Here is a 115,343-nt window from a genome sequence, read left to right as displayed (position 1 = left end):
ATAATTTTTATTTCAATCGATGATAATGAACAAGCAAATTTAAAAATCATCATGGATGAAATTTTTGGACGAAAAAGTTTCATCACAACTTTACACGTAGAAATGAGTTCTGTTCAAGGCCAGAAAGTAAAGTTTGCCAAACAAGGAAACATTGTAAAAAATGGCGAATATATTTTAGTGTATAGGAAAAATGGAAACAAAGCAATTGCAAAAAATATTCTTTATAATAAGCAAGATTATGATACTCATTACAGTCTCTTTTTAGAACAAATAAATGATGATACATTCAAAGAAATTACATTATCAAAACATATAATTGAAAATGAAAAGGATGTTTTACAACATCTCCTAAACTTAAAGCTTGCGAATGAGAAAAAAGGAAAATACACTCTATCAAATAAAAATATTGCAAAAGCCTATTCAGTATCCGAAGAATTTAGAGAATTTGTACATAAGAATGCTGAATTTATAGTAGCTGACGATAAAGTAAGTAGTTTATCTGGTCTTGAAAATTTAGAACTTGAACAAGGAATCGTAAAAAAAATACATAAAAGCTCAAGGTCATATTTGTTAACAAAAAACTCTAACGATAATATTCGCCAAAGATTAATTTTAGGTGAAAAAGTGAATAATGCCAATGATTTCAACACCACATATGGTTTAACTACAATTAGAGGTGATTGGTGGTCTGGATATTATAAGGATATGGGCAACGTGGCTAAAGAAGCGAATACAAAATTTGATAATGCAAAAAAACCTAAACGATTAATTCGAGACTTGCTTTATATGTCAACAAGCAGTAATGATATCATTTTAGATTCATTTGCTGGTTCTGGTACAACTGCACATTCAGTTATTGATTTAAATATTGAGGATAATGGTAAAAGACAATATATTCTAATTGAATTAGAGGAATATGCGAATAAAATTACGGCAGAAAGAGTTAAAAGAGTAATTGATGGTTATAACAAGAGTGAACAAATAACAGGAAATGATAATGGAAAATTTGATTTTTACGAATTAGGATTACCGCTTTTTGATGATAGTCAAAACTTGAACGAACAGGTTGAAGTAGAAAAAATACGAGAATACATTTGGTTTTCAGAAACCAGAACACCTTTTGTAGAGCAAAAAGAAGCTAATTACTTTTTAGGCAAAAAGGAAGAATCGATTTACTATTTCATTTACGAAAAAGACCAATTAACAACATTAGATTTTGATGCTTTAGAACTCATAAAATTCAAAGGAGAGCAATATGTTATATATGCAGACAATTGCTTATTACCTAAAGAATTTATGGCAAAAAACAACATTATTTTCAAAAAAATACCGAGAGACATTACAAGATTTTAAATTATGGAACTAAAGAGCTATCAACAAAAAGTAATAGAAAATCTTGAAGAGTATTTAGAATATGTTCAAGAACATAAAAATGTCGCTACTGCATTTAATCAGTATTGGGAAGATAAAATTGGACCATACAATCCTTTGGATAATACAGGTATGCAACCATACAAAAACAACATTCCTAAATCAGCTCACGTTTGTATAAAAGTACCAACCGCTGGAGGAAAAACCTTTATTGCTGTCAATGCTTTACATTCAATTTTTTCAGCTTACGACACTAGCAAAACTAAAGCAGTCATTTGGTTAGTGCCTTGGAGTAATTTATTACAACAAACTGTAAATGCGTTATCTAATCCAGAGCATCCATATCGTCAAAAGCTAAATGCACTTTTTAATCACAAAGTCGAGATTTATGAAAAATCAGATTTAGAGCAAGGTTCAAATTTCAATCCAACAATTGTAAAAGAACAATTGAGCATTTTTGTTTTGAGTTTTGCGAGTTTAAGAGCAAAAAACAAAGAAGACAGAAAAGTATATCAAGAAAACGGACAATTAGCATCATTTGTACCTCAATATGCAAATAGAAAACACCTTTTGGAAGGTGTTGACGACACAGCTTTAATCAATGTAATTAGAAGTTTACATCCTGTTTTGGTAGTTGATGAAAGCCACAACGCAGAAAGTGATTTGAGTGTAGATATGTTAAAAAATTTGAATCCATCTTTTATTTTAGATTTAACAGCAACACCAAAAGACAATAGCAACATTGTAAGTCTTGTTCCAGCAATAGAATTAAAAAAGGAACATATGGTTAAACTTCCTGTTATTGTTTACAATAATCATGATAAAACAGAAGTCATAAACAATGCTTTGCATTTACAACGGAAACTGGAAATTCTTGCAAAGAAAGAAGAAGCTGATGGTGGAAAATATATTAGACCAATTGTTCTGTTTCAAGCTCAACCAAAAACTAAAGATGACAACACAACTTTTGAAAAATTAAAAGAACAATTATTAGGATTAGGTATTCCAGAAAATCAAATCAAAATAAAAACTGCTAACATTGACGAGCTTAAAGGAATTCCAGATTTACAGAGTAAAGAATGTGAAGTTAGATATATAATTACGATCAACGCTTTAAAAGAAGGTTGGGATTGTCCTTTTGCATACATTTTAGCTTCCTTGGCTGACAAATCAAGTGCAGTAGATGTTGAACAAATTTTGGGTAGAGTTTTACGTCAACCTTATGTTCAAAAACACAAAGCATTTCAATTAAACCTTTCTTACGTTTTAACTGCTTCTGCAAAATTCAACGAAACTTTACAAAGCATTGTTGAAGGTTTAAAAGCATCTGGTTTTAGTGGTAATGAACACAGAGTTGCAGATAAAATGACCGAAGAGGAAAAAGAAGAACAAGTTGTAAATCCTGTTGAATCTTTCCTATTTCCAGAACAGCATGTAGAAGAAAAAGAAGAAACGATTGACAAAGGAAGAATTTCTTTTGACCTAAATGCCAGTGAGGAAGAAATAAAAAACAATCCTTTCAATCAAGAAATTGAATCAATTTCTAAAGAAGAAAATGATGAATTAGAACAACAAATTAGGGAACAGGAAAAACAACCTGTTGACGAAAATATTTTTCGAGAAATGGGAGATAAAGTAAAACGCTATCGAGTAAAAGAAGCGAACAAAAAATTTATTGAACAGATAAATTTTCCTCAATTCTTTTTAAAAGTTACAGCAAGTGACATTTTTGGCACAGATGAAGAATTACTAAACAGAGAATCGTTATTAAAAGATTTTAAACTTTCTGATGAAGATATTAAAATCGACTTTGACCAAATTTCATCTGATTTATACAAAGTAGATTTAACAGAAACTGTCAAAGGCAATTATACACCAGATTGGGTGAAGATTGAGGAAAGTCAAATAAAAGACCCAATTGCAGAATATATTTTGGCAAAACCAAAAGATGCTCAAATAAGTGATATTACGCATCAAATAATGCAAATTATTGGGAATATGTACCCAATTCCAGACCAAGAAATAAAAGTATATGTTGGAAGAATCCTAAAAGGAATGAACGCAGAACAAATGCGTGATATTTTGGTTAGAAAATGGAGTTATACAGACAAAATTAAAGCTAAAATCAGACAACTTGCTGACAGTTATGCAGAAACTCGATTTATGGATTTAATTAAATCGAAACGCATAACAGCTAAAGAAAACTGGAAATTAGGAAAGGAAATAGTTCCTGGAAAAGTTGGTTCTTCAATCGGAAACTCATTGTATGAAAAAGAAGGAACAATGAACAACTTTGAGGAGAAAGTTATAATGGAAATAGGAACTTCTTCAAACATTGTGTTTTGGCATAGAAATTTAGAAAGAGGAAAAGGATTTTACATCAACGGATTTAAAGCCAATCATTATCCTGACTTTATTTTGAGGACTAAATCTGGAAAAACAATTTTAATAGAAACGAAAGGAGACCATTTGGATGGTTCTGACAGCGAAGGAAAGTGCAGACTTGGAAACGAATGGGAAAAACAATCTGGACACGACTTTTCTTATTTTATGGTTTTTGACAAGAAAGAAGTTAAAGGAGCATTTACGTTGGACAAAGCAAAGGAATTGATTAGTGGAATGTAAAGATTATTAGACTATACTTTAGCAATTCGGTTTTGTGCTCGACCTCATAGAATTTTGGCTAAAACAATAGGAGAGAGGAGCGTAATATTTTAGGGAGTTAGTTACTGTTATTATTGGTTTTTTAACTCTTTAAAGCGTTTTCTACAGAAATCTTGGTTAGTTACAATGTTTCCTAAAATATAGCGTAACGAACCGTAATTGTTTCCAAAATTATATGCAGTCATGATTTTTTGTTTCTTTTTTTATCCAAGAAAAAAAGATATTATCAAAACTTAAGTAGTTCAAATCTTCAATTTCTATTTTACATAATATTAATAGTTCCAATTAAAAATGTTCAAATAATAACGAGAATAGAATAAGTGCTTGAAATTTTATTTTTCTTAAAATTTAAGCTCTTATGGCAAGCTTACGAGAATCGCGTAGAAAAAAATATGATGCACAATTATTCAAATACGCTAAAATTTCAATAACAGCAAAAAGGTTAGCTTTTATTTTGGCGTTGGCAAGCGTTGGATAATTGTGTGTAAAATAAATTGCCAGAGCAATTTGATTTTATAAAACAATCGAGCGCTTGGTAGCGGCTATTTTACATAACGGCAAATTATAGATACATTTTCTGCAAATATTAAATTTACGAGAATTTCTTATTTGAAAATTTCTATACAATAGTTCAGAATATTGAATTTATACGAGAGGCTCTATTTTACATAGTATCATTATAGCTACATAGAATACGCACGTTAATCGCCAGCGCGCCATCATTCTTATAATCTTGCTTCATCCACTCGATAAACCAATATTACAAAATGTACTATAATTTATATTATGTCAAATAATTATCTTGCTATCTACTCTTTAGTAGCAATGAGCATCCAAATTACTTTGTCCTTATCATTCTGCCAAAAACCAATATTACTCTTTTGAACAAGTTGATTAAAACCTGCATTAATCAATTCTTTTCTAACATATTTTATTGACATACTATGTGCATCAGTTTGAGATGCTCTTGATTGATCTCTTACTTTTAACTTTTGCTTTTCAATAATCACAATTCGTCCACCAGGTTTTAACGATAATTTGACATGTTCCAATATAGTCATATAATCTTTCATTTCATGATAAGTATCCATAATTACAACAACATCTAAGGATACATTAGGCAATTTTGGATTATCATAATCACCTAAAATCACAGACACATTATTTAACTCTCTAGTTTTTAAATGCTCTTCTAAAAGATCTAATCGGTCTTCTCTTACATCTACAGCATAAACTTTTCCGTTTGTCCCAACTTTATTTGCTAAGTGAATACTTAAATAACCCTCATGACAACCAATATCTGCAACATGGCTTCCTTCACTAATAGACGCTAACTCAAATATTTTTTCTATTGGCATCCAAGTATCTCTTTCTGCCCAATCATTTTGTGAGTATTGTGAATATCCAATCATTGGAAACAAACACAACACTAAATATTTCTTTATAAAATTCATCACTACAAGATATAAATTAAGAATGTACAGTTAACTTAAAATTCTCTTAAATTAGTATTATGTAGTTGTAAATGAATATAAGTTTAATGCAAATAAAAAAGGTCACTTTCATTAAATAAATATGACCTTTTCGTATTAACCTAGATAATTAAGTATTATAACCATTCACGGAAATAATCCATCATATCTTCTTTTAAATCATAATGCATTTTTATATAAGTACGCATATCTTCTTTTAATGTATGCTGCTCGTTTTGTAAGCGACCATCTATTGTTTCATTAAAATCTGCATTATTAATATTTGCCATTTTATTTCTAATTCTGTGCATTAGTTTTGATATAGCATTTTTTTCAATCATTATTTTGTTTTGAAAATTCTCTAGAGGAATAGTTGCTTGCTTTCCAAACTCTCTACTAGCTATTTCTTCTAGCTTTTCTTCAAACGTGTCCATTTCATTAAAATGAAAACGTAATTCTCTTTTCCAAGTTTCTAGATTAAACTTGAGGTCGCTTAAATATGATACTTTCGCTTGCATGTGTTTTGCTTATTATGTGTTAAACTTCTTCTTTTACTAATTCTTTTTGAATATTTGCTGGCACAGGTTGGTATGACGAAAATGTAGAACTAAATGTTGCTCTACCTTGTGTTAATGAGCGTAAATCGGTTGAATATCCAAACAATTCGGCTGCTGGAATTTGACATTTTAATATTTGATAATTATCTAAATTTTCAAATCCCTGAATTACAGATCGTCTTGATTGCAAGTCTGTCATAACGCTACCAGTCATTTCTTCTGGTACTTTTACAGTCAGTTCGTTTGTTGGTTCTAATAGCTTTGGATTAGCATTTAAAAACGCTTCCTTAAAAGCATGCGCTCCTGCTATTTTAAATGATATATCATTAGAATCTACCGAGTGCATTTTTCCATCATATACCATAACACGAATATCGCGTATAAATGATCCTGTTAGCGGTCCAGATTCCATAACTTCCAATACGCCTTTCATAATCGAAGGTAAATAACGTTGGTCTATAACACCTCCAACAATACAATTATAAAACACTAACTTCCCTCCCCAAGGCAAGCTAACCTCTTCTTTACCTCTTAGGTTAAACCCTTCTGGTTCAGGCATATTTTCATGCCATGGTTCAATCTTCATGTGCACTTGTGCAAACTGTCCTGATCCACCAGATTGTTTTTTATGTCTATAACTTGCTGTTGATGAGCGCTGTATGGTTTCTCTATATTGAATCTTTGGTTTCTTAAACTTCGCTTCTACTCCATATATATTCTCTAAAGTCCATTTAATAGTTGCTAAATGCAATTCTCCTTGACAACCCAATAATTGTTCTTTAGATTCTTTAGAATATATAATAACTACAGTTGGATCTTGACTATGTATACGCTTTAAAGCATCGCTTAACTTTTCATCATCATTTTTATTTACAGCCTCTACAGCCTTAGTAATACGAGATTCTGGATACTGGATATACTTTATACTAATTGATGTATTTCCGCTATGCAAAGTATCATTAGTTCTAGTATGTTTTAGCTTAAGAGTTGCTCCAATATCACCTACAGAAAGTTTAGAGACCGACTCCCTGTTCTTACCATCCATTATAAACAGTTGGTTAATAGTTTCTGTTTCATTTGTATGCGAATTTGTTAATTTATCATTCAAATTAACCTCGCCAGATTTTACTTTAAAAAAGCTTATTTGTCCTAAATTTGGTTGGTATAATGTTTTAAAAACAAATAAAACTGTTTCGTCATCTTTTTTAGCTTCAATTGTTTTTCCTTCTCTACTTTGTACTGGCTTTAAATCGGCTGCAGCTGGCGCCACATTATCAATAAAGCCCATTAAACGACCTGTTCCCATATCGTTAAGTGCTGACACACAGAATACTGGAAAAACTTCGTGATTAAGCATTCCAGCTTTAAGCCCTTGGCGCATCTCATCTTCGTTAAGAGTCCCTCTATCAACATATAATTCTAATAAATTCTCATCATTTTCAGCTGCTTTTTCAACTAACTCATTGTGTAGTTTATTGGCTTTATCCAGTTGATCTTCTGGAATATCAATTTTTTCTGGCTTCCCTCCTTCTGGTTTAAATTTATAACAACGCATTTTTAATACATCTATAATACATTGTGCGCCATCAATCTTAATTGGATATTGCATCATAACTGCATTATTACCAACTAAGCTTTTTATACTTTTAAAATTATCTTCAAAATTAGTATCTGTATGATCTATTTGATTTACTACAAATAAGGTTGGTCGATGGTATTTGTCTATGTAATTCCAAATAATTTCTGTACCTACTTCAACTCCTTGTCTACCATTAATTACAGTAACAACAGTGTCTGCTACCCGAATAGATGAAATGATTTCGCCAATAAAGTCATCCAATCCTGGAGTGTCAATAATATTTATTTTGTAATTCCTCCATTCTGTATGCAAAGGTGTTGCAAAAACTGAAGCACCACGCTGGTGCTCTATCTCATGGTAATCTGATATGGTATTTTTATCCTCAACTCTCCCTCTTCTATTAATAAGACCAGCCTCAAAAAGCATGGTCTCAGAAAGGGTTGTTTTTCCACTATTATGTGCGCCAACAAAAACTATATTTTTGATGTGCTTGTCATCAAATACTTTCATATGCTTTAATTTAATTACTCAATAAAACTAATCACATTTAGTAAATAAAAACATGATTTTTGTTAGTTAATAACTATAAAGTATCATAGTGTATTTTGAGACAAAAGAGGGCATTTAAGATACAAAAAACTTGACTTGTTTTCAACTCATTTCAACTTTTTGACAAAAAACTGTATTAAAAAAATCCAATTATAGATTATAACCGTAAATACTCTTAAACAATTTAATCCATAAAACTATCATTATGAAAAAACTCTCAATTCTATTATTAAGCGGATTGATTTTAACCTCTTGTGTGTCTAAAAAAAAGTATGTTGCATTAGAGACTGAAAACGGACAAATAAAAAGTGAACTAACTAAAACTAGAGTCGAAAAAGAAGATTTAGAAACTAAGTTTAGTGCTATTCAAGTTCGTGTAGATCAATACAACAAAAAAATTAATTCTTTGTCTGAATTAAATACAGAATTAAGCGTTGAGAATGATGCTAAACTTGAAACTATTGAGAATGTAGCTGTAATTTCTAACGATACTAAAAGAAAAATGCGTGAGACTTTAAAGCAAGTTGACCCTGAGCTTCTAAGTCAAGCAAATACATTAAAAGATTCTATGAATCTTGCTGTTTCACATAACTTAACTAAAACCCTTGATACATCTAGTCTTAATGAAGATGAAGATATTGCAATTAGTATTGATGAAACTGTAGTAATGATTTCTATTTCTGATAAGTTATTATTTAACACAGCAAGTTACCGAGTAAGTAATAAAGCTGATGCCATTTTGCAAAAACTAGCAGATGTTATAAACTCAGAACCTAGCATTGATGTTATGGTAGAAGGTCATACTGACGCTAGAAGCATAAATAATGCTAAAGTAACAGACAATTGGGACTTAAGTGTTTTACGTGCTACATCGGTTGTTAGAAAGCTGCAAAATCAATATAATGTTGCTCCAGAAAAGTTAATTGCATCTGGACGTAGTAGCTACCAACCATTGGTTGATAATGACTCTAAAGAAAACAGAGCAAAGAATAGAAGAACTCGTATTATGATTTTGCCAAACATTAATAAATTTTTCGCATTAATGTCAGATTCGACAGTCGAAGAATAATTCTATTGCCTCAAATTACATCAAAAAGCGCGCTTTAATAGGTAGCGCTTTTTGTTTGTTAAATACTTTGGTACGCAAAAGCGTTATAATATCTTTGCACGAAATAAAACTAACAAATGTTTTCACTTATATCTATTTTTAGAATTGTCGCTTTTTTAGAAGGCGTATCATATCTCTTATTACTTTTTATAGCCACTCCTATTAAATATTTTGGAGACGACCCACAATATGTTAAAATGCTTGGTATGCCTCATGGTATTCTTTTCATGTTATACATAATACTTACTTTTATGTTAAAACAAGAAAACACATGGTTTAAAGAAAATTTTAAGTTTGTTTTATTAGCATCTATTATTCCATTTGGAACTTTTATTTTAGAACGCAAGTATAATAAAGCAACACGTTAATGAGAGAATTACAGTGTTTTTTTTACGATTTATTTATAGCTTCTGGTATACCAGATTCAACAGCAAAGTATTTGAATATGATTTGTTTGCTTATCATTCTTGCTGTAATTATTTATATAACAGATTTTATTACACGAAAAATACTACGTAGAGCATTTAGCAAATTTGCACAAAAAACTAAAACAAATTTCGATAACCTCTTAATAAGCCATAGAGCACCACGAAATATTGCCCATTTAGTGCCTTTATTTTTAACTATTGAATTATTTCCAGTTGTTTTTTACGATTTCCCTGAATTTGAAAAGTATATCATAATTCTTTTAAAAGTTTACGCAATAGTCCTTACTGTTTGGATTATACGTAGTGTTTTAAAAACGTTTGAATCGTATTTTAAAACCTTACCAAGACTTAAAGACAAACCTATTGATAGCTATATACAAGTAGTTATGCTTTTTGTTTGGATTATTGCCATAGCTTCGTGTTTAGCTGTTGTAATAAACTTATCGTTCTTAAAATTCTTTACAACGCTTGGTGCTGCATCAGCTATTTTGTTATTAATTTTTAAGGATACCATTTTAGGTTTTGTGGCAAGTATTCAAGTTGCAATTAATGATACCGTAAGAATTGGAGATTGGATTACCATGGAAAAATATGGTGCTGATGGTGATGTTATAGAAATAAACTTGTCAACCATTCAAATTCAGAATTTTGACATGACCATTACTAATATCCCTACTTATGCATTAATATCTGATTCGTTTAAAAACTGGAGAGGTATGCAAGCTTCAGGCGGAAGACGTATAAAGCGTTCTATACTTTTAAAAGCAAAAAGCATTCACTATTTAACTGATGAAAAGATTGAAGAGCTAAAAGGTATTCAACTTATTACTGAATATTTAAACACAAGGCAAAGAGATATTGATAATTTTAACCGTCAGCATGAGATTAATAAGTCTGTGATGATAAATGGTAGAAATCTTACTAATCTTGGTGTTTTTAGAAAGTATTTACAATCTTATATTGAGAACCATTCAGCTATTAACAAAGATATGTTTATTATGGTTAGGCAATTAGCTCCAACACCACAAGGACTCCCTTTAGAGATTTATTGTTTTAGTAGTGATAAGCGTTGGGAAAATTATGAATACATCATGTCAGATATTTTTGATCATGCACTCTCAGCAGTTACTTATTTTGATCTAGAAATTTACGAGTTGGATACTATTGTAAATGTATCTGAATAACATTTAGTTATTTTAATCTGTCTTTTACAAACTCTACTTTTGTTTTACCATGAGGTGTAGGTTTACCATGCTCATCAAGGTTAACCATGATAATATTATCAACGGTTAAAATGGTTTCTCTGGTCATTTTGTTTCTAGCTTCACACTTAAGCGTTATAGAAGTTTTCCCAAATTTAGTGACCTCTATTCCTAACTCTATAATATCTCCTTGTTTGGCGGAGCTCATAAAATTGATTTCCGAAATATATTTAGTAACTATTTTTGGATTTTCAAGCTGAATAACTGTATATAAGGCAGATTCCTCATCAATCCATTCTAATAAACGTCCACCAAATAAAGTACCATTTGGATTCAAATCCTGTGGTTTTACCCAATTACGTGTATGAAATCTCATTATATCTTTTCATTTATATAAGCAATCATTTCATTTTCCATTGCTATAGACTTATCAAATATAGCTTTAGCTTTAGCTAGTAATTTTTCAGCAGTCTCTCTATTCTTAATATCTTTTGCATTAATACGAACATTGAAGTAAGCGCCATAAACCGCAGTTCTTGCGCACAAAGCTCCTACTCCAGCATCAGATAGCGAATTTTGCAAACCACCTTTTGCCATTGCCATCATTACTTCCATCGAATCACAAGCTGTTTCCATAACGAGTAGAGGTACTTCTGTAGCATAAATAGTTGCAGATTCTACTGCTGCTGCTCTTGCCTTCTTTTCTTCATCAGTTGCCTTAGGCATTCTAAAACCTTCAATAATTTTATTAAATGCATTGGTGTCTTCATCAACCAAAGCCAGTAATTTATTTTTATAAGTTTGTCCTTTTTCTGCCCATTTTGAAAATTCTTCCCAGCGTTCATCCCAACCTGGTTTGTGTGCAGATAAATTTGCAACCATAGTACCTAAAGACACTCCTAGTGTTCCAACATATGCAGAAATTGAACCTCCTCCTGGAGCCATAGATTCTCCAGCAGTTTCATCAGCAAAATCAGTTAAAGTAAGATCAATGAGTTGCTTTTCATCTTTACTCTTTAAAACATACTCAATAATTTTTTCATTAGGATTAAAAGGTTTTAAATCATCCAATCCTAAAGACTTTACTGCTATTTTAATTTTTTCAGCTTCAGAAATACCTAAAGATCGTTCTTGCTTCTTCAAAAAGAAATCGCCAGCGTCTAACATAGCTTTTAAAGGAATTAAACCAATAAGTTCAGACCCAGTAACACGCAAGCCTCTTTCCTCAGCTACCTTACAAGTTTCATCAAATGCTTTATGCATAGATGTGATGCTTATATTAGTAAGATTGTAAGATATTTGAGCTATACCATATTCTTCAATAAACCAACCAATTCCTTTTACAGCTTTTAGTTTTCCAGGAATACGTTCAGGTTCTCCATTAGCATCCAATACTTTTTTACCAGTTATAGGGTTTCCTTCTCGCTTCACACGACCAGCTTCACGAATATCAAAAGCAATGGCATTAGCACGACGTGTTGATGTTGTATTGAGGTTTACATTATAAGCTACTAAAAAATCTCTTGCCGAAACTGCTGTTGCTCCAGTTGAAGCTACTTTTTTGTTAAATTCAGCTGGTCCATAGTCTGGTTTCCAATTTGGATCCGATAATTTTTTTGGTAAGCCCTCGTACTCACCTGCTCTACAATTTGCTAGATTGACACGTTTTTCTTCTTTTGCAGCTTTTTCATACAAATACACTGGAATATCTAACTCCTCTCCTACACGTTTTCCAAGTTTTTGAGCATATGCAGCTGTTTCCTCTAAAGTAATTCCAGAAATTGGTACCAGAGGACACACATCTGTTGCTCCAAAACGAGGATGCTCACCACTATGCTTACTCATATCGATAAGTTCTGATGCCTTTTTAATGAGAATAAAAGCAGCTTTAATAACTTGCTCGGGTTCACCAACAAAGGTGATTACTGTTCGGTTAGTGGCAGCTCCAGGATCTACATCTAAAAGTTTAACACCTTCAACAGTTTCAACAATATTAGCAATAGCATGTATTTTATCTAAATCGCGTCCTTCACTAATATTTGGTACGCATTCAATGAGTTGTTTTTGCATAGTAAATAGAATGGTAATTATTTTATTTCAAAGATAATAATTCGATTAGTTTTTACTCACTTAGTTTTATAAAATGATGAGAAAAGATTAAATAACATTGACATTGCAAAATGTGATGCTATTTTAAAGCTAAATATTCCAAATTATTAATTTAAAATAAGGTATCTGTATTTTTTTCCATTAATGGAATGGTAAGATTTGTGCCTAACGTTTTATTAGCATTTTTAATAAAATGGGCAGACAATAAAGGTGAAGCTTTTTCAATATTTTGATGTACAAAAAAGTCTACTTCTCCAATGCCTTCATTTTTCCAAATAGCAATGCGTTCTACCCAATCATTTAATCTGTTATAATCACTTTGGTGGTTGGCACCAACATATCTTATAAATGCATTATTATTTGTTAAGCGCATGTGCATTAAATCACGTCGTCCAGCTGTATCTACTATGATATTGGATATATTGTTTTCTTCCAAAAGTTGATATAAGTCTTCAGCAACTGCTTTATCATTATACCAATTGGTATGTCTAAACTCTATAGCTAAAGGAACTTCTTTTGGCCAACTTTCTGCAAAATTAATAACACGTTCAAACTCTTTTGGCGCAAAATTTGTGTGCATTTGTAAAAAGATAGTGCCTAATTTTTCCTTTAGGTTGGAGGCGTTATATAAATAATTTTCAACTACTGGCTTTACTTCATCGTTTAATCGTTTCCAATGACTAATTTCTTGGTTTAATTTTGGAAAAAACTTAAACCCTTCTGGTGTTTTATCGTACCATTTTGAAAATGTATCAGCAGGAAATATTCTATAAAATGTTGCATTAAGTTCTATGGAATTAAACTGGGTAGAATAATACTCCAATTCGTCTTTGGTGCCTCTTGGATAAAACCCTTTTAAATCTGCTTTATTCCATTTAGCACATCCTACAAATAAACTAAAGTTAGAATCTTTCTTGTGCTTATTTAATACTCGCTTAGTATCAGGATGGTCTGGAGGTAAAGTAAAGTCAATAATCTCTGGGTTATCTACACTTCCAAATTTCATAGTTCTATATTTTTAAAAGATACTACTAATGTAACAATTTTGTAAATTGTGAGTCAAATAAAAATCAATCTTAAAACTATAAAAATGAAAACTTTAAAACTATTTGTAATGCTTACCTTTTGTATTACTCCCTTTGCATATACGCAAACTGCACAAGAAATTGTAGACACTTACATAGAAAATATAGGAGGGAATGATGCTTGGTCAAAAATTAACTCTATGGAAGTAAAAGGTATTGGCAAACAGCAAGGTGTTGACTATCCTTTTGTTGCAACATACTTAAAGGATGGTAGAGGTGTAATTAACGTAGATATTCAGGGTCAATCATTTATCGTAGAAGCTTTTGATGGAGAAACAGCGTGGGCAATGAATTTTCAAACTCAAAAAGCAGAAGCTTGGGATTCTGAAGAATCGTATAATTATAAAATAAATGCAAAGGACAACTTACCTGATGCCTTTATGGATTATAAAGAGAAAGGGTATGCTATTGAGCTCCTTGGAAAAGAAAGTTGGGAAGGTACCGAATGTTATAAAATTAAATTAACAAAAACTCCTCAAATGTCCGATGGAAAGAAAGAAGATAATGTTGAGTATTATTTTTTTGATATTGACAACTCCGTACCTATAGCAATGGAATACAAAGTAATGTCTGGCCCAGCAAAAGGAACAACTGCTCAATCAATATTTAGTGACTATCAAGAAGTAGATGGACTATATTTGCCATTTACTAGAATTGACAAGTTTAGTGGACAAGTTGGCTTAGAAATGATTTTTAAATCAGTTTCATTTAATGGTGAAGTTGATGATAGCATATTTAAAATGCCAAAAGAATAAAGTTCAATATCAAAAACACTTGTTTTTTTGTTATAAAAAACGAGAATGAAACTGTAACATTTTAGTAAATTTGAATACCAACAACTAAGAATTATATTTTCTTATCAATAGATGCTTCCACTTGAATTTTGGAAGTGATGTTGAAAATCAAAAACATATAACAATAAAATTAAAACATTTATCATTCATATTTAAAAAGCTTTTTATTTTTTGTGCTTTTATATGAGTTCAATATGTGACAATTAAAAAAATTAAACAAAGACACATGAAAACTATTAAATTATTATTGGTTGCTTTATTAGTAATTACTTTTTCACAAGTAAGTGCACAAACTGCAGACGAAATTATAGCAAGTTACTACGAAAACACAGGTGGACTAGAAAATTGGAAAAAATTAGAAGGTATAACTATGAGTGCAAAGGTAAATCAAGGCGGAATGGAAATTCCTTTGGCTATTACTCAACTTAAAAGTGGGAAACAAATGACAGTTATTAACTTTCAAGGCAAAGAAATTAAGCAGGGAGTATTTGATGGCGAAGTATTATGGAGTGATAATTTCATGACTCAAAAAGCTGAAAAAAGTGATAAAGAGACCACAGATAATATGAAAATTCAAGCTATGGACTTTCCTGATGCATTTTTAAACTATAAAGAAAAAGGTTATACATTAGAATTATTAGGTAAAGAAAATTTAGATGGTACTGAAACATTTAAATTGAAGTTAACAAAGAAACCATTGATAGTTGAAGGGAAAGAAGAAGAAAATTCGAGTATATATTATTTTGACGCTGAAAACTTTGTCCCTCTGGTTGTGCATACCGAAGTAAGAATGGGTCCTCAAAAAGGAATGATTTCAGAAATTAAAATGAGTGACTATCAAGAAGTAGATGGTTTATATTTCCCTTTTTCATTAACCCAAGGGATTAAAGACCAAGCTGGACAGGGAATAACTATTGATAAAATCGAGTTAAACCCAACAATTGATGATGATGCTTTCAAGTTTCCAGAAGAAGCTGTAACTGAAGATAAGAAAAACTAAAATTTATTAAAAACCTCAATAGTTTCTATTGAGGTTTTTTATTTATATAACTACAATAAATATTAACACATGAAAAAACTATTAATCCTTGTTTTGGGTGTTGCATTAATGTCTTGGCAACTGCAAGCTCAAGAAGACAGCTCTATTGATATCAAAGATTTATTCGGTGATTTACGTGCACGACATATTGGTCCTGCTCTTATGAGTGGACGAATTAATGATATGGAAGCACATCCAACAAATCCTAGAATTATTTATGCAGGAACCGCAGGTGGTGGTGTTTGGAAATCAAATGATGCCGGAACAACCTTCAACCCCATTTTTGATGACTATTGTCAATCTATAGGAGCTGTTGCAGTTGACCCAAATAATCCAGATAATGTTGTTTATGTGGGAACTGGAGAGACTTGGACACGAAATAGTGTATCCTATGGAGATGGATTGTACAAATCTACTGATGGTGGAACCAATTGGAAGAAACTTGGTTTTGAAAAATCAGAGCGTATTGCTAACATTATAGTTAACCCAAAAAACTCAAATGAAGTTTATGTTGCCGTATTAGGTGCTTTGTGGTCAGATAGTGATGAACGAGGTGTTTATAAATCATTAGATGCTGGAGAGACTTGGGAGAAAATTCTTTATGTAAATGAAAAAACTGGAGCAGCAGACATGACCATAGATCCTAATAATTCATCAACGCTTTATGTTTCTATGTGGGAATTTAGACGAACAGGATGGTCATTTGAATCAGGAGGGGAAAACAGTGCTTTATATAAATCCACAGATGCTGGTAAAACTTGGAATAAAATTCATAACGGTTTCCCTAAAGGACAACTGGGTCGTTTAGCTATTGCTGTTGCACCTTCTAATTCTAATATTCTTTATACAGTTATTGAGGCAGAACAACCAGAGCGTAAAGGATTATATAGAAGTGATGACGCTGGAGAAAGCTGGAAACAACTTAATAATGATTTTGGTATTACAGTAAGGCCTTTCTATTTTTCACGAATAACTGTTGACCCAAGAAATCCTGATGTAGTTGTTAAAGGTGGTTTAACGGGTTCTATTTCTAGAGATGGTGGAAAAACATTTAAGTCATTAGGTAATATGCATAGTGATATTCACGATATTATTTTTGACATTAACGATTCTGATAGAATCTATGCAGGAACTGATGGTGGTGTGTATCGTTCATGGAATGGTGGAACCACTATGGAAATTGTTGAAAATTTGCCATTATCTCAATTCTATCAAGTTAGTGTTGATGATGCAGAGCCTTACAATGTTTATGGGGGTCTTCAAGACAATGGTTCTTGGTATGGTCCTTCCTCTTCTAGCGGAGGTATAAATGCAGGAGATTGGAATTCTATTGGTGGTGGTGATGGCTTTAGGGTGCTAAAACATCCAACCAAAAATATTATTTATTCTGAAATGCAAGGTGCTGAAAATGTTTGGCGTTATGATGTTGATAGAAAATTGGTTAAAACTATTCAGCCATTGGCACAAGAAGGTCATGCAAAACTCAGGTATAATTGGAATGCACCAATGGCAATAAGTGCACATCAACCAAATCGTTTTTACATGGGAAGCCAGTTCTTACATAAATCTGAAGATATGGGAGATACTTGGACAATTATCTCTCCCGATTTAACTACTAACGATCCTACAAAACAACAACAGGCAGATTCTGGTGGTTTATCTATGGATAATTCAGGAGCCGAAAATCATACAACCATTTTCACCATTGCTGAATCTCCTTTAGATGAAAATGTTATTTGGGTTGGAACAGATGATGGTAATGTACAAGTGACTCAAGATGGTGGAAAGACTTGGACAAATACAATTGAAAATATTCAAGGTTTGCCAAAAAACACGTGGACTTATCATATTGAAGCAAGTGTTCATGGAAAAGGGACTGCTTATGCAGTTTTTGATGGGCACACAATGGGTGATATGAATCCTTATACATATAAAACAACGGATTTCGGAAAAACTTGGACTAACATTATTTCGGATGACGTTGTTGGAACCACTAGAAACATTCAGGAAGATTATATAAATGAAAACTTACTCTTTTTAGGAACAGAGTTTGGATTATATATCACTGTAGATAGTGGAAAGTCATGGAGCAAGTTTACAAAAAATATGCCTTCAGTTGCTGTTCATTTTATTGACTTGCAAAAAAGAACTAATGATATTGTTATGGGAACTCATGGTCGTGGTGTCATTATTATTGATGATATTTCGCCACTGCGAGAAATTACCTCAAAAATCTTATCAAAAAAAATTCACTTCTTTAATAGTGAACCTGCGGTTCTATCTGATGAAAGTGGATTTGCAGGAAGCTTTGGTGCTGAAACACAATTTGTAGGTCAAAATGCATCTACATCTCCAAAGATTAAATATTTACTTCCAAAACGACATACGTTTGGGAAGATGATTATGGAAATAAAGGACATGGACGGAAATGTAATTTCTACATTAACACCTGGAAAATCTAAAGGAATTAATATTGTAAATTGGCCAGGAAATATTAAAAATCCAAAAATTGCAAAGGGTAAAACTTTTAGTTTTGGTGGCTTTACCTCACCTAGAGTTCCAGCTGGCAAGTATATGGCAGTAATTACTAAAGGCAAAGAAACCTTTGAACATACCTTTGAAATTATTTATGATAAAAGAACTGGATTATCTAATATTGATCGAAAGTTAAAGCATGACACAACAATGAAGCTATATGATATGACTCAAGAGTTGGCATATTTGGTTTATAAATTAGATACTATGCTAGAATCCGCTTCAGTAAAGAGTAAAGTAAAATCATCCTTAAATAGTTTAAAGAAAACAATGGTTGTGACCACTGGGGATAATTATGTTGGTACAGCAGAACCTGAGTTACGTGAAAAAATGGCTAACTTATACAGTAAAATTGCAACTAGTTATGATAAACCATCTAATAACGAATTAGAAAATTTAAAAATTATTGAAACTCGTTTCAATAAAGCAAAATCAGATTTAGCAAAACTGGAAAAGAAAGCTAAAAATATTAAATTTAAGACATTTCAAGAATTTCTTCAAGAATAGAATTTATCATTTAATTCAACCTTTACAAGCCGATTTATTATAAATTGGCTTTTTTATGTTAATAACATGGTTAACAATAATAAGCGTATGGATTTATTGTGCTGCAAAGATTCTATATTTTTAATAAAAATATTTGCCTTATGATTGATAGAGACCTTGACCTAAAACGTATTCGCCCTGATTTTATGACAACTACAATCAATGATGGGATGTCTACCGACGAGCGCTTTCAAAACCTAGTATTGCGTCCAATTATTCAACTTCAAAATAGTTTATTTGTTGAAGTTTTTAAAAACTATGTAGCCAAGCATAAAAATGTATTTTATGACTTATCTGTAGACAAACGCATAGATTATATTGGCAATGCCATTCATAAAGACATGAAATTTAGAAATAGCCTTAAAGGGATGATTATAGGCTTATTTACGGTTGAAGAATACAAATTATATATTAAAAATTCATCAGCTTTGAATAAACGAATGATGAACATTGTTAAAGAACGTTTAATTGATAACGTTCAGGTAATCTCAGATACTACAACACTAACCGCTGTTTAAATCAATGACTCACCATTAAGATTGGTTGTGAGTACATCACTCATATAATTAAAAAACGGTCTTATGGCTTTAAACGAGTCATCAACGGTATCCAGAAAATCTTTTGATGTTACCTCTTTATCAGTAAATTTTCGTGTAAAAATGTACATTTTCTTTTTAATAAGGTCGATGTTTTCATGTTCCTTATCAAATCCTTTAGGTGCCGTTTTCAATTCATCGCCAACTAAATCTCCCCAAACAGATTTGAACTTCTTATTACTCATTATTTTTCTCATTTCTGAAGCATCCATTTCAAACTCTTTTCTAATTCGAAATAAATCATCTTTATGTGGCTCCCAAAAACCCGTTGCAATAAAGCTTTCGTTGTTAGGCTCAATATGTAAATAGTAACCACCTCTTAGTTCTGGTTTTTTACGATGAACACTTCCTCCAAAATGCGTTTTATAGGGTGTTTTGTCTTTTGAAAAACGTACGTCTCGATAAATTCTAAATATTTTTAATTTATCAACCTCGTCATGAGTATTTATACGTTCAAATAATTGATTATAAAACTGTTTAACTTCTTTTTCCAATTCTTTGAATTCTGGTTTATTCTCATTAAACCAATCACGATTATTATTTTTATCTAAACGTTTAAAAAAATCAAATACTTCTCTTGGTATTGTTTCGTTCATGCTATTTAGTTTTTGTTGAAATTACAAAAAAGCCAAACACTATTCAAATTCTATTCTGTTAAGAATTAATCCAGAAGCTGGAGCAATATAATCCATCACTTCAGTACTATTGGGTTGCAAACTTTCTCGAATATAATCCAATGTTATTTCCCCACGACCTAACTTGATTAGTGCTCCCATCATTAATCGTATTTGATTTCTTCCAAAACCTTTACCAACAACTCTTAAAGTATATGTGTTTTTAGGAAAAAAACTAGCAGTATATAACGTGTTTTCTGTAAGCTCACATATATTTAGAGTTCTATTATATACACCTTCATTTGTAGCCTTATAGCAATAGGTTTTAAAGTTGTGCTTACCTTGAAATAAAGTCGCACCTTTTTTCATAAGTTCAATATCTAAGTCATCTAAAATGGTTGTCATTATGGAAGCACAAAATGGATGGCCTTTTTCACCATAAGTGAATAAATATATATACTCCTTTGTTTTTGAGCTTTGAATAATATTAAAATCTTCATCGACCTCTGTTATTGACAAAGCACGTATGTCTTGAGGTAAATTATAATTGAACAGTTTAAGAAACTCGATTTCATCATCAATTTTATGATGCAAAAACAATTCAAAAGCAGCTTCGTTGGCCGACACCATAGCATCGGTACGTCCCGCAGCTAAGGTTTTAAAATATTTATCTTCAAGAATGTACTTAAACGTTCTATCAATCATTAAATGAATAGTTTTAACCTTAGGTTGTTTTTGCCAACCATGAAATCGGTAGCCTAAATACTGGAATTTTATGAGATAGAAATACTTATTAATAAACATTCGAAAAAACTGTTTTTTAAAAAATTCAATGTACAAAAGAATTAGGAAATAGATTTGTATTTTCGAATTAACAATGACACTAACTACAAAACAAATACAACAGCATTTTGATGGTTTTTTACAGACACCTAGTTTGTGGGAGAATAGTGCTATTTATAATTTGCATCAGTTTAGTATTCCCCAAAAGTCTCTACAAATAAATTCACAAATTGACACGAAATTGCGTCTAGGGAAATATATTGAGCGCTTTGTTTCTTTTCAATTACAGCAAGAAAAAACTACACATTTGCTTGCAGAAAACATACAAATTAAAAGAGATAATGTAACATTAGGCGAAATAGATTGCCTACTTGTTAAAGATAAAAAGCCATTACATTTAGAGGTTATTTATAAGTTTTATTTGTACGATGTTTCAGTTGGTAATACTGAAATAGAACATTTTATAGGGCCAAATAGAAAAGATACTTTAGTAGAAAAACTAAACAAATTGAGGCAAAAACAGTTACCACTGCTCTACTCTAAGGAATGCCAATCCTATTTAAAAACCCTTGATTTAAATGCATTAGAAATTGAACAACAAGTATATTTTAAAGCTCAATTATTTGTTCCATACTCAAAAAAAGAAATGCAACTGGAAACTTTAAATCAAGAATGTATTAGCGGTTTTTACATCTATAAATACGAAATAGAGCAGTTTACAACTTACAAATTTTACATACCAACAAAAAAAGATTGGCTAATAGTACCACACCCAAATGTAAACTGGGTTAACTTTAATGTTTTTGAGCATGAAATAAACATCTATTTTATACGTGAATTTTCACCTATGGTTTGGGTAAAACATCCTTCGGGTGACATAGAAAAACTATTTTTTGTATGGTGGTAAATCTAGAGTTATTTTTCGCGTCCTTTTAGTTCTTCTACAACATCATTAAGCTTAAATCCTTTGGCTTGTAAGAGTATTAAATAGTGAAACAGTAAATCAGCACTTTCATTTAAAAACAAATTATCATTACTGTCTTTGGCTTCAATAACGACTTCAACCGCCTCCTCTCCTACTTTTTGGGCAATTTTGTTAATACCTTTTGTAAATAACGATGCCACATAACTATTATCTTCAGTTGCGTTTTCTTTTCTGTCTGTAATAATATTTTCAAGCTTAGATATGAATCCGAACTTTTGAATATTACTCTCTTTCCAACATGTATCTGTGCCTTTGTGACACGTTGGTCCTTGCGGATTTACTTTTACTAAAAGTGTGTCGTTATCGCAATCATTTTTTATATCTACAAGATTTAAAACATTACCGCTCTCTTCTCCTTTCATCCAAAGACGTTGCTTGCTCCGACTATAAAAAGTTACTTTTTTTGTTTTTAAAGTTTGCGATAATGCTTCAGTATTCATATACCCTAACATTAATACAGTCTTGGTTTCTGCATCTTGAACGATTGCTGGAACTAGTCCTTCTGAGTTGTATTTTATATTCATATCATTTGTCATTCCTGCGAAGGCAGGAATCTATTTATTTAATATTGTTATAGTGGATTCCTGCCTTCGCAGGAATGACAACTATAATCTTACTTCTATATTATTATTTCTTAATTCTTCTTTTAATTCTTTAATAGAAATTTCACCAAAGTGAAACACGCTAGCTGCTAAAGCTGCATCTGATTTTCCTTCAACAAAGGTATCTACAAAATGTTGCTTTGTTCCTGCTCCTCCAGAAGCTATAATTGGTATGTTTACTAAAGATGATAATTTTGATAATGCTTCATTAGCAAATCCATTTTTTGTACCATCGTGATTCATTGATGTAAACAGTATTTCTCCTGCTCCACGTTTTTCTACCTCTTTTGCCCAATCAAACAACTTTATCTCTGTTGGAATTGTTCCACCAGCTAAATGAACAAACCATTCATTATTAATTAGCTTAGCATCAATAGCAACCACAATACATTGACTTCCAAATTTGTTTGATAACTCATTAATTAATTTTGGTCGTTTAACAGCTGAAGAGTTTATGGATATTTTGTCTGCACCATGTTTTAAAAGCGCATCCACATCTTCAATAGATGAAATTCCTCCTCCAACTGTAAACGGAATATTTACGTGTTCTGCTACATGTAAAACCATGTCTAAAGTTGTTGCTCTACCTTCTAAAGTTGCTGAAATATCTAAAAACACCAACTCATCTGCTCCAGCAATAGCATATTGTTTTGCGAGTTCAACTGGATCGCCAGCATCAACGAGGTCAACAAAGTTAACACCTTTAACGGTTCTTCCGTTTTTAATGTCTAAGCATGGTATAATTCGTTTTGCTAGCATATTTGGTTGTTTAATATGAATTGTTCTAACTGTTTTAAACTAATTCTATTTTCATAAATCGCTTTACCAATAATGACGCCTTCACAACCTAATTCTACAAGCTTAGGTAATTCATAAAAAGATGAAATTCCGCCTGATGCTATAAGTTTTAAAGTATCATCCGTTTGTGATAAAATACGATTGTATAAATCGAATGAAGGTCCTTCTAGCATACCATCTTTAGAAATATCTGTACAGATTACATACTTAATACCTTTAGATTGATATTTTTTTATAAATGGAATAACTTCTAAATCACTTTCTTCTTGCCAACCTGAAACTGCAATTTTTTCGTTGTTGCAATCTGCTCCTAGGATAATTTTTTCTGAATTATATGTACTAATCCATGATTCAAACATATCTGGATTTTTAACTGCAATACTTCCTCCTGTTATTTGATTTGCACCAGATTCAAAAGCAATTTTTAAATCCTCATTAGATTTTAACCCTCCTCCAAAATCAATTTTTAAGTTAGTTTTAGTTGCAATTTGTTCTAACACCTTGTGATTAACTATATGACTTGCTTTTGCACCATCTAAGTCAACTACATGCAGAAATTCAATCCCTGAATTTTCAAACATCTTTGCAACTTCTACTGGATTTTCATTGTACACTTTTTTAGTATTATAATCACCTTTGGTGAGCCTAACACATTTTCCTTCTATGATATCTATTGCTGGAATTATTCGCATATTATAAGTTTAAAAAATTCTTTAAAATTCGCTCGCCAATCACACTACTCTTCTCAGGGTGAAATTGTACACCATAGAAGTTTTCATGTTGTAATGCTGAAGCATAATCAATTTCATAATTAGTAGTTGCTATAGCTTCTTTACATTGTTCAACATAGTAACTATGCACCAAATACATATACTCACCTTCATTAATACCTTCAAATAAATCTGATTTCAAATTTGAAATAGTATTCCATCCCATTTGGGGTACTTTAACAGTATTAGTAAACTTTCTAACATCCACATTAAAAATACCCAATCCTTTGGTATCATTTTCTTCGGAATGATTGCACATTAATTGCATGCCTAAACAAATGCCTAAAACTGGTTGCTTAAGCAGTGGAATGACTTTATTTAATCCTGTTTCTTTTAGCTTAGACATTGCGTTACTAGCTTCACCAACTCCTGGGAAAATGACTTTGTCTGCTGTTTTAATAATAGCTGCATCACTTGACAAAATAGCATTGTAACCTAAGCGATTAAAAGCAAATTGAATGCTTTTGATGTTTCCTGCTCCATAATCTATAATTACAATACTCATTATAACATCCCTTTTGTTGATGGTAAAATCATTTTTTCTAAATCGCGTTTTACAGCCATTTTAATAGCTTTAGCAAATGCCTTGAAAATTGCTTCAATCTTGTGATGCTCGTTGGTGCCTTCTGCCTTTATGTTTAAATTACATTTTGCGCCGTCAGTAAACGATTTAAAGAAATGTAAAAACATTTCGGTTGGCATTTTTCCAATCATTTCACGTTTAAAATCAGCTTCCCAAACTAACCAATTTCTACCTCCAAAATCAATAGCTACTTGCGCTAAACAATCATCCATTGGCAAACAGAATCCATAACGCTCTATCCCTAGTTTATTTCCCAAAACTTCATTAAACAATTCCCCTAAAGCGATAGCAGTATCTTCAATAGTATGGTGCTCATCAACTTCTAAATCGCCGTCAACTTTTATATCTAAATCTATTTGACCATGGCGTGCAATTTGGTCTAGCATATGGTCAAAAAAAGCTAATCCTGTATCAATATTACTTTTTCCAGTCCCATCAAGGTTTAAAGTGATACCTATTTTGGTTTCATTTGTATTTCTAGTAATACTTCCTGTTCGTTCTTTAATTTTAAGAAACTTGTATATTTCCTCCCAATCATTGGTTTCAAGAGCAATATAACTATCCAATTCTTCACGCTTCACTGTAATTTCTTCTGTACCTAAATTGGTGTTGTCATTAATATAAATACCTTTTGCATTAAGGTTTTTTGCTAATTCAACATCAGTTAAACGATCTCCAATGACAAATGAATTTTCTAAATCGTAATCCTTGGAAAAATATTTTGTCAATAAACCTGTATTAGGCTTTCGTGTTGGTGCATTATCTTTAGCGAACGTTTTGTCAATAAATTGTTCTTCAAAAGCAACACCTTCATTTTTAAATGATTGCATTACAAAATCGTGAACTGGCCAAAAGGTGTTTTCTGGATAAACCTCTGTTCCTAATCCATCTTGATTGGTAATCATAACAATTTCAAAATCCAATTCTTTGCAAATTTTGTTCATGTATTGAAACACTTTAGGATAAAAAATAAGTTTATCAAAAGCATCAATTTGTTCATCAGCTGGCTCTTTTATTAAAGTTCCGTCTCTATCTATAAATAATACGCGTTTCATTGTAATGTTTTAAGTGCAGTAATTAGTTTTATATTTTCAATTTGCGAACCTACTGTAAAACGCAAACAATTATTGCATCCTGTTTGATTGGTTCTATTTCTTATAACAATTCCTCTTTCAATTAATTCAGAATACCTTTTGTTTGCTTCGTCTACTTTTACCAAAATGAAGTTAGCTTCAGATGGATAAATAGTTTCTACAAATGATATTTCTTTTAATTTTGAATTAAGCCATTCTCGTTGCTTTATAATCTTTTGAATTTCACGTGAAACTTCCTTTGGATTAGATATTCGCTCTAATGCTTTTTGTTGTGTAAGTTCATTAACATTATATGGTGGCTTTATCTTATTTAATACTGTAATAATTTCTTTTGATGCATAGCAAATACCAAGTCTAATCCCTGCCATTCCATAAGCTTTCGATAGTGTTTGGGTAACTATTAAGTTAGGAAACTCTTCTAATCTGTGAAGCCAACTTTTTTGTTTGGAAAAGTCTATATACGCTTCATCTATTACCACAATTCCCTTGAACGATGTTAACAGTTTTTCAACCTCTTCAGTTGTAAAGCTATTTCCTGTTGGATTATTAGGAGAGCATAAAAATAGAATCTTTGTTGATGAATTTGTTGATTCTAAAATGTCATTAACTTTCGGTTGAAATGATTCAGATAAATCAACTTTAACAACTTTAATGGCATTGATATTTGCTAAAACTTCATACATGCCATACGTTGGTGGCAAAGTGATAATATTATCTACATTAGGATTGCAAAACGCTCGAAAAATTAGATCTAAAACTTCATCGCTACCATTACCTAATAAAATTTGTTCTTTTTCTATTCCCATTTGTTGTGCTAAAATATCCTTTACACTATTTTGTTGAGGGTCTGGATAACGGTTGACACCATTGCTAAATGGGTTTTCGTTGGCATCCAAGAAAACCATGTCCTCTGTAGCATTTTTATACTCATCGCGTGCAGATGAGTATGGTTGCAATGCTTTAACATTATCTCTTATTAAATCTTGAATGTTCATGGTTTCAAATCTTTTAACCTAATTGATACTGCATTTTTATGAGCTTGTAAGCCTTCAGCTTCAGCCATTAACTCAATAGTCTCTCCAATATTTAATAATCCTTCTTTAGAAATTTTTTGAAATGTGATACTCTTTGTGAAACTATCCAAATTTACTCCTGAATACGCTTTTGAGAATCCGTTTGTAGGCAAAGTATGATTTGTTCCTGAAGCATAATCGCCAGCACTTTCTGGTGTATAATTACCTATAAACACAGACCCTGCATTGTTAATACCATTTATAAATAAATCTTGATTTTTAGAGCAAATAATGAAATGTTCTGGACCATATTCATTTATTAAATCTATAGCTATTGTATCATTTTCAACATAAATTAGTTTTGAATTCTCAATGGCTTTTTTCGCAATATCCCTTCTTGGAAGCTTAGCTAATTGGCTATAAACTTCAAGTTCAACATCTTTTATCAAATCTTTTGACGTTGACACTAAAATCACCTGACTATCTGTTCCATGCTCTGCTTGACTTAATAAATCTGAAGCGACATAAGATGCATTAGCTGAATCATCCGCAACAACTAATAATTCACTTGGTCCTGCAGGCATATCAATAGCTATTCCGTACTTAGTTGACAGTTGTTTTGCTACCGTTACAAACTGATTTCCTGGTCCGAAAATTTTATACACTTTAGGGATGGTTTCTGTTCCAAAGGTTAATCCAGCAATAGCTTGAATACCACCGACTTTAATGATTTTTGTACAACCACATAATTCTGCGGCATATAAAATCTCATTCGCGATTTTTCCCTCTTTGTTAGGTGGTGAACATAATACAATTTCTTTGCACCCTGCAATTTTTGCAGGAACTACTAGCATTAACACTGTTGAAAATAAAGGTGCTGTTCCTCCAGGAATGTACAATCCTATTTTCTCAATCGGCTTTTTTTCTTGCCAGCATAGGACTCCTTTTGTTGTTTCAACTTCTACTTTTGAAGTTTTTTGTACTCTATGAAATGTTTCAATGTTTTTTTTAGCTTTTTGAATTGCATTCTTTAATTTATTTGAAATTTGATTTGAAGCTTTAATAATTTCATCTTCAGAAACTATAAAATCATCTAATTCAACACCATCAAAAATGGATGTATACTTTGATATTGCAAAATCACCATGTTGTTGCACGTCTTGAAATATCTGAGTAACAGTTGCCTCAATATCTTCCACTGTTTGCGTTGGTCTTTGAAGCACTGAAGACCACGTATTTCTTTTTGGATTTTCTATTACCGTCATAACTATATTACCATTTTTTCGATTGGACAAACTAAAATGCCTTGAGCACCTTTTAACTTTAACTCATCAATAATTTCCCAGAATTGATTTTTGTTTATTACTGTGTGAACGGAACTCCAACCTTCTTCAGCAAGTGGTAACACTGTTGGGCTTTTCATTCCGGGAAGCATCTTTATAATATCTTGGAGTTTATCATTTGGTGCATTTAATAGTACATACTTAGAATCTCTCCCTTTTAAAACAGCTTGAATTCTGAATTGAATTTTATTTAAAATCTTTTTGTTTTCATCAGAAATTTTAGGGGAAACAGCTAAGACTGCTTCAGATTTAAGAATAACTTCTTCCTCTTTTAAATTATTTTTAAATAGCGTACTTCCACTCGATACAATGTCTACAATAGCATCTGCAAGACCAATACTTGGTGCTATTTCAACAGATCCATTAATGATGTGTAATCCAGCATTAATACTATTCTTTTTTAAAAATTGATTTACTGTATTTGGATATGAGGTTGCTATTTGTTTTCCTCCTAAATCCTGAATGCCCTTATAATTTGCACTCTTAGGAATAGCAACACTTACACGGCATTTTGAAAACCCAAGTTTTTCTACATACTCAATGTCATTCCCTTTTTCGATTAGTACGTTTTCACCAATTATCGCTACATCTACTACACCATCTCTTAAATACTGAGGTATATCACCATTGCGCAAATAAAAGACTTCCAAAGGGAAATTTTGTGCCGAAGCTTTTAATTGATCTTTACCATTATCAATAGATATTCCTATATCCTTTAGAAGCCTCATAGAGTCTTCGTTAAGTCTTCCTGATTTTTGTACTGCAATTTTTAATTTACTCATTTTTTGTTTTCTATGTGTTTGAGTAAATCTTTTAGGAAAGTGTAATAAAACAAAAACCGCTTGATTTACTCAAACGGTTTTAAAAATATCTTGGTTTTATTCAATGCATTTTCAGCTCGCTTGAGTGGAGATATGAAAATGATGATGATGTAATTGAATAAAATTCATTTTGTTTTTTTATCTTTACAAAGATTCAGAATAAAAAATTAGAATTCCAAGTTTATCATTGTAAAATTTAAATTAGGCTTAATTATTCCCTAAAATTATTGGCATTCCACTATCTCCAGAGCCAATAACAATTACCTTACTATTTGGTGATTCTGCTAACTTAATAGTAGCTTCAATACCTTTGTCTTGAAGGATTTTATCAGTTAATGATGCACTTAAAATTCGGTTTGCATCTGCCTTACCTTGAGCTTCAATAATTACTTTCTCAGCTTCTTTTGCAGCAGTAACTAATCTAAATTCATACTCTAAAGATTCTTGTTCTTGCTTTAATTTACGCTCGATGGCATCTTTAATCGTATTTGGTAAAGTCACGTCTCTAACTAATACTTCATTTAATTGAACATATTGTTTTTCAAGAATTTTCTTAGTTTCTTCATAAATTTCATCTTGAATTGCATCACGCTTGCTAGAATATAGTTGTTCTGGAGTATAACGACCAACAACACTACGTGCAGCACTACGAATTGCTGGCTGTATAACTCGTTGTAAATAACCTTGGCCAAGAGATTGATGCAAATTTCCTAAGTCATTGTAAACAGGTTCATACCACGCTGAGGCATCAATTTGTATTTCTAATCCGTTTGAAGAAAGCACTTTCATTTTTTCAAATAGTTCTTGTTGACGAACTTCATAAACAAATACTTTATTCCAAGGTGCTACAATATGAAATCCTTCGCCCATTGGTGGCTCATCTACAACAACACCTTCTCCAAAGGTCTTAAACAAGACTCCAGCTTCACCAGAATCTATAGTTACAGCTGATTTTGCAAGAAAGATGATAAGGACAATAAGTCCGATAATGATTGGCAAACCAATCTTTGGTAATTTTTCCATTTTATTTTATTGTTAATATTATTAAATAAGTCCGTTATATTTCCTTAAAAACCACTCTATACCTAGACTTAAAACAATAAGTCCTAAGAGGTATTTAAAGTCTATCAAAGGTACAACATTTTTATTGCTTTTTTGGATGGTTACAAATCTTGAATCGTTTGTTAAATTATCTATCAACAAAGAAGTGTCTACAATAAAATAGCTAGTTCCATTACTGTTATTTGCAATGCGCTCAAGCTTAGAAACATTAGCGTTTAGAAATTGCTTTTCAACATTGTAATCCAATATTCTAGTACGTCCAGAAAAAGCTACTTCACCTCTATTAGCTCTTACTGTAAAATCGTAATCGCCTGGAGGAAAATTGTCTAGGTTTACCTCATAATTGTTTTGCTGCAAGGTAAATGGAATGACCGTTGCAATATCGGTTTCTATATTTTTAATTACCATTTCTAAGGATGCAGCAGCATCAAACTCGTAATTTTTATTAAAAAATTGTGCTGTGATTTTAATGTTATCACTACCGTTATAAAACGATTCGTAGTTAACATTAAGTCTATTTCGTTGTTTATTAGAAGCTACATATTGTACTATTTTTCCAATAAAATCATCAAACTGATTAAAAGAATTATTATCTAAATAACTCTGTGAACGCCATCTCCAAATACCTTCACCAAAAAGTAGCACCCCTCTTTGACCAACATTTTCGTAAGTTGCCATTAGAGGTTCTTCAATCATATTGCTATTTATACTCTTGAATAATAATGTTTCAACAGGAATATTAAATTCAACATTTCCAAATTCAGATTCTAATGGCGGTAAATTATCAAAAACCAAATCTCCAGGTAAAAAAGTATTAAAATTATCATTATAAATGGCTTGAAAACTTTCCTCTTGAGCTGTTATTTTTTGTTGGAAAACATTCTGAATACTATTTAAAAAGACCCAATCGGTATTTATTCCAGTAATGATAAATCTATTCTTTCCATCAGCATCCAACGATTCAAAAACTGATTGAAACTTACTATTAGGTTGATATAGAATGACCATTTGGTAATCATCCTTATTATTTGCATAATCTGATGGAGAGACTATAGAAACACTACGTTGCTCGTTACTTTCAATGGCTTTTTTTAAACCTCCAATATCAGGATGAGATATAGTAGTGACAATAGCTACATTTGTTTTTTGGTCGATAACTTCCAGTGCAAAAGGTTTATAATTATTTACAATGTTCTTTTCGGTAGACAACGGAGATAAAGATGCTACATAGCTATTAATACCAACCATGTTAGAGGGTAAAGTAATGTCTAATGTTTGTGAATTATTTGCTTTTGAAAACTGTAAATTAGTTGAATATACTGTTGTGTTGCCTTTTTTGATAGTAAATGTAGAGCTTACTGGAGTATTCCCATTGTAAACAGCGATAACTTCAACTGGAAATTTATTTTTTAAATATGCGTATTTATTAACGTTGAGTTGTTGAATCTTTAAATCGGAATATGTTATAGTATCACCTAAGATTATAGGAAATATAGGTTGTTTATACTGCTTTGAAGAAAACTCAAAATCCCTACCTAGCGTTTGATTCCCATCTGTAATTAATACTGTTGGCGAATTAGACTGCTTATAGATTTGCTGTAAATTACTAAATACAGAGGTATAATTTGTTTGTGATTGATTAAAGCTTAATGAATCTAATTTTTGAAATTCTGAACCAAAACTATAGACATCAAGATTAAACTTGTCATTTAACTCTTTGTTACTCTTAATTAAAGTTAGCAAATCATTTACATTTTTATCTTGTTCTAAATGTTTAACAGATTCGGAATCATCAACAACAATAACTAAATTAGGCTTTTCATTAAATAATATAACTTTCTCAAACTTTGGGTTAATTATTAGCAGTAATATGCTAAAAATTGTAATAAACCTTAAAAATGAAAATACAGGATTTAATTTTCGCTTTTTAGATTTATATATATACTGAAACAGCGCTAATAAAAGCGCTGCAATACCAGCTAAGATTATATATATTATTGTGCTTCCAGACAATTAATCATTCTTTACTTTTATAATATCAAAAGATTCCATAAAACGTTTTATATCTTTATTTTCATCATTATTTTTCAAGCAGATCACTTGAGTTATATACATAATGTTTTCTACTAAATAGGTGTTTATATAAATAAATGCAGTATCAATTTCAATTTTAACATTTCTACCAGGGTAGTTATTTAAATTAATCTTGTTGTCAAATATGAGTTGACCATTAACATTCGTTACTGCTCCATTTACAGCACCATCTAGTACATCATTGTTATATTCGTCATCAGCATCTGTAAATTGTTCTTTAGGATAATCCGATTTAATAACACTATAGATAATATTATCATCATTATCTGTTGGTTGATACATAAACATATGCATATCTATATTTCCAATTGCTGTTGGAACTTCCTGAACTGTTTTTTTTGGTTCATCGGGAAACTTAGCAATAAAAGCAAATTCAACTGATTTAAAATCTAACCAATCACTTTGGGCACTAATGGTTATAGATACTGCAAAAAATAGAGCAATAGTGTATAAAAGATCTTTCATGGTTCTACAATAAATTAAGTAAGCATTCCTCCATCAACATTTAGTGTTTGCCCTGTGACATAAGCTGATAAATCACTCGCTAAAAACACACAAGCATTAGCAATATCTTCAGGAGTTCCTCCACGCTTTAAAGGAATTGCTGCACGCCAACCGTTGACGGTTTCTTCGTCTAATTTAGCTGTCATTTCGGTTTCTATAAATCCAGGAGCTATCACATTACTTCTAATGTTTCTAGAGCCTAATTCTAATGCGACTGACTTAGAGAATCCAATAATTCCAGCTTTGGAAGCAGCATAATTAGTTTGACCTGCATTACCTTTTACACCAACTACAGAACTCATATTTATGATTGATCCTTTACGCTGTTTTAGCATGGTACGCTGTACCGCTTTCGTCATATTGAATACAGATTTTAGGTTGACTTCTATTACTTTATCAAAATCTTCCTCACCCATTCTCATTAGTAAATTGTCTTTGGTAATTCCTGCGTTATTAACCAAAATATCAATGCTTCCAAATTCTTTAAGAACTTCATCAGCCAATTCTTGAGATTCATTAAAACTAGCTGCATTACTTTTATATCCTTTAGCCTTTACTCCTAATGCATTTAATTCCTTTTCTAATTCGTGTGCAGCTTCAACTGATGAACTATATGTAAATGCTACATTAGCACCTTGTTCTGCAAATACTTGTGCAATTCCTCTCCCTATTCCTCTACTTGCTCCAGTAATAATTGCTGTTTTACCTTCTAATAATTTCATGGTATAATTAATGGTTTATAGTTATTCAAATATAGTAATTACAAGTTGCATGAAATAAAAAAACCTCACAAAATCTTGTGAGGTTTTTAACAGAACAATAAAGCTCTTATATAACGTTTAAGCCATTACTTCGGCTACTTTTTTACCTATTTCAGCAGGAGAATCAACCACATGTATTCCACAGTCTCTCATAATGCGTTTTTTAGCTTGCGCTGTATCATCACTTCCTCCTACTATTGCTCCAGCATGACCCATTGTACGTCCTACAGGTGCAGTTTCTCCAGCAATAAAACCAACAACAGGCTTTTTACTACCGCTTTCTTTATACCATTGCGCAGCGTCACCTTCTAATTGTCCTCCTATTTCCCCTATCATAACCACACATTCAGTTTCTGGGTCGTTAATTAACATCTCAACAGCTTCTTTAGTAGTTGTTCCAATAATAGGGTCTCCACCAATACCTATAGCTGTTGTAATACCTAAACCTTGTTTTACAACTTGGTCTGCAGCTTCATAAGTCAAAGTTCCAGATTTAGAAACTATACCTACATTTCCTTTTTTGAAAACAAACCCAGGCATAATTCCTACTTTTGCTTCTTCTGGAGTAATAACTCCTGGACAATTAGGGCCAACTAAGCGACAATCTCTATTCTTTATATAATCAGATGCTTTTATCATGTCAGCAACTGGAATTCCTTCAGTAATCGTAATAATAACTTTAATACCTGCATCTGCAGCTTCCATAATGGCATCGGCTGCAAAAGCTGGAGGAACAAAAATAATTGTTGTATCGGCTTGAACTTCTTTTACAGCTTCCTCTACAGTATTAAATACAGGCTTGTCCAAATGGGTTTGACCACCTTTTCCAGGTGTAACACCTCCAACAACATTTGTTCCATATTCAATCATTTGCGAAGCGTGAAAAGTTCCTTCACTTCCTGTAAATCCTTGAACAATAATTTTTGAATCTTTATTTACTAATACGCTCATTTGTGCTTTTGTTTATTAATTTAATATAAGACGTGGCAAAAGTAATTTTTTGAATCTATATTTTAAAGCCTTTTGGGCTTTAATTTTAACAAAATTAAAATCAAATAAAACTTACTTATTTTTAAGTTTTTCGAGAATCTCAGGGATCTTTCTAATATAAGCCATTTCTTTAAATTTCTCCCTAGCTTCAGATGCTGGAGAACCAAAATATTTCTTATTCTCATCTGTAGAATGTCCTAATCCAGATTGCGCATATAAAACAGTTCCTTTTGCTATAACAATTCCACTTTTCACTCCAACTTGACCCCAAATAGTCACATTATCTTCTACAATAACACAACCAGCAATGCCTGTTTGAGAAGCTATTAAGCATTTTTTACCAATAACTGTGTCATGTCCAATTTGTATTTGATTATCAAGTTTAGAACCCTTCCCTATCCTTGTATCGGCAGTTACGCCTCGATCTATAGTACAAGCTGCTCCAATATCAACAAAATCTTCAATAATAATACTTCCTCCAGACAATAACCTATCATAACCATCGGGTCTGTTTTTGTAATAAAAGGCATTGGCTCCTAAAACTGTTCCTGAATGAATAGTTACATTGTTTCCAATAATTATATCATCGTAAATACTAACATTAGAATGTATAATACAATTTTTACCAATAACTACATTGTTACCAATAAAGCAATTTGGTTGAATAATTGTATTCTCACCTACACTTGCACTTTTTGCAATAGAACTATTGGATGATTGAAACGGTTTGAAATGTTGCGTTAATTTGTTAAAGTCTCTAAAAGGATCATCAGATATTAAAAGAGCTTTTCCTTCTGGACATGGTACATCTTTATTGATTAATACAATAGTTGCTGCCGACTGTAGCGCCTTATCATAATATTTGGGATGATCTACAAATACAATGTCTCCAGGTGTGACGACATGAATTTCGTTCATACCTAAAACTGGAAAATCATCTGCACCAACATATTTAGTGCCAATAATTGCAGCAATTTCTTTAAGGTTATATTTCTTTGGGAATTTCATCTGGATAAGAACTTACTCCTTAATACGTTCTTTATAAGTCCCTTTATCTGTTTCTATCTTAATTTTATCTCCTTCATTAATAAATAAAGGTACATTAACAGTTGCTCCTGTTTCAACTGTAGCAGGTTTAGTAGCGTTTGTTGCTGTATTTCCTTTAATACCAGGTTCAGTCGCGGTTACTTCTAATATCACACTTGCAGGCATTTCTACAGATAGTGGCATGTTGTCTTCAGTGTTAATGAGAATAGTTACTACTTCACCTTCTTTCATAAGCTCTGGACGATCTAAAGCAGCTTCCAACAATCTAATTTGGGTGTAATCTGCCTCGTTCATAAAGTGATAAAATTCACCATCATGATACAAAAATTGAAATTTATGTGTCTCGACTCTTACATCATCTATTTTATGACCAGCAGAAAACGTATTGTCTAAAACCTTTCCAGTAGTAACACTTTTAAGTTTTGTTCTAACAAACGCAGGTCCTTTCCCAGGTTTAACGTGTAAAAATTCTATAATTTTATATATATCGTGATTGTATTTAATACATAATCCGTTTCTAATATCTGAAGTACTTGCCATAATATTGTTGAATTGTTTAATCGTTTAATCGTTTTACTAAACTTTTACGTTTATCTCAACAATTGAAACTATATTTTTCTATTATTTTTTTAAAATTAATTTGATTTAAAATATCCTTTCATAATTCCACGATGTGAGTTCTTTATAAATTGTAGAATTTCATCACGTTCAGGAGTTGCTTCCATTTCTGCTTCAATAATTTCTGAAGCTTGGGTGTTATTATAACTTTGTTGATATAATATGCGGTATATATTTTGAATTTCTCTAATCTTATCAGCAGAAAAACCACGACGACGTAATCCAACTGAATTAATTCCTACATAAGATAAAGGCTCTCTAGCTGCCTTAACAAATGGTGGAACATCTTTTCTAACCAAAGATCCCCCAGTTACAAAAGCGTGATTACCTATGGAGCAAAACTGATGAACAGCTGTCATTCCTGCTAAAACTACATAATCACCAACAGTGATATGGCCTGCTAAAGTACTGTTATTTGAAAAAATACAATTATTACCAACAATACAATCATGAGCGATGTGGCAATATGCCATTATAAGGCAATTATTACCAATAACTGTTTTCATTTTATCTGTAGTACCTCTATTTATTGTAACACACTCTCTAATGGTTACATTATCTCCAATCTCTACAGTAGTATCTTCGTCGTCATATTTTAAATCTTGAGGGACTGCAGAAATTACTGCTCCTGGAAAAATACTGCAGTTTTTCCCAATTCGAGCACCTTCCATAATAGTTACATTAGACCCAATCCAAGTCCCTTCTCCAATCACAACATTATTATGAATAGTAGTAAAGGGTTCAATAACAACATTTTTTGCTATTTTTGCTCCAGGATGCACGTATGCAAGTGGTTGATTCATAATTATTTAACTTTAGTGATTTGAGCCATTAATTCAGCTTCAGCGCAAAGTTTTCCGTTTGCATAAGCATATCCTTGCATGTGGCAAATTCCTCTTCTAATTGGTGTTATCAACGAGCATTTAAAAATAAGCGTATCTCCAGGGACAACTTTTTGTTTAAACTTGACATTATCCATTTTCATGAAAAATGTCAAGTAATTCTCAGGGTCTGGTACTGTACTTAATACAAGAATGCCTCCTGTTTGCGCCATAGCTTCAACTATCAATACTCCAGGCATTACAGGTGCTCCAGGAAAATGTCCAGCAAAGAACCCTTCATTCATAGTAACATTTTTTGTGCCTATGACATGAGATTTTGATAATTCGAATACTTTATCAAGTAATAAAAATGGCTGCCTGTGTGGCAACATATTCATTATTTGATTAACATCCATTAGTGGTTCTTGATTAAGATCAATATCAGGAACATTATTCCTTTTTTCAATCTTAATAATTTTTGACATTTTCTTTGCAAACTGCGTATTTACAAAGTGCCCTGGCTTGTTAGCTATTACCTTACCTCGTATTCTAGTACCAATTAAAGCTAAATCACCAATAACATCTAATAGTTTATGCCTCGCAGCTTCATTAGGATGATGCAATGTTAAATTGTCAAGTATTCCATTGGGTTTCACTGAAATATTGTCTTTCCCAAAGGCTTCTTTTAAACGCTCCATAGTATCTGTCGATAATTCTTTATCAACATATACAATCGCATTATTCAAGTCTCCTCCTTTTATCAGTCCATGTTCTAATAACATTTCTATTTCATGTAAAAAACTAAATGTTCTAGAATCGGAAATATCTTTTTTGAAGTTAGAAATATTCTGCAATGTCGCATTTTGAGTTCCAAGAACTTTAGTTCCAAAATCCACCATTGTAGTTACTTGATAAGTAGGTGCTGGAATCACAGTTATTTCACTACCAGATTCTTCATCTATATATGAGATGACTTCTTTTACAACATATTCTTCAATATAAGCATCTTGCTCAACTGCTCCTGCAGTTTCAAGAGCTTCAACAAAAAATTTAGATGAACCATCCATTATTGGAGGCTCTGAAGCATTAAGTTCAATAATTACATTATCAATTTGCAAACCAACCAATGCAGCTAATACATGCTCACAAGTTTGAATGGTTACTCCATTTTTTTCTAAGCAAGTACCTCTTTGCGTATTTGTTACATAAGTTGCATCGGCTTTAATTACTGGACTACCTTCTAAATCAATTCGCTTAAATGTATAGCCTTCGTTAGCTTCGGCTGGTTTAAAAGTTAACGTCACATTTTTTCCAGTATGTAGACCAACTCCAGTAAGCGAAACTTCTTTAGCTATAGTTTTTTGCTTAATTTCTGTACTAATTACTGTCATTTATTTTTTTTTCTAAATCGTTTATTCCTTTTACAATTTTTGGTAAATTCTTAAAGTGCACATAAGATTTGTTATAGTCGCCATAAGTAAGTGCAGGAGAACCTTGCAAGACTTCGTTATCTTTAACATTTCTTCCAATTCCAGATTGCGCCTGAACTTTTACATTATTACCAATAGTAATATGTCCAACGATACCAACTTGACCACCAATTTGGCAATTTTTACCAATTTTTGTTGATCCAGCAATACCAGTTTGCGCAGCTATTACAGTATTTTCACCTATTTCTACATTATGCGCTATTTGTATTTGGTTATCTAGCTTCACTCCTTTTCTAATAACTGTAGATCCCAAAGTGGCTCTATCTATAGTTGTAGCGGCTCCAATATCTACATAATCTTCCAATATTACATTTCCTGTTTGGGGCACTTTACTATACTCTCCTTTTTCGTTTGGTGTAAAACCAAATCCATCTGCTCCGATAATTGCTCCTGAATTAATTACACAGTGATTACCAATAACTGTTTCAGAGTAAACCTTGGCTCCAGCAAACAAAATAACATTATCACCAATTGTAACATTGTCTCCAACATAGCATCCAGGAAAAATTTTAACATTATCTCCAATTACAACGTTATCACCTATATATGAAAAAGCTCCTACATAAATAGCATCTCCATATTTTGCTGAATCTGAGATAAAACTAGGTTGTTCTATCCCAAACTTATTCATTTTTACCTGATTGTAATATTCTAGCAATTTTGAAAACGCTTTATAAGCATCTTCTACCTTAATCAAGGTTGTAGTGATTTTGGTTTCAGGCTCAAAGTCTTTGTTTACAATCGTTACAGAGGCTTTAGTGTCATAAATAAACTGGGTGTATTTTGGGTTTGCCAAAAAGGTTAAAGCCCCAGCAGAACCTTCTTCAATTTTTGCAAGCTTAGAAACTTCTATATCAGGGTTTCCAACAATTTCACCTTCTAATATGCCTGCTATTTGTGATGCGGTAAATTTCACGCGTTATAATTTTCAATTAATTAAAATGAAAAAATTTAAAAATTGAAAACGTGTACAATCACTTCGTTATCGCATTAAAAATTCTGAACATTCATTTTGTAAATGCTCATTTCATTGTCGCAAAAGTATAAAAAATGTCCTAAAGTTTACTCTTTGGATAACATATATAATACTTTGTTACTGGTTTGGCTAAAGCTTTTAAGTTTAAATAATCTGATGCCTTAGCAACTTCAACCACTTTACCTGATTTATAGAGGATGCTTATTTGCTGAGAATCCCGTTGATACGCCTGATTTGATATTTCACCTTTAAACACAAAATATTCGGCTTCAACAGAACTTATATTATAAGTTTTTTTAAGACTGTCTATATGCTTATTCAAGTTTTCTTCTTTAATCCTTTTATTCTTTATTTTTATTTTCAATAATTCTCTATTAATAATCATTTCACATAAGTTGCTAAGTACAAAATCTTCGTGTGCTTGCCATTCTTTTAATGCAGAAATAATATCATAGTCATCTAATTTAGAGAATACTTCTAGGCTTTCAATAGTAAAAGAGTTTTTATTAATATCATTATTCAAAAAATACAATAATGCTTTACTTGCAGATAAATTTACACCAGTCTTAGTTAGCTCATTTGCTCGTTTTAAAACCCTAATCAATAATTGTTCGGCAACCAATCCAGTTTTATGCAAATACACTTGCCAATACATTAATCGTCTTGCTGTCAAGAATTTTTCAATGCTATAAATACCTTTTTCTTCAACTACTAAATTATCATCTACAACATTTAACATAGTAATTAACCGTTCACTGTTTACGTTACCTTCCGCTACTCCAGTATAAAAACTATCTCGTTTTAAATAATCGGCTCTATCCATATCTAATTGACTAGAAACTAGCTGGTATAAGAACTTTCTTGAGTGTTCGCCTTTGAATATTTTTATGGCAAGCGTTAAACTTCCGTTAAATTCTTTATTCAATTTTTCCATAAAAAGCACCGAAATTTCCTCATGCGAAATCCCATTAACAATACTATGCTCCATAGCATGACTAAATGGACCATGACCAATATCATGCAAAAGAATAGCAATTAATAAAGCGTTTTCTTCATCATTAGAAATTGTAACTCCCTTAAACCTAAGTATTCTAATGGCCTTCTGCATTAAATGCATACTTCCTAACGCATGATGAAAACGTGTGTGGTGTGCCCCTGGATAAACCAAATACGATAATCCCATTTGAGTAATTCGGCGTAAGCGCTGAAAATATTTATGCTCAATAAGATCGAAAATTAAAGAGTTGGGAATAGTAATAAATCCGTAAATTGGGTCGTTAAATATCTTGAGTTTGTTCTTTGTGTTCAAACTTGTTTTAATTAAAAGTTATACAAATATAATTATATGAGCAACATAAACATCCTTTGGGTTGATGATGAAATAGATTTACTTAAGCCACACATATTATTCTTAGAAAAGAAAAACTACAATGTCACTACTTGTCAAAGTGGTACAGAAGCTATCGAAATTATTGAAGACAAGAATTTCGATATCGTTTTTCTAGATGAAAACATGCCTGGACTTACAGGTTTAGAAACACTTGCAGAAATTAAAGAGAAACGAGCTAATATTCCGGTAGTCATGATTACTAAGAGTGAAGAAGAATACATCATGGAAGAAGCTATTGGAAGTAAGATTGCCGATTATTTAATTAAACCAGTTAATCCAAACCAAATACTTCTTAGCTTAAAGAAGAATTTAGATCACACACGTTTAGTTTCAGAAAAAACAACATCTAGCTACCAACAGGAGTTTAGAAAAATTGCTATGGATTTATCTATGGTAAATACGTTTGAAGAATGGTCTGCATTATACCAAAAGCTTATTTATTGGGAAATGGAGCTAGAAAATATTGATGACCCTGCAATGTTTGAAATATTGGAATCACAAAAAAGTGAAGCCAACGCACAGTTTGGAAAATTTATCGATAAAAATTATAAAAACTGGTTTGGAAACTCTGACGCACCTACAATGTCGCATAATTTATTTAGAGAAAAAGTTGTGCCAGAATTAAGCAAGGAGCAACCTACTTTATTCATCGTAATAGACAATTTAAGATACGACCAATGGAAAGCTTTTGAGCCTATCATCCAAACATATTATAAGAAAGAGTATGAATCTCCATATTATAGCATACTTCCAACTGCTACGCAGTATGCACGTAATGCTATATTTTCTGGACTAATGCCTAGTGACATGGAACGCATGCATCCAAACTACTGGAAGAACGATACTGATGAAGGTGGTAAGAACATGTTTGAAAATGAATTTCTTCAAGCGCAATTAAAACGTTTGGGATTAAGTCATTTAAAATGTGAATACTCAAAAATCACTAATTTAAAGTCAGGAAAAAAACTAGTTGATAATTTTAAATCAAAAAAGGATAACGATTTAACTGTTGTTGTTTATAATTTCGTAGATATGCTATCGCACTCCAAAACCGAAATGGAAGTTGTTAAGGAATTAGCATCTAACGATAAAGCTTATAGATCGTTAACAGTAAGTTGGTTTAAAAACTCTCCTCTAATTGAAATTATTCAACAAGCACAACAATTGGGTTTTAAATTAATAATCACTACAGACCATGGCACTATCAATGTTAAAAATCCTTCTAAAGTCATTGGAGATAGAGACACTAGCTTAAACTTGCGCTATAAAACTGGACGCAGCCTTACCTATGAAGATAAAGAAGTCTATGCAGCTACAAACCCAAAAGACATACACTTACCGAGCCTATCAATGAGCAGTTCTTACATTTTTGCAAAAGGAGATTTATTTTTTGCTTACCCAAATAACTACAATCATTATGTAAGCTATTATAGAAATACATATCAACATGGCGGTGTCTCACTAGAAGAAGTAATCATTCCATTTGCAGTACTAAATCCACGTTAAAAAATCCACAAAAAGCAAAAAACATCGATGAAATACCAATTTATGTTGTTTTTTTATTATATTAGCACTATAATTGCATAAAAATTGCAATTGAAAAAGATATTTGACATACAATCTATTGATAATATAGCTCAAGAATTACTAGATAACGTTACTCATAAAACTATTTTGTTTTACGGAGATATGGGATCGGGTAAAACAACGCTGATAAAAGCTCTTGTAAAAGCTCTTGGAGGATTAGATGAAGTCTCTAGTCCAACATTTTCAATAGTAAATGAATATGAAGTTACTAATGACAAAGTATATCATTTCGATTTCTATAGAATAGAAAGCGAAACCGAAGTGCTTGACATTGGTATTGAAGATTATTTTTATTCAGGACATTGGAATTTTATAGAATGGCCTGAAAAAATAGAAGGAATTTTGCCGTTAGAAGCAGATGTTTCTTACATAAAAATCAATAAAGACGGTTCCCGAACGCTAGAATTAGGTGTTTTTGGATAGATTAAATAAATAAATTAAAAAAAAATATTAAAAAATAGCACATACGCCCCAAACAAGTATCACGGTATTACGGTTTTTCCGTAGCTCGTAAGCCCCGTAAACAAAGGATTTTAACATTTAATTAACATTTTAAAGAGCTAATGTATTTTATCTTTGCAGTATTAATTAATTAATTAAATCCCTTGAAATTATGAAAACTAAAAAGTATTTAATAGCTATTGCTATTTTCGGAGGTGTATTGTTTACTGCGCAAGCAACTAATTTATTAGATTTAAATGAGCAATTCACAACAAAAATCGACAAATCAAAGATCAAAACGCCTAGGGGCGTCAACTAAAGACAAGAAAAGTCTTTTATTAGGTAGTTTAGTTGCAACATTTATTGCTTCAACACCTTTTATTTTCAATTTATATGAAAGTGTTCCTGATGTAAAAATCTGGGACACTTTTTTGTTTACTTATGAAAGCGGGTGGTATGAAAGCGCAAATGTTATGGCATGGACAATAATGGGAAAAATAATACCTCTATCTCTTTTAATTGTTTGGTTTTTTACAAATAGACATTGGTGGTACCATGCTCTTTTGGTTCCTATGATCATGTATGTATATCAAATTATTGAAGCTTTTAATGATGATATAAAGTTTTCAGAAGAAAACAATGTTTTATATTTATTACCAGTAATGGCAATAGTAATTCCTTCTATTTACCTGATTAGAGCTAGAATGTTTAATAAAATAAATGATGCTGATAAGTCCCTTGAAGAACTGGAAGAGGAATTTAAGGTTGGTGGTAAAGGCTTTTGGGGGAAACTTTCGGATTATTTCTAACATAATAATAAACTATAAATTATAGTTATAAAATTTATTTGTAATTTGGTTTTCCAATAACCAAACTATGAGCAAATCTCTCTCTCCTTTTACTAAAGAGCAATTACTTCCTCAGGAAGAAACATTAGAAGTCTTAAAAGGAAAAGGCAAACTATTTATTGGGATACCAAAAGAAACATCTTTTCAAGAAAAAAGAGTGTGCTTAACACCAGATGCTGTTTCGGCATTAGTAAATAATGGACATCGTGTGTTATTAGAGTCTGGCGCTGGAGAGGGTGCAAATTTTCAAGACAAAACCTACAGTGAGGCTGGAGCAGAAATAACAAAAGACACCTCCAAAGTATTTTCTTGTCCTATTTTGTTAAAAGTTGAACCACCAACTCTTGATGAGATTAAACTTATAAATCCGCAAACCATACTTATTTCTGCATTACAACTTAAAACACAAAACAAAACATATTTTGAAGCTTTAGCAAAAAAAAGAATTACAGCTATTGGTTTTGAGTTTATTAGAGACGAAGATGGTGCATATCCTGCCGTAAGTCAGTTAAGTGAAATAGCAGGTACAGCTTCTGTGCTTATAGCTTCAGAACTGCTCTCAAATGTCAATAACGGAAATGGTTTATTGTTTGGAAATATAAGTGGAGTTCCTCCTACCGAAGTTGTTATTATTGGTGCAGGAACTGTTGGTGAGTTTGCTGTAAGATCTGCCATTGGATTAGGAGCTAACGTCAAAGTTTTTGATAATTCTATTTCAAAATTACGAACGCTTCAAAGTAACATAGGCAGAGCATTATACACATCTACCATGCAACCAAAAAACTTATTAAAAGCATTAAAGCGTTGCGATGTTGCTATTGGCGCTGTACGAGGAAAAAACAGAGCCCCGATTTTGGTAAGCGAAACTATGGTAGAAAGCATGAAAACTGGCGCAGTAATTATTGATGTTAGTATAGATATGGGAGGTTGTTTTGAAACCAGCGAAATTACAAGACATGATAAACCTACATTTATTAAACACGGTGTTATTCATTATTGTGTGCCAAATATTCCTGCAAGGTATTCACGAACTGCCTCAGTATCAATTAGTAATATTTTTACACCTTATCTTTTAAAAATAGCAGATGATGGTGGTATAGAAAATGCTCTTCGTTTTGATCGTGGATTAAAAAATGGTTTGTACTTTTACCACGGAATTTTGACAAATAAATCTGTTGCAGATTGGTTTGATCTAGATTATAGTGATGCCAATCTTCTAATTTTTTAAGTAAATCTATGAAACTTATTCAGCGAGTTGGTTACTACTTAGGTGGTTTCTCAATCGGTCTTATTTTATTAGCGTTTTTTTTAAGTGGAAAAAAAACATCCTGTAGTTATAGTCCTAATGCAAGAGTTTTGAAGAATATTGGTATAAAGCCTTTAAAATATTCTGATGAGGCTTTAACATACATGGATAGTAAAGCTCTAGACACATCAATAATCTATACAGTTTTAAAAAAAGGGAATGTTAATTTTTCTTTAAGTAACACTTCATTAGATTCATGTAAAGTATATGTTGTTGAGGAAGATATAGATGATATTGAGATTCTTCTTACTATAGAGAATTGTGACAGTTTAGCTACCTTAAAAAATATACGTATAAAATAAAAACACTCAACAATACTACTAATATGTTGAGTGTTTTACGAACTAAAAAATCTCAATTTAATTAAAGATGATCTTTTTTGTGGTGCTTTGTTCTAGTTCTTCAAGCGTCACAAAATATAATCCTGTATTGAATCGAGAAATATCTATTTGCTTCTGAAAAATCAATCCATTATTGTCATTGATAGTTTCGAAATGAATTAGTTTTCCAATAGCATCATGTATATATATGTTCGAATTACTACTTAAACCTCCTAAATAGATTTTTAATGTTCCGTTGCTTGTAGGGTTTGGAAATATATCAAATTTGTAGTTAGGATCCGATTCTTCTTCATCTCCATCACATTCAATCACAGATACTTGTACATCATCACTAGCTGATGCAAATTGTGTTGAAACAATTACAGTATAAACTGTATCTGTAGTTGGAGATACTTGTATTATTCTAGTAGTTTCTCCTGTACTCCATAAATATTCATCACCTCCTGAAGCAGTTAATGTTGCTTCATCTCCATTGCAAATTATTTGGTCTTTACCTGCATTAGCATTCACTGCATTTTCTACCGTTACCCTTACTTGGGCAACATCAGAACAATTATTTGTATATCCTGTCACGTAATAATCCGTTGTTTGTTGTGGGCTAACAGCAATATTGGGCTGCGTAGCACCATTACTCCATAAGTAAGTATCTGCTCCAGTGGCTGACAATGTCACATATTCACCAAGATTTATTGTTTTATCATTTCCTGCATCAACATCTGGTATTTCATTTACATAAACGACCACTTCATCTGTTCCAGTTGAAATAGCATTAGAAACTTCTACTGTATATGTTGTCGTAATATTGGGATTTACAGTTATTGTTGCTGTAGTCTCTCCTGTACTCCATAAATACGTTTCACCTCCAGAGGCTGTTAAAGTAGCTCTTTCCCCATCACAAATAGTTTTATCTGTACCAGCGTTCGGCTCTACAGTACCAACTACAGTAACTTTAACTTCATCGTAAGCTGTACAGCCATTAGCTTCGGTAGCCTCAACGCTATAGGTTGTTGTTATGATTGGAGTTACTGTAATACTCGATGTAGTTTCTCCTGTACTCCATAGTATGTCACCCACTCCAACAACAGTTAGAGTAGTGCTTTCGCCAAGATAGATGTCCACGTCATTACCAGCGTTTATCGATTGCCTGGGCTTTACTGTCACAGTGACCTCGTCGGTACTGGAACAGTTATTCTGGGTTACAATGACGGAATAATTTGTAGTGCTACTTGGACTTATAGTAATATTTTGTGTAGTCGCTCCATTACTCCATAAATAAGAGCCTCCACCAGAAGCAGAGAGTGTCGTTTCTTCGCCATCACATATTTCCACATCTACACCAGCATTTGCTACAGGAATAGAATTTACATTTACAGTAACACTGTCAGTACTAGTATCTCCATTTGCATCTGTTCCGGTTACTGTAAAGGTTGTCGTATCATAAAGTGTTACTGTAATACTTGCTGTAGTTTCTCCAGTATTCCATAAGTAACTTTGAGCTCCTGTTGCTGTTAAAGTTGTAGTATCACCATCACAAATATCTTTATCTGTCCCTGCATTTACACTATTAGAACCTCCTCCATCTAATAATTTATGTCTAAAATCAGCAATAAAAGTTTGAACAGGTGGTGCATTATTATTCCAATCACTAGCATATAATACTCTACTTCCTGATGGTGATGGAACTGCATGAGGCTGATTTTCATAATCACCCCAACTACCTCTTATGCTTACTATCCTTTCTACTCTATCTCCACTTGAACTAACACCTACAATTTCATCATAATAAGGACCCCAACTTGATGAATTAGACATTTGTGTAAAAACCCAACCCTGTCTTTGAATTGACCTTGCCGAACCATGACTACCATATCCGCCTTGAGTTAATACTGTAACTTCCCCATCTAACATTCTACGTCTAATAATTCTACCATCATCTGGATTAGATTTAGAATTACCTATAACGTACTCTACTCCTTCAAATAAGGTTACATCATAATGACTTGGTCTACCATAATTACTCCATAATGGTCCAGTTTGATTACTTGTAGCCATCACATATATTTTGGTAACATCATTATTACCACTATAAGTCCCATTAACTACTATATAAGTCCCTAACGGTGATGTTGTTGTATAATCAATATCATTCCATCCTGTTAAATCCACGTCTGGGAATTTAATTTGGCTAGATATATTAACTCCAAATGCAACTGCCTTTCCGTCAGAATTTCTTGTTGCAAACATAGCAAGTACATTTCCATCCATAGAGTAATTTCCTGTATATCCTAATGACGTATTAGAATAACCATCTATACTTATTAATTTTGTTAGTGCTTCAGTTGAATAACTCCAAGAATAAATACCATCATCTCTAAGTATTAAAAATAAATCAGGGTTTGTAGAATGCCATCTATGTTCATTACCACTAGGCAAATTTGCTTCTTTAATTACTTCATAAGTTTCTCCATCTAAAAATAAACTAGGACCTCCTAAATGTCTATCAAGATATAAAAGTGACTCATCTGCATTCCAAGGTTGTCTTGCAGAGTAACCGTGTCTTGCTATGTTCTGCCATGTACCACCAACATTTGGAATACTAGTTCCTACATCGCCAGTAATTCTCGTTATTTTGGTATCAAATAATGGATCAGTAACTGATTGCAAATAATTTGGTTTATTTAACGCTGGTGGAACTCCATAATTATTTAAACTTGTATCTAAATCATAATTTTGCGCGCTTAAGCTATTTTGAAAATAGTAAACGGTAAGCACTAAAACAATTACTGTTTTTACAGAGCTAATAAATTTCATCTTTTAACAATTTGGGGCTGTTGTGGTAAACATAGACAAATAATTAAAGGTTAAATAGCTTTCGCTAATTTAATCGATAAATTACATCTTTAAAGTAGGTTTATACTTACTAATAATATTAGTTGATAGATATTATTGTGTCTTTTGTCGGTATTTTTACTCTCAACACTGTTTAGAGTTATGTACGATGAAAAATAAGATTTGGATTTTTTAATTAAGAAAAAATAATTTGCTAATCGTTTTTAAAGCAAAAATGCGTTATTTTATCCTCCCTAAAAATTGAGTTTGGACTTAAAAAAGCATTTTTCATTAATAGAAAATTTCATCTCTTATTTCCTTTTTAAGGCAATAGATTCGGTGATACCTCTAATTATTATACCTTATTTATTTAATGTGGTATCTGAAGAGAATTATGGTGTATATGCCTTTGCATTTTCACTAATTTTTTACTTTCAAAATATCATTCAATTTGGATTTGATTTATCTGCTGTTAGAGATATTGCATTAATAAGAGATGATAAAAAAGAACTAGGCAAAGTTTACAATGATACATTAACTGCTCAATTTTATTTATTTCTTGGTTCTATTGCTATTCTTGCTGTATTGTTATTAGCTGTGCATGATTTACGTGAACATTATGTTATTTATTGCTTTTTCATTATTCTTCTATTTGGTGAGTTATTATTTCCAATGTGGTTTTTTCTTGGTATGGAGAAAATGCGGTTCATTACAATTGTGAATATTATTTCGAAATCGATGTTTGCATTGTTTTGCTTTACACTTATTAAAACAGAATCACAATACATATACATATCTCTTTATCACTCAATGGGGTTTTTAATCGCTGGACTTATTGCTCAAGTATTTATTTATAAAAAGTTTAATATCGTCTTTAAGTTCTCAAAACCTACAGATGTTAAAATAAAAATAAAAGAAGCTTGGAGTTCTTTTTTAACGATGGCCTCACCTACCATTTATTATAATACCTCTATTTTTTTAGTAGGAAATCATTGGCCAAAAAGGTTTGCTGGTGTTATGGAAATTGGCACAAAAGTATCTGGTGCCTTTGGCGTTGTTAATACTATTATGACTAATGTTTTATATCCGTTTTTGAATAGAAACAAAAATGCAATGCACATTACGCGATACATATTTGTTATTATGGGTGTTATTCTGTCCTTCTCCATGTATTTCCTATCAGACTTTTTAATAGAATTATGGCTTGGTGAGAGTGATACCACTTTAGAAATAGAAAGAGCAGTTAGGTACTTAAGTCCAGCACCATTTTTAGCTTCAATTATTTCTGCTTTTGGAGTTAATGGTTTAATGATTTACAAAAAAGATAAGCTCTACTCAAAAATAATAGTATTTGGTTCGGTTTGTGGACTAGTAGCTGGTTTACTATTAATACCAACATATAATTATGTTGGAGGTGCCATTACAATTATTACAGCTTTAACTGTAAAAGCATTACTTTCGTTTACATTTTGTACTAAAGTAATTAAAGAAAATAAAAATAAATCTCATGAAGTTTAGCCATTACATCTGGGCCATATATTTAATTGCATATCCTTTTTATTTACTTCCAGAAGGTAATCCGCAATTGGCAGATTTGTTTGGGGCTATCTTAATTATTGTAAACTTAAAATCAATTCTTACAAGTATAAATACCAATAAATATACTAAGTATCTATTTCTATTTGTAGTATATACATTTATTGTCAACTCTATTTGGATGCTAATTATAGGTGATATAAAAATATTAAAAAATAGTGTCTTTTACTTGTACAGTTTTTTTCTAATGCTGTTTATTTTTAATAGAATTAAAGACACTTCTTTTTTAGAAATAACATTTAAAGCCCTTTCAATTGCGCTTATAGTTCAAGCGCTTTTATTTCCGTTTATTAAATCTCAAGGTGTTAGAACTCAACTGTTTTTTAACAATCCAAATCAATTAGCACTTTGGGGATTATGCTTACTAGCTATTATCTATGTTTTAACTCGTTTACTTCATAAAAAAACGACTTATACAATCATACTATTAGTACTCTGTACCTTGTTTATATTAATATCGGCATCAAGAGCTGCACTTGGAGGTGCCATAATTTTTTGGTTATTTTTTATTATAAAATCTAGAAAGAATTTAATTATTTTCGGTGTTGCATCAGTCATTGCATTCATTATAATTGATTTTAATTTTGATCTAGATTTAAAAAACTTTGCTGCATTAGAGTATAACATGGACAGGTTTTCAAATAATACAATTTCTGGAAATCAAGGCATTGGCACTAGAGGTTTTCAAAGAATTGGAGAGAATCCACAATACTTACTTTTCGGTGCAGGAGAAGGAGCTTTTGAGCGCTTTAATGAGACTATAGAGTTACATTCAATATTTGCAAGCATCTTATTTTCATATGGCATCATTGGCTTGTTCTTGTATTTAGGTGCATTTAAATTACTTGCCATAAAATTATCTAGAGAAACAATAGCGGTAATTTTACCAGTTGCTTTATTTGCAGCTGTCCACATGACACTACGTATCCCTCTATTTTGGATAACTCTTTTATTTGTTCTTTATTTACATGAAGAAAAAATCCGAGTAAATAATTTTTTAAGTACTGATTAGTAGCGAATTAGTTAAATTTATTAAAATTATATATTACTTATGTGCGGAATAAATGGCGTTATCCATTCTTCTCAAATTGATAAACAAGGTTTAAAAGAACAATTAGGCACTATGAATGATTTAATCTTTCATAGAGGGCCTGATGAAGATGGTTTGTATACGGATGTTGGCGATATTGCTTCTGTTGGTATGGCTATGCGACGTTTATCAATTATCGATTTAACAACTGGGAAGCAACCAATGCATACAGCCAACAATAGTATTTCTATTGTCTTTAATGGTGAAATTTATAATTACCAAAAAATAAAGTCTCAACTAGAAACACAAGGCATCACGTTTAATACAACTAGTGATACTGAGGTGATTTTGAAACTTTATGAGCAAGAAGGACCAAGTGGCTTTAGCAAACTAGATGGGATGTTTGCCTTTAGTATTCACGATAAAATAAAAAATAAGGTTTATATAGCACGTGATTTTTTTGGAGAAAAGCCACTATACTATACAAAATCAAACGGTAGTTTTATTTACGCTTCCGAATTAAAGTCTCTAGTAAAACAACTTTCTACTAAGCCAGAAATATCTACTGCTGGCTTAAATTTATATTTTAGGCTTACTTATATTCCTGCACCTTACACTATTTATGAAGATGTATTCAAGCTAAAGGCTAATCATTACATTGAATATGATTTGGAATTAAAAACCTTGAAAATAGAAGAAATTAGTCAAGTAAATAAGCTTGATAACAAGCACATTTCATTTGATGAAGCTAAGAAAAATGTTAATGCACTTGTAAGGGAAAGTGTTGAAAGTAGATCTGTTTCCGATGTTCCAATTGGGACGTTCTTATCTGGTGGTGTGGATTCATCTGTTGTGTCATTATGTTTATCGCAAATGAGTGATAAAAAAATAGACACCTTTTCTATTGGTTTCGAAAAAGCTGAATTTGACGAGACAGATAAATCTCAAGTAGTTGCTAAACTTATTAATAGTAATCATCATGAGTTCATCATCAATGAAAAAGATTTAGAGCATAATGTTGATGACATTCTTTTAAATTTTGATGAGCCATTTGCAGACTCTTCTGCATTACCAACATATTTAGTATCCAATAAAACTAGAGAATTTGTAAAAGTAGCTCTAACTGGTGATGGTGGCGACGAAGTTTTCGCAGGTTATAATAAACACTACATGGGTAAGTTAAATAGAAGGTACACTTCTATAGTTCCAAAATTTGCTCACAATGGTATTCAAGGTATCGCTTCAAAACTGCTAAAAACTAGTGATGACAAGCGTGGTAAACGATTTAAAATAAATCGTTTATTAAAAGCCATTGACTATAGTGGTGAGTTTTATTGGAATATTATTTCATTAGCTTTTACAGATAAAGAAAAGGAAAGTCTTTTTCTTCCTCATATGCATGAAGCATCTATTTTTGAATCTTACAAAAAAGATACTGGAATTACAGCTCCAAAAACCATAACAGATTTTCGTGAAATAGACAGACATACAAGTCTTGAAGGTGATATGCTCGTTAAAGTAGATAGAACAAGTATGCTCAACTCTTTAGAGTGTCGAGCTCCTTTTTTAAATAAGTCTATTTGGGAATATACCAACAGCTTGCCTGAAGATTATTTAATGAAAGGATGGAGCAAAAAACATATACTAAAAGAAGCTTTCAAAGATGAGTTTTCAACTGATTTTCTTGAAAAATCAAAACAAGGATTTGGAGTTCCTGTTGGTGATTGGTTGCGTGCTTCTCTTAGAAAAGAATTAGAGAGTTATATTGAACCTAAATTTGTGACCTCACAAAATATTTTTCAGTCTAACACTATTATTCCTTTAGTAAAAAATCATCTTTCTGGTAAAGAAGATAATACCATGCGAGTTTGGACATATTACTGTTTTCAAAAGTGGTATTTAAATACTTACAGCGTAATTTAATTTACAAATGAAAAAAATATTACGCATAACTACTGTACCTATTTCTTTAAGGAATTTGCTTAAAGGACAGCCAAAATTCATGAGTCAATATTACGATGTCATTGGTGTTACTAGTCCTGGAGAGGAGATTAAAGACGTAGTTAATGATGAAGGTATAAGAGTGATTGAAGTAGAAATGACTCGCACCATTTCTCCAATAAAGGATTTAGTTTCCTTATGGAAATTATACAAGATTATAAAAAAAGAGAAACCTTTTATTGTACACTCGCATACGCCAAAAGCTGGAACCTTGGGCATGATGGCGGCAAAACTCGCAGGTGTACCAAATAGATTGCATACCATTGCTGGATTACCATTATTAGAAGCAACTGGAGCAAAAAGAAGATTGCTCGACTTTGTTGAAAAAATTACCTATGCTTGCGCAACAAAAATTTATCCAAATTCATTAGGATTAAAAGACATTATCATCCAAAATGGTTATACGAAACCAAGTAAGCTAAAAGTAATAGCCAATGGGAGTTCTAATGGTATAGATGTCAATCATTTTTCTATTGAAAATATTTCAGAAGAAACAAAGACGACATTAAGAGAAGAACTAAATATTATTGAAGATGACATTGTTTTTGTTTTTGTTGGTCGTTTAGTTACAGATAAAGGTATTAATGAATTGATTAGTGCTTTCAAAAAACTACCTGCAGTCCATCAAAATATCAAATTACTATTAGTAGGAACTTTTGAGAGTGAATTAGACCCATTACAAGACAGCACTTTAAATGAAATCGAAAGCAACAATAACATTATCAATGTTGGTTGGCAAACAGATGTTCGTCCGTATTTTGCCATATCTAATGTTTTAGCATTTCCTAGTTATCGAGAAGGATTTCCAAATGTTGTGATGCAAGCTGGAGCCATGGGATTACCAAGTATAGTAACCGATATAAATGGTTGTAATGAAATAATTAAAGAGGGTGTAAATGGTTTAATCATTCTACCAAAAGATGAAAAGGAACTATATTTAGCAATGCTAAGCCTTGTTGAAAACCCAAATAAATGTAAAGAACTAGCCAATGCTTCAAGAAAAATGATTTGTGATAATTACCAGCGTCAAGTAATTTGGGAAGCACTTTTACAAGAATATAGAAACCTAGAAAATAACTAATTTATGTACACGAAAGTTTTAAAACCAATATTAGATATTTCATCAGCAATTATAGGGTTTATCATCTCCTCTCCTATTTTCTTGGTTCTAATAGTGATTCTATTATTTACTAATAATGGTAAACCATTTTTTTATCAAAGACGTGCGGGAAAGAAGGGAAGAGTTTTTAGTATCATTAAGCTTAAAAGCATGAACGATAAGCGTGATAAAAATGGTGATTTATTGCCATACCATTTACGAGTTACTAAGTTTGGAAGTTTTATTAGAAAAACATCTCTTGATGAAATCCCACAACTAATTAATGTAATTAAAGGTGATATGAGCCTTGTTGGTCCAAGGCCTTTGCATCCAGAATATTTGCCATTATATGATAAGGAACAAGCAAGACGACATGATGTAATGCCTGGAATTACTGGTTGGGCACAAGTAAATGGTAGAACCTCAATAAGTTGGGGACAAAAATTTAAACATGATGTCTGGTACGTTGATAATCAATCATTTTTGCTCGATCTTAAAATATTATTTCTTACAATATTTAAGGTCCTTCAAAAAAAAGATATAGATGGCGCAATCAATAAAACTATAGCTCCTTTTAAGAATGCACAGGTTGAATAAAGAAATTGGATCAAATTTTCACTTATTAAAAAGTAAGGATCCAGAGTATAAATTACTAGAGCAAAACAAAATACCTCTAGATGTAAATAATTATTCATTTTATTATTCTGGTAGAAATGCTCTTTTAGCTATCATAGAAAAGATAAAGGCTACAAATACCATTGAGACTATTTGGTTACCTTACTATTACTGCTACACAATTTCAGACCTTATAAATCATCATTATAGTAACATTAAGTATTACAAGGTCAATCCTTTTGAGTTTACTAAAGCAATCGACATTACGTCATTTTCTAAAAAAAATGATATTGTAATTTTAAATAATTTTTGGGGTTTATCAACTTTTAATTACCCAGAAAGTGATAGAGCTTTTATTATTGAAGATCATACACATGGTTGGTTAAGTAAACAAAGTTTAAATAGTAAAGCAGATTATAGCTTCGCTTCATTGCGGAAAGTGTATCCAATTCCATTAGGAACTGTGGTTTGGAGTCCAAATACAAAGAAAAAAATTGACTACTACCAAGATATAATAGACGACAAAATTGATAATGCAAATAACATAATTAGACAGTCAATGTTATTAAAGAGTCAATTTATTAAGAATCGAAGTTTAGTAAAACCTGAATATCTTTTATCATTTATGCAAGGTGAAAGCCTTTTAAGTCTCTCTGAAAATTATACTAAGCCTCAAACAGAAACCATAGATTTAATAAAAACCTTTTTTACTTTAGATCCAAACCCAATTAAAAGTGAAAATTTAAAATGCATCCTTCAGCATATAGAACCTTCAAAGCATTTTAAAATTATTCAAAAACAGGGTACCACACCTTTTGGTTTATTATTACTATTTCACAATTATCAAGTATTTGACTCTTTTCGAATTTGGATGATATCTAATAATATTTATCCTGCTCACTTGTGGCCAAATAATAAAGTATTACTAAAATGGAAATACCTTTTAAACATCCATGTCGATTTTAGATATGATATAGATAGTATGAGTTACTTGGTCGAAAAAATTAACGTTTGGGTAAAAAACAACGTATAATTGTTTCCTGTTAATTACGGCAATGGTAAAAGAAATTACTTCAAAGAAAGATTGGAATGCAGTTTTAAGTCAAGTAGATACTTATGATTTCTATCATACGTTCGACTATCATCATATTTCAAAAAATGAAAATACCGAAACACCAGTTTTAGTTACTTACACTAGTCATGATGTACTAATTGCATTGCCGCTTCTATTACGCCCAATAGAGAATACTCCATTTTTTGACTTTACTTCTATTTACGGTTATGGTGGCACAGTTAGTAAAAATGTGACTTCAGATTTTGATAATACCAATTTTATAAATGAAATTCAAGCATATTTTAATTCGAAAAATATAGTCTCTGTTTTTTCAAGATTACATCCTTATATCGAATCTCAAAAACCAATCTTAAAAAATTTTGGGAATATAACATCTCTTGGTAAAGTTGTAAATATAGATGTGTCTTTACCCATAGAAGAATCTCGTCGTGTTTATCAAAAATCACTTAAAAATCAAGTAAACAAACTACGCCGTACTTGTACTGTTCGTAAAGCAAATACGAAAGAGGATATTTTGGAGTTTGTAGATATTTATCATGAAAACATGAATCGCCTTAATGCAGATAATAGCTACTTTTTTAAGCCTGAATATTTCTTAAACTTTATAGAGCAGACCGATTTTAAAACAGATGTTTTGCTAGTAGAGGATTTGGAATCTCAAAAAGTTATTGCTGGCTCTATGTTTGTAAAAACAAATGGCATGGTTCAATTTCATCTATCAGGAACTAGAACAGATTATTTGAGACTAAAACCTTCAAAATTATTTTTGGATGAAATGAGGATTGAAGCAACGGAACAAAACTTTAAATATTTTAACCTAGGTGGAGGCTTAGGCAGTAAAGAAGATTCTCTTTTTGAGTTTAAATCGTCGTTTTCAAAAGACTTTAGAACTTTTGAAATATGGAAGTGTGTAATTAATCAAGAAGTATATGATGAGTTGAGCTCGAATAACAGTTCAACGACTAATAGTAATTACTTTCCTTTATATAGAGCAAATTAGGACATGATAAACGATAATGGACATTTTGTTATTTCACTAGATTATGAGTTGCATTGGGGCTTTTTTGACTTAAAAACTGTTGAAGAGTACGAAGAAAATCTTGCTAACACACGTAGAGTTATTGAAAGACTTCTTGATTTAAGCGATAAATATAGCATTAAACTAACATTTGCAACTGTTGGTTTTTTATTTGCTAAAAACAAAGAAGACCTTATAAAGCATATCCCAGAGTTAACTCCAGATTATAACAAAAGTGAGTTAAACCCTTATGAGCTATTAGACGATATTGGATATAGTGAGAAAGACGATCCTTACCATTTTGGCCATTCTATATTAAAAAGAATAATTGAGCATAATAATCATGAGGTCGGTACTCATACTTTTTCGCATTACTACTGTACAGAATCTGGTCAAACAAAAAATCATTTTAAGGAGGATATAACTGCAGCTATAAATATTGCAGAAAACTTAAATACAACTATTGAAAGTATTGTTTTTCCAAGGAATATGTTTAATCCTGAATATTTAGATATTTGCTATAAACTAGGAATAAAATGCTATAGAGGTACAGAAAGTTCATTTCTTTATCAATTAGAAAATAAGCCAGAATCTCCATACTATTCTTGGCAAATATTTAGGGCTTTAAGAATGTTAGATAGCTATATTAATCTTACAGGGCAACACACTTATAGTCTAAAAGCAATAAATAAGAAGAATAGTATAATTAATCTTCCTCAGAGTCGTTTTTTGAGGCCTTATAATAAAAGACTAAAATTTTTAGAAGCCTTAAGATTAAGAAGGATAAAGAAAGCAATGATACATGCCGCAAGTCGTAATGAGCTCTTTCATCTTTGGTGGCACCCTCATAACTTCGGTATGAATATGGAAGAAAATTTTAATGTTTTAGAAGATATATTTAAGGAATACAAAAGGCTAAATGAAAAGTATCAATTTAAAAGTGAAACCATGACATCCATGGCAAATAAAGTTATTGCCTCTCTCTCCTAATTCCAAACATATTAGTTTATCAAGATAAATTGAACTTTTGTCTGTTTATTTTGACTGATAATGAATTTAGATTGATATTTACAATTAGATACTACTACTTATGAAACCAAAAATATGGCTCTCATCTCCACACATGAGTGGCAAAGAGCAAAAATTTATTAATGAGGCCTTCGATACTAATTGGATAGCTCCATTAGGCCCAAATGTTAGTGGATTTGAAGAAGATATTTCTCATTATTTAAATGAAGACACGTATGTAGCTGCATTAAGCTCAGGCACAGCTGCAATACATTTAGGACTCATACTTCTTGACGTTTCAAGGGATGATATTGTTTTATGTCAAAGTAAAACATTTTCGGCTTCAGCTAACCCAATAGTATATCAAGGTGCTCAACCTGTTTTTATTGATAGTGAAAAAGATACCTGGAACTTATGCCCAATTCAATTAGAAATCGCGATTAAAGATTGTATTGCAAAAGGAAGAAAACCAAAAGCAATTATTTCGGTTCATTTATATGGTATGCCTTATAAAGTGGATGAAATCCATGCAATAGCTAAAAATTATGACATACCAATTATAGAGGATAGTGCCGAAGCATTTGGGAGTAGTTATAAAAATAGAAAATGTGGAACTTTTGGAGATATATCCATTCTATCATTTAATGGGAATAAAATAATTACTACATCTGGTGGTGGCGCATTAGCAACAAATAAAAAAGCGATAAAAGACAAAGCTGTATTTCTTGCGACGCAAGCCAGAGATAAATCTGTAGCATATTTGCATTCGCATATTGGTTATAATTATAGAATGTCTAACGTTGTTGCTGGAATAGGACGTGCCCAAATGACTGTGTTGGATAAGTATGTTCAATTAAGAAGAAAAAATTATCAATTTTATGTAGATGCATTAAAAAATATAAACTTTGTTGAGTTTCTTGGTGAGCCTCAAAATCACTTTTCTAATAGATGGTTATCAGCAATTTTGCTAGATAACTTTAAAACTAGAGAAGCATTGAGATTGGAATTTGATAAGGAAAATATTGAAACACGACCATTGTGGAAACCAATGCACCAACAACCAATTTTTAGCGACTGTAAAAAATACATAAATGGTGTATCAGATAATCTATTTGAAAGAGGTTTATGTTTGCCAAGTGGATCGAATTTAACTGATAATGATTTAGAAAGAATTTATAACGTGTTAAAATCTTTTTTTGACATAAAATAAATACTTCTAATTTTACAAAAGACTTTTCTTTAATTTCTATTTTATTTTAACTGCTATTTTTTATTACAAAAAATACTGATAGTTAATCTAACTTTTCAAATCGGCAAAATTTGTTATTTGTCGTTTTTATTTGATGAATACCTTTTAATCCATGATATTTACTTAAATAAAATTACTAGCTGTTTTAATTTTAGAACATTTATCTGGTTTAATTGATAATTAAAGAAATTTAAACTGCTATAATTTATATTTACCCCTTATTAATAAAGCTAGAACTTTATTAAAAATGAATTTGATTATATAGCATTAATATCACATCGACTATAAATAATGTATTTAAAGTCGAAAACATCTAGTTAATGTAAAAATGCCTATTTTGAGTTATGTTTAAAAATGGATTGTACAATATTTCGCAAAGATATGCGTCAAAATGGCTTGTGCTACTTTTTGATGTTTGCATTGTGTTATTTACATTTTTCCTTGCCTATTTAATTCGATATAATTTTAAGTTTGACTTTGAATTTAGTAAGTTTCTTGGAGAACTTCCTTTTGTCGCGTTAAATGCAATTATAAGTTTTCTTATAGTTGGCACTCATAAAGGAGTGGTTAGGTTTATTGGAATGAAGGATGTGATAAATATTATAATTGGCGTTAACATTCTTGCTACTATTTTACTAATAGAAACTTTCTTAACTAGGCAATTCAATTTTTTTATCTCTTGTGATATTCCAGGGTCAATAATTTACATACACTTACTCCTTAATATACTATTTTTAATCTCTAGTAAGTTTTTTATTAAAGCAAGCTATAAAGCTATCATATCTGGATTTAAGCCTAAAACAAATGTTTTAATTTATGGTGCTGGAAACTCTGGAAATTTAACCTATGATGCAATTGCAAATGACACCAAAAGCAATATTGAAGTAATTGGTTTTATTGATAATGATGAAAGAAAAATTGGCAAAAAAATAAATCTTCTTAAAGTCTATGGCTCAGAGGAAATAGATGACGATTTTATACAAAAACATGATGTAAATGAGGTTATCATTTCAATTCAAAGTATAAGTTATCACCGCTTATTAGAAATTTCAAGTGTATATCTTGAAAAATCTATAAAAGTAAAAATAGTACCTCCTGTTCAACAATGGATAGATGGCGATTTACAAGCATCACAAATTAAAGATGTAAACATTGAAGATTTACTTGGCAGAGAACCTATTAGCTTTGAAAATCCTGTTTTGGTTGAAGAGTATAATAATAAAGTAATCCTTGTTTCTGGTGCTGCTGGGTCAATTGGAAGTGAAATTTCTAGAAACCTATGTAACTTTAATTTTAAAAAATTGATTTTAGTCGATATTGCTGAATCTGCATTATACGATATTCAGCAAGAATTTGTTCAAAAAGGAATCACAAATTATGTCACTATAGTTACAGACGTAAAATGTCCTATAAGAATGGATAGAATTATGGCTGACCATAGACCAGAAATTATTTTTCATGCTGCTGCCTACAAACATGTCCCTTTAATGGAAAATAACCCTCAAGAAGCTGTAAGCATAAACATTGGAGGGACTATAAATATTTCGAATCTTGCTGTAAGGCATGGAGTTGAAAAATTTGTAATGATATCGACGGATAAAGCTGTAAACCCAACAAATGTAATGGGTGCCACTAAGCGTGTTGCAGAATTATATATTAGTTGTCTTAAAGGAAAAGGTAAAACTAAGTTTATTACAACACGATTTGGTAATGTACTAGGGTCTAATGGTTCAGTAATTCCATTATTTAAAAAGCAAATAGACAATGGAGGACCACTAACCGTGACTCATAGAGATATAACTAGGTTTTTTATGACAATTCCTGAAGCATGCTCTTTAGTATTAGAGGCTGCAGCAATGGGTAATGGTGGTGAGATTTTTGTGTTTGATATGGGAGAATCAGTTAAAATATTTGACTTAGCTGTAAACATGATTAAATTGTCTGGTCTTAAATATCCTGAGGACATAAATATAAAAATTGTGGGGTTAAGACCTGGTGAAAAAATATATGAAGAGCTTTTAGCAGATGGTGAAAACACTAAGCAAACCTATCATGAAAAGATTATGATAGCTAAAAGTAAAAAAATTGAAATACAACAAATTAAAGATAAAATATTAGAATTAAATAGCTCAAACCTAAGCTGTCAAGGCCTTGAAATTGTTTCAAAATTAAAAGATATTGTACCAGAATACATATCAAACAATTCAAAGTTTGAAGTTTTAGATAAAGCCAAAAATTAATAAATATGAAACCAAAAATTACATTTTCATCCGTAGTAAATAAATTACTATTATTAGCTCTAGTTACGCTAAGCTCTTGTGGTTCACGTCAAGACATTATATATTTTCAAGACGAACCATTATCAGAAGCAATAGAAAATCAAAATTCAAATTTTGAACTTCGTTTTAAGGCAGATGATCTCTTAGTTATAAATGTTTCTGCTGATGATCCAAAAACTGTAGCGCCATTTAATCTAAATGTTGTATCTACCAACAACTCCGTTATTGATGCTCAAGGAACTTTAAAAATGCAAACCTATTTAATAGACAGCAAAGGAAATATTGAGTTTCCAACATTAGGTACTTTAAAGCTTGCAGGATTAACGAGAAGCGAGGCAAATACTCTATTAAAAGATAAGCTTAGCATCTACTTTAAAAAAGACACTCCTCCTATTGTTAATATTAGACTAGCTAATTTTACTGTAACTGTTTTAGGAGAAGTAAAAAATCCTGGGACATATACAATACAAGATGAAAAAATCTCAATTGCTCAAGTATTAGGTTTAGCTGGAGATTTAACAATTTATGGTAAAAGAGATAACATAAAATTAATAAGAGAAGTTGATGGGCAAAAAAAGTTTGCAATAGTAGATTTAACTTCGGTAAATGTGCTTAATTCTCCTAATTATTATTTAACTCAAAATGATGTTATTTATGTTGAGCAAAACAATGCTAGAGTTAGAGCATCAAGCTTTAATCAAAATAATGGTGTAATTATTTCAGCTATTGGAACGTTAGCAACTATTGTAGCCATTTTAATAAAGTAATAATTTCGTAATTTACAATGACACTTCAATCTAAAAACAGCTCAAATTTAAGAGAACAAGTAGAAAAATATTTTACAAATTGGAAATGGTTTCTATTAAGTTTACTTATTTGTTTTTCATTAACATTTCTTTATTTAAGATATGCTACAGATACTTTTAAAATTTCGGCAACAATAAAAATCGCTGATAGTAATGAGCAAAATATCTCAAAACAATCCAATCAGTTAAATGACTATGGGTTATTTAAACGAGACCAAAATAGCGTTTTAGATGAAGTTCAAGTAATTGGTTCTCGCTCAATTATAAATAGTGTTATTGAGGAATTAGGGTTAAATATACAATGCTACATACAAGGTTCTATTAAAGAATTAGAAATTTATAAGAACCCTCCATTAACAGTTAACTTTCTTGAAAATGATAGTATCTTAAAAACTATAGACACATCTGTAACTCTTAATATCATATCAAAATCACAATTCACTTTTAAGAATAGTGATCAAAAACTAAATTTTGGCGAAAATATAAGCATGCCATTTGGAAACATCATTTTTACTCCAAATTTTGATCAACCAGAATTAAAAGTAGGTAAAAGTGTTACTGTGAAATTTGCATCCGAAGAGAAAGTTGCATCTCATTATAGTGATAAAATAAAAATAACGACAACAGCTGTTAACTCAAGTATTATTAATATTACACTTGATGAACCAGTAAAAGAAAAAGGTATAGATATTCTTAACGAACTTGTAGCTCAATATAACAAAGTAGTTATCGAAAATAAAAATGCGGTTGTTAAAGCCACATCCGATTTTATTGATAACCGATTAGCTATAGTGTCTCGAGAACTATCTGAGGTTAACCAATCATCAGAAACTGCACAACAAAATAATAGGTTAACAGATTTATCATCTCAATCAAGCATTTTTTTACAAACAGAAAGAGAAATTGAAAATCAGCAAATAGCTACAAGTACTGAATTACAAGTAATTGATTATGTATCAAAACATATAAGCGAAAAAAATGGTAATGGCGATTTAATCCCAGAAAGTATGTCTTTTCAAGATAATTCTATTACAAGCTTAATGCAAAAGCATAATGAATTGGTAATGGAGCGTAACAAACGTTTGGAAAATTCTAGTGAGCAAAATCCTGTTGTTAAAAGGTTAGATGCACAAATTGCCAATTTAAAGCAAAATTTTTCAGCAAGCTTAAATAATTTAAAATCAACTAACCAAATTAAGCTAGACAATTTAAATAGAGAAGAAAACAGAATTTCCGCTCAAATCTTTTCTGCACCAAAAAAGCAGAGAATATTAGGTGATTTACAACGTCAGCAAAGTATTAAAGAATCTGTATATGTATATTTATTGCAAAGACGTGAAGAATCTGCTGTATCTCATGGTGTATCATCACCAAATGCGATTATAATAGATAATGCTTATGCAAGTGCTTTACCAATTTGGCCAAAGAAAAGTATATTGTTTTTAGGAACTTTTGTTTTAGGGTTATTAATTCCTTTATTGACTATCTATTTAATGGATTTATTGGATAATAAAATTAGAAATAAAGCTGGTTTAATAAAAGAATTATCAATTCCTTTTATTGGAGATGTACCAAAGTCAAATACCAAGCAGATTTTTATTGACAGACACGATTATTCTCCAAAAGCTGAATCTTTTAGGCTAATTAGAACAAATATTGATTTTATGCTTTCTAATGTTACTAAAAGCAAAGGCAAAACTATTTTTGTAACATCTACAACTAGTAAAGAAGGCAAATCGCATACATCCCTAAACTTGGCAAGATCGTTATCTTTTTCAAATAAAAAAGTTCTAATTATTGAAACAGATATTAGAGTGCCAAAGCTAAATAAATATATGGGAGTCGAAAATAAAACTGGTCTTGGGCTTACCAACTATATTATAGATAACAAAATTAATTTTACTGATGTTATAAATAATGTGGATGAAAATTTAGACATGATTAGTTCTGGTACAATACCACCAAATCCAGCTGAATTATTAATGGATGAAAAATTAGATGTTTTGTTTAATGCTGTAAAGAATAAGTATGACTACATTATAGTTGATACTGCTGCTGTGGGATTAGTGACAGACACCTTATTAATTAGTAAATATGCAGACATGGTAATTTATGTTGTTAGAGCTAATTATTTAGATAAACGTCAATTACATGTTGCTCAATCTATGTATGATGAGAAAAGACTTCCAAATATGGTAACACTACTAAATGGTGTGATTCATAAAAGAGGTTATGGATACGGTTATGGTGAGTCTCCAAAAAAGAAACGTAAATTATTTTCCTAGTAGCTTTTTAATCTTAAACTTTACCTTAGTATACCATAAATTAATATTTTTATCTCTAAGGTATTGTTTTGTTCTATATAAAAAGCTAATGCTATTTGCTGTTAGAATAGATATCAATGATTTGGAATCGTAAATAACATGACATTCAAAGGCATATAGTTTATCGGACCATCTATCTTTATAGTCTGCTTTACCCTTAGAGAAATCTAAGATGTTAATATTATTGTCAATACACCATTCAATAAGTTTATAGATTTCTAGATTTCCAATATTGTATTTATAATGGCTTATATCGAATGATCTAATGGCAATTGCAACCATATCATCGTAAACAAAGTTTATAGACATTGCAATAGGAACTTCACCATCATTAATAACATTAAAAACAACTTTTTTTTCTAATATTAACGGATAAATTAAATCTACATAAAAACCCCATAAAGGCACTACACTATTATGTTCGTTTCGTTGTTCAAATCTGCTAACAATAAAGCTTTTTAGAACATCCATCTTCTCTAAATAATCAGCTTTATCTATATCTCCAAAATATACTTTTTGTGAAATATTAAAGTTAGTTTCTATTTGCCTAATTCTACCTCTAAACCTGCTTCTGCTTTTTGAACTAAAGCAAGAAACCATAACTTCATCGATGCTCTTAACTTCAGATAAATTAGCATATAGGCCCTTATATTGAGGTATTATTTTAACCTTGATTCGGCTATTCTTAGTATTCTGCTCTTCTTGTAAATAACTTAGAACATCGTGAATTAATACAGTTTTATTTTTAAAATTACTAGCTGTACTATCCAATTGATAGGTCATTCCATTGGTTTGGTTTTTTCCAACATTTACGTAAAAAGGGAAGCGCTTATCTTTAACAAACTTTACACCATTAACAGCATCAAATGAATTAATCTCCTCGTCATTAGAAAAATGTTTTGTCCATATAGATCCATAAGTTTGCGAAGTAAATGGGTTGCTAATCATTAAAAATAAATTTTTATAGTTTTCTTCGTTTCCTTTCTTGCTTAAGTAAGTTAAGCTCTCTGTTAGTTTGTCCAGCAACTGACGTATTTTCTTCTGCTCTTCTAATCAGATAAGGCATCACATCTTTTACGGGTCCAAAAGGCACATATTTAGCCACGTTATAGCCTTGGCTAGCTAAATTGTAACTAATGTGGTCACTCATACCATATAATTGTCCAAACCAAACACGATTATCATTTTTCGATATATTGTATTTTTCCATTAAGTCCATAGCTAGGTACGAACTCTCTTCATTATGTGTTCCAATAAATACGGAGATATCTTCTATATTCTCTAAAATATAGGCTAATGTTTTATCAAAATTATCATCAGTAGTGGTTTTATCTCTGCATATAGGAGAATCATATCCTTTGCTTACTGCACGTTCTCTTTCTTTTTCCATATAAGCACCACGCACTATTTTAAATCCTAGTTTAAAATTTTGCTCTTTTGCTCGTTCATGTAGTGATTTTAAATAGTCTAACCTATCCCATCTATAAAGCTGTAACGTATTATAAACAATTGGTTTTTCAGTATTATATAACCTCATTAAATCTTCGAGTAAATCGTCGGCGGCATCTTGCATCCAACTTTCTTCAGCATCAATTAAAATCTCAACATCTCTATCTTTTCCTAACTTGCATATTTTATGATAACGTGCTACTACTCTATTCCACTCTTCCGTTTCGGATGGAGTTAAGTCAATACCTTCTGTCTTTTTTTGGTATAGAAGAAATCGCCCCAATCCTGTTGGCTTAAACACTGCAATTGGCATTGCATCTTTTGTATGAGCAAATTCTATGAGTTCACAGGTTTTGTTCATAACAGCGTCAAACTGCGCTTCTGTTTCTTTACCTTCAACCGAATAATCTAAAACACACGATACGCCTTTATCGAACATCTTATCGATTACTTCTTGACAATCATGTTCATTAACGCCACCACAAAAATGGTCAAAAACTGTTGACCTAATTAGCTTTTCTACAGGCAAATTAGCCTTTAAAGCAAAATTTGTAGCTGCTGTACCAATCCTAACTAAAGGTTGAACAGATATCATTTTAAACAAAAAATAAGCTCTTTCAAGCTCGGAATCACTCTTCAACTGAAAAGCAATTTCGGTATTATCAAAAATTCTAGTTCTTGACATAATTACAATTACATTTAGAGCAAATATATTTATTACTAAGATACTTTTTTAATAATTTTCTACTTATTTTAACGGTCAAATTTTATGGCAAACATACATGGAATCAATCTTAACCCAAGAGTACGCAATACATTTTAATTCAACTTGTTACGACAAACTAAATAGTTATATTAACGAATCTAATTTTTCAAAAATATTTGTATTAGTGGATACAAATACGCATGAACATTGCTTGAGTTATTTTTTAGCACAATTAAATACTTCAAAAAACTTCGAAATTATTGAAATAGATGCTGGAGAAGTTAATAAAACGATTGATACTTGTGTTGGTGTTTGGGATGCTTTATCTAATCTAGATGGCGATAGAAAGTCACTTTTAATTAATCTAGGTGGTGGTGTTGTTACAGACCTTGGTGGTTTTGTAGCTTCGTGTTTTAAACGAGGAATAGCCTTTATTAATGTTCCTACATCCTTATTAGCTATGGTTGATGCGTCAATTGGTGGAAAAACTGGTGTTGACCTTGGTACTTTAAAAAACCAAATAGGTGTTATTAATTGTAGTGACATGGTACTAGTTGATACTAAATTTCTTGAAACCTTACCCCAAAATGAAATGCGTTCTGGCTTAGCAGAAATGCTGAAACATGGCTTAATTCAAGATGAAGCTTACTGGCATAAAATGAGTGATTTATCAAAATTCACGCTTGATGATTTAGACCAATTGATTTACGAATCTATTATTATAAAAAAGAACGTCGTAACCGAAGACCCAAATGAAAATGGTTTAAGAAAAACCTTAAACTATGGTCATACCCTAGGACATGCAATAGAATCGTACTGCCTAAGTAATGATGAAAAAGAAACATTACTACATGGTGAAGCAATTGCCATTGGAATGGTATTGGCTACTTATATTTCACATAAGAAGTTTGACTTTCCTTATAAAAAACTGCAAAACATAAAATCTACAATTAGAAATATTTACGGACTTGTAGAATTAACTCAAGATGATTACTTAGCAATAATTGAGCTCATGAAATTTGACAAAAAAAACACCCATGGAAATGTGAATTTTGTACTTCTTGAGGATATTGGAAAATCTAAAATAGATTGTAAAGTAGAAAACGCACTTATTTTAGAGGCTTTCGATTATTATAAATCTAACTAAATTCTATAGATAGCGTTCTTTAATCACATTGCAATGATGCCTTTCGTGGCCAACAATTATATACCCAGCAGCTCTTACCGATAGTGGACTATTGCTTGCAACACCAATATGCATAAACATTTCTTTTAAAAAGCTTTTAAACAACGAAATTGTTGCGTTTCTAATAGATATGTATTCTTCAATCAAGCTCTCTTTATTTCTAGAATTAGCTTTAGAATGCTCTAAATATTCGTCTTGATCATACCCTGGAAGCTCAACATTATCTTTTCGTGAAAAACATAATGCTCTGTAAGCAAAAATCCTTTCAGTGTCTAATAAATGTTGCATAATCTCCTTAATGGTCCATTTTCCTTTTGCATAAGAAAACGACCATTTGTCTTCTGGAATAGACTTGTAAAAAGATAACATCTCTTTTAAATTCTGTTGAAGTGAAGCTACTATATCTTCTTGTTCTACTAAATTAATATATGTGCTATAGTAGCTGTTAAATTCTTCTGTGTTTAAATATTTTGACATGATAGTAATAGAAAACTATAAATCATTAAATATTGAATGCATTAAACGCTTCTTGTCATTGATACTTTCCTCCAATGAAATCATCGTTTCGGTTCTATAAACCCCTTCGATATCATCTAACATAAAAATAACGTCTTTTGCATGCGTGGTATCTTTTGCTCTAATTTTGCAGAAAATATTAAACTTACCTGTAGTTATATGTGCAACTGTAATATATGGAATGTCGTTAATACGTTCTAGAACAAACTTTGTTTGAGAAGTATTTTGAAGAAATACCCCAACATAAGCAATAAATGAATACCCTAGTTTTTGATAATCTAAAGTTAAAGATGACCCCTTAATAATTCCAGCATCTTCCATTTTCTTAACTCTAACATGAACAGTTCCAGCCGAAATCAATAATTTTTTTGCAATATCTGTAAAAGGAATTCTTGTGTTGTCAATTAACATATCAAGAATTTGATGATCTATTTCGTCTAATCTAAATTTAGCCATTTTTCAATTTTGTTAAATAAAAATCAAAACTAATGCATTTTTAATAAAAATAACGAATTATTTATTAGTTATTTGTTGTTTTTAATGAGAATAATTCATTATCAATGGTAATGAAATCAATTACACTTTCACTACGTAAAGCCCTGTTTTCTCCTAGTACCACTCGCTTATTGTTTGCGTTAATTTCTTTATGCGAAAAATACTTAGAAAGATCTCCAAAATCTTTAATTCTAGGGATAAAATGTACCTTCTCACCCATTAACACTTCTTCATACTGAATTGCTATATCTAAAACTTCTTCTTTTGAATCAATTAAGACATTAGCATTTCTAATAATAATGTCATAAAACAGTTTTTGATTCTGTGGAATATCAAAATAAGGCTTAAACTGAGTTCCTAAATGTTCATTTATACTAATCGTGTCTAACGCTACTAATAATGAACCAAAAATAAACTTTCTCACCTCTTCCCTAGCATAATCATCCTTAAAGTGACCTGCTTCAAATAATACTGTAGGCACATTATGGCTTTGAAATGTATCTCCAACACAATTAATATTAAAAGCATCATCGTAAATACCAACACCATTAGGAATATTGTTTTGCAGCATCTTATTCATGCTTGCTATTAATTCCATAGCAACTTTACGATTCTCTGTAACAGTACATTCCGGATCTTGTGCTGGAGCCAAAAAGCTAACCGTAGCTGAGTTATTGGTGCTTCCTGCACTAAAAATAGTTCTTTGACCATGCAAATTGAAGCAAAAATTTGGTTTAAACCTTTCAAAAATACTCTTTAGTACGACACTTTCGGGCTGCGTTAAATCTTGTGCATCTCTATTAAGGTCAACACCATTGGCATTTAAACGTGTATAAGCTTTTGCTCCATCTGGATTTAAAATAGGTATAACATAAAGTGTACAACACTTTAATATACCCTTATTTATCATGAGATATTGCAGCAAATCAAAGCACGCTTTAGTCGTTGTCGATTCATTTCCATGCATTTGTGACCACATTAAAACACGCTTATCACCACTTCCAAGCTTAATACCATAAATAGGCAAGTCATTAACCGATTGTCCAATGACAGAAACTTCGAAACTTTTAGGCAATCTTTTTAATACTGACTCAATGTGTCTATTGGTAATATATCTATGAAAAAGAGACTCCGTTTTATAGCGCTCAAATTCTGAATGTAAAGAAGAATGATTTAGCATAAGTAATTATAAGTTGCAAATGTAAATAATCTAAACTTTACAAATGTAAACAATGAAATCATTCTTTTTTGTTTACAATTGTATGCGATTATACAGTATTATAACTAAAAAAATGAATAAGATTATTATTAACCATTTAAATTATTCAATATTAGATAATTAAATTATTTTATATAGAATTTAAGTTTAAATAATTGTAATAGAATTTTACTATACACCTAATAAAATATACTAAAAAACAATGAAATTTAGCTATATATTAAATATCTTTGTTTACAATGATAAACTCTAAAAATTTCACCATAAGGCTGCAACAAATTATAGATTATTATAGTCTATCTGCCTCTTCTTTTGCAGATAAAATTGGTGTGCAGCGTTCTAGCATTTCTCATATATTATCTGAGAGAAATAAACCTAGTTTAGATTTTGTTATGAAAATACTCTCCTCCTTTCCAGACGTTGATTTGTATTGGTTGCTAAATGGTAAAGGCACTTTTCCGAAGAATATTGAAAACAAACCCGAAAATAGCAATGTGATAGATAAAGAAAATTTATTGCTGGATTCTCTTAGTTCAAATTCTACTGATATTGACAGGATTGTTATTTTTTTTAAAGATGGTACATATAAAAACTATAAGAATTAGACGTATTCTTATTAAATTTGTACAGAAATTCTTTTCTATGAAATATCCATAATTATAATCTTGGTATCTAAGAAAAAATTAAATGGATGTTACAAGCCTTTACTGAACGAAGTCGAAGTATGGCAATTGAAAAACAATAAATATAACACATGAAATATTTCTATGTAATCATTTTATTTATATTCCTTTCTAGTTGCTATCAAATTGAAAGAAACTGTACAAATTATAAAACAGGATCGTTTGAAAGCACTATTACTATTGATAGTATTGATTACACATCTGTTTTTACAAGAACAGATAAGCTTCAAATTGAAACTTTTGAAAACAAAACTGACTCTGCAAATGTAAGATGGATTAATGACTGCGAAGTGGTTTTTAAAACCATAAACCCAAAAAGCATGGCAGAACAGAAAGACATTCATTTAAAAATATTATCTACTACAGATTCCTCATACACTTTTGAGTATTCGTATGTAGGCGAAACAACAAAACAAAAAGGAATTGCTAAAAAAATAAATTAGTACTATGCTAGATTTTCTACTTACTAGTGATGCTATAATGGCATTGTTAACTCTAACCTTTTTAGAGATTATTCTAGGTATTGATAATATTGTGTTTATTTCTATAGCAGCTAATAAACTACCTGAAAATCAAAGAGGTAGAGTAACTAATATTGGATTGCTATTAGCAATGGCGCAACGTGTTATATTACTGTTTTTTGTTTCTTTTTTAATTGGTTTATCCAAGCCCTTTTATATTTTCGAAAACAATTGGCTACATCTAGCATTAAGTTGGCAAAGTATTATTCTATTTACTGGAGGCTTGTTTTTAATTTATAAAAGCACTTCTGAAATTCGAGAGAAAGTAGAAACTCCTTCACACGACAAGGATGTTGTGAAAGGAAAAAAAATAAAATCATTTTCGCAGGCCATTGTGCAAATAATGATTATTGACTTTATTTTTTCTATTGATTCTATTTTAACAGCAGTAGGAATGACCAACGGTTTATCTACCAACCATAATTACAATTTAGTACTCATGGTAATTGCTGTAGTAATTTCTATTATCATTATGATTGGCTTTGCTAATCCAATACGTAAGTTTATAGATGCGCACCCAAGTATACAAATGTTAGGTTTAGCATTTTTAATACTAATTGGCTTTATGCTAATCACCGAAGCTGCACATTTATCGCACACATCGTTATTTGGAAACGAAGTTGGTGCCATACCAAAAGGGTACTTATATTTTGCTATTGCATTCTCTTTATTTGTAGAGTTTTTGAATTATAGAATTACTAAAAAGAAAAAAGAATAAAAACCAATACAGATGCTCTGTTATCCCAAAATATAGACCAATAAATCCATATATTTGTTACTATATAACCAGTTGGCAATAATTTAAAAAAATGGTTAATCTGTTATATAAATTAATTCTTATGATTTAGTTCTCTTTGATTTTTAAATTTCCTTTCGATATTTGGTAACTCTTCAATATATTCTTCAACATTCCAGGTTATATTAAAATTTGAAAGATATTGTTGCAAAGTTTCAAGTCCTATAGTCGCACGTCTCTTATCAACATTTTTTGGATCAATCAAAGGAAGAACATATGATGCATTTATCTCTGGGTCACTACCGATTTGGGTTCCATATATTTGTTTTTTCCCTTGCCCAATAGCAACTCTGTCTTCTAAATATGCTAATCGATTTGCTGGTATTTTCCCATTTATAAACGCTTCTCTTATCATTGGTAAATACTTCCTTTGAGTTTGAGAATCTGCATGTTGAATCACCAAAAACATTGTAGTTACACCTTTGTCCCCAACAAGATCGGCTCCTAACCAACCTCTACTATCTAGAATCTTCTTAACTTTTCTTAAATTAACGGAGTCTATAAGTTTCATTTTGTCAAAAATCTTTTTAGATTCAGCAGATTCTCTCCCTTGTTGGGTTACTACATCAATATATGCCTTTCTATATTTTTGATCATCTTCAAAAATAGAATCTAAAAGAGTTACTAATTCAGTATCTAAATTAACTCCAAGCACTTCTACATTTTTATTAATAATATTCAAGAGTTCAGCCCAACGCTTTTTTTTATGCAAAGATTTAAAAGCTACATCATCTTTTACTTTTCCAATATTGCTCAGGCCATAATGCTCTGTAGCTTTTGAAAGTTTAAATAAATGAAAGAATGCATTATCATAATCTCCTGACATAGCATAAGATTTTGCAAAATTATATCTATCGTCTATACCTCCTTTTCCTCCATAAACACTAAATGCTTCTTCGTATTTTTTTGCGGATTTTTTATACTCTCTTTTTTTAAACAAGTTTTCAGCATCATTTATAAGATGTCCATAATTTTTCATTTCATTTTGACCATGAGAAATATTGAAAAAGAGAATAAGCATTAAAATAGTTGAATAAATTGTTTTCATAAGTAAATTATTTTTGTTTTAGCAAACTTAAGTGGTATCTTGATTATTAATAGTTAACGTATGTTAATTAATGTTAAGTGAAACAACTATTGTTAACAAAGAACTGAGTTAAAAAACAAGCAGTTTTAAACTAATTTAGAAACAAAATTTTCATCATAAGGCAATCCGCTTTTTGCAATTGCAAAAGCCTGTTTTAGTAACTTATTTGCAACAGCTATTAGTGCTAACTTTTTACTCTTCCCCTTTGCTACAATTCGTTCATACATTGCTCTACATGCCTTGTTATGTTTGCAAGCCAAAAAAACACATAGAAATAATAAATTCCTGAGTTTTTTATTGCCTACTTTACTTATCCTACTGCGTCCTCTAACACTGCTCCCTGATTCCCGTATTGTTGGTGTAATACCTACATAACTGCAAAGCTGTGAGGCGCTTCAAACTTTTTAAAACCTTCGGTTACAACGATTAAAAACAAGGCGGTCTTTGTGCCCATTCCTGGAATGCTCTTTAGCAAGGTTAATTGCTGTTGCTGATCTTGTTTTACCAGTTCCAGTAATATTAACTCTATTCCTTTAATCTCCTTATCCAAGTGTTTTAAATCACGCTGCAATGACTTATAGGCATACTTTGATGGAATCCCTAATGTCTCTTCCCCATGAAGCTTGTTCTTGGTCTGTGTACGCTGTTTTATGTAATTGTCTAACAATCTAAAAAGCTGTAAGCATTCTGCATGAACATCTGTAAAGGCTGCGTACATTGGTAATTCGTTCATCGTGACATACTCACAAATGGACTTGGCATCACTCTTATCTGTTTTTACTTTTGCTAGTTTCATCTGGATGAAGCGTTTTACTGACAAGGGATTTACTACGGATACTGATACACCCTTTTTATATAAAAACTGTGACAATCGATAATGGTAATAGCCTGTAGCTTCCATGACTACCAAAACATCATTTGATAGACTTTTTAAAAAAGTCTAGGAATCCTTGCTCGTCATTTTTAAACTGAGCATGTCCACTTAATGAACCGTAAACATCAAAGACATCTTTACTAATGTCAACTCCATAAATTTCTTTATATTTATTCATAAGAACTGATTTTTGGAAAGAACAGGCTACTGACGTTTCAACAACTTAAAATCGAGATCTATAGTCTCACAGAACTGAACGAAATCTTAGTAGAAAAAGAGAGAGGATTACCAATGTTGTCGAAGTCTAGGCTTCACCGTGTATACTAATCTTATTTCTCTCTTTTGTTCTTTCTGATTTTAAACTCTAAAATTAATAGATTGTAAACTTAAGACCTGTATAGCTAATGAGACGCAATTATGGCTCCTCAGTGAGGTGCGCCTCACTACGCTATACACAGTGGACGTTAGCCATACACTGAAAAAAATGATATAATAATGAAATTAGATAGAACGAAACATTGGGAAACAGTTTATGAAACTAAAAACCCAAATCAAGTAAGTTGGACTCAAGAAATACCTAAAACTTCACTTGAATTTATACACTCATTTGGACTTGAAAAGACTGCCAAAATAATTGACATAGGTGGTGGAGACAGCAAACTTGTGGATTATCTGCTCGCCGAAGGATTTGAAAACATAACAGTTTTAGACATTTCTGCGAAAGCACTTGAAAAGGCAAAAAGCCGTTTAGGTGAAAAAGCAAAAAAAATAAGTTGGGTTGTAAGCGATATAACGGAGTTTAAACCAAATACAACTTATGACATTTGGCACGACAGAGCTACATTTCATTTTTTGACAACGAATGAACAAGTTGCAAAATATATGGAAACAGCAAAAAAATCTGTAAATGGCTATTTGACAATTGGAACGTTTTCTAAAAATGGCCCCAATAAATGTAGCGGACTTGAAATAAAGCAGTACAATGAACAAGAATTAACCTCTGAATTAAAAAATGGTTTTGAAAAGTTAAAGTGTGTAAACGAAAACCACTTAACACCATTTGGTACAACGCAGAATTTTCTATTTTGTAGTTTTAGGAGGCAATTAAATTAAAAAGCCAGTGGCTAACAAGATGTGTATAATTCATTGCTAGTATAAGCTCACTTACAAAAATCCTCACGGATTTTCTATTCGGTTTGTATTTGCTAAATTAGTTGCTGAAACACGCAACTAACCATACGCAAAACCGCTAGCAGCAACCAAAAAACAAACTCTAAATTAGGAAAACAAAATTTATGACAAAACTTTTATTAGCACTCTTTCTTCTTTCAGGATCAACCTTTATTTCGTGCAAAGAATCATCATCAAAACAAAAAGCTAATACCGAAAACACTAAATCAGATTCAGTCGATAGTTTGACAATCTATCAAACCGAAAATTTGATAATTAAAAAACTATCAAATCATATCTATGAACATATTTCATATCTAAATACGGACGATTATGGAAAAGTAGGCTGTAATGGAATGTTAGTTATAAATGAAAATAAAGGAATTGTTTTTGACACGCCAACGGACAACAAAAGTTCATTAGAATTAATAGATTTTGTTGCTAATAGACTTAAAACCAAAATAATAGCTATTATTCCAACTCATTTTCACGAAGATTGTATTGGTGGAATAGAGGAATTTGAGAAACACAATATTCAAACATACGCTACTCGTCAAACTATAGAACTACTTAAAAGTAATGGTCAAAATTTCTCTAAACCAATTAAAGAATTTGATAATAGACAAACTTTAAACATTGGCAACAAAAAGGTATATGCAGAATACTTTGGAGAAGGACATACCAAAGATAATATCATAGGATATTTCCCAGAGGACAATGCTATTTTTGGTGGATGTTTGATTAAAAAAGTTGGGGCAAGTAAGGGTTATTTAGAAGATGCCAACACGGGCAAATGGTCTGAAACTGTTCGCAAAATCAAATTTAAATATCCAAAAACAAAAATCATAATTCCAGGACACGGAAAATCAGGAGGAACGGAATTATTTGATTACACAATTGAATTATTTGAATTAAAATAGGCAACTGCTAACACCGAATATTATTTATTGCTAATTCTAGCCGACTTGCGAAAATCCTTAAAGATTTCCTATTCGGTTTTTATTTGTTAAATTAGGTGTTTAGACACATCATTAATCATACATAAACCAGTTGGTAACAATTAAATAAATCAATATGAAAGTTACAGCAGAAAAAAATGAGCAGGTTGCCAATATGATATTTGCATCCATTTATCCACTTTACTTGAATAGATTAAAGAAAAATGGTAGAACAGAAGAAGAGCTCAATCAAGTAATTGAATGGTTTACTGGTTTTGATCAAAATGCTTTACAAACACTCATTGATGAAAAAGCAAGCTTTAGAACATTTTTTCAAAAAGCTAAAATAAATCCAAACACACACTTGATAAAAGGAGTCGTTTGTGGTTATCGAATTGAAGAAATAGAGGATGAATTTGAATTGTATAAACAATGTAGACAAATGGAAAAGCTGATTGATGAATTGGCAAGAGGTCGTAAAATGGATAAAATTTTACGTACAAAAAAATAATATTAGTACCTCGGTAGAATTTTACATATTCACCTCAGGTTAAATTCTACTTACTAACCACAAAAAAGCTTTAAAAGTCCTCTCCTAAAACCTTATAATCTTCTTTTGGAGGCTCAACCACAGTACCAAATATTTTTTCTTTCCAATTGTTCCATTTATACACTTTTGCAAATATTAAAAGGAGAATAGGAAATATGATAAACACAGGTGCAAACACATCAATAAATCCAGCCTTTTCTGGGTCTGAGACATCTTTAAAAATGGAATGTGTTTGAAATGCTGTCCAGTCTGCAGTAACTAACAAAGCAGTAAAAAGATTATTTGCAGCATGAAAGCCTAAGGCTAACTCTAAACCATCGTCCATTAATGTAATAATCCCTAAAAACAAACCAGTTCCTATGTAGTAAACCAATAAAATATAACCTAGCTTTTCTATTTCAGGGTTAGCAATGTGAAGTAAACCAAATACTACTGAAGTAAATAATAATGGAAACCATCTATTCTTAACTAATACACCAATCCCTTGCATTAAATAGCCTCTAAACAAGTATTCTTCAAAACTAGTTTGTAATGGCACTAATAAAATAGCAATAATGCATAATACTACAAATTTCCCAAGATTAAAGTTAAGTTCGTAACCCTCTGGACTTGAGAAATAATCTAGAAGTATCATCCCTGATGATATGATTCCCCAAAACAAAAATGCAAACCAAAATCGTTTCCAATCAATCTTTTTTCTAGATGTTGTAAGCATTTTAAAAGATTGCTTATGCAAAAATTTCACTATTAATAGTAAACAAATAAGTCCGCCAACAAAAGGTAATAATATAAACACCAAGTTTAAATTAGATTCAAACAAACTTAAAAGATAATTCATATCTTGAAACTTAGCCTGATCGGCTGTCCCATCAAAAACCTTCATCATTAAAGCAATTAAGTGAGGCATTGAAAAAATACCAACGCCTATAATTGCTCCCATTAGGCCAATAATATAACGCCACCAATCGTGCTCTACTTTAAAAACTTGTGATATATACATACTCTATAGGTTTACGTTCCAATGTCTATTTTGTTCGTATTGCAATGTACCATTTTTTACCATTAATGGCGAATCAAAATTATTAGTAAACAAACTTCCTGTACCTAAGCCTTGGTACATCTTTGTGTTTAAACTATACGTCCATTGCGCAATGGCATTTAAACCAATATTACTTTCTAAAGCACTTGTAATCCACCAACCAATATTTTGTTTTTTCGCAAGTGTCAACCATTCCTTACTACTTTTAAATCCTCCTACTAAACTTGGTTTTAAAATAATGTATTGCGGGTTTATAATTTGTAGCAATTCTTCTCTCTTTATTACCGAAAACACTCCTATTAATTCCTCATCTAATGCAATTGGTAAAGGTGTGCTTTCGCATAATTTTGCCATAGCTTCAAACTGACCTTGCTTTATAGGTTGTTCAATAGAGTGTAATTCGAATTGTGAAAGCATTTTAAGCTTTTCTAAAGCGTCTACAGGTGAAAAAGCACCGTTTGCATCAACGCGAAGTTCAATATCGTTTACTGAAAATTCTTTTCGTATAGATTTTATTAACTCAACTTCTGTTTTAAAATCAATAGCACCAATTTTTAGCTTAATGCATTTAAAACCTTGCTGAATCTTATCTTTAATTTGCTGGTTCATAAATGTCTTGTCTCCCATCCATACCAAACCATTAATAGGAATAGTATCTTCTCCTCTAGTAAATGCTGAAGGAAATAAAGCGAATTCATCTTCGCTTTCCAAAGAACGAAAAGCAGTTTCTAATCCAAATTGAATTGAGGGAAACGCTATAAGCTCCCCTAACAACACTTCTTGCCCAAGATGAATATTTACACAAGTCCATTTTATAATATCTTCATAATCTGGTCTGTCATCGATACTTAAACCCCTTAAAATACCACATTCACCTATCCCAGTTTTTCCATCTCTTTTCAACAGAATGAACCATGTTTCTTTTTGTATTAATACCCCACGCGAAGTACCGCTAGGTCGCTTGAAATCTAATATAAACTTTTTGTAAGATGCTTTCATTTAGAGCTCTATAGATTCGCCTATTTCCAGAAGCATTAAATCTTTATCACTTTCAAAAAAAGTGCGTTTTGCAATAGTATGGTCTATTTCAATATATCCGAATGTATCAAAATGATAACCCAGTATTTTATCGCATTCTACAAAATCTGCAGCAATAAGTGCATCATCTATTCCCATGGTAAAATTATCTCCTATAGGAAAAATAGCAAGGTCCAATTTAGTTTGTAATGGGATTAACTTCATATCGTAAGTCAATGCTGTATCACCTGCTATATAAATGTTTTTATGCTCTCCTTCTATTACAAAACCTCCAGGTTGTCCGCCATAACTGCCATCAGGAAAAGACGATGTGTGAATGGCGTTTACATATTTAACTCTACCAAACTCAAAATCCCAATTACCTCCATGATTCATTGGGTGACCATCAAACCCTTTGTTTTGATAATGTGTGACAATTTCATAATTAGAAACTATCACAGCTTCAGTACGTTTTGCAATGGCTTCTACATCTAAAATATGGTCTTGGTGTGCATGCGTTAGCAGGATATAATCTGCTTCTAAAGCATCAATATCTATATGTGATGCTTTTGGGTTTCCTGATATAAATGGATCTACTAAAATAGAAACATCTCCTATGCTAATTTGTAAACTTGCGTGTCCTAAAAAAGTGATTTTCATGAATAAAATATATTATGATTGCCTAAAATTAAAATACAAAAAAAACTCTTTAAATAATATGAAGTATTTGACCAATTCCTAACAAGATTGCTAACAAAAATGTAGATAATGCCAACACCTTTAATTGAGGGTCTAGTGATTTAGGTTCTTTTGCTTTTAATACAACTGTTAGATGTATGATTAAAGGAATATAAGCTATCACAAATATAAAATTAGTGATTGAGCGGTAATATAGAATACCAAATAATAGACTCAAAGCAATTGCACCAACTACTAAAATAGTGTGGTATACTTTAGCTTTTTTTAATCCTAATTTTACAGCTACTGTAATTTTATTGGCAGAAATATCAGACTCAATATCGCGCATGTTATTAAGGTTTAAAACACCAGTGCTTAATAAACCAATGGCGCAAGCAGGTAAAAATAACATATGATCTAATTGCTTCGCGTATAAAAAATAAGTGCCAATTACACTTAAAAGTCCGAAAAAAATGAACACCATAACATCTCCTAAACCACGATAACCATAAGCTGAATCACCAATAGTATACTTAATCGCAGCAAAAACACTTATAATTCCTAATGCAAAAAAGAGCATTGCATATAAAAAATGTTGGGATCCAAAAGAAGTATAAACAATTAAAAAAACAAATAATATAACTATAAGAATATTAATTCTAATTGCGGAAAACATTTCATCTGGAGTTATTTTACCGCTTTGTATAGCACGTTCTGGCCCAATGCGATCATCGCTATCTGTTCCTTTAACTCCATCACCATAATCGTTAGCTAAGTTAGATAACACTTGTAAGCTAATTGTGGCTAATAGGGTTAAAATAAAAATAGTACTATTAAAAAACCCATTATAATAAGCAAAACAGGCACCAATAATAATTCCAGATACTGAAAGCGGCAAGGTTCTCAATCTAAAGGCCGAAATCCATAGTTTAATTCTCTCCATTAAGTCAACAATTACGGTATCCATTTTTTATTAAAATTTGGCTTACGCTTTTCTAAAAACGCATTTCTTCCTTCTATAGCTTCGTCTGTCATGTATGCTAATCGCGTTGCTTCTCCTGCGAATACTTGTTGACCAACCATCCCATCATCTGTTAGATTCATGGCAAACTTTAGCATTTTTATAGATGTTGGAGATTTTCCTAAAATTTCTTGAGCCCATTCATACGCTGTATCTTCTAATTTTTCATGAGGAATTACTGCGTTTACCATTCCCATTTCAAAAGCTTCTTGTGCAGAATAATTTCTACCTAAAAAGAAAATTTCACGCGCTTTTTTCTGTCCAACCATTTTTGCTAAATATGCAGAACCATAACCCCCATCAAAACTTGTAACATCTGCATCCGTTTGCTTAAAAATAGCATGCTCTTTACTCGCTAGTGTTAAATCGCAAACAACGTGTAAACTATGTCCGCCACCAACTGCCCAACCAGGTACTACAGCAATAACAGCCTTAGGCATAAAGCGAATTAATCGCTGTACTTCCAGAATATTTAAACGATGGTAACCATCTTCACCAACATATCCTTGATATCCTCTTGCTTTTTGATCTCCACCAGAGCAAAAAGAATATACACCATCTTTGGTTGATGGACCTTCGGCACTTAATAATACTACTCCAATGTTTACATCTTCGTTTGCATCATAAAAAGCATCGTATAACTCACTAGTCGTTTTTGGGCGAAAAGCATTTCTCACGTTTGGTCTATTAAAAGCAATTCTAGCAACGCCATTACTTTTCTTGTAAGTAATATCCTCGTATACTTTAACGGTTTTCCATTCAATTGTAGCCATTTCACAATTTTTTATGCTGCAAAAATACATATTTTAAAATGTACACAATTATTTTTTATATTTGAATGTCAATTGTTATTACCAACCAATGAAAAACACAAACGCCAGTTTGAGCAAGGCGAACTATGTGTATGAATTAAAAAAAGGAGACCTTTATTTTTTTGATGATTACCTTATTTCGCAAATACACAATAATAAAAGCATAAATAAGTACGATTTAATTGAAGTTATTAATTTAATAAACAAACATTATGGTAGCAATAAACCATATGGCTTTATTAATTTTAATGTAAATTCTTACGATATAAATCCAATGGATGTTTTATCACTTATGGATGAATTTGGTTACTGTATTGCAAACGTAGTGGTTACTAAAAGTAACTTAGCCTTAAGGAGTTATGAGTTGGAAAAACGCCTTTTAAAGTTTAAAGGAACTTCGTTTGAAAATTTAATAGATGCCAAAGAGTGGATTTTAAAACAAGTAAACAAAGTTAAAAAACATTCAAAAAACTAAGTAAAACATAATATATCGAAAGGGTTTTATTAAAAATCATTCTCTTAATTATTTATTTTTTTTAACTTGTAGCTGTTTAAAAATCTCTCTTAAATGAACATTAAGGAAACTCCTTTGGGCAAAGAAGCTATTTCTATAGTGGAAACAAAATTTGGTAATTTATATTTTTTTGATAATTTTTTGATTACAGAAATTTATGAAGGAATTGTAATGGGTGAAAAAGAATTTATAAAAGTTTTTGATTTATGTATGGATTGCTATGGCTTAGAAAAGCCTTTCGGGATAGTTAGTCATAGATTGTATCCATATTCTGTAAATGTTTTTGAGCTTATTCCTATTGCTCATAAATTTAAATCTGTAGTTGCTAATGCAGTCGTAGCTTATACAGATCTTTCTTTAAAGAATTTCGAATTAGAAAAACAACTTCTAAAGTTTAAAGGGAAGTTTTTTAATAATTTAGATTCAGCAATAGATTGGATTAAAAAAGAAATAGAATAAAGCTTTAATTTTCAACTAACCTTATACCTTTATCTTCAATAGTGATAAGTCGTTGCTTATATAGTGTTCCAACTGCTTTTTTAAAGTTCTTTTTGCTCATTTGTAAAACTTCTTTAATATCTTCAGGTGAAGATTTATCTGTTAGGTTTAAATAACCACTATTATCACTCAATTCACTCAAAATTAACTCAGCATTAGGCTCTATATTTCTATAACCAATTTGCCCTAACGAAATATCTAATTTGTTATCGGGACGGACTTTTTTAACAATGCCCTTTAATCTATCACCAACACTTAAATCTTTAAAAATATCATCATTAAATATTAATCCAAGATGTTTTTTATTAACTATCACATTCATACCAATTTCTGAAGGATGCGATACAATTAAATCTACTTCATCAAATTGGTTAACGGTTAACTCTTTATTATCTAAAAAGTGGTTTGTTTTGCTTGAAGCTACTAATCTATTAGTTTCTTCGTCTAAATAACAATGTACCAAATACCAACCACCTTTTTTCATTTTAAATGCTTGTTCTTTGAATGGGCAAAATAACTCCTTTACCATTCCCCAATCTAAAAAAGCACCATGATTAGTAACATCGTTGCAACGCAAAAGAGCAAAATCACCCTTGGTAATATATGGTCTGTCGGTAACAGCTACTAATCGTTCATCATTATCTAGATATACAAAAACTTCAAGTTTATCCCAAATTTTAAATTCTTTAGGGACATATCTATTAGGCAAAAGAACTTCATCACCTTCTTCATCGCTTAAAAATAGCCCAGGTTCTTTTTCTCTAAGTATAGTTAATGTGTTATATTCTCCAATATTTATCATAGTGCAAATGTAAGGATATTAATAGCAGTAATAAAAAAAGCGCCACAACTAATCGCGACACTTTTAATAATGGTTAAGCTCATATTTAATAAGCTATTATTTTTATTAATAAGCAGATTCCTTACCGAAATGTTTTGTTAACATATAGTAAACTACTGCTCTATATTTATTTCTGTTTGAACGTCCATAAGTGTCCATTACTTTATCTATAGCTTTATCTAAATCAGCTCCGTCCTTTAAGCCCAGTTTTTTAATCAAAAAGTTGTTTTTTACTGTTGCTAACTCTGATGCATCAGATCCAGATACCGTTGCTGCATCAGCATTATAAATAGATGGCCCACAACCAATAGTTACTTTGGTTAATAAATCCATGTCTGGTTTCATACCACATTTGTCTTTTAAATCTGCTGCGTACTTTGCAATAAGCTCGTCTCTTTTACTCATAATTACGTTATTTTTTTAAATTAATTCTACTAACTACCAATGTGACACTAAAATACAAAAAAAGTCACTAAAAAATTATACAATAGCTTTAAAATAATCTAATAAAACTTGGTCATTAACCATTCTAGGAGTGAAAATTTCTAACAGTTTTGGAGAGTTATCTTCATTATAAAAGTCTTGTAGTTTACTTTCAAGATTAGCAATACTGTCGGATGCTTGATAGGTTATATTATACATCATACACAATTGTTTTGCATTTAAATTGTGTTTAGTTTCGAAAAAAGTATCAAAATTATCTGTGTTTTTGTGCCCAGGAAGTATTCTAAAAATACCTCCTCCTCCATTATTAATAAGAATAATTCTAAAATTATTAGGTACATAATTATTCCACAAAGCGTTACTATCGTAAAAAAAGCTTAAATCGCCAGTAATTAAAATAGTTTGCTTATCATTAACTGCAGCACAGCCAATAGCTGTACTAGTACTACCATCTATTCCACTAGTTCCTCTATTACAGTAGATTTGTAAACTCTTATTAATATTAAAAAGTTGCATATATCTAATAGCTGAACTATTTCCAGAATGCACAATTCCATGATTTGGAAGAGACTGTAGTACTTTTTCAAAAACTTTTAAATCAGAATACTCACAATTTTCAAGGTACTTTTCATGCTCAACTTGCCTATGTGATTTCACCTTACTCCAATATGGCTTGTATGCGCTCTTAATACTTTTCGAATCAATTAAAAATTGCTTAAAAAACTGATTTACAGAATATTCAAAGTGTTTACTTAAACTAAAAAATGTATCATTTGCTGTTACATTATCTATATGCCAATGTTGCTTTGGTTGGTATTTTCTAAGGAAAGCTTTTACTTTTTTTGACACTATTAAACCTCCAAAAGTCAACAATATTTCTGGTTGTAATTTTTCAAAATCAACATCCTTAAGAGGCGCAATTATCTTATCAATGCTTGGAAAAAACTCATCATGATGCAAATTTGATGTTGATTCAGTAAATACAATAGTACTATCATCATTGGCTAAAAGCTCCAAAATATTCTTGTCAACAGCATTTGGGGCATTAACACCTACAAGTACCATTTTTTTTGATGCTTTATTCCATGAATCAATATAATTGGAGAGGTCTTCTTGATAGCTAACAGGATTTGGCAAAGTAGCTTCAGTAGCAACAGAAAACTCATCAACCATATCGTATAACGGCTCATTAAAAGGCACATTAATATGTACAGGTCCTCTGTTTAAAATAGAAGAATTAATTGCTTTATTAATTTCAGCAGTATTAAACTCTTCAATATTTTTTTGAAGCTCAAGGAATCGTTCTACTTTATTTTCGAGAGTTTTGATAATCGTTGGCTCATTTATTGGGCTATTATTATCTGCAACAATATCTTCTTTAAGATTAGCTTCATAAAAAATATGATTATGGTAAACTCCTTTTTGATTAATGGTTTGTCCATCACCAATACCTACTAAATGTTTTGGTCTATCTGCCGAAATTACTACTAATGGAATGTTACTATAGTAGGCTTCAGCTACAGCTGGATAATAATTCAATAAAGCACTCCCTGAAGTACATACTACTACCACAGGTTCTCGTAATTGCTGTGCAATTCCTAATGCAAAAAAAGCAGCACAGCGCTCATCAACAATACTATAACAAGTAAAATACTCATGATTAGAAAAACCAATAGTTAGTGGTGCATTTCGGCTTCCTGGAGAAATAACAATATGCTTTACTTTTTTAGCTTTGCATAGCTGAATAATGGTTTGTGCTAAAGGGATTTTTGGTAGTTTCATTCAGTGCACAAAGTTATTTATAATACTTAAGTTTATGAAACAATAACCTTTTTAATCGTATTAGTTTTATTAACAGTTTCAAGCCATTCTTTTTCAGGATTTGAATTTTTAGTAACGCCTCCTCCAACATACAATATAGCCTTAGAATCTTGTAGTTGCATACATCTTAAATTAACAAACAAATTGGTTGAACGTTTATTGAATGCATAGGCAGCATTTTCAATATTTCTACGCCCTGAACGTGGCTGCACTTTAGTTTCTTTGTTTAGTTCTCCCAAAAAACCTGAGTAAAACTCACGATTGTAATGTTCATTATCAAGAATAAACTGCATCGCATCAATTTTTGGTAAGCCACAAACTGCTGGTGTTGGATGTAATTTTAAAATAAGTTTTTGAATACTTTTAGAATGGTCTATCAGTTCTCCTGTGATATCTGTTCGTAAATGTAACAACCTTCCAGCTTTAACGGTTTGAACTTCTGATGCTTCAATATTTTTAACGTGCCCATTTAATACTTTCACAACGTAGTCTGACACCAATTTTTGCTCATTAATTTCTTTAGAATCCCAATCTACTTCAAGAGTTCCAAAATAATCTTGAGTTCCAGCTAAAGCCATAGTGGAAAATCTGTTACGTTCTATACTCAACAATGTTTCTGGAGTTGCACCTAACCACAGGCCTACATTAGGATGGTACCAACAGTATACGAAAGCAGAGTTATAATTATTTAAAAGGGTTTTAAAAACTTTTAATGGATCTAAAGGCTTGTCTAATTGTAAAGTTTCCTTTCGTGAAAGCACCACTTTTTCGAGGTTTCCCTTTTGGATTGACTCTATTCCTTTTTCTACTAAATGCACGTGATGTAATTGGTCGTTATCAATATCAAATGGCAACGCTTCTTCTTTTTCAACAGGAACGTCCTCCAAGGTTAAAAGCATTCTAGATTTGCTGTATGGCATCAAAATGGCATCTTTTCGAATATCAAAAGGTGCAAATACAAAACCAGTTTCATTAAAATCTTCAATTTTATAGAGTGTACTATCTTTTTGTAACACAGCTTTAATCTCAAACGTATTTGGCTTACTATAGGCTACAAATGGTAGACCTTTACTATAATGCTCTGAAATATAACCGAAAAAATCCTTTGAGGTCATCAAACTATTTAGATTTTGGAAGTGTGATTGTTGTTAATTTACAAGACGAAATTAATTGATTATCATCATCAGTCACTTTAATATCAAAGTGCTGTGTAGTTCGTCCTCTATGAACAAATATTGCTTTAGCATAAATAGTTCCCTCTGCTATACTTTTAAAATGATTTGCGGCAATCTCTATACCTCTTACATAATACTTGTCGGTATCAATAAAAATATGCGCTGCAAAACTTCCAACGCTTTCGGCTAAAGCTACTATAGCTCCTCCATGTAGTACACCAGCTGGCTGGTGTACTCTAGGGTTCACTGGCATTTTTGCTACAAGAAAGTCTTCACCAACATCACAAATCTCAATCCCTAATGTTTCCATTAAAGTATTTTTACTTGTAGCATTTGCTCTTGCAATTACTTCTTCTTTATTAAAATGCATACATTTGATTTAGATTTGTAAATGTACAAAACCAACACCACAAATGAATTCGGTTGAAAAAGAAATATCGTATAAAACTACTAACTCGTATTCAACTTTAAATAAGCTTACTTCTAAAACAAAAAATGTTTGGTTTGTTTGTCACGGTATGGGCTATTTAAGTAGATACTTTTTAAAATACTTTAAAGAATTAAATCCTAAAGAGAATTATATCATTGCTCCTCAAGCACAAAGCAAGTATTATATACAACCTGCTTTTAAACATGTTGGAGCTAGTTGGCTTACCAAAGAGAACACCTTAAAAGAAACTAACAATGTGATGCATTATTTTGATGCAGTCTTTGAAGTTGAAAACATTCCGAAAGATAAAAACCTTATTGTCGTTGGGTATTCGCAAGGCGTTAGTGTTGCAATGCGATATCTAGCGACAAGACAATTACAATGTAGTCAATTAGTAATAATGTCTGGAGGAATCCCAAAAGAGTTAGTTGAAAACGATTTTGAATTTTTAAACGCCCAAATAACACTTATTTATGGTACTAATGATGAATACTTGAACGAAGACCGAATGATTTTAGAAAAAGAAAGAGCCTTGGAATTGTTTGGAAATAGAGTAACTATTATTCCCTTTGAAGGAAAGCATATAGTTAATGTAGAATTGATTAACAAACTAGTTTAGTCTGTCATTCTTGCGAAGGCAGGAATCTACTAGCTAAATATGCGTTTTTAAATGGATTCCTGCCTTCGCAGGAATGACAAAAACATAAACAAATTGTCATTATCAATAATAAATAATTGATATCACAATGACTATAAGATATTATTATGAAAGCACCAACATTAGAAAACGAGCGAGTTAAACTTTCGCTATTAGATTTAAGCAATTATAAAAATCTCATTGAGATTGCTAGTCAAGACAACTTAATACAATATTCGCCAAGCGATATTTCGACTCCTGAAAAATTAAAAGCCTACGTACAAGTTGCAGTAGATGGTTATTATCATAAAACTATTATTCCATTTATTATTTATGATAAACAAACTCAAACTTATGCTGGAAGTACACGTTTTGGGCTTATTAATTGGAAAAATAAGGTGCTACATATTGGTTGGACATGGGTAGGGAAGCAATTTCAAGGCACAGGGTTAAATACCCATATGAAGTTTTTAATGCTGCAATACGCATTTGAAACACTTGAATTTGATAAAGTAGAATTTAGAATTGATGAGCGCAACGTGGCCTCACGAAAAGCAGTTGAAAAACTTAATGCAAAACTCGAGGGTATCCTACGTAAAGACACGTTAATGCAAGACGGTTATAAACGTAGTACATGCTGTTATGGCATTTTAAAAGATGAATGGCCTGAGATCAAAGTTTCAATTTTTAAAAGATTCTAACTAGTACCTTGAAACGATTTATTCTTTTCCTTTAAAATTGCTAACTGTTTTTCTAAAAATGTAATGGCTTGTTCTGTTTTATAACTTGCTTTAGATTTAACAACTTTAAATTCTTTTTTAAAGGTTTCCTTACCAGATTTTGCTGTTTTAGATAAATCGTCTTTAACCTCTGTAAAATCTTTAGATAATTTCTCTTTTATATCCTTTGCTTCTCTTTTAAGATTGTCTCTTGTAATACTTCCTTTTTCTGGTGCCAATAAAACACCTGCTGCTGCTCCAATTAGTACACCTAACACTATAGCTCCTTTATGTATCATGATTTTCTTTTAATTAAACTTATCTATAGGTCTTATATCTTAGTGAATTGTTACAGCCTAAGACCATCCTAGCATTACTTATAAATTAATTCATAGCGCCAATAACTAAAAACATACTAGTTGCATTGTAATTTTCACAATTGAAACTAATAACCCTATTTTACTTTATTTAAATCCATTGGAGAATCAATACCTATAAGTTTCACAACCTCATTGTTGTTATTCATTACAAACTCTACACGTTCTTTAATATCAGCAACTATAAAAGTATTATCGCCATTTGGGATTAATTTAAATTTGCTTCCATTTCCTTTCATCTGAGCAAAAAGAGTTTTTCCATTGAGGAATATTTTAATTTCAATACTAAGACTTTTATAAGTCCCGACATACTTTTCATATGATTCTATATCAGTATCATTAGACACTTTTTCTTGAGGAATAAAGTTTTTAATATTACTATAATTAGATGGATGCACATTCTTAAAATTATTCTTTGCCAAATAATCTAAAGCTAACTTATATGCGACAGAAAATGAATTATCACTAGACGATTTTATATTCGGAATTACACCAACTTGCTCGAAACTTGTTTTAGTAATAGTATTTATAGTTTCTTCACTTGCAATAGTAACCGAAAATCTTTCTGATAACTTATGCTTCATTGCACCATTTCCAGCTCCTCTAGTCACTTCTCCTATTATTATTGCTCTATCCAAATGTTTGAGCATATAAGCTAAAGATTCTGCAGCTGAACCAGTTCGATCATTTACTAAAACATAAACAGGGACATTAGGCATTTTTTTGCCAGGGATATCTTTTGTAGTCCAAATTCCATACCTTGCATTATTATGCCTTTCATAATAATCTGACAAATGGATTGGTTCTTCATCAAATAAGTAACTAATTACATACGCAACTATTGCTTCAAATCCTCCTCCGTTATTTCTAACATCTATAATAAGGGCATCTGTGTTGCTTAAAAAATTGAACGATTTGGTAACAACCTTTTTGGCTTCATCAAAATGTTCCCATTTTGTAAAATGAGATACTTTTAGATAACCAATATTTCCATCTAATACTTTAACTTCTTGAAACCCGTAATTGCTCCACATTCCTTTTTCATCAACACGTAGTGGGCGAGTTTTAATATCTGGAGAAATATTTGGTGGTGTAAAACTTACATTCATATGTAAATCCCCATTTATTGATTGTAAATCCGTAGTTAACTGAGTGGCTAACTCATAAGGCTTAATCAAATTGTTGTATTCTTTGTTTTTGTTTTTAGAAAGTAATAGCTCACTCATCTTATTACCATCTTCTAGTGTTATGTAATACTTTTTAACTAACTGAGATATTGAATCTATTAATACATTTAATTCTTGTTGATTAACCTCTTCTTGAGTTTTTTTCTGAGCAATTAAATTAGTACTAATAAAAAGCGTTATAACAAATAACAATGCCTGTCTTAGATTTTCTTTTACCATTTTTTGATTATATAATTATATGGCAAAGCTAAACATGTCAATCATTAAAAAATAGAACGAAATTAGCCACTACTAATTAAAACTTTTGAAAATGCTTAGGTAAGAAACCTGTTAATTGCTTAAAATTCCTAATAAAATGACTTTGGTCTGCAAACCCACATAAATGAGCAATTTCGGATAGTGATATATTACTATTTTTAATTAGTTCAATACTCTTTTCAATACGTATTCTTCTTTGGTACTCACCTAATGTACAAGAAAAGTATTTTCTGAAATTTTTTGAAATTGTAACAGGATGAACCCCAACATTAAGTGCCAAATAAGATAAGGATGTTGGCTCATTCCAATCTTCATGTAGCAACTCAGTTAAACGAATTACCCAATTTGGCATGGCACTAAACTCAATCTTCTTTGAGTCATTAACTAACTCTAATAACAATGTATGGACAGAATTACTGCTACTAATATCATTCAAAAGCATTTCATGTTGCATTTTTAATATTAGTGTTTTTGCCGCTATATTTTGATTTAAGGCATTCTTAATATCATCCTCCGATCGTTCATATTTATCTAAAAACTTACTGCTAACTTCAATATTAGCACTCTTAGAAATAATACTTGAGGGTGTCCAACGGTGCTTTTCACCAGAATGGTAAAAAAATATTGAACCTCCTTTTTGAGTGTATTGAGATTCCTTTAATGTATCTGCCCTTCCTCCTTCATAAACATAACAAATGTGCAGATTTTCATGATAATGCCAATCATTATTATTCTCTTTTATTGAATAATGTGTATTTGTAATAATACTCCCCTCTACATTAAGTCTATGTATTATCTCACCTGTATATTCCCCTATATTTAAAATTTTCATTAAGAATCACATATTTAACTACATCAAAATAGTAAATCATAAATCAAGATATAACACATATTGTTACACTAAGCATATTAAAATCTCTTTTTAGATCTATGAAATTTATAACAATTATAATTATTACTTTCTGTTACCTTGTTACATTTTAAACTCCGAAAGTCAACCAAATATTTTATAATTCATACAATTTCATATACAAATTATAAAATTACTTAGACTTAAGGCTCGCTAAAATGTTTTATGAGATTATCTAAATTGTCAAGCATGATTATTGGTATTAACTAAAAGTTTAAAGGAGTTAATTCAAATAAAGAAGAATCTAATAAAGAGCATTAGATTCTTCTTTTAAACAAACCTTATTGTTTTAATTGATAAAACCACTCCATAGCACCAATAATTGAGAATACATTAGCATTCCCGTGATTTTTACCATTAAGAGTAATTAATTCTACTTCCCCTCCTGCAGAGGTTAAGTTTTCATAAGCTGTTAACGCATTATGATAAGGAACAATTTGATCTTCATCTCCATGATAAAAACGAATTGGAGATCTTGGAGTCCAGTCCAACAATGTGTTTTCTGTAAATGCACTTATAACATCAGTAGCACTCCCATTAAGAACACTTTCAACAAACGAAGGCTTCATGAGTTCTTCAAAAGAGGAAGGAAGTTGGTTTTCAATTTCTTGATTTGACCAATTCCCACTAAATAGCGAAGTCATTTTTTGTGCATAAGGAGCATTAAAAATCTCATCAAGTTTATTCCATTCATAATATTCATTATATGCTGTAAAAAGTAAAGCGATATTAGGCATATAAGGATAATCTTTATTTTCAAATTCTCTTTTAACAGATTCTAGTATATCATACGGTCCAGCTGCTGCTGCTGCTGCAGTAATAGAAAATTCATCGGAATAGTTTTGTTCTATTTCCTTTTGTGTAGCTAGAGTTGCATAGCCTCCTTCTGAATAACCATATAAAAACAGTTGATTATTTAAAGAAACATTAGTCGATGATAGGTGTTTCTTTGCAGCCCTAATTAAATCTATTGTGGTGGTTGCTGTTAATTTAGCATGAATGTAGGGATGTATAACTGTCGATTCTCCATAACCTAAATAATCAGGTATGGTTGTGGCAAACCCTAAAGAAGCCATAACTAAACCTACTAAGCCTTCTCCAATATCTGCACCTCTAACTGAAGTTACATTATTACGGTGAAATTCAACGCCATGTTGAATACTGAAAAGAGGAAATGCTTCCTGAGTTTGTGGAATCAATACAGTCCCAGATACTTCAACCAAATCACCATTTTGATTGGTAGTTAAATAAACAACTTTGTTGAACTCTACAGAATAAGTAAGATGATCTAAAATAGATATATCATACCCTTGGGACTGCATGACTTGTTTAATTTGATCTGGAGTATAAGCGCCAATTTTAGTAACACTAACAATATCACCTCGATTTTGCGAAAGAACAATAATATTATCGTCGTTTTGGTCCGCGGAACATCCAGTAAAAGTAAGTACAAATAGTAATAGTAAGTATTTGAAATTCATGATTATATTTTTTAAATGATTAATAATTATGATTCAAAAGTATGGCCAGAAAAGGCATAAAAACAAAGGTTGTATTGCCCAATCTAGGTATTGGGCACAATAAATATGGTCTATTTTAAATGAGTGTTTCTATACTGGTTAGGTGTTTGCTTGGTATAAGATTTAAACAACCTATTAAAAGTAGTTGAGGATTTAAAACCTGAACTTAATGCAATCGCTTCTAAGGTATAATTAGCATAACTAGCATCCAGTAAATTGAGTTTTACCTCTTCTATCCTATAATAATTTATAAGATCATAAAAAGTCTTTTCAAACCCGATATTGATTACTTGCGAAGTGATTTTTGAGCTTGTTTTTAATTTTTTTGCTAGCTGATTAACAGTAAGTGATCCATTTAAAAAAACCTTTTCTTTTTCTAAAAGTTCTATTAGTTTAAGTTTATACTCTTTGATCTCTTGGTCATTTAAAAGAATATTCGAGGAGTTTGTCTTTAATCTGGAGCTATTTAGCTTAATAAAAATTTCAGGTTTTAGTAAAGCATAGTAACCAATCCAATACACATAAATAGCGGAAATAGCCCAAAATAAATTAATGACATAATCAGAAATAGCTATGTTTTCCTTGAATATAAGAAGATCTCCTCCCATAAGAGCAATCCAAAGGATATATATAATTAATAAACCTAGAGTGAATTGAAATAACCAGTTCAGTTTTAATTTATCAATATTAGAGAATTGATTGTGTAGCCTTTTATGATATTTCCAAATTATCCTTAATGACAAGATTAAATAAGCTAAAAGTTGAAAAACAATAAAAACTTGAAATGCTAAATATATATATCGTTCTATAAAGAGTTTACTAGCCTGTTCATCTGTTACTATTCCTTTTATACCTGCATAAAACAAAAAAAAGAAATATATTATTGGAATGATAAAATGTTTTTTAATTGTTTTGCTTAAATGTATATCAAGACCAGCTAAAGACTTTACATACAAATAAAAAAAAGGCCCAAAGAAACTAACAAAGCTCCAAGTAGTTAAATAAATAATTGGGTAGTTCTTTACTGAGTTAAAATGATAGCCAGAAAAATAATTTCTTAAGATATTAAAGGAGAATAAAAAAAGGAATACAGCTAAAAACTTATTTGCCTTTGTCTTACCATGCTTTTTTGAGAAAAGAAGAATTAAGCTTAATATAATGCCCTGTATTCCTGCAAAAAAGTAAAGTGTTTTAGCTATTTCCATATGATAACAGCTTTAAATATATAAAATCGTTTGCTATTCTTACAATCTTATAAGTAAATCATCAAAACTATTTAGGTTCAAGGCTCATTACATAATCATAGCTCTCATCTAAATACTTAGCAACCTTATCTAAATCCTTAACCATAGTTTCTGGTATAAGTACATAACCTTTCATGACTGCTCCATACGACTTATAAATACTTGAATTAAACTCTTTTATGTATTTCTCTTGCACTTCTTTTGAAAATCTAATACCAATTTCACAGTTTTTGTTAAACAATGAAAACATGTAACCATTGGCAGATGTATAAGGCATTGTTTTCCCTTTTCTATCAAAACGATTACATTTTGCAACTAAAGCATCATAAGTTTTTAATTTTTCTTCCCACATATTGATTATAAATTTATCTGATTAAAAAGCATAAATTACATAAAATATAAACAGCATAATGAAGTCATCAATAGTCTCCCTCATTATTTATTTAGTATTTACAAACGTAAGTCATGCTCAATTTATCTCAGATGATGACAAACTCCATTTTGGTACAGGCGCACTTATTTCTGGAGCAACTTATACATTTGTGTACGCTAAAACAAAAAATAAAAAGAAAGCTTTTTGGATAAGTTTAGGCACTTCTGCTTTAGCAGGATTAACAAAAGAAATTTACGACAGTACCAAAAAGGGAAACAGATTTGATACTGGTGAACTTGTTGCTACCACAGCTGGAGGATTAACAGCTAGTATTACTTTAAACATTTTTACTGGTAAAAAGAAATCTAAAAAATAATATTACCAAACGTTTAAAATTACAACTTCGCAAGATTGGAAAAGTTAGTACCATAAGTTCAGTATACATTTGTCACATAAATTAAAAATGAATGCGAATTAAAGATTCTAATAGAATTATTTACCAGCAACATCTAAATCGCGTTATAGAATATATCCATGACAATTTAGATACTAAAATAGATATAAAAACTCTAGCTGATATTTCAAATTTTTCACCATTTCATTTTCATAGAATTAGTAGAGCTCTTTTGGGTGAATCCATTGGAGCATACATTACCAGAGTTAAGGTTGAAACTGCCGCAAAAATGATACGTTACACAAAATTAAGTATTGAAGAAATTGCCTTTAGTGTTGGTTTTGAAGCGACTTCATCACTTTCAAAAGCATTCAAAAATTATTTCGGAATTTCACCATCTGCTTATAGAAAAGACAAACTATATACAATAAAAACAATGAACATTATGAAAACAACTTTAAACATTAAAAAGCCTAAAATTATTGACCTTGTAGACCAAAACTGCATCTATTACCGTATGCAAGGTCCTTACCAATCACTAGATTATGGTAAAGCGTGGAAAATATTGTGGAATCAAATAAAAACTCAAAAATTGTTCACAAAAGGAATTCAACACATAGGCTTACCATATGATGACCCAAAAGTAACAGACGAAGACAAGCTACGTTATGATGCTTGCCTTATAATACATAAGAATGCCAAACCAAATGGAGAGGTTGGTTTTAAAACACTTAACGGAGGGAAATTTGCTGTGTTTTTATATCAAGGGTCGTATAAATACTTTTCGCAAGTATATGACTATATTTTTAACGAATGGTTAATGGATACCAATTATGAACTAAGAGACGAACCAGTACGAGAACGCTATATAAGTCATCCTGATCGTGTAGCAGAAAATAAGCTAAAAACAGAATTTTATCTACCAATAAAGTAATAATTTAAAAGCATCAATTAAATTGATGCTTTTAAATTATAAATCTTTTTGATAACGCTCAATCATAGCTTCTTGAGATTCTACTGGTTTATCATCATTAAGCTGATCTTTCATCATTTGACCCATTGACGGTAATTCAGAACGATTGATTTTTGTTTCTTCAGACCATAATTTAGATCGCATTAAAGCCTTTGCACAATGCAAAAACATTTCTTCTACAGTTACAACTAGGCATACTTTTGGGCGTTTTCTCTCTGAAGAAAATAAATTTAAGTAATCTTTATTTGAAGAAATTAATGCCTTACCATTAATACGTAAAGTTTCATCAACTCCAGAAATTAAGAATAGAAGACCTATTTGACCCGTTTCAGTGATATTAGATAAACTATCAACTCTATTATTCCCTTTAGCATCTGGAATAATAATAGTATTGTTATCTATTACTTTTACAAACCCTGGTGCTCCTCCTCTTGGGGAGGCATCCATTTTATATTGTTTACTTGAAGTAGAAATTATTAAAAAAGGAGATTTACTAATAAAGTTAATTGAGTGTTTCTCTAAAGTTGGTAGTGATTTAACTTTAGCTCTTCCCTTAGGTTTCTCATATAATTCTCGAAGTTTATCAATATTTTGTATTTCCATAAACTCTAAAATAATTATTTAACCAAGCGCTCAACAATACTTTTTGTTGGTAAAATCTCGTTTGTATACTCTATACTTGGCCCAGCAACCCAAACAGTCTTATATGTAACTTTTTTAGCAGCTTTTTCAGTGGCTTTCATTCCAATGGAAAACCGAATCATTTTAACCCACTTTTTGAGTTTTCTATTCTTGTTTAAAAGTGATTCTATCCACGTCGCTTTTGTACCAATTTTTTTCACATAAGGTGTATTAATAACAGTACATGGTGTTCCAGATATACGCTCAGTGACTACTATATCATCCGCACCATATTCTACGCAAGCTTGCTTATATTCGTCAGTAACGCTAGCTTCAATAGAAGCTATAAACGGACTTCCAACCGAAACTCCAGCTGCACCGTAGCTCAGCATTTTATCAATATCTGCTTTACAACCAACACCTCCAGCTGAAATGATAGGAATATTACAATTTGCAACTAACTGCTTAATTAACTCTTCTGGAGACTTATCTCCTCTATGTCCTCCAGCTTGATTATTTACTGCGATTATAGCATCTGCGCTTAAATCCTCAACTTTTTTAGCAAATTTTAAATCTACTACGTCACAAAACACTTTAATCCCAGCTTTATGGGCTTGTTTTATTGTTTCTTCTGGGCTACCTAAAGATGTAATAATAAAATCGCAGCCTTCTTCGCATATAACTTCTAACTGCCCTTTATACTTGACATTAGATTTGTTTACAATTAAGTTAAATCCAAATGAACCTCCTTTAGGTTTAGCTTCCTTTAACTCTTTAATAGCAGCTCTTAACTCATCTAGTGTTCTGTAATTTAATGCAGGAATACAACCAGCAATACCACCTTTCATAGCTTCAATCACCATTCTAGTATTAGAAACCAAAAACATTGGGGCTTGGATAACTGGATAGGTGATTTGGAGAAGTTCTGTAAGTTTTGCTGCCATTGGAGTTTTATTTCAACAAATATAAAAATATTATGCATGCATAGCAAATTAAATACAGTCAATAGAAAAAAATTATAACTAATTACGTTTATAAACTTATAGGCTTTTTATTTAGAAAACGTAATAGTCATATCTATTGTAGTGGTAATTATAGCTCCTCCCTGTGATAAATCTTCAACAGTCGGAAGAGATAAAATTAAAGAATCTTCCGTAAGCTCAATTATTCTAAAAACTGATGTTCTTCCATTATAAATAATAGTAACTTCATCTCCAGATTTTGTCCATGTCCCATCATTCAAAAATTGAATATTCTCTACATTTGTGACTGACACTTGGCCTTCAATTGTTGTAGTTAACTCAACACTGTATGAACCGCTAGTAGATATTTCCTTAGGGTTCTCTGAAAAAGTTAATGTAAAATCCAAATCGTATGCTTCTCCAACGAAATCTGCTGTTACAGTTTGCCCTGAAATCTCTGTCACAGTAGATCCAGAATAATCTAGGTCTTCACCAACCCAGGTTCCTAAAATATACTCAGAATTTATACTCGGAGCTTCTTCTATAGAGCATGAATAGATAGAAATAATAGATACTAAAACGAGTAGTGGACTAACTTTCTTCATAATTTTAAAGTGCAATTAGGCTCTAAAAATAAACTTTTTCTTACAAGTATTCATACTTTACTCTATAAAAAAACGCAACCATTACTGATTGCGTCTTTCTAAATATAAATGTTAAAATAACTTATTTTACTTCTTCGAAGTCTATACTTCGACTTGGCTCAGCACAGGCTACTTGACTTCTTCGAAGTCTACGTCTTCCACATCACTACCTTCTTCTTGCCCATTTTGACTAGCATCAGGTCCTGGAGCTTCTCCTCCTTGTTGTGCTTCAGCTTGTGCTTTATACATTTCTTCGCTTGCTACTTTCCAAGCTTCATTAATTTTATCTAAAGCAGGCGTAATAACTTCTAAATCTTTAGTTTCATAGGCTTTCTTCAATTCTTCTAAAGCATCTTCAATTGGTTTCTTCTTATCTTCTGATAATTTATCACCAAACTCTTCTAATTGCTTTTCAGTTTGAAAGATCATAGAATCTGCTTCATTTAATTTTTGAGCACTTTCTACTGCTGCTTTATCAGCTTCAGCATTCGCTTCTGCATCAGCTTTCATTTTTTGAATTTCTTCTTCAGTTAATCCAGACGATGCTTCAATACGAATATCTTGTGTTTTATTTGTTGCTTTATCTGTAGCAGACACTTTAATAATACCATTCGCATCAATATCAAATGTTACTTCAATTTGAGGCGTACCACGTCTTGCTGGTGGAATTCCATCTAAGTGAAAACGTCCAATCGTTTTATTATCAGCAGCCATCGCTCTTTCCCCTTGCAGTACATGAATCTCTACTGAAGGCTGATTATCGGCAGCGGTTGAAAATACTTGCGACTTCTTAGTAGGAATCGTTGTATTAGCTTCAATAAGCTTCGTCATAACGTTACCCATTGTTTCAATACCAAGCGATAAAGGTGTTACATCAAGAAGCAATACATCTTTAACATCTCCAGTTAATACACCACCTTGGATACCAGCACCAAGAGATACAACTTCATCAGGGTTTACACCTTTACTTGGTGCTTTTCCGAAGAATTTCTCAACAGCCTCTTGTACAGCAGGAATACGTGTAGAACCACCTACTAAAATAACTTCATCAATATCACTTTTGCTTAAACCTGCTGCTTTTAATGCAGATGCGCAAGGTTCGATAGTACGTTTTACTAAATCGTCAATTAATTGCTCGAATTTTGAACGTGTTAAGGTACGAACCAAGTGTTTTGGTCCACTAGCAGTAGCTGTAATATATGGTAAGTTAATTTCTGTTTGAGCAGACGATGATAATTCAATCTTCGCTTTTTCAGCAGCTTCTTTTAAACGTTGCAAAGACATTGGATCTTCTCTCAAATCCATAGATTCTTCCGCTTTAAATTCATCTGCTAACCAGTTAATAATCTTTTGATCTACATCGTCACCACCTAAATGTGTATCTCCATCGGTAGACAATACTTCAAATACACCATCACCTAATTCAAGGATAGATACATCATGTGTTCCACCACCAAAATCAAATACTACTATTTTTTGGTCTTTTCCTTTTTTATCCATTCCATAAGCTAGAGCTGCAGCTGTTGGTTCGTTAATAATTCTACGAACCTTTAATCCTGCAATTTCTCCTGCTTCTTTTGTAGCTTGACGTTGTGAATCGTTAAAATAAGCTGGTACAGTAATAACTGCCTCGCTTACTGTTGTTCCTAAATAGTCTTCGGCTGTTTTCTTCATTTTTTGAAGAATCATAGCCGATAATTCTTGAGGTGTATATAGACGTCCATCGATATCTACTCGAGGTGTATCATTGTCCCCTTTTACCACTTTATATGGTACACGCTCTGCTTCTTTTTTAGACTCAGAATACTTATTACCCATAAAACGTTTAATTGAATAAACTGTTTTAGTTGGGTTTGTTACTGCTTGACGTTTCGCTGGATCACCAACCTTAATTTCACCACCTTCTACAAAGGCAATTACAGATGGTGTTGTACGCTTTCCTTCTGCATTTGGGATTACTACAGGTTCGTTACCTTCCATAACAGAAACACAAGAGTTTGTTGTTCCTAAGTCAATTCCAATAATTTTACTCATAACTTTATTTATTCTTTACTTTGTTGTGTTGAATTTCATTTTTAAATACATCTTCTTATAGTCAATCATTATGCCATGACAAAAAATATGACATGATGGCAGAATCATTTTAATAATTATTTTTATTCAGATGTCATTTTTGGTACATGATTTGCTACATGATAAACAAAACTATATTATATGAAACGTATATTAACTCTATTTTCAGTATTTGCCTTATTATTAACTGCTTGTGAAGGCCCAGAAGGACCTCCTGGATTTGATGGGCTGGATGGATTAGATGGTGAAATCATTGCATCTTCAGCTTTTGAAATTGAAGTCGACTTTAATACGGCTAATAATTTTGAATATGTTGAATCTTATGGATTTGAAGTATTACCCTCTGATGTTACTTTAGTTTACATTTTATGGGACACAGATAATGGTCAAGATATATGGCGATTAATGCCACAAACTGTTTATCTTGGCGATAGTACCACCTTAGTATATAATTTTGATTTTACTCAAGATGATGTAAGATTCTTTTTAGATGGCACTACAAATTTCAACACTTTAGATGATGTTTGGACACAAGATCAAATATTTAGAGTAGTTGTGGTGCCAGCTGATAATGTTGATGGTATAGATGTATCTGATATAAATGCAGTTCTTGGCGTGAATAACATTCAAAGTTTCGATTTTAGATAATAAATCGCATAGATAAAAACACAAAGTCCAAAACATAATTTTGGGCTTTTTTTATGCAAAAAAAATTAAATCCAGTTATCATAGTTTTTAGAGTGCAACGTGTATATTTGTCCAAACACTAAAAAGGTATGAGTTAATGGAATGTATTTCTGTTTTTGATATGCTAAAAATAGGTGTTGGACCATCTAGTTCACACACCTTAGGGCCATGGCGAGCTGCCGAACGCTGGATTAATGAGCTAAAAGCTGCAAATAAATTTGATAAGGTTGAAAAGATTTCAGTAGATCTTTATGGATCCTTATCTCTAACTGGAAAAGGACATGCAACGGACTTAGCAATTATACTAGGTTTAAGTGGTGCAGACCCAGAAGTTATTCCAACTGAAACTATTAATCTTATTATTGCTTCAGTTAAAAACACCAACACTTTGGTTTTTAATGACGAGAAGTCTCTAGAGTTTTCTTCAGAAACCAATATTATTTATAATCGAAAATTTCTTCCTTTTCATGCTAATGGAATGAAATTCACGGCAATTATTGATGGCAAAAAATCAAGTTCAACATTCTATTCTATTGGTGGTGGCTTTGTTGTAAAAGAGGAGCGAAAGAACTCTAAAAAGAACAAAGAAATATTTAAAACATTCCCGTATCCAATTACTTTAGGAACTGAACTATTAAAATATTGTAATGATTTGAATGCATCAATTTCTGAAGTAGTTCTAGAAAATGAGAAATCATTACGCAGTGATGAAGATATTGACTACGAAATGAGCCGTATATGGAACACTATGTTAGAATGTATGTATATTGGCTGTCATACCGAAGGAAGCTTACCAGGAGGACTCAATGTTAGGAGACGAGCGTTTGATATGCATCATAAATTAATTGGTGAATATACGTATGAAAATCCGCAAGAATGGCTTGAAGCCATTAGAAAAACCGAAGTTAAGTTTAGACAAATACTAAAATGGGTTAGCTGCTTTGCTTTAAGTGTAAATGAAGTAAATGCTTCGTTAGGTCGTGTAGTGACAGCTCCAACAAATGGAAGCGCTGGTGTTATTCCATCTGTTTTAATGTACTATTTAGTCATTGAAAACCATGAAGCAGAATTTAAAGATATTAAGCAGTTTTTATTAGTAGCTGGTGAAATTGGCAGTATTTTTAAGAAAGGAGCTACTATCAGTGCCGCCATGGGAGGTTGTCAAGCAGAAATTGGTGTTTCTGCAGCCATGGCAGCAGGAGCACTTTGTGAACTTTTAGGAGGTTCTCCTGAGCAAGTTTTAATTGCAGCTGAAATTGCTATGGAACATCATTTAGGACTAACTTGTGACCCAATTGGTGGGTTAGTTCAAATACCATGCATAGAACGTAATTCCATGGGAGCTATAAAAGCCATTAATGCTGCTGAGTTAGCACTAGAAACAGATCCTAAGAATGTTAAAGTTCCTTTAGACGAAGTGGTAAATACCATGTGGGAAACTGCTAAAGATATGCATACTAAATACAAAGAAACCTCTGAAGGTGGTTTAGCTGTAAGAGTTAGTTTATCTGATTGCTAATTTTTTCCTTCATTGCATCCTGTGCGTTGTCTTGTGTCTATTAAGTATATAATTTTCCATTGTCCATTGTCATTAAACAATTGAAATGAATTAACACCACAATGACTGAAATTTCCATTTCTCCAAAATTCATAAGGCGTCCAAGCATTAGCCATATTATTATCCACTTTAATAACATAATCTAACAAACGCTCATCCCACTTATCGGTTGAAGGTCTATTTGCAATGGCATTAATTAAGTCGGTAGACTCACCACTTCTCAATACATCATTTCCATCCTTGTCTTTAAAAGCTGTTTGCGTAATGAATTTTCCATACATAGCAGTTTTCATCATTGTTGTGTCTCCTTTATGGAAGCCTTCAAAAAAAGTATCAATAGCTGCTTTAACCTTGGCAGATTCTTCATTTTGCGCATACACAGCTGTAGTAAGTAAGCACACACATAAAAGTAAAATTCGTAACATATTATTTATTTTAATTGTGATTAAAAGTACAAAAAGAAATAAAGAAAAACACAACAGTATAAATAGCTTTCTGTTAATTTACTATTTTTACGCCTATAATCAATAAAATTATGTCAACAGCAAAAAAAGAATATAAAAGAGTTACTACAAAGTCATTAGTTGACATGAAAAGTAATGGTGAAAAAATCTCAATGCTTACGGCGTATGATTATACCATGGCAAAAATTGTGGATGGTGCTGGAGTAGATGTTATTCTAGTAGGTGATTCTGCTAGTAATGTAATGGCTGGTCATGAGACTACCTTACCAATTACTTTAGACCAAATGATTTATCATGCATCGTCTGTAGTTCGAGCTATTGAGCGTGCACTCGTTGTCGTTGATTTGCCTTTTGGAAGTTACCAAAGCGACCCTAAGGAAGCGTTGCGTTCTGCAATTAGAATCATGAAAGAAAGTGGCGGTCATGCTGTGAAAGTTGAAGGTGGAAAAGAAATTAAGGAATCTATAAAACGTATATTGAATGCTGGAATTCCAGTAATGGGGCATTTAGGTTTAACACCTCAATCTATTTATAAATTTGGAACTTACACTGTCCGTGCTAAAGAAGAAGAAGAGGCATTACAATTAGTTGAAGACGCTAAAATGTTAGAGCGCATTGGTTGTTTTGGGATAGTATTAGAAAAAATCCCTGCAAAACTAGCAAAGCAAGTTGCTGATAGTGTTAGCATTCCAATTATTGGAATTGGTGCTGGAAACGGTGTTGATGGCCAAGTACTAGTGCTTCATGATATGATTGGTATGACGCATGAGTTTAATCCGCGTTTTTTAAGACGTTATATGAACTTGTATGAAGATATGTCGAATGCTATTTCGCAATATGTTACTGATGTTAAAAAAGTAGATTTTCCTTCAGATTCTGAACAGTATTAGATGTATCGATTATTGGATTGTTAGATTATTGGACTATTGGATTAAAAAAGGAAGATGCATCGTTTTAAAGGTTTAGAAATTTGGAAAAAAAGCAGAGAGTTTTGTTCTTCTATTTATGAAGTAACTTCTAAATTTCCAGATTCTGAAAAATTTGGATTAACAAATCAGCTAAGACGTGCTTCTGTTTCTATTCCTTCAAATATTGCTGAAGGCTCTTCTAGGCATTCTAATAAAGATTTTTTACGGTTCCTTCAAATTACCTTAGGTTCTGCATATGAAGTTGAAACACAATTATTAATTGCCTTCGACTTAAAATTTATTGAACAAGAAGAGTTAGAGGTATTATTGAAATCATTAGGATCTATTATTAAAATGACTTCAAAATTTAAATCCACATTAATATAATACCAAGAATCGAGTGATCCAAAAATCTAAGCATTCTAACAAATCTAATCTCCAAATTCTTTACGAAGATAACCACATCATTATTATTAACAAACGTGCTGGAGATATTGTACAAGGTGACAAAACTGGTGACAAGCCTTTAAGCGACGTTGTTAAAGAGTATATTAAAGCTAAGTATAATAAACCTGGAAATGTTTATTTAGGTGTTACACATCGTTTGGATAGACCAACTACTGGTATTGTAGTATTTGCTAAAACCTCGAAAGCATTACCTCGATTAAATAAATTATTTTCTGATAAAGAAATTCAAAAAACTTATTGGGCAATTGTAAAACAAAAGCCAAAAAAAGAAAATGACACGTTAATTCATTGGCTTAAAAAAAATCCAAAAAACAATAAGTCAAGTGCCTATAACAATGAAATAAAAGATAGCAAAAAGGCAGTTCTTCATTATAAAGTTATAAGGCAATTGAATAATTATTTTTTACTTGAAATAAACTTGGAAACAGGAAGGCATCATCAAATTAGATGTCAATTAGCTAGTATAGGCTCATCAATAAAAGGCGATTTAAAGTATGGTTTTGACAGAAGCAATAAAGATGCAAGCATCCATCTACATTCAAGAAAAATAGAATTTATTCATCCTGTAAGTAAAGAACAAATATCAATTATTGCTCCTACTCCTCTAGATTCGATTTGGGATGCCTGTAATAACTAAATTACTACCTTTATAAAAAAGAATCTTGAATAATATACCTGATGTAATTCAAAAGCAACGTGCCTTTTTTAAATCGCAAAAAACTAAAGATGTTTCGTATAGAATTAATATTCTCAAAAAATTAAAAAAAGAGGTTATTAATAGAGAGCAAGAGGTTTATGACGCTTTAAAAAAAGACTTTAATAAATCAGCTTTCGAAGCCTTTATGAGTGAGTACGGATTGGTAATTTCTGAGCTAGATTTAGTTTTAAAAAACTTAAAATCTTGGTCTAAACCAAAGCGCGTAAAGTCTTCGATGTTAACTTTTCCAGCAACTGACTATATTTATAAGGAGCCTTACGGAGCTGTTTTAGTGATTGCTCCATGGAATTATCCTTTCCTTTTATCAATTGAACCTTTGATAATGGCCATTGCTGCTGGAAATACTGTTGTTGTAAAACCTAGTGAACTTACAACGCATACCTCGCAATTAGTTACAGATATTATTCAGAAAGTCTTTAATGAAGAATATGCAACCTCAGTTAAAGGTGGAGTTACTGTTTCTACTGAGTTATTGAAACAAAAATGGGATTATATTTTCTTTACTGGAAGTGTTCCTGTTGGCAAAATTGTAGCCAAAGCTGCTGCGATATTCTTAACTCCAGTCACGCTAGAATTAGGTGGAAAATCCCCTTGTATTGTTGATGAAACCGTTGAAATAAACTTAGCAGCTAAACGCATCGTTTGGGGAAAATTTTTTAATGGTGGGCAAACCTGTATTTCTCCTGATTATGTTATAGCACACAGTTCTATTAAAGATAGATTAATTGAAGCTTTAAAAGATCAAATCATAAAGGCTTATGGTGAAAACTCAAGACAATCAAAGGACTTTCCAAGAATTATAAACAAGAAAAATACCAATAGGCTAAAAGAAATGTTAGAGGATGCTTCTATAGTTTTTGGTGGAGAATGTAATGTTGAAGAATGTTATGTTGCACCAACAATTGTCGATAATCCGAGTTTAGATAGCAAATTAATGCAAGATGAAATTTTTGGGCCTATACTACCAATTTTAGCATACAAAGATAATTCAGACATAAGTAGAATTATTAATAATTATGATAAGCCTTTATCGCTTTATGTGTTTTCAAAAAATAAACAATTTACCAATCACATTATAGAAACTTATAGTTTTGGTGGAGGAGCAATTAACGATCCTTTAATACACTTTGGAAATCACAGATTACCGTTTGGAGGTGTTGGAGCAAGTGGCATTGGTGCTTATCATGGTAAACATGGTTTTGATACATTTTCACATCGTAAATCTATTTCTAAACGTGGTACTTGGTTTGATCCTCCAGTTCGTTATGCACCATACAATGGAAAACTAAAGTTATTAAAAAGAATGTTTAAGTGGTTTGGTTAATCTTTGTTATTGGGTAAATAAGCTCTAGTTCTGTTCCTTCATTGAGTTGAGATTTCAAAGTATATTTTGTATTAATAAGCATAGCTCTATTTTTCATATTTATTAAACCAGAACCTTTTTTAATTTTATCAACATCAAACCCTTTACCATCTTCTTTTGCTATAATAATCAAACTATCCTCTAAATATTTTAAATTAACATCAAAGTTTTGCGCTTTTGCATATTTAATAGTGTTTGAAAGAAATTCCTGAAGTATTCTAAATAAGATAATCGCATCTTTGTTATGTAGTTCTCTTTCTTCTCCTTCAATGGTAAGTGTAGCATCAATACTTTTCAATCTATTTAATCTATCAATTTCATTTTGAATTGATTCTTGCAAGCCAAAATTTAATATTGCTTCACTATTCAATACTTTTGATAAGCCTCTCACCTCTCTAATTACATCACTAATAACTTCTTTTGTTTCATCAACTTTAGTCTTAACGGTATCTTTTGTCAAAGAAGCTACCAAACTTAATTGCATATTGGCTACAGCCAATAATTGTCCAACATTATCATGTAGCTCTTGCCCAATATTTTTAAGCGTTTGTTCTTGTATTTCAGATTGCGTTTTCACTAATTCCTCCTCAAACTCACGCTCCCGCTGAACTTTCTCTAAAAGCAATTTATTTTTACGCTTTTGAAAAGTAGTAAAAAACAATATAAACATCATTACTAATAGAGCTATTGCCAAAATGCTATATACCATTAAGGCAATTTGCTGATCAGTAATTATTTCACTTTGAAATATGAAAGAAGAAATACAATTGTAAAACATAAATACATAATAATATTAGCACAAAGCAAAATAAATTGTCTCAAGTATATAAAATTTGGATTATCAAAGCTATAATAACTTTGAAAAATAAATAGAGGTGTAATAGCTAAAGACCAAAGCAACAAAGCTGTTCCAATATAAAAATATTTTGATTTATAAAAAGTTAAAATTTTGTCGCTTTTAATTACATCTAGATAAAACAAACAAACAAAAAATGAAATAATTAAAGTTCTAAACATGAAACCATAAGGAATTTTTTCGTAAAAAAAAGAGTTAGAAAAAATAAAGTATGCAATTGAAAACATTAAGTACAAAAAAACCGAGGCTTTTATATATTTTTTGAAACTAGAATTACTAATTATTCCAATGAAAAAATACCCCAAAAGAAAGACTAATACAACAGATCGAAAATTATACAACCAGTGATTTGTACAAAAAGGACTATTCTTGATTAAGATAAATATACTATTATCATAATTATTAAGCATAAATCGTCCATATAAAGCAAGATTTTCAACAACAACGGTTAGCCATAAATAAAATACAAAAAGTCGAGATGTGTAATCCCGACTTTTATATAAATATAATGTTCCAGCAATTGCAGCAAGAATTTCAACTAAATGAGTTATAGGTGTATAATAACTAATAAGAAATTCTTTCATAAAACACTTTACTACTGAGGGTAATTAGCATTTGGAGGCCAACCATCTTGTCCATGATTCAAACCATCCCCTTCTGGAATATCACCATTACCTCCTCCTCCATCTTTTCCATCTACAATTTTTGCAGTTGGAACAATAAAAGACGTAGAATAACCAACACCTTCTTTTGTTGTTGGGTAAGCACCACAATAAACACGAATACCGTTCAGTTTATATCCATTTTCTTTAGCTTGTTTTTTAGCATGTTTTAAATATGCCTTTATATCTTTAATAGAATACCATGAAGACCTATTATCAGGGCGCTTAACAATATCCTTGCTAATTAGTTTGCATCTTTCAGTAAATGCATCATTTAATTCTTTTGCTCGCTCAGGTGAGATTAATCCATTAATTTTTGCCATAATCAAATAATTTTAATGTTAGTAAATAGTCAATTGACGCTAATAATCAATTTTTATTAGGAGAAAACTATTTTACGTCTAAGTTATTGAAAACATATCATAAAAAGAAGAAAAAACTCACCTTTAAACAGGTAGGTTTAGTCTTTCAAATCAAAGACTATACTATTTCCAGTAAATTTTTGAGCTAATACATTAATTGAAGCTTCTGAAAGCTGTAAAACTCTAGGATATCCGCCAGTTGTTTGACAATCTCGCATTAAAATTATCAATTTACCAGATGGTGTTAATTGAACTGTCCCAGGCAAAACTAACGACGTTATTATATCTTCAAAATTATTAACTACTAATTCATTTAATTGATAAGCCATTCTGTTATTTTCTTTTGAAATTGTAAACTCTTTATTAAATAATGTAGCAATTTGAATAGCATTTAAGTTTTCAAATTCTGGTCCTTTAAAAACTTCAATAATGTGATTATCTAAATAACTTATATTAGCTTTAATAGATGCATATTTATTGCTAGAACTAGTTTGATTTTCAATTTTAAGTATATCATCTTTTTGTAATTTAAAAGTTGATGTCAGTCCTTTATACATACTTCTACTATTTAGCACAAACTCTGTTTGAAACCCACCAGAAATTGCTAAATAGGAACGAAAACCCATATTTAATCTATCAAAAGATAAAATATCACCTTTCTTTACATTAATTGCTATGTAATTATTTATTTTAATTCCATTAAGATTTGGAGATAAATTTGCTCCTGTAATAGAAATAGCAGTATCACAAGTAAACTCTAATTTAGGCCCAACCATTGTTATTTCAAGAGCTGCGCACTTCTCGTCATTTCCTAGAATAGCATTCGCTATTCTTGATGCCTCTAAATCCATAGATCCAGAAACAGACACTCCAAGATGCTGGTAGTCTTTTCTTCCCAAATCTTGAATGGTCGTATAAAATCCTGGATGCAATACTTTAATCATTGATTGCCTTATTTTCAATTATATAATCATCAACTTCAATACTTTTGAGAATTTGACTATACTCTAATTTTGAAATAGAAATGAATTGAATTTTATCTCCGCCCCTAGCAAAACAAGGGTTTTTACTATACACATTGAAAAAGTCGACTGGAGTCCTACCAATTATATTCCATCCTCCTGGACTTTCATTTGGATAGATTCCTGTTTGTGAACCTCCAATAGCTACAGAACCTTTTTCAACCTTTAACCTAGGTGTCATCTTTCTTGAAAAATGAAGCTTTTTATCAAGTCCTCCTAAATATAAAAACCCAGGTAGAAATCCCAAAAAATATATACGATAAATTATGCTTGTATGAAGCTGAATAATTTCAGGAATTTTAATATTATTTTTTTTAGAAATCTCTTCTAAATCTATTCCAAAATCAAGGTCATAACAAACTGGGATTTTCCATAATTTAGAACTCCTTATTTGAGTATTCGAATCTGTAAAAAACACACCTTTAAGCTCTAAAGTTTTGTTATAGAAATCATCTATAGAACAATCATAAGTAATTAGTATCGAGTTATATGCCGATTTTATATAAACTTTTTGTTTAAATCTATAATTTTCTAATTTCTGCTTATAGGAAAGTATACTTTCAAGAATATTTTCTGATATTATTTGAGGCCATTCAATTAAAATTGATCGCTCTCCAAAAGGTTTATATTTTAATTCAAATTCATTCAAAACATTATTGAATTTCAACTCCAGAATCTATTAAATTTTGTCGTAGTTTTTTTACTAATTTTAGTGCTTCAGGATTATCACCATGAATACAAATTGTTTCTGATTCAATAAACACCTCTACTCCGTTTACAGATATTACTTTTTTATGTAAAACCATATTTTGGACATGATGAGTCATTTCATCTATATCAAGAATCATAGCATTATGATTCGCTCTTGAAACAAGTGATAAGTCATCATTATAATTTCTATCAGCAAACACCTCATAAGTGATTGGAATACCTTCTTTAATTGCTACTTCTGAAATAACAGAGCCGTATGGCACGTAAAGCTTTAATGGTAAATGAATACTTTTCATAACCTCAACAATAACTTCAGCGATAGTTTTGTCTTTCGCAGCTAAATTATACAAAGCGCCATGAGGTTTTACGTGATGTAAGGCAGCATGTTTATTTCTTACCACATCCATCAAAGACTTAATTTGGTTTTTAATACTTTGATATAGAGCTGCACAAGGCATATCAACTGCTTGTCTTCCAAAATTCTCTTTATCAGGAAACGAAGGATGAGCACCAATTTTTACACGATACTGTTTTGCCAATTCAACACACTCTCTCATTGTTTCAATATCTCCAGCATGTCCACCACAAGCAACGTTACAAGAAGAAAGTAATGGCATCAAATCTGCTTCGTTACCAATTCCTTCGCCAATATCAGCGTTTATATCTATTGAAATGTTATGCATTTATAATAATTCAAAAACTTTTAATATGCTTTTAGTTCCCAGAAAAATAGTGATTGCAAGAATAACTACACTTATTACATTTTGTCTTATCGTGTTTTTATAATCACCCAAAACCGAATGCTTATTCATAATCCAAATAAGAAACCCTGCTATTACTGGTAATAAAATTCCATTAGCAACTTGAGCAAATTTTATAATTTCTATAGATTTTATTCCAGACGAAGACGATAATACACCAACTAGCAATATAAATACCCATACAGCTCTAAATTTTCTAGATGTCATTTTAGTGGACCAACCCAAACAACCTGTAGCCACAAAAGCTGCTGCCAATGGTGCTGTGATAGCACTTGTAATACCCGCTGCAAATAATCCTATTGCAAGAAAATATTTAGAGAAACTTCCGAAAAGTGGCTCTAAGCCTTTTGCTAAGTCTGCAGCATTATTAATTTCACTTGATTGAATAGCTGCTGCTGAAATAATGATACACATAGACACAATACCTCCTAAAACCACCGCAACAATAGTGTCTTTTCGAGCGTATTTTAAATCAGTCTTACTTTTCCATTTTTCCTTCACTAAAGACGCATGCAGAAAGAGGTTATAAGGCACAACCGTTGTTCCTATTAATCCAATAATAATTAGAATGCTATCATCAGGGAATTTAGGTGTGAAAATACCTTTAAACACCTCTGCTAGATTCGGTTTTGTTATTATGGCTGTCACAATAAACGCAATGCTCATTAATATGACTAACGACATAAGTGCTTTTTCTAAAATCTTGTAATTACCTATATACAGTAGTACGAAAGCCACTAAACCAATGGCAACACTAAAATAATTTAAAGAAAACGAGCCAATATCTAGCGAGTGATGACCCAAAACAGCTTTAAGCCCTAGAACACCTCCGCTAATATTTCCAGCTTCATACGCTGCATTACCAATAACGATGGCTGATAAGATTAAAACAATAGACAGCCCTTTAAATAATGGATTCCTTATCTCTGTTCTAATAATTTCAGCAAGACCTTTTTGAGAAATAATCCCCAAACGCGCCGACATCTCTTGTAGTACTATAGTTGCCACTACAGACAACACCATAGCCCAAAGCAAAGCAAAGCCAAAATTAACTCCTGCAACAGTACATAAGGTCACCGTTCCTGGACCAATAAAAGCAGCAGCTACCAATGGCCCTGGACCAATATTCTTAAACCAAGATTTAATCATTTTAGAAGTGTTTGTTGCTAATTTAAGAATTAAAATGAAAGCAATACCTAAGACATGAAAAACAAAAAAAGGTGTGATGAGCATCACACCTTTTTAGAAATTAATACAAATATTGATTTACATTTTAACTTTCGACACTTCAACTTCTTTAGCATCCTTATCTAAAAGAATGACTTCATCAAAGCCAGCATCTTTAAATTTATAAAATTGAGTAGCTGCATCACCAACTACTAAATAACCCATCTTAGAAGCATCTAAATGTTTATTTGCAAGCCTTTTGTGCTCTTCTAAAGTCATTGCTCCAATAATGCGCTCTTCATCAGCAATATAATCTGCTGGTAAATCATAAGCACTCATGTTTTGAAGCATTCCCAATAATGAGAATTGCGATTCAAAACGACGCGCATTTGATTTAATTAATGCGCTTTTTGTAAAATCTAAATCTTCTTGAGAAATCCCATTTTTATATTTTTCAATTTCTTCTTTAAAGATTTGAACAGATTCATACGTTGTATTTGTTCTTACACTTGAAGATGCTGAAAAAGTTCCAGGTATTTTTGTTCCACTAAAGCCTGTACGCGCTCCATAGGTATATCCTTTTTCTTCACGCAAAATCAAGTTTACATTTCCAGAGAATGAACCACCTAATTTGTAATTCATAACTGTTGCTGAAAAATAATCAGGATCTGTACGAGCCATGGATAAATAACCAATATTAATAACTGATTGTTTTGCATTTGGAATATCAACAAAATATAAAGATGCCTTATCTCTATCTTCAGGTAACGGATAGGTAGGAATCACAACTTCTTTAGCAGCCCATTTTGTTTCCAAATCAGTCAATACTTTTAGAGTTTGTTCTTTATTGATATTTCCTACGATGTGAAACTTACTAACAGATGGCGAAAAATTCTTTTCATAAAACGTTTTCAAGTCATCCATAGCAATAGACTCCACGGACTCTTCAGTACCAGATGTTGGATAAGCAAAGATATGTTTTTCACCATAAAGCAATTTGTTAGCAACATTATTTGCAACCACATTTGGGTTAGCAGCAGAACGCTTTATACTATTAATTGTACTTAATTTTATACGTTTCAATTCTTCTTCATCCCAACGAGGTTCAAGCAATATCTCTTCAACCAAATCCATGGTTTTTTCAAAGTTTCTCACCAAAGTATTACCAGAAACAGTAATTGATTCTCTTCCAGTAAACATGTTAATTGAAGCTCCTAAAAGCTCAATGGCTTCTTCTAATTCTTGAGGCGTTTTATTTGCCGTACCCTCCATCATTATGTCGGTCATTAAATTAGCCACTCCATTTTTATCAAAAGTATCCAATAAATGGCCACCATCAATAACCAAACTAAAGTTAACAAGAGGCAACTCTGTTTGCTCAATACCTAATACTTCCATTTCATTTGCTAATAAAGCAGTCCAAGATGCTGGAATATTTAGCTTAGGTGAAGGCCCTTGTCCAGGCTCTATCGAACGATCAAAACTTGAAGGTGTTTTTATAACTTCACTGTTACGTTCAGCTACTTCAACATCAACATTCTCTTTAATCTCTTCTTCAACAACAGCAGCTATGACACAATCTTTAGCAGCCAATTCTAGTTGCCCTTTAGGTACAAAACTAGTTAACACGAAAGGCTTATCCTTTATGTAAGTATTGTAAACTCTAATGACATCTTCTTTAGTTACAGCTTTTATATTCTCTATATCTTCTGTAATAAACCCAGGGTCTCCTGCAAATACATTATATTGCGCCAACTGAAAGGACTTACCTAAAACACTGCTTATACCATTGTAAAAATTGGTTTCTTCACTAGCTTTAAGGCGTTCAACGTCTCCATCTGTTATGCTTTCTTCTTCAAATCTCTTGAATGCCTCAAAAATTGCTTCTTCAACTTCAGCTAAATTTTTACCGGAATTTGCTGTTACACTAATATGGAATTCACCAGCTATTTCTTGCGAATTATTGTAAGCTCCAACTCTTGATGTTAATTCTTTTTCTTCAACAAGTACTTTATACATTGGTGCTTTTTTTCCTTGAGACAATAATTGACCTAAGAAATCTAGTGCATAGGCATCATCAGTATATTGCTGCAATGTTGGCCAAACAATGTTTAATTGTGGTGCAGTTGCAAAGTTGTCTTCGTGATAAAAACGCTTAGTTTCTGCCAAAATTACTGGTTGTGGCTTTAAAGGTTCAACTTCTTGACGACGCTTAATTTCACCAAAATATTTTTCTATTAAAGCTTTAGCTTCTTCAGTTTCAAAATCTCCAGCCAATACAAGTGTTGCATTATTTGGTCCATAATATTTGTCGTAAAATTCCTTTACATCATCAATTGTAGCGCTTTGCAGGTCTACCAACTCTCCAATTACTTGCCAATTGTAAGGGTGTCCTTCTGGATAAATTGCTTTGTCCAATACCCAATTGGTATGTCCATAAGGATTATTGTCAACACGTTGTCTTTTCTCATTTTGCACTACTTCTTGTTGGTTATAAAAAGCTGCTTCAGTAACAGTGTTTATTAAATAACCCATTCGGTCACTTTCAAGCCACATTACCATTTCGAGAGCATTGTTTGGAACTACTTCGTAATAAATGGTTCCATCTTTCCAAGTTCCTCCATTAAGAGTTCCTCCAGCATCCTGTATTTTTTTAAAGAATTGGTCCTGAGGAACATTCTCTGATTCTTGGAACAACATGTGCTCAAATAAGTGAGCAAATCCAGTACGTCCAGTTTTTTCCCTGTTAGAACCTACTCCATATTGTATTGCTACAGATACAATTGGATCAGATTTGTCGTGATGCAATACCACTTGCAATCCATTATCAAGTGTATATTTTTCAAATTCGATTGCTAATTTATCCCCAGATGTTTTATCAGAATTACAAGCCACAAAAGCCAATAAGCCAAATGATGTTACAGCCATCAAAGCGATTCGTTTAAGATTGATCATAATGTTAAAGTGTTTAAAATTATATACCCAAAAATAACGAAAAATCTCTTTAGAGCATTGGGTTTGTTAATAAGTCGTTGAGTAAATCATAAAAGACTTACCCTAACCAACCTTCTCTATCTAAGCTTCGAAATCTGAAGTCAGGTAAATATGTTGTGAAGCTTTTGAATTGGTAATTGTTCTAGAGCCTTTTAGGATTATATAATAAGATAAACTTTAATGGAAATATTAAGGCATTTTTTATTTAAAGTTTATATCGTAATCCAAACAAGACTCTTAACTGGGTGTTATTAAAAATCTGATTATTATTATTATCTATAGGCTTATCAAAATAATTATAACTTGGCTCTAAAAACAGAATCATTTCTTTTGCTAGCTTATATGAAATATTAGAGTTTAAAGTTGCTCCAAAAATTGTGTGATTAACACCTAAGCTTTCGCCTATTTGTTCATTGTTTAGAAAAGTTTTATTCTTTGTTAAAAAGTTTAAATTTCCACCAACACCTAATGATACATTATATTTTTGTTCATTTATTAAATTATATGAAAACTCTAATGGCACTTGGATATAATCGAATTGTTGCTGAAAAGTTCCTTCACTAATAACCCCTACATGAGAAGAAAAATCGTTAACTATTTCTTGAGAAACAAGAAATATTATGGTTTGATTGTTTACAATACTTTGATAATCTCCTACTAGAGGAGAGGTGTCTGAACTCACATACTTTATATTATTTATTTCTTGACCTAGTATATTCTTACCAATGCCAGATTTTACAACTAGCCTATCAGAAATTGAATACCCTACTTTAAAAGCATACACAAAGTTCTCTTGGGATGTTGTGCTTACAGTTGTACCTTGAATAGATGATTTAGAGACCGTATTAGATAATCCGCCTAAAATCTCAACTAACCATTTTGAACTTGCTAGAGCATTCGTGTTTATACTATCGCTAGTATTCTCATTTTTAGCTACAAGATTTTCTGATGAACCTAACAGAGAAGCATCCTTCATCTTAGAGATAGAATCATTACTTGCAATCAATTTTTCTTTGTCATAGTTA

At 31.5% G+C, this 115,343-nt stretch carries 109 protein-coding genes and 1 pseudogene (2 of these 110 only partly in view); 46 read left to right on the top strand and 64 right to left on the bottom strand.

Annotated features, from left to right (window positions below):
- Together ABGB03_RS06635 and ABGB03_RS06630 are read left to right on the top strand one after the other, a co-directional pair.
- On the top strand, positions 1–1,353 hold the 3' portion of the coding sequence (locus ABGB03_RS06635) for a site-specific DNA-methyltransferase (RefSeq protein WP_347925899.1). 402 nt of this gene lie to the left of the window's left edge; 1,353 of the gene's 1,755 nt are visible here — the last part of the coding sequence; its start codon lies off the left edge, out of view; it ends in the stop codon at positions 1,351–1,353.
- A gap of 3 nt (positions 1,354–1,356) precedes the next feature.
- Positions 1,357–3,996, top strand: coding sequence for a DEAD/DEAH box helicase family protein (locus ABGB03_RS06630; protein ID WP_347925897.1), 2,640 nt, complete (start codon positions 1,357–1,359; stop codon positions 3,994–3,996).
- A gap of 848 nt (positions 3,997–4,844) precedes the next feature.
- On the opposite strand, the gene ABGB03_RS06625 is transcribed toward ABGB03_RS06630, so the two are convergent.
- From ABGB03_RS06625 to ABGB03_RS06615, 3 genes are all read right to left on the bottom strand, one after another.
- Positions 4,845–5,489 carry a methyltransferase domain-containing protein gene (locus ABGB03_RS06625; protein WP_347925896.1) on the bottom strand — a complete coding sequence of 215 codons (645 nt, stop codon included), beginning with the start codon at positions 5,487–5,489 and terminating at the stop codon, positions 4,845–4,847.
- A 155-nt stretch (positions 5,490–5,644) separates the two neighbouring features.
- Positions 5,645–6,025 carry a hypothetical protein gene (locus ABGB03_RS06620; protein ID WP_347925894.1) on the bottom strand — a complete coding sequence of 127 codons (381 nt, stop codon included), beginning with the start codon at positions 6,023–6,025 and terminating at the stop codon, positions 5,645–5,647.
- A 19-nt stretch (positions 6,026–6,044) separates the two neighbouring features.
- The gene (locus ABGB03_RS06615; protein ID WP_347925892.1) at positions 6,045–8,153 is read right to left on the bottom strand and encodes an elongation factor G; all 2,109 of its coding nucleotides are present in this window, start codon (positions 8,151–8,153) and stop codon (positions 6,045–6,047) included.
- Positions 8,154–8,397: 244 nt separating this feature from the next.
- Between ABGB03_RS06615 and ABGB03_RS06610 the strand changes: the two genes are divergently transcribed.
- The 3 genes from ABGB03_RS06610 to ABGB03_RS06600 all read left to right on the top strand — a co-directional run bounded on the left by ABGB03_RS06610 (position 8,398) and on the right by ABGB03_RS06600 (position 10,912).
- Entirely contained in the window at positions 8,398–9,261 is an 864-nt protein-coding gene (locus ABGB03_RS06610; protein WP_347925890.1) for an OmpA family protein, read from the top strand.
- A gap of 116 nt (positions 9,262–9,377) precedes the next feature.
- Entirely contained in the window at positions 9,378–9,668 is a 291-nt protein-coding gene (locus ABGB03_RS06605; RefSeq protein ID WP_347925888.1) for a DUF3817 domain-containing protein, read from the top strand.
- Complete coding sequence (locus tag ABGB03_RS06600) at positions 9,668–10,912, top strand: mechanosensitive ion channel domain-containing protein (protein WP_347925887.1); 1,245 nt, start codon at positions 9,668–9,670, stop codon at positions 10,910–10,912. Before ABGB03_RS06605 ends, ABGB03_RS06600 begins: the two co-directional genes overlap by 1 nt.
- Positions 10,913–10,919: 7 nt before the next feature.
- On the opposite strand, the gene ABGB03_RS06595 is transcribed toward ABGB03_RS06600, so the two are convergent.
- From ABGB03_RS06595 to ABGB03_RS06585, 3 genes are all read right to left on the bottom strand, one after another.
- Complete coding sequence (locus tag ABGB03_RS06595; protein ID WP_347925886.1) at positions 10,920–11,306, bottom strand: hotdog domain-containing protein; 387 nt, start codon at positions 11,304–11,306, stop codon at positions 10,920–10,922.
- A complete protein-coding gene (ftcD, locus tag ABGB03_RS06590) occupies positions 11,306–13,000 on the bottom strand; it encodes a glutamate formimidoyltransferase (protein WP_347925885.1) in 1,695 nt (564 codons plus the stop codon). Before ftcD ends, ABGB03_RS06595 begins: the two co-directional genes overlap by 1 nt.
- Positions 13,001–13,151: 151 nt before the next feature.
- A complete protein-coding gene (locus ABGB03_RS06585; protein WP_347925883.1) occupies positions 13,152–14,045 on the bottom strand; it encodes a DUF72 domain-containing protein in 894 nt (297 codons plus the stop codon).
- An 84-nt stretch (positions 14,046–14,129) separates the two neighbouring features.
- Between ABGB03_RS06585 and ABGB03_RS06580 the strand changes: the two genes are divergently transcribed.
- From ABGB03_RS06580 to ABGB03_RS06565, 4 genes are all read left to right on the top strand, one after another.
- Positions 14,130–14,879 carry an outer membrane lipoprotein-sorting protein gene (locus tag ABGB03_RS06580; RefSeq protein ID WP_347925881.1) on the top strand — a complete coding sequence of 250 codons (750 nt, stop codon included), beginning with the start codon at positions 14,130–14,132 and terminating at the stop codon, positions 14,877–14,879.
- Between the two features lie 265 nt (positions 14,880–15,144).
- Positions 15,145–15,918 (top strand): outer membrane lipoprotein-sorting protein, encoded by a 774-nt coding sequence (locus tag ABGB03_RS06575; RefSeq protein WP_347925879.1) that lies wholly within the window; start codon positions 15,145–15,147, stop codon positions 15,916–15,918.
- A 69-nt stretch (positions 15,919–15,987) separates the two neighbouring features.
- Positions 15,988–18,999, top strand: a complete 3,012-nt coding sequence (locus ABGB03_RS06570; RefSeq protein WP_347925877.1) for a hypothetical protein — start codon at positions 15,988–15,990, stop codon at positions 18,997–18,999.
- Positions 19,000–19,139: 140 nt separating this feature from the next.
- A complete protein-coding gene (locus tag ABGB03_RS06565; RefSeq protein WP_347925875.1) occupies positions 19,140–19,556 on the top strand; it encodes a glyoxalase in 417 nt (138 codons plus the stop codon).
- Here ABGB03_RS06565 and ABGB03_RS06560 read toward each other — a convergent pair.
- Together ABGB03_RS06560 and ABGB03_RS06555 are read right to left on the bottom strand one after the other, a co-directional pair.
- Complete coding sequence (locus tag ABGB03_RS06560) at positions 19,553–20,230, bottom strand: DUF2461 domain-containing protein (protein WP_347925873.1); 678 nt, start codon at positions 20,228–20,230, stop codon at positions 19,553–19,555. The genes ABGB03_RS06565 and ABGB03_RS06560 overlap by 4 nt on opposite strands.
- 39 nt (positions 20,231–20,269) lie before the next feature.
- The gene (locus ABGB03_RS06555) at positions 20,270–21,052 is read right to left on the bottom strand and encodes a tRNA pseudouridine(38-40) synthase TruA (protein ID WP_347925871.1); all 783 of its coding nucleotides are present in this window, start codon (positions 21,050–21,052) and stop codon (positions 20,270–20,272) included.
- 73 nt (positions 21,053–21,125) lie between these two features.
- On the opposite strand from ABGB03_RS06555, the gene ABGB03_RS06550 reads away from it, so the two are divergent.
- Positions 21,126–21,938 (top strand): DUF1853 family protein, encoded by an 813-nt coding sequence (locus ABGB03_RS06550; RefSeq protein WP_347925870.1) that lies wholly within the window; start codon positions 21,126–21,128, stop codon positions 21,936–21,938.
- 8 nt (positions 21,939–21,946) lie between these two features.
- On the opposite strand, the gene hisIE is transcribed toward ABGB03_RS06550, so the two are convergent.
- From hisIE to ABGB03_RS06455, 19 genes are all read right to left on the bottom strand, one after another.
- Entirely contained in the window at positions 21,947–22,540 is a 594-nt protein-coding gene (gene hisIE / locus ABGB03_RS06545) for a bifunctional phosphoribosyl-AMP cyclohydrolase/phosphoribosyl-ATP diphosphatase HisIE (protein WP_347925868.1), read from the bottom strand.
- Between the two features lie 81 nt (positions 22,541–22,621).
- A complete protein-coding gene (gene hisF, locus ABGB03_RS06540; protein WP_347925866.1) occupies positions 22,622–23,377 on the bottom strand; it encodes an imidazole glycerol phosphate synthase subunit HisF in 756 nt (251 codons plus the stop codon).
- Positions 23,371–24,108 (bottom strand): 1-(5-phosphoribosyl)-5-[(5-phosphoribosylamino)methylideneamino]imidazole-4-carboxamide isomerase, encoded by a 738-nt coding sequence (gene hisA / locus ABGB03_RS06535; protein ID WP_347925863.1) that lies wholly within the window; start codon positions 24,106–24,108, stop codon positions 23,371–23,373. The genes hisF and hisA overlap by 7 nt, the downstream gene beginning before the upstream one ends.
- 1 nt (position 24,109) lies before the next feature.
- The gene (hisH, locus tag ABGB03_RS06530; protein WP_347925862.1) at positions 24,110–24,691 is read right to left on the bottom strand and encodes an imidazole glycerol phosphate synthase subunit HisH; all 582 of its coding nucleotides are present in this window, start codon (positions 24,689–24,691) and stop codon (positions 24,110–24,112) included.
- The gene (gene hisB, locus ABGB03_RS06525; RefSeq protein WP_347925861.1) at positions 24,691–25,824 is read right to left on the bottom strand and encodes a bifunctional histidinol-phosphatase/imidazoleglycerol-phosphate dehydratase HisB; all 1,134 of its coding nucleotides are present in this window, start codon (positions 25,822–25,824) and stop codon (positions 24,691–24,693) included. The genes hisH and hisB overlap by 1 nt, the downstream gene beginning before the upstream one ends.
- Positions 25,821–26,858, bottom strand: a complete 1,038-nt coding sequence (gene hisC, locus ABGB03_RS06520) for a histidinol-phosphate transaminase (RefSeq protein ID WP_347925859.1) — start codon at positions 26,856–26,858, stop codon at positions 25,821–25,823. Before hisC ends, hisB begins: the two co-directional genes overlap by 4 nt.
- A complete protein-coding gene (hisD, locus tag ABGB03_RS06515) occupies positions 26,855–28,141 on the bottom strand; it encodes a histidinol dehydrogenase (protein WP_347925857.1) in 1,287 nt (428 codons plus the stop codon). The genes hisC and hisD overlap by 4 nt, the downstream gene beginning before the upstream one ends.
- Before the next feature lie 2 nt (positions 28,142–28,143).
- Positions 28,144–29,001: an ATP phosphoribosyltransferase gene (gene hisG / locus ABGB03_RS06510; protein WP_347925855.1), complete on the bottom strand. Its 858-nt coding sequence runs from the start codon at positions 28,999–29,001 to the stop codon at positions 28,144–28,146.
- 246 nt (positions 29,002–29,247) lie between these two features.
- Positions 29,248–30,063 (bottom strand): prohibitin family protein, encoded by an 816-nt coding sequence (locus ABGB03_RS06505; RefSeq protein ID WP_347925854.1) that lies wholly within the window; start codon positions 30,061–30,063, stop codon positions 29,248–29,250.
- 21 nt (positions 30,064–30,084) lie between these two features.
- Positions 30,085–32,115 (bottom strand): VWA domain-containing protein, encoded by a 2,031-nt coding sequence (locus tag ABGB03_RS06500; RefSeq protein ID WP_347925852.1) that lies wholly within the window; start codon positions 32,113–32,115, stop codon positions 30,085–30,087.
- Positions 32,116–32,661 (bottom strand): hypothetical protein, encoded by a 546-nt coding sequence (locus ABGB03_RS06495; RefSeq protein ID WP_347925850.1) that lies wholly within the window; start codon positions 32,659–32,661, stop codon positions 32,116–32,118.
- 14 nt (positions 32,662–32,675) lie between these two features.
- On the bottom strand, positions 32,676–33,422 hold the full coding sequence (gene fabG / locus ABGB03_RS06490) for a 3-oxoacyl-[acyl-carrier-protein] reductase (protein ID WP_347925849.1): 747 nt from the start codon (positions 33,420–33,422) through the stop codon (positions 32,676–32,678).
- A 117-nt stretch (positions 33,423–33,539) separates the two neighbouring features.
- Entirely contained in the window at positions 33,540–34,412 is an 873-nt protein-coding gene (gene sucD, locus ABGB03_RS06485) for a succinate--CoA ligase subunit alpha (RefSeq protein ID WP_347925847.1), read from the bottom strand.
- Positions 34,413–34,523: 111 nt separating this feature from the next.
- Positions 34,524–35,459, bottom strand: coding sequence for a UDP-3-O-(3-hydroxymyristoyl)glucosamine N-acyltransferase (locus tag ABGB03_RS06480; RefSeq protein ID WP_347925845.1), 936 nt, complete (start codon positions 35,457–35,459; stop codon positions 34,524–34,526).
- Positions 35,460–35,471: 12 nt separating this feature from the next.
- Positions 35,472–36,038 carry an elongation factor P gene (efp, locus tag ABGB03_RS06475; protein WP_347925843.1) on the bottom strand — a complete coding sequence of 189 codons (567 nt, stop codon included), beginning with the start codon at positions 36,036–36,038 and terminating at the stop codon, positions 35,472–35,474.
- Positions 36,039–36,133: 95 nt separating this feature from the next.
- Positions 36,134–36,919, bottom strand: coding sequence for an acyl-ACP--UDP-N-acetylglucosamine O-acyltransferase (gene lpxA / locus ABGB03_RS06470; RefSeq protein ID WP_347925841.1), 786 nt, complete (start codon positions 36,917–36,919; stop codon positions 36,134–36,136).
- Positions 36,920–36,921: 2 nt separating this feature from the next.
- A complete protein-coding gene (locus ABGB03_RS06465) occupies positions 36,922–38,328 on the bottom strand; it encodes a bifunctional UDP-3-O-[3-hydroxymyristoyl] N-acetylglucosamine deacetylase/3-hydroxyacyl-ACP dehydratase (RefSeq protein WP_347925840.1) in 1,407 nt (468 codons plus the stop codon).
- Positions 38,315–39,343, bottom strand: coding sequence for a UDP-3-O-(3-hydroxymyristoyl)glucosamine N-acyltransferase (gene lpxD, locus ABGB03_RS06460; protein ID WP_347925838.1), 1,029 nt, complete (start codon positions 39,341–39,343; stop codon positions 38,315–38,317). The genes ABGB03_RS06465 and lpxD overlap by 14 nt, the downstream gene beginning before the upstream one ends.
- A 139-nt stretch (positions 39,344–39,482) precedes the next feature.
- Positions 39,483–40,712: an HD domain-containing protein gene (locus ABGB03_RS06455; protein ID WP_347925836.1), complete on the bottom strand. Its 1,230-nt coding sequence runs from the start codon at positions 40,710–40,712 to the stop codon at positions 39,483–39,485.
- Positions 40,713–40,748: 36 nt separating this feature from the next.
- Here ABGB03_RS06455 and ABGB03_RS06450 point away from each other — a divergent pair, with 36 nt between their 5' ends.
- From ABGB03_RS06450 to ABGB03_RS06430, 5 genes are all read left to right on the top strand, one after another.
- Positions 40,749–42,299, top strand: a complete 1,551-nt coding sequence (locus tag ABGB03_RS06450) for a bifunctional response regulator/alkaline phosphatase family protein (RefSeq protein WP_347925834.1) — start codon at positions 40,749–40,751, stop codon at positions 42,297–42,299.
- Between the two features lie 90 nt (positions 42,300–42,389).
- Complete coding sequence (gene tsaE / locus ABGB03_RS06445; protein WP_347925832.1) at positions 42,390–42,803, top strand: tRNA (adenosine(37)-N6)-threonylcarbamoyltransferase complex ATPase subunit type 1 TsaE; 414 nt, start codon at positions 42,390–42,392, stop codon at positions 42,801–42,803.
- Between the two features lie 275 nt (positions 42,804–43,078).
- Positions 43,079–43,630, top strand: coding sequence for a hypothetical protein (locus ABGB03_RS06440; protein ID WP_347925830.1), 552 nt, complete (start codon positions 43,079–43,081; stop codon positions 43,628–43,630).
- A 67-nt stretch (positions 43,631–43,697) separates the two neighbouring features.
- Positions 43,698–44,897 (top strand): alanine dehydrogenase, encoded by a 1,200-nt coding sequence (locus tag ABGB03_RS06435; protein WP_347925829.1) that lies wholly within the window; start codon positions 43,698–43,700, stop codon positions 44,895–44,897.
- A gap of 8 nt (positions 44,898–44,905) precedes the next feature.
- Positions 44,906–45,277 carry a hypothetical protein gene (locus ABGB03_RS06430; protein ID WP_347925827.1) on the top strand — a complete coding sequence of 124 codons (372 nt, stop codon included), beginning with the start codon at positions 44,906–44,908 and terminating at the stop codon, positions 45,275–45,277.
- A 57-nt stretch (positions 45,278–45,334) separates the two neighbouring features.
- Here ABGB03_RS06430 and ABGB03_RS06425 read toward each other — a convergent pair whose 3' ends face one another.
- A complete protein-coding gene (locus tag ABGB03_RS06425) occupies positions 45,335–48,127 on the bottom strand; it encodes a T9SS type A sorting domain-containing protein (RefSeq protein ID WP_347925826.1) in 2,793 nt (930 codons plus the stop codon).
- A gap of 285 nt (positions 48,128–48,412) precedes the next feature.
- Here ABGB03_RS06425 and ABGB03_RS06420 point away from each other — a divergent pair, with 285 nt between their 5' ends.
- The 12 genes from ABGB03_RS06420 (at position 48,413) to ABGB03_RS06365 (ending at position 64,206) form a co-directional block, all read left to right on the top strand.
- Positions 48,413–49,663: an oligosaccharide flippase family protein gene (locus ABGB03_RS06420; RefSeq protein WP_347925825.1), complete on the top strand. Its 1,251-nt coding sequence runs from the start codon at positions 48,413–48,415 to the stop codon at positions 49,661–49,663.
- The gene (locus ABGB03_RS06415; RefSeq protein WP_347925824.1) at positions 49,653–50,753 is read left to right on the top strand and encodes a hypothetical protein; all 1,101 of its coding nucleotides are present in this window, start codon (positions 49,653–49,655) and stop codon (positions 50,751–50,753) included. Before ABGB03_RS06420 ends, ABGB03_RS06415 begins: the two co-directional genes overlap by 11 nt.
- 39 nt (positions 50,754–50,792) lie before the next feature.
- Positions 50,793–52,694, top strand: a complete 1,902-nt coding sequence (gene asnB / locus ABGB03_RS06410) for an asparagine synthase (glutamine-hydrolyzing) (RefSeq protein WP_347925823.1) — start codon at positions 50,793–50,795, stop codon at positions 52,692–52,694.
- A gap of 7 nt (positions 52,695–52,701) precedes the next feature.
- Positions 52,702–53,853, top strand: a complete 1,152-nt coding sequence (locus ABGB03_RS06405) for a glycosyltransferase family 4 protein (protein WP_347925821.1) — start codon at positions 52,702–52,704, stop codon at positions 53,851–53,853.
- Positions 53,854–53,856: 3 nt separating this feature from the next.
- On the top strand, positions 53,857–54,468 hold the full coding sequence (locus tag ABGB03_RS06400) for a sugar transferase (RefSeq protein WP_347925819.1): 612 nt from the start codon (positions 53,857–53,859) through the stop codon (positions 54,466–54,468).
- Positions 54,461–55,519, top strand: coding sequence for a hypothetical protein (locus ABGB03_RS06395; RefSeq protein ID WP_347925818.1), 1,059 nt, complete (start codon positions 54,461–54,463; stop codon positions 55,517–55,519). The genes ABGB03_RS06400 and ABGB03_RS06395 overlap by 8 nt, the downstream gene beginning before the upstream one ends.
- 22 nt (positions 55,520–55,541) lie before the next feature.
- Positions 55,542–56,561 carry a peptidoglycan bridge formation glycyltransferase FemA/FemB family protein gene (locus ABGB03_RS06390; protein WP_347925817.1) on the top strand — a complete coding sequence of 340 codons (1,020 nt, stop codon included), beginning with the start codon at positions 55,542–55,544 and terminating at the stop codon, positions 56,559–56,561.
- 3 nt (positions 56,562–56,564) lie between these two features.
- A complete protein-coding gene (locus tag ABGB03_RS06385) occupies positions 56,565–57,569 on the top strand; it encodes a polysaccharide deacetylase family protein (RefSeq protein ID WP_347925815.1) in 1,005 nt (334 codons plus the stop codon).
- A gap of 100 nt (positions 57,570–57,669) precedes the next feature.
- Positions 57,670–58,797, top strand: a complete 1,128-nt coding sequence (locus ABGB03_RS06380) for a DegT/DnrJ/EryC1/StrS family aminotransferase (protein ID WP_347925813.1) — start codon at positions 57,670–57,672, stop codon at positions 58,795–58,797.
- A 383-nt stretch (positions 58,798–59,180) separates the two neighbouring features.
- Positions 59,181–61,076, top strand: coding sequence for a nucleoside-diphosphate sugar epimerase/dehydratase (locus ABGB03_RS06375; RefSeq protein WP_347925811.1), 1,896 nt, complete (start codon positions 59,181–59,183; stop codon positions 61,074–61,076).
- A gap of 5 nt (positions 61,077–61,081) precedes the next feature.
- A complete protein-coding gene (locus ABGB03_RS06370) occupies positions 61,082–61,882 on the top strand; it encodes a polysaccharide biosynthesis/export family protein (RefSeq protein ID WP_347925809.1) in 801 nt (266 codons plus the stop codon).
- A gap of 17 nt (positions 61,883–61,899) precedes the next feature.
- Entirely contained in the window at positions 61,900–64,206 is a 2,307-nt protein-coding gene (locus ABGB03_RS06365; RefSeq protein ID WP_347925807.1) for a polysaccharide biosynthesis tyrosine autokinase, read from the top strand.
- Here the strand turns inward: ABGB03_RS06365 and ABGB03_RS06360 are convergent.
- Positions 64,195–65,193, bottom strand: a complete 999-nt coding sequence (locus tag ABGB03_RS06360; RefSeq protein ID WP_347925805.1) for a GNAT family N-acetyltransferase — start codon at positions 65,191–65,193, stop codon at positions 64,195–64,197. The two genes, ABGB03_RS06365 and ABGB03_RS06360, sit on opposite strands and share 12 nt — an antisense overlap.
- A gap of 13 nt (positions 65,194–65,206) precedes the next feature.
- On the bottom strand, positions 65,207–66,379 hold the full coding sequence (locus tag ABGB03_RS06355) for a proline dehydrogenase family protein (RefSeq protein ID WP_347925803.1): 1,173 nt from the start codon (positions 66,377–66,379) through the stop codon (positions 65,207–65,209).
- A gap of 97 nt (positions 66,380–66,476) precedes the next feature.
- Here ABGB03_RS06355 and aroB point away from each other — a divergent pair, with 97 nt between their 5' ends.
- Positions 66,477–67,547, top strand: coding sequence for a 3-dehydroquinate synthase (gene aroB, locus ABGB03_RS06350; RefSeq protein WP_347925802.1), 1,071 nt, complete (start codon positions 66,477–66,479; stop codon positions 67,545–67,547).
- A gap of 3 nt (positions 67,548–67,550) precedes the next feature.
- Here aroB and ABGB03_RS06345 read toward each other — a convergent pair whose 3' ends face one another.
- From ABGB03_RS06345 to ABGB03_RS06335, 3 genes are all read right to left on the bottom strand, one after another.
- Complete coding sequence (locus ABGB03_RS06345; protein ID WP_347925801.1) at positions 67,551–68,063, bottom strand: DinB family protein; 513 nt, start codon at positions 68,061–68,063, stop codon at positions 67,551–67,553.
- A 15-nt stretch (positions 68,064–68,078) separates the two neighbouring features.
- Positions 68,079–68,558, bottom strand: coding sequence for a winged helix-turn-helix transcriptional regulator (locus ABGB03_RS06340; RefSeq protein WP_347925799.1), 480 nt, complete (start codon positions 68,556–68,558; stop codon positions 68,079–68,081).
- A 64-nt stretch (positions 68,559–68,622) separates the two neighbouring features.
- Positions 68,623–69,777: a M14 family zinc carboxypeptidase gene (locus tag ABGB03_RS06335; RefSeq protein WP_347925797.1), complete on the bottom strand. Its 1,155-nt coding sequence runs from the start codon at positions 69,775–69,777 to the stop codon at positions 68,623–68,625.
- 278 nt (positions 69,778–70,055) lie between these two features.
- On the opposite strand from ABGB03_RS06335, the gene ABGB03_RS06330 reads away from it, so the two are divergent.
- The 3 genes from ABGB03_RS06330 (at position 70,056) to ABGB03_RS06320 (ending at position 71,738) form a co-directional block, all read left to right on the top strand.
- On the top strand, positions 70,056–70,421 hold the full coding sequence (locus tag ABGB03_RS06330; RefSeq protein WP_347925795.1) for a helix-turn-helix transcriptional regulator: 366 nt from the start codon (positions 70,056–70,058) through the stop codon (positions 70,419–70,421).
- 149 nt (positions 70,422–70,570) lie between these two features.
- On the top strand, positions 70,571–70,942 hold the full coding sequence (locus ABGB03_RS06325) for a DNA topoisomerase IV (RefSeq protein WP_347925793.1): 372 nt from the start codon (positions 70,571–70,573) through the stop codon (positions 70,940–70,942).
- A 4-nt stretch (positions 70,943–70,946) separates the two neighbouring features.
- The gene (locus tag ABGB03_RS06320) at positions 70,947–71,738 is read left to right on the top strand and encodes a TerC family protein (protein ID WP_347925791.1); all 792 of its coding nucleotides are present in this window, start codon (positions 70,947–70,949) and stop codon (positions 71,736–71,738) included.
- Between the two features lie 112 nt (positions 71,739–71,850).
- Here the strand turns inward: ABGB03_RS06320 and ABGB03_RS06315 are convergent, their stop codons facing one another.
- Both ABGB03_RS06315 and ABGB03_RS06310 read right to left on the bottom strand, forming a co-directional pair.
- Positions 71,851–72,864, bottom strand: a complete 1,014-nt coding sequence (locus tag ABGB03_RS06315; protein ID WP_347925790.1) for a DUF6624 domain-containing protein — start codon at positions 72,862–72,864, stop codon at positions 71,851–71,853.
- Positions 72,865–72,989: 125 nt separating this feature from the next.
- Positions 72,990–73,955: pseudogene (locus ABGB03_RS06310) on the bottom strand (IS110 family transposase).
- A gap of 317 nt (positions 73,956–74,272) precedes the next feature.
- Between ABGB03_RS06310 and ABGB03_RS06305 the strand changes: the two are divergent.
- The 3 genes from ABGB03_RS06305 to ABGB03_RS06295 all read left to right on the top strand — a co-directional run bounded on the left by ABGB03_RS06305 (position 74,273) and on the right by ABGB03_RS06295 (position 76,396).
- The gene (locus ABGB03_RS06305) at positions 74,273–74,890 is read left to right on the top strand and encodes a class I SAM-dependent methyltransferase (RefSeq protein ID WP_347925788.1); all 618 of its coding nucleotides are present in this window, start codon (positions 74,273–74,275) and stop codon (positions 74,888–74,890) included.
- Positions 74,891–75,072: 182 nt separating this feature from the next.
- On the top strand, positions 75,073–75,867 hold the full coding sequence (bla, locus tag ABGB03_RS06300) for a subclass B1 metallo-beta-lactamase (protein ID WP_347925786.1): 795 nt from the start codon (positions 75,073–75,075) through the stop codon (positions 75,865–75,867).
- 154 nt (positions 75,868–76,021) lie between these two features.
- Positions 76,022–76,396, top strand: a complete 375-nt coding sequence (locus ABGB03_RS06295) for a DUF2200 domain-containing protein (protein WP_347925784.1) — start codon at positions 76,022–76,024, stop codon at positions 76,394–76,396.
- Between the two features lie 70 nt (positions 76,397–76,466).
- Here the strand turns inward: ABGB03_RS06295 and ABGB03_RS06290 are convergent, their stop codons facing one another.
- The 5 genes from ABGB03_RS06290 to ABGB03_RS06270 are packed head-to-tail and all read right to left on the bottom strand — an operon-like array spanning position 76,467 to position 80,963.
- Complete coding sequence (locus ABGB03_RS06290; RefSeq protein WP_347925783.1) at positions 76,467–77,435, bottom strand: CPBP family intramembrane glutamic endopeptidase; 969 nt, start codon at positions 77,433–77,435, stop codon at positions 76,467–76,469.
- Positions 77,436–77,438: 3 nt separating this feature from the next.
- Positions 77,439–78,473 carry an o-succinylbenzoate synthase gene (locus ABGB03_RS06285; RefSeq protein WP_347925781.1) on the bottom strand — a complete coding sequence of 345 codons (1,035 nt, stop codon included), beginning with the start codon at positions 78,471–78,473 and terminating at the stop codon, positions 77,439–77,441.
- Entirely contained in the window at positions 78,474–79,151 is a 678-nt protein-coding gene (locus tag ABGB03_RS06280; RefSeq protein ID WP_347925780.1) for a metal-dependent hydrolase, read from the bottom strand.
- A 49-nt stretch (positions 79,152–79,200) separates the two neighbouring features.
- Complete coding sequence (gene menA, locus ABGB03_RS06275) at positions 79,201–80,136, bottom strand: 1,4-dihydroxy-2-naphthoate octaprenyltransferase (protein ID WP_347925778.1); 936 nt, start codon at positions 80,134–80,136, stop codon at positions 79,201–79,203.
- A complete protein-coding gene (locus ABGB03_RS06270; RefSeq protein ID WP_347925777.1) occupies positions 80,124–80,963 on the bottom strand; it encodes a 1,4-dihydroxy-2-naphthoyl-CoA synthase in 840 nt (279 codons plus the stop codon). Before ABGB03_RS06270 ends, menA begins: the two co-directional genes overlap by 13 nt.
- 88 nt (positions 80,964–81,051) lie before the next feature.
- Between ABGB03_RS06270 and ABGB03_RS06265 the strand changes: the two genes are divergently transcribed.
- A complete protein-coding gene (locus ABGB03_RS06265) occupies positions 81,052–81,477 on the top strand; it encodes a hypothetical protein (protein WP_347925775.1) in 426 nt (141 codons plus the stop codon).
- Between the two features lie 93 nt (positions 81,478–81,570).
- Positions 81,571–81,975 (top strand): hypothetical protein, encoded by a 405-nt coding sequence (locus ABGB03_RS06260; protein ID WP_347925774.1) that lies wholly within the window; start codon positions 81,571–81,573, stop codon positions 81,973–81,975.
- Between the two features lie 4 nt (positions 81,976–81,979).
- On the opposite strand, the gene ABGB03_RS06255 is transcribed toward ABGB03_RS06260, so the two are convergent.
- The 5 genes from ABGB03_RS06255 to ABGB03_RS06235 form a co-directional block, all read right to left on the bottom strand.
- Positions 81,980–82,816: a S1-like domain-containing RNA-binding protein gene (locus tag ABGB03_RS06255; protein WP_347925772.1), complete on the bottom strand. Its 837-nt coding sequence runs from the start codon at positions 82,814–82,816 to the stop codon at positions 81,980–81,982.
- A 105-nt stretch (positions 82,817–82,921) separates the two neighbouring features.
- Positions 82,922–83,260, bottom strand: coding sequence for a DUF2853 family protein (locus ABGB03_RS06250; RefSeq protein WP_347925771.1), 339 nt, complete (start codon positions 83,258–83,260; stop codon positions 82,922–82,924).
- Between the two features lie 75 nt (positions 83,261–83,335).
- On the bottom strand, positions 83,336–85,081 hold the full coding sequence (menD, locus tag ABGB03_RS06245) for a 2-succinyl-5-enolpyruvyl-6-hydroxy-3-cyclohexene-1-carboxylic-acid synthase (protein WP_347925769.1): 1,746 nt from the start codon (positions 85,079–85,081) through the stop codon (positions 83,336–83,338).
- A gap of 32 nt (positions 85,082–85,113) precedes the next feature.
- Positions 85,114–86,235 carry a chorismate-binding protein gene (locus ABGB03_RS06240; protein WP_347925767.1) on the bottom strand — a complete coding sequence of 374 codons (1,122 nt, stop codon included), beginning with the start codon at positions 86,233–86,235 and terminating at the stop codon, positions 85,114–85,116.
- Between the two features lie 4 nt (positions 86,236–86,239).
- Positions 86,240–86,665 (bottom strand): hotdog fold thioesterase, encoded by a 426-nt coding sequence (locus ABGB03_RS06235; RefSeq protein WP_347925765.1) that lies wholly within the window; start codon positions 86,663–86,665, stop codon positions 86,240–86,242.
- Between the two features lie 43 nt (positions 86,666–86,708).
- On the opposite strand from ABGB03_RS06235, the gene ABGB03_RS06230 reads away from it, so the two are divergent.
- Positions 86,709–87,344 carry an esterase gene (locus tag ABGB03_RS06230; RefSeq protein WP_347925763.1) on the top strand — a complete coding sequence of 212 codons (636 nt, stop codon included), beginning with the start codon at positions 86,709–86,711 and terminating at the stop codon, positions 87,342–87,344.
- A 146-nt stretch (positions 87,345–87,490) separates the two neighbouring features.
- The gene (locus ABGB03_RS06225) at positions 87,491–88,063 is read left to right on the top strand and encodes a GNAT family protein (RefSeq protein ID WP_347925761.1); all 573 of its coding nucleotides are present in this window, start codon (positions 87,491–87,493) and stop codon (positions 88,061–88,063) included.
- Here ABGB03_RS06225 and ABGB03_RS06220 read toward each other — a convergent pair.
- The 6 genes from ABGB03_RS06220 to ABGB03_RS06195 form a co-directional block, all read right to left on the bottom strand.
- Complete coding sequence (locus ABGB03_RS06220; protein ID WP_347925760.1) at positions 88,060–88,380, bottom strand: YtxH domain-containing protein; 321 nt, start codon at positions 88,378–88,380, stop codon at positions 88,060–88,062. The two genes, ABGB03_RS06225 and ABGB03_RS06220, sit on opposite strands and share 4 nt — an antisense overlap.
- A 155-nt stretch (positions 88,381–88,535) precedes the next feature.
- Entirely contained in the window at positions 88,536–89,864 is a 1,329-nt protein-coding gene (locus ABGB03_RS06215; RefSeq protein WP_347925758.1) for a S41 family peptidase, read from the bottom strand.
- 76 nt (positions 89,865–89,940) lie between these two features.
- A complete protein-coding gene (locus ABGB03_RS06210) occupies positions 89,941–90,735 on the bottom strand; it encodes an AraC family transcriptional regulator (RefSeq protein WP_347925757.1) in 795 nt (264 codons plus the stop codon).
- A 359-nt stretch (positions 90,736–91,094) separates the two neighbouring features.
- The gene (locus ABGB03_RS06205; protein WP_347925755.1) at positions 91,095–92,294 is read right to left on the bottom strand and encodes a lipase family protein; all 1,200 of its coding nucleotides are present in this window, start codon (positions 92,292–92,294) and stop codon (positions 91,095–91,097) included.
- A gap of 110 nt (positions 92,295–92,404) precedes the next feature.
- A complete protein-coding gene (locus ABGB03_RS06200) occupies positions 92,405–93,538 on the bottom strand; it encodes a helix-turn-helix domain-containing protein (RefSeq protein WP_347925753.1) in 1,134 nt (377 codons plus the stop codon).
- A gap of 67 nt (positions 93,539–93,605) precedes the next feature.
- The gene (locus ABGB03_RS06195) at positions 93,606–93,929 is read right to left on the bottom strand and encodes a hypothetical protein (RefSeq protein ID WP_347925752.1); all 324 of its coding nucleotides are present in this window, start codon (positions 93,927–93,929) and stop codon (positions 93,606–93,608) included.
- Between the two features lie 58 nt (positions 93,930–93,987).
- Here ABGB03_RS06195 and ABGB03_RS06190 point away from each other — a divergent pair, with 58 nt between their 5' ends.
- Positions 93,988–94,326, top strand: coding sequence for a hypothetical protein (locus ABGB03_RS06190; protein ID WP_347925750.1), 339 nt, complete (start codon positions 93,988–93,990; stop codon positions 94,324–94,326).
- Positions 94,327–94,417: 91 nt separating this feature from the next.
- Positions 94,418–95,278, top strand: a complete 861-nt coding sequence (locus ABGB03_RS06185; RefSeq protein WP_347925748.1) for an AraC family transcriptional regulator — start codon at positions 94,418–94,420, stop codon at positions 95,276–95,278.
- Between the two features lie 36 nt (positions 95,279–95,314).
- Here ABGB03_RS06185 and ABGB03_RS06180 read toward each other — a convergent pair whose 3' ends face one another.
- The 4 genes from ABGB03_RS06180 to dnaK form a co-directional block, all read right to left on the bottom strand.
- Positions 95,315–95,920 (bottom strand): pyridoxamine 5'-phosphate oxidase family protein, encoded by a 606-nt coding sequence (locus ABGB03_RS06180; RefSeq protein WP_347925747.1) that lies wholly within the window; start codon positions 95,918–95,920, stop codon positions 95,315–95,317.
- 14 nt (positions 95,921–95,934) lie between these two features.
- Positions 95,935–96,882, bottom strand: a complete 948-nt coding sequence (locus tag ABGB03_RS06175; protein WP_347925745.1) for a nitronate monooxygenase — start codon at positions 96,880–96,882, stop codon at positions 95,935–95,937.
- A gap of 107 nt (positions 96,883–96,989) precedes the next feature.
- Entirely contained in the window at positions 96,990–97,505 is a 516-nt protein-coding gene (locus ABGB03_RS06170; protein WP_347925743.1) for a lipocalin family protein, read from the bottom strand.
- A gap of 168 nt (positions 97,506–97,673) precedes the next feature.
- Entirely contained in the window at positions 97,674–99,578 is a 1,905-nt protein-coding gene (dnaK, locus tag ABGB03_RS06165) for a molecular chaperone DnaK (RefSeq protein WP_347925742.1), read from the bottom strand.
- 180 nt (positions 99,579–99,758) lie between these two features.
- On the opposite strand from dnaK, the gene ABGB03_RS06160 reads away from it, so the two are divergent.
- A complete protein-coding gene (locus ABGB03_RS06160; protein WP_347925740.1) occupies positions 99,759–100,265 on the top strand; it encodes a hypothetical protein in 507 nt (168 codons plus the stop codon).
- Positions 100,266–100,401: 136 nt separating this feature from the next.
- A complete protein-coding gene (locus ABGB03_RS06155; RefSeq protein ID WP_347925738.1) occupies positions 100,402–101,823 on the top strand; it encodes an L-serine ammonia-lyase in 1,422 nt (473 codons plus the stop codon).
- On the opposite strand, the gene ABGB03_RS06150 is transcribed toward ABGB03_RS06155, so the two are convergent.
- Positions 101,820–102,287 (bottom strand): nuclear transport factor 2 family protein, encoded by a 468-nt coding sequence (locus tag ABGB03_RS06150; protein ID WP_347925736.1) that lies wholly within the window; start codon positions 102,285–102,287, stop codon positions 101,820–101,822. The two genes, ABGB03_RS06155 and ABGB03_RS06150, sit on opposite strands and share 4 nt — an antisense overlap.
- Positions 102,288–102,397: 110 nt before the next feature.
- Between ABGB03_RS06150 and panB the strand changes: the two genes are divergently transcribed.
- Genes panB through ABGB03_RS06130 form a run of 4 tightly spaced genes read left to right on the top strand, consistent with a single transcriptional unit; the run spans position 102,398 to position 105,744 of the window.
- Positions 102,398–103,216: a 3-methyl-2-oxobutanoate hydroxymethyltransferase gene (panB, locus tag ABGB03_RS06145; protein ID WP_347925735.1), complete on the top strand. Its 819-nt coding sequence runs from the start codon at positions 102,398–102,400 to the stop codon at positions 103,214–103,216.
- Between the two features lie 54 nt (positions 103,217–103,270).
- The gene (locus ABGB03_RS06140) at positions 103,271–103,621 is read left to right on the top strand and encodes a four helix bundle protein (RefSeq protein ID WP_347925733.1); all 351 of its coding nucleotides are present in this window, start codon (positions 103,271–103,273) and stop codon (positions 103,619–103,621) included.
- 16 nt (positions 103,622–103,637) lie between these two features.
- Complete coding sequence (locus ABGB03_RS06135; RefSeq protein ID WP_347926390.1) at positions 103,638–104,339, top strand: RNA pseudouridine synthase; 702 nt, start codon at positions 103,638–103,640, stop codon at positions 104,337–104,339.
- 25 nt (positions 104,340–104,364) lie between these two features.
- Entirely contained in the window at positions 104,365–105,744 is a 1,380-nt protein-coding gene (locus ABGB03_RS06130) for an aldehyde dehydrogenase (RefSeq protein ID WP_347925731.1), read from the top strand.
- Here ABGB03_RS06130 and ABGB03_RS06125 read toward each other — a convergent pair.
- From ABGB03_RS06125 to ABGB03_RS06090, 8 genes are all read right to left on the bottom strand, one after another.
- The gene (locus tag ABGB03_RS06125) at positions 105,728–106,492 is read right to left on the bottom strand and encodes a histidine kinase (protein WP_347925730.1); all 765 of its coding nucleotides are present in this window, start codon (positions 106,490–106,492) and stop codon (positions 105,728–105,730) included. The two genes, ABGB03_RS06130 and ABGB03_RS06125, sit on opposite strands and share 17 nt — an antisense overlap.
- Before the next feature lie 742 nt (positions 106,493–107,234).
- Positions 107,235–107,624 carry a hypothetical protein gene (locus tag ABGB03_RS06120; protein WP_347925728.1) on the bottom strand — a complete coding sequence of 130 codons (390 nt, stop codon included), beginning with the start codon at positions 107,622–107,624 and terminating at the stop codon, positions 107,235–107,237.
- A gap of 137 nt (positions 107,625–107,761) precedes the next feature.
- Positions 107,762–108,607 (bottom strand): biotin-dependent carboxyltransferase family protein, encoded by an 846-nt coding sequence (locus ABGB03_RS06115; RefSeq protein ID WP_347925726.1) that lies wholly within the window; start codon positions 108,605–108,607, stop codon positions 107,762–107,764.
- Complete coding sequence (gene pxpB, locus ABGB03_RS06110) at positions 108,600–109,352, bottom strand: 5-oxoprolinase subunit PxpB (RefSeq protein WP_347925725.1); 753 nt, start codon at positions 109,350–109,352, stop codon at positions 108,600–108,602. Before pxpB ends, ABGB03_RS06115 begins: the two co-directional genes overlap by 8 nt.
- Entirely contained in the window at positions 109,339–110,079 is a 741-nt protein-coding gene (gene pxpA, locus ABGB03_RS06105; protein WP_347925723.1) for a 5-oxoprolinase subunit PxpA, read from the bottom strand. The genes pxpB and pxpA overlap by 14 nt, the downstream gene beginning before the upstream one ends.
- Entirely contained in the window at positions 110,080–111,306 is a 1,227-nt protein-coding gene (locus ABGB03_RS06100; protein WP_347926388.1) for an Nramp family divalent metal transporter, read from the bottom strand.
- 117 nt (positions 111,307–111,423) lie between these two features.
- Entirely contained in the window at positions 111,424–114,279 is a 2,856-nt protein-coding gene (locus ABGB03_RS06095) for a pitrilysin family protein (RefSeq protein ID WP_347925722.1), read from the bottom strand.
- Positions 114,280–114,523: 244 nt separating this feature from the next.
- Positions 114,524–115,343: the 3' portion of a hypothetical protein gene (locus ABGB03_RS06090; protein WP_347925720.1), read on the bottom strand. The gene runs 545 nt beyond the window's last position; 820 of the gene's 1,365 nt are visible here — the last part of the coding sequence; the start codon falls outside the window, past its right edge; it ends in the stop codon at positions 114,524–114,526.

Source organism: Pontimicrobium sp. SW4 (genome assembly GCF_039954625.1).
In the GTDB taxonomy this organism is placed as follows: domain Bacteria; phylum Bacteroidota; class Bacteroidia; order Flavobacteriales; family Flavobacteriaceae; genus Pontimicrobium.
Note: the sequence above shows the minus strand (reverse complement) of the source record. Positions and strands in the feature narration are given on the sequence as shown.

Coding starts and splice junctions, on each gene's coding strand:
- ABGB03_RS06630 (WP_347925897.1), top strand. CDS start 1,357: ATGGAACTAAAGAGCTATCAACAAAAAGTAATAGAAAATCTTGAAGAG.
- ABGB03_RS06625 (WP_347925896.1), bottom strand. CDS start 5,489: ATGAATTTTATAAAGAAATATTTAGTGTTGTGTTTGTTTCCAATGATT.
- ABGB03_RS06620 (WP_347925894.1), bottom strand. CDS start 6,025: ATGCAAGCGAAAGTATCATATTTAAGCGACCTCAAGTTTAATCTAGAA.
- ABGB03_RS06615 (WP_347925892.1), bottom strand. CDS start 8,153: ATGAAAGTATTTGATGACAAGCACATCAAAAATATAGTTTTTGTTGGC.
- ABGB03_RS06610 (WP_347925890.1), top strand. CDS start 8,398: ATGAAAAAACTCTCAATTCTATTATTAAGCGGATTGATTTTAACCTCT.
- ABGB03_RS06605 (WP_347925888.1), top strand. CDS start 9,378: ATGTTTTCACTTATATCTATTTTTAGAATTGTCGCTTTTTTAGAAGGC.
- ABGB03_RS06600 (WP_347925887.1), top strand. CDS start 9,668: ATGAGAGAATTACAGTGTTTTTTTTACGATTTATTTATAGCTTCTGGT.
- ABGB03_RS06595 (WP_347925886.1), bottom strand. CDS start 11,306: ATGAGATTTCATACACGTAATTGGGTAAAACCACAGGATTTGAATCCA.
- ftcD (WP_347925885.1), bottom strand. CDS start 13,000: ATGCAAAAACAACTCATTGAATGCGTACCAAATATTAGTGAAGGACGC.
- ABGB03_RS06585 (WP_347925883.1), bottom strand. CDS start 14,045: ATGAAATTTGGAAGTGTAGATAACCCAGAGATTATTGACTTTACTTTA.
- ABGB03_RS06580 (WP_347925881.1), top strand. CDS start 14,130: ATGAAAACTTTAAAACTATTTGTAATGCTTACCTTTTGTATTACTCCC.
- ABGB03_RS06575 (WP_347925879.1), top strand. CDS start 15,145: ATGAAAACTATTAAATTATTATTGGTTGCTTTATTAGTAATTACTTTT.
- ABGB03_RS06570 (WP_347925877.1), top strand. CDS start 15,988: ATGAAAAAACTATTAATCCTTGTTTTGGGTGTTGCATTAATGTCTTGG.
- ABGB03_RS06565 (WP_347925875.1), top strand. CDS start 19,140: ATGATTGATAGAGACCTTGACCTAAAACGTATTCGCCCTGATTTTATG.
- ABGB03_RS06560 (WP_347925873.1), bottom strand. CDS start 20,230: ATGAACGAAACAATACCAAGAGAAGTATTTGATTTTTTTAAACGTTTA.
- ABGB03_RS06555 (WP_347925871.1), bottom strand. CDS start 21,052: ATGTTTATTAATAAGTATTTCTATCTCATAAAATTCCAGTATTTAGGC.
- ABGB03_RS06550 (WP_347925870.1), top strand. CDS start 21,126: ATGACACTAACTACAAAACAAATACAACAGCATTTTGATGGTTTTTTA.
- hisIE (WP_347925868.1), bottom strand. CDS start 22,540: ATGAATATAAAATACAACTCAGAAGGACTAGTTCCAGCAATCGTTCAA.
- hisF (WP_347925866.1), bottom strand. CDS start 23,377: ATGCTAGCAAAACGAATTATACCATGCTTAGACATTAAAAACGGAAGA.
- hisA (WP_347925863.1), bottom strand. CDS start 24,108: ATGCGAATAATTCCAGCAATAGATATCATAGAAGGAAAATGTGTTAGG.
- hisH (WP_347925862.1), bottom strand. CDS start 24,691: ATGAGTATTGTAATTATAGATTATGGAGCAGGAAACATCAAAAGCATT.
- hisB (WP_347925861.1), bottom strand. CDS start 25,824: ATGAAACGCGTATTATTTATAGATAGAGACGGAACTTTAATAAAAGAG.
- hisC (WP_347925859.1), bottom strand. CDS start 26,858: ATGAACATTCAAGATTTAATAAGAGATAATGTTAAAGCATTGCAACCA.
- hisD (WP_347925857.1), bottom strand. CDS start 28,141: ATGACGGTAATAGAAAATCCAAAAAGAAATACGTGGTCTTCAGTGCTT.
- hisG (WP_347925855.1), bottom strand. CDS start 29,001: ATGAGTAAATTAAAAATTGCAGTACAAAAATCAGGAAGACTTAACGAA.
- ABGB03_RS06505 (WP_347925854.1), bottom strand. CDS start 30,063: ATGGAAAAATTACCAAAGATTGGTTTGCCAATCATTATCGGACTTATT.
- ABGB03_RS06495 (WP_347925850.1), bottom strand. CDS start 32,661: ATGAAAGATCTTTTATACACTATTGCTCTATTTTTTGCAGTATCTATA.
- fabG (WP_347925849.1), bottom strand. CDS start 33,422: ATGAAATTATTAGAAGGTAAAACAGCAATTATTACTGGAGCAAGTAGA.
- sucD (WP_347925847.1), bottom strand. CDS start 34,412: ATGAGCGTATTAGTAAATAAAGATTCAAAAATTATTGTTCAAGGATTT.
- ABGB03_RS06480 (WP_347925845.1), bottom strand. CDS start 35,459: ATGAAATTCCCAAAGAAATATAACCTTAAAGAAATTGCTGCAATTATT.
- efp (WP_347925843.1), bottom strand. CDS start 36,038: ATGGCAAGTACTTCAGATATTAGAAACGGATTATGTATTAAATACAAT.
- lpxA (WP_347925841.1), bottom strand. CDS start 36,919: ATGAATCAACCACTTGCATACGTGCATCCTGGAGCAAAAATAGCAAAA.
- ABGB03_RS06465 (WP_347925840.1), bottom strand. CDS start 38,328: ATGACAGTAATTAGTACAGAAATTAAGCAAAAAACTATAGCTAAAGAA.
- ABGB03_RS06450 (WP_347925834.1), top strand. CDS start 40,749: ATGAGCAACATAAACATCCTTTGGGTTGATGATGAAATAGATTTACTT.
- ABGB03_RS06440 (WP_347925830.1), top strand. CDS start 43,079: ATGAGCAATTCACAACAAAAATCGACAAATCAAAGATCAAAACGCCTA.
- ABGB03_RS06435 (WP_347925829.1), top strand. CDS start 43,698: ATGAGCAAATCTCTCTCTCCTTTTACTAAAGAGCAATTACTTCCTCAG.
- ABGB03_RS06430 (WP_347925827.1), top strand. CDS start 44,906: ATGAAACTTATTCAGCGAGTTGGTTACTACTTAGGTGGTTTCTCAATC.
- ABGB03_RS06425 (WP_347925826.1), bottom strand. CDS start 48,127: ATGAAATTTATTAGCTCTGTAAAAACAGTAATTGTTTTAGTGCTTACC.
- ABGB03_RS06415 (WP_347925824.1), top strand. CDS start 49,653: ATGAAGTTTAGCCATTACATCTGGGCCATATATTTAATTGCATATCCT.
- asnB (WP_347925823.1), top strand. CDS start 50,793: ATGTGCGGAATAAATGGCGTTATCCATTCTTCTCAAATTGATAAACAA.
- ABGB03_RS06405 (WP_347925821.1), top strand. CDS start 52,702: ATGAAAAAAATATTACGCATAACTACTGTACCTATTTCTTTAAGGAAT.
- ABGB03_RS06400 (WP_347925819.1), top strand. CDS start 53,857: ATGTACACGAAAGTTTTAAAACCAATATTAGATATTTCATCAGCAATT.
- ABGB03_RS06390 (WP_347925817.1), top strand. CDS start 55,542: ATGGTAAAAGAAATTACTTCAAAGAAAGATTGGAATGCAGTTTTAAGT.
- ABGB03_RS06385 (WP_347925815.1), top strand. CDS start 56,565: ATGATAAACGATAATGGACATTTTGTTATTTCACTAGATTATGAGTTG.
- ABGB03_RS06380 (WP_347925813.1), top strand. CDS start 57,670: ATGAAACCAAAAATATGGCTCTCATCTCCACACATGAGTGGCAAAGAG.
- ABGB03_RS06375 (WP_347925811.1), top strand. CDS start 59,181: ATGTTTAAAAATGGATTGTACAATATTTCGCAAAGATATGCGTCAAAA.
- ABGB03_RS06370 (WP_347925809.1), top strand. CDS start 61,082: ATGAAACCAAAAATTACATTTTCATCCGTAGTAAATAAATTACTATTA.
- ABGB03_RS06365 (WP_347925807.1), top strand. CDS start 61,900: ATGACACTTCAATCTAAAAACAGCTCAAATTTAAGAGAACAAGTAGAA.
- ABGB03_RS06360 (WP_347925805.1), bottom strand. CDS start 65,193: ATGATTAGCAACCCATTTACTTCGCAAACTTATGGATCTATATGGACA.
- ABGB03_RS06355 (WP_347925803.1), bottom strand. CDS start 66,379: ATGTCAAGAACTAGAATTTTTGATAATACCGAAATTGCTTTTCAGTTG.
- aroB (WP_347925802.1), top strand. CDS start 66,477: ATGGAATCAATCTTAACCCAAGAGTACGCAATACATTTTAATTCAACT.
- ABGB03_RS06345 (WP_347925801.1), bottom strand. CDS start 68,063: ATGTCAAAATATTTAAACACAGAAGAATTTAACAGCTACTATAGCACA.
- ABGB03_RS06340 (WP_347925799.1), bottom strand. CDS start 68,558: ATGGCTAAATTTAGATTAGACGAAATAGATCATCAAATTCTTGATATG.
- ABGB03_RS06335 (WP_347925797.1), bottom strand. CDS start 69,777: ATGCTAAATCATTCTTCTTTACATTCAGAATTTGAGCGCTATAAAACG.
- ABGB03_RS06330 (WP_347925795.1), top strand. CDS start 70,056: ATGATAAACTCTAAAAATTTCACCATAAGGCTGCAACAAATTATAGAT.
- ABGB03_RS06325 (WP_347925793.1), top strand. CDS start 70,571: ATGAAATATTTCTATGTAATCATTTTATTTATATTCCTTTCTAGTTGC.
- ABGB03_RS06320 (WP_347925791.1), top strand. CDS start 70,947: ATGCTAGATTTTCTACTTACTAGTGATGCTATAATGGCATTGTTAACT.
- ABGB03_RS06315 (WP_347925790.1), bottom strand. CDS start 72,864: ATGAAAACAATTTATTCAACTATTTTAATGCTTATTCTCTTTTTCAAT.
- ABGB03_RS06305 (WP_347925788.1), top strand. CDS start 74,273: ATGAAATTAGATAGAACGAAACATTGGGAAACAGTTTATGAAACTAAA.
- bla (WP_347925786.1), top strand. CDS start 75,073: ATGACAAAACTTTTATTAGCACTCTTTCTTCTTTCAGGATCAACCTTT.
- ABGB03_RS06295 (WP_347925784.1), top strand. CDS start 76,022: ATGAAAGTTACAGCAGAAAAAAATGAGCAGGTTGCCAATATGATATTT.
- ABGB03_RS06290 (WP_347925783.1), bottom strand. CDS start 77,435: ATGTATATATCACAAGTTTTTAAAGTAGAGCACGATTGGTGGCGTTAT.
- ABGB03_RS06285 (WP_347925781.1), bottom strand. CDS start 78,473: ATGAAAGCATCTTACAAAAAGTTTATATTAGATTTCAAGCGACCTAGC.
- ABGB03_RS06280 (WP_347925780.1), bottom strand. CDS start 79,151: ATGAAAATCACTTTTTTAGGACACGCAAGTTTACAAATTAGCATAGGA.
- menA (WP_347925778.1), bottom strand. CDS start 80,136: ATGGATACCGTAATTGTTGACTTAATGGAGAGAATTAAACTATGGATT.
- ABGB03_RS06270 (WP_347925777.1), bottom strand. CDS start 80,963: ATGGCTACAATTGAATGGAAAACCGTTAAAGTATACGAGGATATTACT.
- ABGB03_RS06265 (WP_347925775.1), top strand. CDS start 81,052: ATGAAAAACACAAACGCCAGTTTGAGCAAGGCGAACTATGTGTATGAA.
- ABGB03_RS06260 (WP_347925774.1), top strand. CDS start 81,571: ATGAACATTAAGGAAACTCCTTTGGGCAAAGAAGCTATTTCTATAGTG.
- ABGB03_RS06255 (WP_347925772.1), bottom strand. CDS start 82,816: ATGATAAATATTGGAGAATATAACACATTAACTATACTTAGAGAAAAA.
- ABGB03_RS06250 (WP_347925771.1), bottom strand. CDS start 83,260: ATGAGTAAAAGAGACGAGCTTATTGCAAAGTACGCAGCAGATTTAAAA.
- menD (WP_347925769.1), bottom strand. CDS start 85,081: ATGAAACTACCAAAAATCCCTTTAGCACAAACCATTATTCAGCTATGC.
- ABGB03_RS06240 (WP_347925767.1), bottom strand. CDS start 86,235: ATGACCTCAAAGGATTTTTTCGGTTATATTTCAGAGCATTATAGTAAA.
- ABGB03_RS06235 (WP_347925765.1), bottom strand. CDS start 86,665: ATGCATTTTAATAAAGAAGAAGTAATTGCAAGAGCAAATGCTACAAGT.
- ABGB03_RS06230 (WP_347925763.1), top strand. CDS start 86,709: ATGAATTCGGTTGAAAAAGAAATATCGTATAAAACTACTAACTCGTAT.
- ABGB03_RS06225 (WP_347925761.1), top strand. CDS start 87,491: ATGAAAGCACCAACATTAGAAAACGAGCGAGTTAAACTTTCGCTATTA.
- ABGB03_RS06220 (WP_347925760.1), bottom strand. CDS start 88,380: ATGATACATAAAGGAGCTATAGTGTTAGGTGTACTAATTGGAGCAGCA.
- ABGB03_RS06215 (WP_347925758.1), bottom strand. CDS start 89,864: ATGGTAAAAGAAAATCTAAGACAGGCATTGTTATTTGTTATAACGCTT.
- ABGB03_RS06210 (WP_347925757.1), bottom strand. CDS start 90,735: ATGAAAATTTTAAATATAGGGGAATATACAGGTGAGATAATACATAGA.
- ABGB03_RS06205 (WP_347925755.1), bottom strand. CDS start 92,294: ATGAATTTCAAATACTTACTATTACTATTTGTACTTACTTTTACTGGA.
- ABGB03_RS06200 (WP_347925753.1), bottom strand. CDS start 93,538: ATGGAAATAGCTAAAACACTTTACTTTTTTGCAGGAATACAGGGCATT.
- ABGB03_RS06195 (WP_347925752.1), bottom strand. CDS start 93,929: ATGTGGGAAGAAAAATTAAAAACTTATGATGCTTTAGTTGCAAAATGT.
- ABGB03_RS06190 (WP_347925750.1), top strand. CDS start 93,988: ATGAAGTCATCAATAGTCTCCCTCATTATTTATTTAGTATTTACAAAC.
- ABGB03_RS06185 (WP_347925748.1), top strand. CDS start 94,418: ATGCGAATTAAAGATTCTAATAGAATTATTTACCAGCAACATCTAAAT.
- ABGB03_RS06180 (WP_347925747.1), bottom strand. CDS start 95,920: ATGGAAATACAAAATATTGATAAACTTCGAGAATTATATGAGAAACCT.
- ABGB03_RS06175 (WP_347925745.1), bottom strand. CDS start 96,882: ATGGCAGCAAAACTTACAGAACTTCTCCAAATCACCTATCCAGTTATC.
- ABGB03_RS06170 (WP_347925743.1), bottom strand. CDS start 97,505: ATGAAGAAAGTTAGTCCACTACTCGTTTTAGTATCTATTATTTCTATC.
- dnaK (WP_347925742.1), bottom strand. CDS start 99,578: ATGAGTAAAATTATTGGAATTGACTTAGGAACAACAAACTCTTGTGTT.
- ABGB03_RS06160 (WP_347925740.1), top strand. CDS start 99,759: ATGAAACGTATATTAACTCTATTTTCAGTATTTGCCTTATTATTAACT.
- ABGB03_RS06155 (WP_347925738.1), top strand. CDS start 100,402: ATGGAATGTATTTCTGTTTTTGATATGCTAAAAATAGGTGTTGGACCA.
- ABGB03_RS06150 (WP_347925736.1), bottom strand. CDS start 102,287: ATGTTACGAATTTTACTTTTATGTGTGTGCTTACTTACTACAGCTGTG.
- panB (WP_347925735.1), top strand. CDS start 102,398: ATGTCAACAGCAAAAAAAGAATATAAAAGAGTTACTACAAAGTCATTA.
- ABGB03_RS06140 (WP_347925733.1), top strand. CDS start 103,271: ATGCATCGTTTTAAAGGTTTAGAAATTTGGAAAAAAAGCAGAGAGTTT.
- ABGB03_RS06125 (WP_347925730.1), bottom strand. CDS start 106,492: ATGGTATATAGCATTTTGGCAATAGCTCTATTAGTAATGATGTTTATA.
- ABGB03_RS06120 (WP_347925728.1), bottom strand. CDS start 107,624: ATGGCAAAAATTAATGGATTAATCTCACCTGAGCGAGCAAAAGAATTA.
- ABGB03_RS06115 (WP_347925726.1), bottom strand. CDS start 108,607: ATGATTAAAGTATTGCATCCAGGATTTTATACGACCATTCAAGATTTG.
- pxpA (WP_347925723.1), bottom strand. CDS start 110,079: ATGCATAACATTTCAATAGATATAAACGCTGATATTGGCGAAGGAATT.
- ABGB03_RS06100 (WP_347926388.1), bottom strand. CDS start 111,306: ATGATTAAATCTTGGTTTAAGAATATTGGTCCAGGGCCATTGGTAGCT.
- ABGB03_RS06095 (WP_347925722.1), bottom strand. CDS start 114,279: ATGATCAATCTTAAACGAATCGCTTTGATGGCTGTAACATCATTTGGC.